At 44.3% G+C, this 115343-nt stretch carries 102 protein-coding genes and 1 tRNA gene (2 of these 103 only partly in view); 47 read left to right on the forward strand and 56 right to left on the reverse strand.

Translation table 11 applies throughout. The features are described from left to right. Positions 1 to 1900 carry the 3' portion of a PAS domain-containing sensor histidine kinase gene (locus tag ACFGVS_RS16895; protein WP_439694831.1) on the forward strand. Its footprint begins 773 nt before the window's first position, so only the last 1900 of its 2673 coding nucleotides appear in the window; its start codon lies beyond the left edge, outside the window; its stop codon occupies positions 1898 to 1900. 243 nt (positions 1901 to 2143) lie between these two features. Here ACFGVS_RS16895 and ACFGVS_RS16900 read toward each other — a convergent pair whose 3' ends face one another. Both ACFGVS_RS16900 and ACFGVS_RS16905 read right to left on the reverse strand, forming a co-directional pair. Next, the gene (locus ACFGVS_RS16900) at positions 2144 to 3631 is read right to left on the reverse strand and encodes an IS1182 family transposase (protein ID WP_439694832.1); all 1488 of its coding nucleotides are present in this window, start codon (positions 3629 to 3631) and stop codon (positions 2144 to 2146) included. A 58-nt stretch (positions 3632 to 3689) separates the two neighbouring features. Beyond that, complete coding sequence (locus tag ACFGVS_RS16905; protein WP_439694833.1) at positions 3690 to 4853, reverse strand: IS4 family transposase; 1164 nt, start codon at positions 4851 to 4853, stop codon at positions 3690 to 3692. Between the two features lie 348 nt (positions 4854 to 5201). Between ACFGVS_RS16905 and ACFGVS_RS16910 the strand changes: the two genes are divergently transcribed. Further along, positions 5202 to 6692, forward strand: coding sequence for a ligand-binding sensor domain-containing protein (locus tag ACFGVS_RS16910; protein ID WP_439694834.1), 1491 nt, complete (start codon positions 5202 to 5204; stop codon positions 6690 to 6692). Between the two features lie 378 nt (positions 6693 to 7070). On the opposite strand, the gene ACFGVS_RS16915 is transcribed toward ACFGVS_RS16910, so the two are convergent. Continuing rightward, positions 7071 to 7472 (reverse strand): hypothetical protein, encoded by a 402-nt coding sequence (locus tag ACFGVS_RS16915; protein WP_439694835.1) that lies wholly within the window; start codon positions 7470 to 7472, stop codon positions 7071 to 7073. A gap of 220 nt (positions 7473 to 7692) precedes the next feature. Next, positions 7693 to 8358, reverse strand: a complete 666-nt coding sequence (locus tag ACFGVS_RS16920; RefSeq protein WP_439694836.1) for a Type 1 glutamine amidotransferase-like domain-containing protein — start codon at positions 8356 to 8358, stop codon at positions 7693 to 7695. 404 nt (positions 8359 to 8762) lie between these two features. Here ACFGVS_RS16920 and ACFGVS_RS16925 point away from each other — a divergent pair, with 404 nt between their 5' ends. The 4 genes from ACFGVS_RS16925 (at position 8763) to darG (ending at position 12538) form a co-directional block, all read left to right on the forward strand. Then, positions 8763 to 9116 (forward strand): YciI family protein, encoded by a 354-nt coding sequence (locus ACFGVS_RS16925; RefSeq protein ID WP_439694837.1) that lies wholly within the window; start codon positions 8763 to 8765, stop codon positions 9114 to 9116. A 43-nt stretch (positions 9117 to 9159) separates the two neighbouring features. Further along, a complete protein-coding gene (locus ACFGVS_RS16930) occupies positions 9160 to 10392 on the forward strand; it encodes an RNA polymerase sigma factor (RefSeq protein WP_439694838.1) in 1233 nt (410 codons plus the stop codon). A gap of 410 nt (positions 10393 to 10802) precedes the next feature. Continuing rightward, positions 10803 to 11483 (forward strand): type II toxin-antitoxin system toxin DNA ADP-ribosyl transferase DarT, encoded by a 681-nt coding sequence (gene darT, locus ACFGVS_RS16935; RefSeq protein ID WP_439694839.1) that lies wholly within the window; start codon positions 10803 to 10805, stop codon positions 11481 to 11483. Continuing rightward, positions 11483 to 12538: a type II toxin-antitoxin system antitoxin DNA ADP-ribosyl glycohydrolase DarG gene (gene darG / locus ACFGVS_RS16940; protein ID WP_090641862.1), complete on the forward strand. Its 1056-nt coding sequence runs from the start codon at positions 11483 to 11485 to the stop codon at positions 12536 to 12538. The genes darT and darG overlap by 1 nt, the downstream gene beginning before the upstream one ends. 230 nt (positions 12539 to 12768) lie before the next feature. Here the strand turns inward: darG and ACFGVS_RS16945 are convergent, their stop codons facing one another. Beyond that, entirely contained in the window at positions 12769 to 13674 is a 906-nt protein-coding gene (locus tag ACFGVS_RS16945; protein ID WP_439694840.1) for a VOC family protein, read from the reverse strand. A gap of 550 nt (positions 13675 to 14224) precedes the next feature. After that, the gene (locus ACFGVS_RS16950) at positions 14225 to 14626 is read right to left on the reverse strand and encodes a DUF5655 domain-containing protein (RefSeq protein ID WP_090641856.1); all 402 of its coding nucleotides are present in this window, start codon (positions 14624 to 14626) and stop codon (positions 14225 to 14227) included. A gap of 42 nt (positions 14627 to 14668) precedes the next feature. Between ACFGVS_RS16950 and ACFGVS_RS16955 the strand changes: the two genes are divergently transcribed. Continuing rightward, positions 14669 to 15052: a hypothetical protein gene (locus ACFGVS_RS16955; RefSeq protein ID WP_090641853.1), complete on the forward strand. Its 384-nt coding sequence runs from the start codon at positions 14669 to 14671 to the stop codon at positions 15050 to 15052. 182 nt (positions 15053 to 15234) lie between these two features. Continuing rightward, positions 15235 to 15321: transfer RNA gene (locus tag ACFGVS_RS16960), tRNA-Ser, on the forward strand. A gap of 276 nt (positions 15322 to 15597) precedes the next feature. Here the strand turns inward: ACFGVS_RS16960 and ACFGVS_RS16965 are convergent. Further along, the gene (locus tag ACFGVS_RS16965; RefSeq protein ID WP_090641849.1) at positions 15598 to 16641 is read right to left on the reverse strand and encodes a Kelch repeat-containing protein; all 1044 of its coding nucleotides are present in this window, start codon (positions 16639 to 16641) and stop codon (positions 15598 to 15600) included. A 275-nt stretch (positions 16642 to 16916) separates the two neighbouring features. Here ACFGVS_RS16965 and ACFGVS_RS16970 point away from each other — a divergent pair, with 275 nt between their 5' ends. Next, a complete protein-coding gene (locus ACFGVS_RS16970; protein WP_439694841.1) occupies positions 16917 to 17417 on the forward strand; it encodes a VOC family protein in 501 nt (166 codons plus the stop codon). 53 nt (positions 17418 to 17470) lie between these two features. Here ACFGVS_RS16970 and ACFGVS_RS16975 read toward each other — a convergent pair whose 3' ends face one another. Then, a complete protein-coding gene (locus tag ACFGVS_RS16975) occupies positions 17471 to 17989 on the reverse strand; it encodes a hypothetical protein (RefSeq protein WP_439694842.1) in 519 nt (172 codons plus the stop codon). Between the two features lie 177 nt (positions 17990 to 18166). On the opposite strand from ACFGVS_RS16975, the gene ACFGVS_RS16980 reads away from it, so the two are divergent. Beyond that, positions 18167 to 19111 (forward strand): SDR family NAD(P)-dependent oxidoreductase, encoded by a 945-nt coding sequence (locus tag ACFGVS_RS16980; RefSeq protein WP_439694843.1) that lies wholly within the window; start codon positions 18167 to 18169, stop codon positions 19109 to 19111. Positions 19112 to 19184: 73 nt separating this feature from the next. Here the strand turns inward: ACFGVS_RS16980 and ACFGVS_RS16985 are convergent, their stop codons facing one another. Further along, on the reverse strand, positions 19185 to 20216 hold the full coding sequence (locus ACFGVS_RS16985) for a HAMP domain-containing protein (protein WP_439694844.1): 1032 nt from the start codon (positions 20214 to 20216) through the stop codon (positions 19185 to 19187). Between the two features lie 463 nt (positions 20217 to 20679). On the opposite strand from ACFGVS_RS16985, the gene ACFGVS_RS16990 reads away from it, so the two are divergent. Both ACFGVS_RS16990 and ACFGVS_RS16995 read left to right on the forward strand, forming a co-directional pair. Then, complete coding sequence (locus ACFGVS_RS16990; protein WP_439694845.1) at positions 20680 to 20856, forward strand: hypothetical protein; 177 nt, start codon at positions 20680 to 20682, stop codon at positions 20854 to 20856. A gap of 118 nt (positions 20857 to 20974) precedes the next feature. Continuing rightward, the gene (locus ACFGVS_RS16995; protein WP_439694846.1) at positions 20975 to 21874 is read left to right on the forward strand and encodes a metallophosphoesterase family protein; all 900 of its coding nucleotides are present in this window, start codon (positions 20975 to 20977) and stop codon (positions 21872 to 21874) included. A 375-nt stretch (positions 21875 to 22249) separates the two neighbouring features. Here the strand turns inward: ACFGVS_RS16995 and ACFGVS_RS17000 are convergent, their stop codons facing one another. Next, positions 22250 to 24400, reverse strand: a complete 2151-nt coding sequence (locus ACFGVS_RS17000; protein WP_177183717.1) for a glycoside hydrolase family 31 protein — start codon at positions 24398 to 24400, stop codon at positions 22250 to 22252. Between the two features lie 181 nt (positions 24401 to 24581). Between ACFGVS_RS17000 and ACFGVS_RS17005 the strand changes: the two genes are divergently transcribed. The 10 genes from ACFGVS_RS17005 to ACFGVS_RS17050 all read left to right on the forward strand — a co-directional run bounded on the left by ACFGVS_RS17005 (position 24582) and on the right by ACFGVS_RS17050 (position 34975). Beyond that, the gene (locus ACFGVS_RS17005) at positions 24582 to 25436 is read left to right on the forward strand and encodes an ABC transporter ATP-binding protein (RefSeq protein ID WP_439694847.1); all 855 of its coding nucleotides are present in this window, start codon (positions 24582 to 24584) and stop codon (positions 25434 to 25436) included. Beyond that, positions 25420 to 26208 carry a hypothetical protein gene (locus tag ACFGVS_RS17010; protein ID WP_439694848.1) on the forward strand — a complete coding sequence of 263 codons (789 nt, stop codon included), beginning with the start codon at positions 25420 to 25422 and terminating at the stop codon, positions 26206 to 26208. Before ACFGVS_RS17005 ends, ACFGVS_RS17010 begins: the two co-directional genes overlap by 17 nt. Positions 26209 to 26214: 6 nt before the next feature. Next, entirely contained in the window at positions 26215 to 26607 is a 393-nt protein-coding gene (locus ACFGVS_RS17015) for a GntR family transcriptional regulator (RefSeq protein ID WP_274210302.1), read from the forward strand. After that, a complete protein-coding gene (locus ACFGVS_RS17020; RefSeq protein WP_439694849.1) occupies positions 26604 to 27356 on the forward strand; it encodes a hypothetical protein in 753 nt (250 codons plus the stop codon). Before ACFGVS_RS17015 ends, ACFGVS_RS17020 begins: the two co-directional genes overlap by 4 nt. 6 nt (positions 27357 to 27362) lie before the next feature. Next, on the forward strand, positions 27363 to 28250 hold the full coding sequence (locus tag ACFGVS_RS17025; protein WP_439694850.1) for an ABC transporter ATP-binding protein: 888 nt from the start codon (positions 27363 to 27365) through the stop codon (positions 28248 to 28250). A gap of 21 nt (positions 28251 to 28271) precedes the next feature. Further along, complete coding sequence (locus tag ACFGVS_RS17030) at positions 28272 to 31904, forward strand: ABC-2 transporter permease (RefSeq protein WP_439694851.1); 3633 nt, start codon at positions 28272 to 28274, stop codon at positions 31902 to 31904. Between the two features lie 24 nt (positions 31905 to 31928). Further along, positions 31929 to 32618: a hypothetical protein gene (locus ACFGVS_RS17035; protein ID WP_439694852.1), complete on the forward strand. Its 690-nt coding sequence runs from the start codon at positions 31929 to 31931 to the stop codon at positions 32616 to 32618. Positions 32619 to 32651: 33 nt separating this feature from the next. Further along, positions 32652 to 32879 (forward strand): hypothetical protein, encoded by a 228-nt coding sequence (locus tag ACFGVS_RS17040; protein ID WP_439694853.1) that lies wholly within the window; start codon positions 32652 to 32654, stop codon positions 32877 to 32879. A gap of 334 nt (positions 32880 to 33213) precedes the next feature. Next, entirely contained in the window at positions 33214 to 33405 is a 192-nt protein-coding gene (locus tag ACFGVS_RS17045; protein ID WP_439694854.1) for a hypothetical protein, read from the forward strand. Positions 33406 to 33556: 151 nt separating this feature from the next. Next, the gene (locus ACFGVS_RS17050) at positions 33557 to 34975 is read left to right on the forward strand and encodes a tetratricopeptide repeat protein (protein ID WP_439694855.1); all 1419 of its coding nucleotides are present in this window, start codon (positions 33557 to 33559) and stop codon (positions 34973 to 34975) included. Positions 34976 to 34992: 17 nt separating this feature from the next. Here ACFGVS_RS17050 and ACFGVS_RS17055 read toward each other — a convergent pair whose 3' ends face one another. From ACFGVS_RS17055 to ACFGVS_RS17070, 4 genes are all read right to left on the reverse strand, one after another. Further along, complete coding sequence (locus tag ACFGVS_RS17055; RefSeq protein WP_439694856.1) at positions 34993 to 35244, reverse strand: hypothetical protein; 252 nt, start codon at positions 35242 to 35244, stop codon at positions 34993 to 34995. 201 nt (positions 35245 to 35445) lie between these two features. After that, a complete protein-coding gene (locus tag ACFGVS_RS17060; protein WP_090641804.1) occupies positions 35446 to 35748 on the reverse strand; it encodes a winged helix-turn-helix domain-containing protein in 303 nt (100 codons plus the stop codon). Further along, positions 35745 to 36362 carry a hypothetical protein gene (locus tag ACFGVS_RS17065; protein WP_439694857.1) on the reverse strand — a complete coding sequence of 206 codons (618 nt, stop codon included), beginning with the start codon at positions 36360 to 36362 and terminating at the stop codon, positions 35745 to 35747. The genes ACFGVS_RS17060 and ACFGVS_RS17065 overlap by 4 nt, the downstream gene beginning before the upstream one ends. Positions 36363 to 36502: 140 nt before the next feature. After that, positions 36503 to 38023, reverse strand: a complete 1521-nt coding sequence (locus tag ACFGVS_RS17070) for a M20/M25/M40 family metallo-hydrolase (protein WP_439694858.1) — start codon at positions 38021 to 38023, stop codon at positions 36503 to 36505. Positions 38024 to 38150: 127 nt separating this feature from the next. On the opposite strand from ACFGVS_RS17070, the gene ACFGVS_RS17075 reads away from it, so the two are divergent. Next, a complete protein-coding gene (locus ACFGVS_RS17075; RefSeq protein ID WP_439694859.1) occupies positions 38151 to 39203 on the forward strand; it encodes a hypothetical protein in 1053 nt (350 codons plus the stop codon). 5 nt (positions 39204 to 39208) lie between these two features. Here ACFGVS_RS17075 and ACFGVS_RS17080 read toward each other — a convergent pair whose 3' ends face one another. From ACFGVS_RS17080 to ACFGVS_RS17135, 12 genes are all read right to left on the reverse strand, one after another. Beyond that, positions 39209 to 39982: a hypothetical protein gene (locus tag ACFGVS_RS17080; protein ID WP_439694860.1), complete on the reverse strand. Its 774-nt coding sequence runs from the start codon at positions 39980 to 39982 to the stop codon at positions 39209 to 39211. A gap of 223 nt (positions 39983 to 40205) precedes the next feature. After that, positions 40206 to 41066 (reverse strand): glucosaminidase domain-containing protein, encoded by an 861-nt coding sequence (locus ACFGVS_RS17085; RefSeq protein WP_274210315.1) that lies wholly within the window; start codon positions 41064 to 41066, stop codon positions 40206 to 40208. A 49-nt stretch (positions 41067 to 41115) separates the two neighbouring features. Further along, a complete protein-coding gene (locus ACFGVS_RS17090; protein WP_439694861.1) occupies positions 41116 to 41652 on the reverse strand; it encodes a glycoside hydrolase family 73 protein in 537 nt (178 codons plus the stop codon). Positions 41653 to 41655: 3 nt separating this feature from the next. After that, entirely contained in the window at positions 41656 to 42294 is a 639-nt protein-coding gene (locus ACFGVS_RS17095; protein ID WP_439694862.1) for an O-methyltransferase, read from the reverse strand. Between the two features lie 353 nt (positions 42295 to 42647). Further along, positions 42648 to 43409, reverse strand: coding sequence for a tetratricopeptide repeat protein (locus ACFGVS_RS17100; RefSeq protein WP_255369774.1), 762 nt, complete (start codon positions 43407 to 43409; stop codon positions 42648 to 42650). Position 43410: 1 nt separating this feature from the next. After that, entirely contained in the window at positions 43411 to 45249 is a 1839-nt protein-coding gene (locus tag ACFGVS_RS17105) for a BatD family protein (protein WP_439694863.1), read from the reverse strand. Between the two features lie 18 nt (positions 45250 to 45267). Beyond that, entirely contained in the window at positions 45268 to 46041 is a 774-nt protein-coding gene (locus ACFGVS_RS17110; protein WP_274210320.1) for a tetratricopeptide repeat protein, read from the reverse strand. Next, positions 46038 to 47084 (reverse strand): vWA domain-containing protein, encoded by a 1047-nt coding sequence (locus ACFGVS_RS17115; RefSeq protein WP_090641773.1) that lies wholly within the window; start codon positions 47082 to 47084, stop codon positions 46038 to 46040. The genes ACFGVS_RS17110 and ACFGVS_RS17115 overlap by 4 nt, the downstream gene beginning before the upstream one ends. A gap of 3 nt (positions 47085 to 47087) precedes the next feature. After that, positions 47088 to 48089, reverse strand: a complete 1002-nt coding sequence (locus ACFGVS_RS17120) for a vWA domain-containing protein (protein ID WP_274210322.1) — start codon at positions 48087 to 48089, stop codon at positions 47088 to 47090. Beyond that, complete coding sequence (locus ACFGVS_RS17125) at positions 48086 to 49042, reverse strand: hypothetical protein (RefSeq protein ID WP_439694864.1); 957 nt, start codon at positions 49040 to 49042, stop codon at positions 48086 to 48088. The genes ACFGVS_RS17120 and ACFGVS_RS17125 overlap by 4 nt, the downstream gene beginning before the upstream one ends. Beyond that, positions 49039 to 49914 carry a DUF58 domain-containing protein gene (locus ACFGVS_RS17130; RefSeq protein WP_090641767.1) on the reverse strand — a complete coding sequence of 292 codons (876 nt, stop codon included), beginning with the start codon at positions 49912 to 49914 and terminating at the stop codon, positions 49039 to 49041. The genes ACFGVS_RS17125 and ACFGVS_RS17130 overlap by 4 nt, the downstream gene beginning before the upstream one ends. A 292-nt stretch (positions 49915 to 50206) precedes the next feature. Next, positions 50207 to 51262: an AAA family ATPase gene (locus tag ACFGVS_RS17135; RefSeq protein WP_147053654.1), complete on the reverse strand. Its 1056-nt coding sequence runs from the start codon at positions 51260 to 51262 to the stop codon at positions 50207 to 50209. A 602-nt stretch (positions 51263 to 51864) separates the two neighbouring features. Here ACFGVS_RS17135 and ACFGVS_RS17140 point away from each other — a divergent pair. Continuing rightward, a complete protein-coding gene (locus ACFGVS_RS17140) occupies positions 51865 to 52908 on the forward strand; it encodes a hypothetical protein (protein ID WP_439694865.1) in 1044 nt (347 codons plus the stop codon). 284 nt (positions 52909 to 53192) lie between these two features. On the opposite strand, the gene ACFGVS_RS17145 is transcribed toward ACFGVS_RS17140, so the two are convergent. Then, on the reverse strand, positions 53193 to 53738 hold the full coding sequence (locus ACFGVS_RS17145) for a YciE/YciF ferroxidase family protein (RefSeq protein ID WP_274210326.1): 546 nt from the start codon (positions 53736 to 53738) through the stop codon (positions 53193 to 53195). A gap of 332 nt (positions 53739 to 54070) precedes the next feature. Here ACFGVS_RS17145 and ACFGVS_RS17150 point away from each other — a divergent pair, with 332 nt between their 5' ends. The 3 genes from ACFGVS_RS17150 to ACFGVS_RS17160 are packed head-to-tail and all read left to right on the forward strand — an operon-like array spanning position 54071 to position 56435. Next, positions 54071 to 54691, forward strand: a complete 621-nt coding sequence (locus tag ACFGVS_RS17150; RefSeq protein WP_439694866.1) for a 1-acyl-sn-glycerol-3-phosphate acyltransferase — start codon at positions 54071 to 54073, stop codon at positions 54689 to 54691. A gap of 2 nt (positions 54692 to 54693) precedes the next feature. Further along, positions 54694 to 55782, forward strand: a complete 1089-nt coding sequence (locus ACFGVS_RS17155) for a glycosyltransferase (RefSeq protein ID WP_439694867.1) — start codon at positions 54694 to 54696, stop codon at positions 55780 to 55782. Beyond that, positions 55761 to 56435 (forward strand): carotenoid biosynthesis protein, encoded by a 675-nt coding sequence (locus ACFGVS_RS17160; RefSeq protein ID WP_439694868.1) that lies wholly within the window; start codon positions 55761 to 55763, stop codon positions 56433 to 56435. Before ACFGVS_RS17155 ends, ACFGVS_RS17160 begins: the two co-directional genes overlap by 22 nt. 24 nt (positions 56436 to 56459) lie before the next feature. On the opposite strand, the gene ACFGVS_RS17165 is transcribed toward ACFGVS_RS17160, so the two are convergent. After that, the gene (locus tag ACFGVS_RS17165; RefSeq protein WP_439694869.1) at positions 56460 to 56963 is read right to left on the reverse strand and encodes a GtrA family protein; all 504 of its coding nucleotides are present in this window, start codon (positions 56961 to 56963) and stop codon (positions 56460 to 56462) included. A 557-nt stretch (positions 56964 to 57520) separates the two neighbouring features. On the opposite strand from ACFGVS_RS17165, the gene ACFGVS_RS17170 reads away from it, so the two are divergent. The 3 genes from ACFGVS_RS17170 to ACFGVS_RS17180 all read left to right on the forward strand — a co-directional run bounded on the left by ACFGVS_RS17170 (position 57521) and on the right by ACFGVS_RS17180 (position 61743). Continuing rightward, positions 57521 to 59395 carry a glycoside hydrolase family 30 beta sandwich domain-containing protein gene (locus ACFGVS_RS17170; protein ID WP_439694870.1) on the forward strand — a complete coding sequence of 625 codons (1875 nt, stop codon included), beginning with the start codon at positions 57521 to 57523 and terminating at the stop codon, positions 59393 to 59395. A gap of 175 nt (positions 59396 to 59570) precedes the next feature. Next, complete coding sequence (locus ACFGVS_RS17175) at positions 59571 to 60800, forward strand: family 16 glycosylhydrolase (protein ID WP_439694871.1); 1230 nt, start codon at positions 59571 to 59573, stop codon at positions 60798 to 60800. A 52-nt stretch (positions 60801 to 60852) separates the two neighbouring features. Next, positions 60853 to 61743 carry a hypothetical protein gene (locus ACFGVS_RS17180; RefSeq protein WP_439694872.1) on the forward strand — a complete coding sequence of 297 codons (891 nt, stop codon included), beginning with the start codon at positions 60853 to 60855 and terminating at the stop codon, positions 61741 to 61743. A 302-nt stretch (positions 61744 to 62045) separates the two neighbouring features. Here ACFGVS_RS17180 and dinB read toward each other — a convergent pair whose 3' ends face one another. Continuing rightward, complete coding sequence (dinB, locus tag ACFGVS_RS17185) at positions 62046 to 63167, reverse strand: DNA polymerase IV (RefSeq protein WP_439694873.1); 1122 nt, start codon at positions 63165 to 63167, stop codon at positions 62046 to 62048. Positions 63168 to 63350: 183 nt separating this feature from the next. Between dinB and ACFGVS_RS17190 the strand changes: the two genes are divergently transcribed. From ACFGVS_RS17190 to ACFGVS_RS17210, 5 genes are all read left to right on the forward strand, one after another. Continuing rightward, positions 63351 to 64148: an NIPSNAP family protein gene (locus ACFGVS_RS17190; RefSeq protein WP_439694874.1), complete on the forward strand. Its 798-nt coding sequence runs from the start codon at positions 63351 to 63353 to the stop codon at positions 64146 to 64148. Between the two features lie 739 nt (positions 64149 to 64887). Next, positions 64888 to 65535 (forward strand): TetR/AcrR family transcriptional regulator, encoded by a 648-nt coding sequence (locus ACFGVS_RS17195; RefSeq protein ID WP_090640624.1) that lies wholly within the window; start codon positions 64888 to 64890, stop codon positions 65533 to 65535. Further along, positions 65519 to 66892 carry a TolC family protein gene (locus ACFGVS_RS17200; protein WP_090640621.1) on the forward strand — a complete coding sequence of 458 codons (1374 nt, stop codon included), beginning with the start codon at positions 65519 to 65521 and terminating at the stop codon, positions 66890 to 66892. The genes ACFGVS_RS17195 and ACFGVS_RS17200 overlap by 17 nt, the downstream gene beginning before the upstream one ends. 20 nt (positions 66893 to 66912) lie before the next feature. After that, complete coding sequence (locus tag ACFGVS_RS17205) at positions 66913 to 67971, forward strand: HlyD family secretion protein (RefSeq protein WP_090640617.1); 1059 nt, start codon at positions 66913 to 66915, stop codon at positions 67969 to 67971. A 7-nt stretch (positions 67972 to 67978) separates the two neighbouring features. Continuing rightward, positions 67979 to 69529, forward strand: coding sequence for a DHA2 family efflux MFS transporter permease subunit (locus tag ACFGVS_RS17210; RefSeq protein ID WP_439694875.1), 1551 nt, complete (start codon positions 67979 to 67981; stop codon positions 69527 to 69529). Positions 69530 to 69794: 265 nt separating this feature from the next. On the opposite strand, the gene ACFGVS_RS17215 is transcribed toward ACFGVS_RS17210, so the two are convergent. Then, on the reverse strand, positions 69795 to 70379 hold the full coding sequence (locus ACFGVS_RS17215) for a carboxymuconolactone decarboxylase family protein (RefSeq protein ID WP_090640614.1): 585 nt from the start codon (positions 70377 to 70379) through the stop codon (positions 69795 to 69797). Between the two features lie 212 nt (positions 70380 to 70591). Then, the gene (locus ACFGVS_RS17220; protein WP_090470236.1) at positions 70592 to 71137 is read right to left on the reverse strand and encodes a peroxiredoxin; all 546 of its coding nucleotides are present in this window, start codon (positions 71135 to 71137) and stop codon (positions 70592 to 70594) included. Between the two features lie 186 nt (positions 71138 to 71323). Between ACFGVS_RS17220 and ACFGVS_RS17225 the strand changes: the two genes are divergently transcribed. Next, on the forward strand, positions 71324 to 73249 hold the full coding sequence (locus tag ACFGVS_RS17225) for a WG repeat-containing protein (protein ID WP_439694876.1): 1926 nt from the start codon (positions 71324 to 71326) through the stop codon (positions 73247 to 73249). After that, on the forward strand, positions 73246 to 73869 hold the full coding sequence (locus ACFGVS_RS17230) for a DUF2306 domain-containing protein (protein ID WP_439694877.1): 624 nt from the start codon (positions 73246 to 73248) through the stop codon (positions 73867 to 73869). Before ACFGVS_RS17225 ends, ACFGVS_RS17230 begins: the two co-directional genes overlap by 4 nt. Positions 73870 to 73948: 79 nt before the next feature. Here ACFGVS_RS17230 and ACFGVS_RS17235 read toward each other — a convergent pair whose 3' ends face one another. The 7 genes from ACFGVS_RS17235 to ACFGVS_RS17265 all read right to left on the reverse strand — a co-directional run bounded on the left by ACFGVS_RS17235 (position 73949) and on the right by ACFGVS_RS17265 (position 80331). Continuing rightward, positions 73949 to 75574 (reverse strand): NADP-dependent glyceraldehyde-3-phosphate dehydrogenase, encoded by a 1626-nt coding sequence (locus ACFGVS_RS17235; RefSeq protein WP_439694878.1) that lies wholly within the window; start codon positions 75572 to 75574, stop codon positions 73949 to 73951. 96 nt (positions 75575 to 75670) lie between these two features. Continuing rightward, entirely contained in the window at positions 75671 to 75949 is a 279-nt protein-coding gene (locus ACFGVS_RS17240; protein ID WP_274210344.1) for an Atu4866 domain-containing protein, read from the reverse strand. Next, complete coding sequence (locus tag ACFGVS_RS17245) at positions 75916 to 76755, reverse strand: SDR family oxidoreductase (protein WP_439694879.1); 840 nt, start codon at positions 76753 to 76755, stop codon at positions 75916 to 75918. Before ACFGVS_RS17245 ends, ACFGVS_RS17240 begins: the two co-directional genes overlap by 34 nt. 69 nt (positions 76756 to 76824) lie before the next feature. Continuing rightward, complete coding sequence (locus tag ACFGVS_RS17250) at positions 76825 to 77556, reverse strand: SDR family oxidoreductase (RefSeq protein WP_274210346.1); 732 nt, start codon at positions 77554 to 77556, stop codon at positions 76825 to 76827. Between the two features lie 29 nt (positions 77557 to 77585). Then, positions 77586 to 78419: an SDR family NAD(P)-dependent oxidoreductase gene (locus ACFGVS_RS17255; RefSeq protein WP_439694880.1), complete on the reverse strand. Its 834-nt coding sequence runs from the start codon at positions 78417 to 78419 to the stop codon at positions 77586 to 77588. An 82-nt stretch (positions 78420 to 78501) separates the two neighbouring features. Beyond that, positions 78502 to 79401 carry a helix-turn-helix domain-containing protein gene (locus ACFGVS_RS17260; protein WP_439694881.1) on the reverse strand — a complete coding sequence of 300 codons (900 nt, stop codon included), beginning with the start codon at positions 79399 to 79401 and terminating at the stop codon, positions 78502 to 78504. A 180-nt stretch (positions 79402 to 79581) separates the two neighbouring features. Further along, positions 79582 to 80331 carry a carboxypeptidase-like regulatory domain-containing protein gene (locus ACFGVS_RS17265; RefSeq protein WP_439694882.1) on the reverse strand — a complete coding sequence of 250 codons (750 nt, stop codon included), beginning with the start codon at positions 80329 to 80331 and terminating at the stop codon, positions 79582 to 79584. 326 nt (positions 80332 to 80657) lie between these two features. Here ACFGVS_RS17265 and ACFGVS_RS17270 point away from each other — a divergent pair, with 326 nt between their 5' ends. Further along, on the forward strand, positions 80658 to 81185 hold the full coding sequence (locus tag ACFGVS_RS17270) for a DUF2911 domain-containing protein (protein WP_274210360.1): 528 nt from the start codon (positions 80658 to 80660) through the stop codon (positions 81183 to 81185). A gap of 164 nt (positions 81186 to 81349) precedes the next feature. Here the strand turns inward: ACFGVS_RS17270 and ACFGVS_RS17275 are convergent, their stop codons facing one another. The 3 genes from ACFGVS_RS17275 to rsmA all read right to left on the reverse strand — a co-directional run bounded on the left by ACFGVS_RS17275 (position 81350) and on the right by rsmA (position 84784). After that, entirely contained in the window at positions 81350 to 82954 is a 1605-nt protein-coding gene (locus tag ACFGVS_RS17275; protein WP_439694883.1) for a hypothetical protein, read from the reverse strand. 327 nt (positions 82955 to 83281) lie between these two features. Beyond that, entirely contained in the window at positions 83282 to 83959 is a 678-nt protein-coding gene (locus tag ACFGVS_RS17280; RefSeq protein ID WP_439694884.1) for a hypothetical protein, read from the reverse strand. A gap of 45 nt (positions 83960 to 84004) precedes the next feature. Further along, positions 84005 to 84784, reverse strand: a complete 780-nt coding sequence (gene rsmA / locus ACFGVS_RS17285) for a 16S rRNA (adenine(1518)-N(6)/adenine(1519)-N(6))-dimethyltransferase RsmA (RefSeq protein ID WP_439694885.1) — start codon at positions 84782 to 84784, stop codon at positions 84005 to 84007. Between the two features lie 602 nt (positions 84785 to 85386). On the opposite strand from rsmA, the gene pdxA reads away from it, so the two are divergent. The 5 genes from pdxA (at position 85387) to prfH (ending at position 90927) form a co-directional block, all read left to right on the forward strand. Beyond that, positions 85387 to 86442 (forward strand): 4-hydroxythreonine-4-phosphate dehydrogenase PdxA, encoded by a 1056-nt coding sequence (gene pdxA / locus ACFGVS_RS17290; RefSeq protein ID WP_439694886.1) that lies wholly within the window; start codon positions 85387 to 85389, stop codon positions 86440 to 86442. Positions 86443 to 86525: 83 nt separating this feature from the next. Continuing rightward, a complete protein-coding gene (locus ACFGVS_RS17295) occupies positions 86526 to 87710 on the forward strand; it encodes a DUF5009 domain-containing protein (RefSeq protein ID WP_439694887.1) in 1185 nt (394 codons plus the stop codon). Between the two features lie 460 nt (positions 87711 to 88170). Continuing rightward, positions 88171 to 88896, forward strand: a complete 726-nt coding sequence (locus tag ACFGVS_RS17300; protein ID WP_439694888.1) for a hypothetical protein — start codon at positions 88171 to 88173, stop codon at positions 88894 to 88896. A gap of 11 nt (positions 88897 to 88907) precedes the next feature. Beyond that, positions 88908 to 90308 carry an RtcB family protein gene (locus ACFGVS_RS17305; protein WP_439694889.1) on the forward strand — a complete coding sequence of 467 codons (1401 nt, stop codon included), beginning with the start codon at positions 88908 to 88910 and terminating at the stop codon, positions 90306 to 90308. A 4-nt stretch (positions 90309 to 90312) separates the two neighbouring features. Continuing rightward, complete coding sequence (prfH, locus tag ACFGVS_RS17310) at positions 90313 to 90927, forward strand: peptide chain release factor H (protein WP_439694890.1); 615 nt, start codon at positions 90313 to 90315, stop codon at positions 90925 to 90927. Between the two features lie 91 nt (positions 90928 to 91018). On the opposite strand, the gene ACFGVS_RS17315 is transcribed toward prfH, so the two are convergent. The 8 genes from ACFGVS_RS17315 to ACFGVS_RS17350 all read right to left on the reverse strand — a co-directional run bounded on the left by ACFGVS_RS17315 (position 91019) and on the right by ACFGVS_RS17350 (position 103134). Continuing rightward, a complete protein-coding gene (locus ACFGVS_RS17315; RefSeq protein WP_439694891.1) occupies positions 91019 to 92563 on the reverse strand; it encodes a carboxylesterase/lipase family protein in 1545 nt (514 codons plus the stop codon). Between the two features lie 141 nt (positions 92564 to 92704). Beyond that, positions 92705 to 95041, reverse strand: a complete 2337-nt coding sequence (locus tag ACFGVS_RS17320) for a glycoside hydrolase family 3 protein (RefSeq protein WP_439694892.1) — start codon at positions 95039 to 95041, stop codon at positions 92705 to 92707. 135 nt (positions 95042 to 95176) lie between these two features. Beyond that, on the reverse strand, positions 95177 to 97561 hold the full coding sequence (locus tag ACFGVS_RS17325) for a beta-glucosidase (protein WP_439694893.1): 2385 nt from the start codon (positions 97559 to 97561) through the stop codon (positions 95177 to 95179). Between the two features lie 306 nt (positions 97562 to 97867). After that, positions 97868 to 98608, reverse strand: a complete 741-nt coding sequence (locus ACFGVS_RS17330; RefSeq protein WP_274210371.1) for a tyrosine-protein phosphatase — start codon at positions 98606 to 98608, stop codon at positions 97868 to 97870. A gap of 2 nt (positions 98609 to 98610) precedes the next feature. Then, the gene (rfbB, locus tag ACFGVS_RS17335; protein WP_274210372.1) at positions 98611 to 99663 is read right to left on the reverse strand and encodes a dTDP-glucose 4,6-dehydratase; all 1053 of its coding nucleotides are present in this window, start codon (positions 99661 to 99663) and stop codon (positions 98611 to 98613) included. 15 nt (positions 99664 to 99678) lie between these two features. Then, positions 99679 to 100701, reverse strand: coding sequence for a UDP-glucose 4-epimerase GalE (galE, locus tag ACFGVS_RS17340; RefSeq protein WP_439694894.1), 1023 nt, complete (start codon positions 100699 to 100701; stop codon positions 99679 to 99681). A gap of 136 nt (positions 100702 to 100837) precedes the next feature. Next, positions 100838 to 101821, reverse strand: coding sequence for a UDP-glucuronic acid decarboxylase family protein (locus ACFGVS_RS17345; protein WP_090640500.1), 984 nt, complete (start codon positions 101819 to 101821; stop codon positions 100838 to 100840). Continuing rightward, positions 101821 to 103134, reverse strand: a complete 1314-nt coding sequence (locus tag ACFGVS_RS17350) for a UDP-glucose dehydrogenase family protein (protein ID WP_090640497.1) — start codon at positions 103132 to 103134, stop codon at positions 101821 to 101823. The genes ACFGVS_RS17345 and ACFGVS_RS17350 overlap by 1 nt, the downstream gene beginning before the upstream one ends. Before the next feature lie 146 nt (positions 103135 to 103280). Between ACFGVS_RS17350 and ACFGVS_RS17355 the strand changes: the two genes are divergently transcribed. Beyond that, positions 103281 to 104606 (forward strand): 3-deoxy-D-manno-octulosonic acid transferase, encoded by a 1326-nt coding sequence (locus ACFGVS_RS17355; RefSeq protein WP_439694895.1) that lies wholly within the window; start codon positions 103281 to 103283, stop codon positions 104604 to 104606. 94 nt (positions 104607 to 104700) lie between these two features. Here the strand turns inward: ACFGVS_RS17355 and ACFGVS_RS17360 are convergent, their stop codons facing one another. After that, complete coding sequence (locus ACFGVS_RS17360) at positions 104701 to 106602, reverse strand: beta-N-acetylhexosaminidase (protein ID WP_439694896.1); 1902 nt, start codon at positions 106600 to 106602, stop codon at positions 104701 to 104703. Between the two features lie 459 nt (positions 106603 to 107061). Between ACFGVS_RS17360 and ACFGVS_RS17365 the strand changes: the two genes are divergently transcribed. Next, positions 107062 to 107892, forward strand: coding sequence for a mechanosensitive ion channel family protein (locus ACFGVS_RS17365; protein WP_274210377.1), 831 nt, complete (start codon positions 107062 to 107064; stop codon positions 107890 to 107892). A gap of 98 nt (positions 107893 to 107990) precedes the next feature. On the opposite strand, the gene ACFGVS_RS17370 is transcribed toward ACFGVS_RS17365, so the two are convergent. Then, positions 107991 to 109952 carry a YfbK domain-containing protein gene (locus tag ACFGVS_RS17370; RefSeq protein ID WP_439694897.1) on the reverse strand — a complete coding sequence of 654 codons (1962 nt, stop codon included), beginning with the start codon at positions 109950 to 109952 and terminating at the stop codon, positions 107991 to 107993. Positions 109953 to 110032: 80 nt separating this feature from the next. Here ACFGVS_RS17370 and ACFGVS_RS17375 point away from each other — a divergent pair, with 80 nt between their 5' ends. Both ACFGVS_RS17375 and ACFGVS_RS17380 read left to right on the forward strand, forming a co-directional pair. Continuing rightward, complete coding sequence (locus ACFGVS_RS17375; protein ID WP_439694898.1) at positions 110033 to 110605, forward strand: RNA polymerase sigma factor; 573 nt, start codon at positions 110033 to 110035, stop codon at positions 110603 to 110605. Then, positions 110595 to 111935, forward strand: a complete 1341-nt coding sequence (locus ACFGVS_RS17380) for a carboxypeptidase-like regulatory domain-containing protein (protein WP_439694899.1) — start codon at positions 110595 to 110597, stop codon at positions 111933 to 111935. Before ACFGVS_RS17375 ends, ACFGVS_RS17380 begins: the two co-directional genes overlap by 11 nt. Before the next feature lie 44 nt (positions 111936 to 111979). On the opposite strand, the gene ACFGVS_RS17385 is transcribed toward ACFGVS_RS17380, so the two are convergent. The 5 genes from ACFGVS_RS17385 to ACFGVS_RS17405 all read right to left on the reverse strand — a co-directional run. Beyond that, on the reverse strand, positions 111980 to 112294 hold the full coding sequence (locus tag ACFGVS_RS17385) for a low molecular weight protein tyrosine phosphatase family protein (protein ID WP_090640472.1): 315 nt from the start codon (positions 112292 to 112294) through the stop codon (positions 111980 to 111982). Between the two features lie 6 nt (positions 112295 to 112300). Beyond that, positions 112301 to 112966 carry a hypothetical protein gene (locus ACFGVS_RS17390; RefSeq protein WP_439694900.1) on the reverse strand — a complete coding sequence of 222 codons (666 nt, stop codon included), beginning with the start codon at positions 112964 to 112966 and terminating at the stop codon, positions 112301 to 112303. 24 nt (positions 112967 to 112990) lie between these two features. After that, positions 112991 to 113497, reverse strand: a complete 507-nt coding sequence (locus tag ACFGVS_RS17395; RefSeq protein ID WP_090640464.1) for a nuclear transport factor 2 family protein — start codon at positions 113495 to 113497, stop codon at positions 112991 to 112993. 102 nt (positions 113498 to 113599) lie between these two features. Beyond that, positions 113600 to 114895 (reverse strand): amidohydrolase, encoded by a 1296-nt coding sequence (locus ACFGVS_RS17400; protein ID WP_439694901.1) that lies wholly within the window; start codon positions 114893 to 114895, stop codon positions 113600 to 113602. 124 nt (positions 114896 to 115019) lie between these two features. Beyond that, positions 115020 to 115343: the 3' portion of an FKBP-type peptidyl-prolyl cis-trans isomerase gene (locus tag ACFGVS_RS17405; RefSeq protein ID WP_274210383.1), read on the reverse strand. Its footprint extends 138 nt past the window's final position; the window shows 324 of its 462 coding nt (coding positions 139-462); the start codon falls outside the window, past its right edge — the gene reads right to left on this strand; its stop codon occupies positions 115020 to 115022.

Here is a 115343-nt window from a genome sequence, read left to right on the forward strand (position 1 = left end):
ACTAAAAAACTCGGAAGAGAAGCTACGTATTGCTACAAAAATTGCCGGGTTAGGCTATTGGCAGGTACAATTGGATGGCAAAAACAGGTACTGGTCTGACGAGGTATATACCATTTGGGGGGCCGACAGGGATTCGTTCGCGGCCGATTACAGCCTGTTTTATAAAACCATTCACCCCGATGACAGGGAGCGGTTTGCCCGGGAGCAGGCCTTTGCCGTAAATAACGCCAGGGAAATAGATTTTGAATACCGTATTATTTTGCCCGATGGATCGATGAAATGGGTACATGAAATTGGCAAACTGGTTGCCGGTAACAGCAATCAGCCGGCAGTTTTCCGGGGAACGGTGCAGGATATTACGCCCCGGAAGCTTTTATCGTTATCGCTGGAAGAAATTAACCTGCGCTATAATTATGTAACCAAGGCAACTTCAGACGCTATTTGGGATTGGGATTTGGAAAATGACAACTTATATTGGGGCGAGGGCTTCGAAATTATTTTTGGATATAACAGCGAAAGCATTCAACGCAACATCAGTTCATGGACAAACCATATACATCCCGAAGATATAGATCAATTAATAAAAGGCATTTACGCCGTAATTGACGGAACCGAAACCAAATGGAAAGACGAATACCGCTACCGGAAAGCCGATGGCACTTACGCTTATGTTGTTGACAGGGGATTTGTCATACGCAACGCAAAAGGTAAAGCCATAAGGATGGTAGGCGCTATGCATGATATTACCAAACGTAAAACAGAAGTGCACCATTTAAAACTAATCCAATCTGTAATAACGCACACTACCGATGCTGTTTTAATTACCGATGCCAACATGTTTGATGGATTGGGACCGCACATTGTTTATGTAAACGAAGCATTTACCAGGATGACGGGTTATAATGCCGATGAAGTAATGGGTAAAACGCCACTGATATTGCAAGGCCCAAAATCGGACGTGGCCGAATTGCGGCGCCTGGGTATAGCCTTACGTAAAAGTAGACCATGCGAAATTACCACCATCAGCTACAAAAAAAACGGAGAAGAGTTTTGGGCAAACTTTTCTATTAATCCGGTAATGGACGACAAGGGCATTTTAACCCACTATGTGGCCATTCAGCGCGATGTTACCGAACAAAAAAAGGCAGAACTGGAGCTTAAACTGTTTGCCGGCGATTTATATGAACGTAACAAGGAGCTTAACCAGTTTGGATACATTGTATCGCATAACCTGCGGTCGCCGGTGGCAAATATCATGGGGATAACCAATTTATTGGAACTGGATAGCGACGACCCCGACACGGTAGCCAAATGTACACACGATTTAAAAATTGTAGTGAACAGGCTGGATAGCGTTATAAAAGACTTAAGCCAAATTGTATCCATCACCGATGGCTCGACAGCCCTTACCAAAGAAAAAATTGATTTAAACGCATTGATAGCCCAGGTAGTTACCGACCTTGAAGATGTTATATACCATACGGAGGTCGAGGTTTCTATACACGGCGGCTCGCATATCATTTACTCGCATAAGGCTTATTTGTACAGTGTATTTTATAACCTGGTGAGCAACGCCATCAAATACCGATCAAACAATTCGCCACGCGTAACTATCACTATTGTTGATGATGTTACAGGTACCATAGTTACCGTAGAAGATAACGGCATAGGCATTGATTTAATAAAACACCGGGACAGCATTTTTAAGCCCTATAAAAGGTTCAATTTAAATATTGAAGGTAAGGGACTGGGCTTATTTTTGGTCAAAAGCCATATTGAGGCGCTCGGCGGCTATATTACCATTGATAGCGAGGAAGGCAGCGGATCTGTTTTTACTATAGGCCTGCCCGCATCAAGCCATTTAGCACCCGAAGCCGTCCAAGTCTCCGAATACCGTTAACAGCAATACCCAATCGCTTGTACCGTGTATCAAAATTTAGCAGGAAATGCCTAATTCCCGTGTCAATCCTGGTTAGCGAAATCCGCGGATTTTGAAGGGAGAAATGATATATGTCGCATGTCGGCGAGTCGACTCACCCCGACGAGGCTCCGCCCGTCTGCCTCTCTCCGACTGCGTCGTGATCGTTGCGCAACTAATAATAATTACAGTCGTGAGACTGTACAACGTTCTTTGAGATATTGATTAAAACGATAGTATTGGATTTGAAAGATAATGCTGAGTAAATAATAAAGTATACATTCGGTAAAATAAGCCGTTTATTGCTTTTATGACTGGCATTTTCAGCTCTTTTAACCGCTTGGGTTTGCAGGCGAGCAGTTTTTTGATATTGTAAGCGGCAGCAGCTATAAGCATTCCTTTGTTAGCTTGTTTAAGACCTTTAGTATTTATCCTTCTTAAACCGTTATAGTTAATTAAGGAACCAAAGACCGGCTCAACTGTACTGGAGCGCAGCGACTTCATTAGTTTACCTTTGGGACTTTCTACTCGCTCCCGCATATATTCATAGAGTGGCTTATCGGCCGAATCAACCAGCTTTTTAAACCCTTTTTTATTGGCACAGATTTCTTTGAAGGGGCAGTTCTTGCAATCGCTGATGTTTGATTCATAGATCTTTTTATGTACTGTTGGTTCGTTATAAGCACACTCGACACGTCTGAAGGGTAACTGTACTCCCATTAAACAAATGTATCTGTCATATCTGTCATCATACTTAAAGCCTTCATCTTCCCTTGAAGATTTATAACTTCCGGGGTTAGGTATATATCCTTTAAGTTTGTTTGCCGTTAAAGCTCTGATAGCCTTACCGCTGCTATAGCCTGTATCTGCCAGGATTTCTCTGGCCGGCGAAACATGGCCGCCGGAAAGGTTGTCCATGATCTGCGGCAACATCTCCGGCAGGCTGGTGTTATCGGTCTCATTCCCCTTAAAAGCCTGTATATAGGTAATAAAGTGACTGGCGGTATCCACACTCATCTGTGCCCGGTAATATAACCTCATCGGTTTTCCGGGTTTAGTGGTTAAGCGGGCATCAGGATCTGAAGGGCTGTAATGTGTTTGATTCGTCGGTCCTTTTTTATCCTTTTTATCCTGGTCATTCTTGTTGTTTGCTTTCGGCGTTTCCGGTTTGGCAGGCACATCTTCTATATTATCATTTAGTTCCCGGCTGAAAACGGATGCATCTTCCATTACAATCCTTTCAACCATACTCTGTTTGGAAGCATTTGCCGGTATCAAAGCACTGTCGACAGCCTGCCGCTTCCCCGAAATCAAGCCTTTGTCAATGCATAGCTTGAGCACTTGTTTGAAAATTTCAAGAAAAACTTTCTCGCCAAACAGCTTACGGGTACGGCTTAGCGTAGAGTGCCAAGGCAAATCCTCGCCAAGATTGTATCCAAGAAAATAAAGGATATCCATCCGCATTCCCGACGAGGTAATGATGCGACGGTCGCTATTGATATTTTCCAGGTAACCTACCAGCATCAATTTCATAAATACCACCGGATCAATGCTTTTTTGGCCTTCTTTACCATAGTGCTTTGAAGTAGCTTTATATAAAAAATCCAAATCGAGCAATCCTTTCAGCCGGCGGTAGAAATTATCGGCTGGAACATAGTCTGAAAGCTGAAACTGAATGAACAAGCTTTCCTGCTGTACTTTTTTCCCTTGCATGCCTTTAATTTACTAATAAGCACTGTTTTAATCAATATTTCAAAGCATGACTGTCCACTTAAAATAAGCTGAGTGACAGCTGGTTACAATTTAGTTCTTTGACATCTTTATAGTCTATCTTTTTAAGTAGGTCATTTACAGGAGTTTTATCCAGTAGCGATATGCTGATTACTTGTAACATTTCGTAGGTTGAACGACCGGTTTTCAGGTCTTTGGCGACTATTGCCACAAGACAGTAGGCGATAATTGCTGAATAGAGTTGAATACGGACCGCGTTTTCAGAGGTACCCCAAAAGGATTTAATCTTCAAATGCTGCTTTATCCATTTAAAGAAAAGTTCTATCTGCCAGCGATTTTTGTAAAGAAGCGCAACCTGAGCGGGTGTTATTTCCATATTATTGGTCAGGAAAACGAAAGTCCTTTCGCTCTCTTTATCATAATACTTTACTCTTCGCAGCTTTTCAGGATAATCTTTGCCAGTGTAAAAGCCTGTCAATCTTCCTGTCTGATCGCACAGCACTCCGGTGGATTTATCAACCTTGCCAGAATATATTCTTCGATATTTTAAACTCGATTTAGCACGAATCACAAAGTAGGCTTTTCTTTGTGTAATGTTATACAGCCTGGAAAAGTCCACATAGCCACGGTCAAAAATATAGTAGGCGTCTTCTTCATAAGTGATATGATCCATTGCATTCATGTCGTTTACTGAAGCTGAAGTAATGTGTATAAAGGCTGGAATCTGTGTTGTAATGTCAAAAAGGGTATGAATTTTTATTCCCCCTTTGGCTTTACGAAACTTTGCCCACCAAAATACACTTAGGCACAGGTCTATGGTGGATGAATCAAACGCATATATCTTGCCTTTTATCTCAAAATCTTCATTGGCGCGTTTATTCCGGGCGATGCCGATCACGTGATAAGCAAACTCCTCGAATATCTTGCTGTTCCGGTTTTCATTGACTTTGGCAAGATTACTTCGGGTCACGCTTTTTCCAAGACCTAAATGATATGATTTTTTACTATGGGCTTCCAACGTAATGATCAGATCACGTAAGCTATCTCGGTTTGTAAGTTGACCAAACAGCATACAGAGCAACTGGTTCCAACAGGAAAAGTGCCTTACATACTTATCGCCGTCATACTTCTTTACAATCCCATCAAATACACGCTGGGGAAGAAACTCTGATAATTGTGAGAAAACGTATTTACCTTGATTCATTTTTGCCGGTTGACCGACTAACCTAATCAATTCAAATCGTCACGCGCTAAATGAGCCTTTAACTAATAGACTATCAATGACTTCAAAGAACAATTTTTATTTTTTAATGGACACTAATGATTTCAAAGAACTTTTTATCGTCGCGTTGTGCAACAATCACCGCAGGTGAAGAGAGGGGCGAAAACCGTTTTTCTCGTTCCTCAACCCTCTTTGCGGCGAAGCCGGAGAGAGGGTGGCCCAGCGTAGCGTCGGCCGGGTGAGTCGTAGCCGGCGTTCCCCTTTGTAACAAAACTTTAACCTAATTTAACTATTATAAGTTTGGTGGTTTGCGTTTGCTTTCTTTATTTTATGAAATTAATGTTGACATTGTTATACCCACCCAAAACCTGTAAGCTATTGCTGCTTACCTGCTTTTTAGTTTTCGTGTTTCCCGCGGTAATTTGCGCGCAAAATCTTTTTTTGCAAAAGATTGAACTGTGCAGCGCCGAAAATTACTGTATCGACTGCGGCAGCCCCAAAGCTACCTGCAGCCAGTTTACACTCGACCAGCTGTGCGACCGTATTAACCGCAAATATTCGTTTAAAGATGCCAATGGCTCGCTCACTTTCCAGGTACTGGTTGAGCCTTCGGGCTTTAGCTGCGTGCTGAGCCATACCGATGTTACCAACAGCCCGCTAACGGCCGATATCATCCGCCTGCTGAACGGCAGCTTGTGGAAGGCAGCGGTTGACCATGGCAAACGTGTGGCATCATCTGTAAATGTGCAGTTTAAAATAGCCTTTGGCCGTATTTCGGCCCAGATGCTGCGGATGGACCTGGAGCAGATGAAACCGCCCGGCCCGCCAACTATTTATAATACAATTACCAAATATACCAACCCATCACTCAACAGCTACGAATTTACCAAGTGGACCAAATACGATTCGCCGCTGCCCGATAACGTGAGCCAATCAAGCGCGGTTGACGCCACCGATGTACTTTGGTACGCCACCGCCCACGGCCTTACCCGTTTTGATGGTACCACCTTTAACCCGGTTAATGAATACAACTCGCCCTTTACATCCGAAACGGCTGTGCAGGAAGTTACCGTTGATAAGGAGAACGCCAAATGGGCCTATGTTGATAACGGTATATACAAATACACCGATGCCGGCTGGCAGGTGTACGATTTTAAAAAGTTTATAAAAAGCCCCGTTACCCACATTATAAAAAGCCGCAACGGCGAGTTGCTGTTTACCACCAGGGATGGCATGGTAGTGGTACGTAAAGATAAAGTGGTGGTGCTTAACAAAAAAACCATCCCGCTGCTGCCCTCAAGCAACGTAACTTTTGCCTATGTGGATAACCACAAACGCCTGTGGATTGGTACATCAAAAGGCACCATCCTCATTGAGAAAGACCTGCTGCCAACCACATTTACCACATCTGATACGCCCTTGAAAAACGCCAGTATATCCGGCGCGGCCGAAGATGAGCAGGGCAACCTCTATTTCTCGCTGATAAGCACCGCCAAAGCCGCTACCGATGATGATAACGAGGGCATTGCGGTATTACGCCCCGATGGCACCTGGCTGCACTTAACCGACAAAAACTCGGGCATGCCATCAAACCACGTAACCAGCATTATGTACGATAAATTTGAAAAGGTACTATGGCTGGGCACCGATCAATCGGGCCTGGTGCGGTACGATTTAAAAAACAGCTGGGAAAACTACAACAACGCCAACTCGCCCGCCCCCGGCTTTAAAATTTACCAGGTAGTGCAGGATTCAAAAGGGGTTATTTATGTTACCACGGCCAATGGTTTGATGCGGATCAGGAAAAGAGGAACGTTTTGAGGATTAGATTTGAGATATGAGACGTGAGATTTGAGATGGAATTAGCCGGGAAGAACGCTGGCTAAGACTCACCCGCCCGACGCTGCGCTGGGGCACCCTCTCTTCAACTTCGTTGGAAAGAGGGGCTTGAACGACTGGTACTTGATCTAAAAAATTAAATAAAACGCTTCCAGGCCCCTCTTTCCGGCAAAGCCGAAGAGAGGGTGGCGGGCGCAGCCTCGCCGGGTGAGTCTTCGCCGCCACACTCACCACTCACCACTCACCACTCACTACTCACCACTCACCACTCACCACTCACTACTCACTACTCACTACTCACTACTCACCACTCACCACTCACCACTCACTACTCACCACTCACTACTTACTACTCACCACTCACATCCCCCGTAACCTCACATCATCCGCCACAATCCGCTCCACCATAATACTGCGTGTGCCGGTGGTATTTTCGTCAAAAGCATTTACATCTATAGCGCCGTAATTATTAAGTGCATCAACAGCCTCCTGCGCCAGCCTGGCCGATGGGGCGTGCACCGTTACAATGGTGCCGTTACGGCCTGCCGTGGCATGGGCTTCGGCCTCGTGTTGGTTATCAAACAGGTGGTTAAAAAACGCGGCTATACGGTCAATGGTACCGGGCTCGTGCACCTCATGGCCGGGCAGGGCTTTGTGGGTGTGCTGGTCTAAACTATCGGCGTCAAACTCGTTGCCCAACAGGTACTCGCACACATCATCGGCAAGGGTAATATCTTCAAAAATACCTACTACTGTAATCATACGTTAGTAATAGGTAGTTGGGGTAAATTGTTTGCGGGATTGAGTCGGGAAAGTCGGAAAGTCCGGAAGTCGGAAAGTCAAAAGCAGCCACTACACAAGCAATTCAAAAGTCTCAAATCTCATATCTAAACAGGGCGTTTCAAAATGCTTTACTACTATCTAAATTAACTCCAACAATCGACAAAAATGGCAACGGGCGAATTTACCGCGCCACCCGGTTTCAGGGATTAAACAGCTTCCAGTGTCCTTCGCTAATAACCTCAATGCTGTCGTCAGTCACTTTTATGGCTGTCTGATCATCAATCGCGTATGAAGGTACTGCTATCGTAGCGGCCAGTTTTTGAATATTGTCCATAGAATTCGTCGGAAACCATTCATGATCTAAATGGGGGTGTAGCGCAAAATCGACCAGGCTCAGCGACTTATCGCTTCCGGCCGGCAAATTATGGTTGCCGTAGGTGGTTCCAAAGCGGGTCATGATCATGCTTCCGGCGCTTAAGCCCACATACACTATCTTTTGCAACAACGAGGGCAAAAGTTTTGCCAGGCCCGATTGCTGCATCCAGTAACACAAGTACTGGCAATCGCCCCCGCCAACCAGCAAAGCGTCAGTCTCCTGCAACATGGGCAACCAAAGCTCTTGCTTGATGCTTGGTAGTGCAGTAAGTTCCAGTATTCCTAAGGATTTCCAACCCAGATCGCAGAAAGGGTCGCCTAACTGCCCGCAAATTACCTTGCGTGATATATCGGCCCCGCCGGCTATGGCGTATATGGCGGTAGGGATAAAAATGGCGCGGGCTTCGGCAACAGGTTTCCCCAGTAATTCAACGAGCGCGTTATGAATGCTCGCATTGCTTATGCCTGCAGAAGTGAGAAGCAGCTTCATGATGTTTCAAATTAACGGGTTAAAATAATTATATAAAATTAAAATGTAGGAAGCAAAAGCATGTGGGGCAATCGCGCCAATATGGAGGTATTTTGCGGCGATGTGCGGTGGTTTAGTGTTAAGTCAACAGTACTAAGTCGTAAGTCTAAAGTTGAATTTTTTCTTTTTTGGCTTAGAACTTAAGACTTTGGGCTAAAGACTATCCGTCAATCTATCATTGGCATGACAGCAGAGGCGTTTAAGGGGCTTTAAAAAGAATTTAGCAAAGATGGCTGGTGACACCTGAGTTCAAACCTTGCGATCAAATGAGAGAACACATTTTCTCAGCGCTTGTCCAATTTCAAAAACCTCAATTGTTATCGGGTTATAATTCATAAATTCAGTAACAATTAAAGCTTAAAAAAATGAACGAGTACGCGTTAATTATGAGACACGAGGATGGCACAAAGATAGCCTCGCCGGAGCAAATGCAAATATGGATGAAACAAACCATGGACTGGATTGGCAGTATTGCCGCCCAAAACAAATTTGTTAGCGGTACGGGCCTGCCTTTTGATGATGCCCGTGTGGTGCACGCCAATAAAATGGTTACCAATGGGCCGTTTGGCGAGATCAAGGAAACTATAGGCGGTTTTATTGTGGTGAGGGCCGAATCTGCCGACGAGGCGGCTGAATTTGCAAAAGGCTGCCCGGTTTTGCAGGGCGAAGGTAATACGATGGAAGTGCGCCGCATTGCCAAAAATGATGGAACACACTAAAAGCTAAAAAAGCCTCTGTACATTTACAGGGGCTTTCCGTTTTATGGAACAACAGGAGTTGATACCACATTTATTCAGGTCGGAATACCGGAAGATTGTCTCGGTATTGTGCAGGCGCTTTGGGTTTGATGAGATGGAGATAGCCGAGGATATTGCCAGCGAAACTTTCCTTACCGCCGCGCAAACCTGGGGGTTTAACGGCTTGCCCCAAAACCCTGTCGCCTGGTTGTATCGCGTTGCTCAAAACAAAGCAAAAAATTATCTGCAGCGCAATTTAACCTTTCAAACTAAAGTCGCGCCCCAAGTCAAAAGCGATTTTTCAGACCACGATGAAACCGACATAGATTTGTCGCCGCAAAACATCAGCGATAGCCAGTTGCAAATGATGTTCGCCATTTGCCACCCCTCCATCCCTCCCGAGGCGCAGGTAGGCTTATCGCTCCGCATCCTTTGCGGGTTTGGTATTGACGAGATTGCCCAGGCTTTTTTGAGTAACAAGGAAACTATCAACAAGCGTTTATACCGGGCCCGCGAAAAGTTACGCGAGGAGAAAATTAAAATAGAACTTCCTGGCCCGGCAGAAATAGATAAGCGGCTGGACGCTGTACTGACAACCATTTACCTGCTATTTAACGAGGGGTACTATTCCATCAGCCAAAATCAAGTGCTTCGCCAGGATTTGTGTTTTGAGGCCATCAGGCTATGCCAAATGCTTGCCGATAATGAGCATACCAATAAGCCCCCGGTTAATGCCCTGCTTGCGCTGATGTATTTTCATGCCTCGCGTTTTGATGCGCGGGTAAATGAAACCGGCGAAATCATTTTATATGATGACCAGGACACCAACCTGTGGAATATAGATATGATTCTCAAAGGTGGATATTATTTAAACAGATCGGCCATGGGCAGTACGCTTTCAAAATACCACCTGGAGGCCTCTATAGCCTATTGGAGCACGCAGAGGGCGGATAATAAAGAGAAATGGGAAAATATATTACAGCTTTATAATCGTTATTTACAGGTGGCTTATTCGCCTATAGCGGCACTTAACCGCACCTATGCCCTGGCCAAAGCAAACAGTAAGGAGGAAGCGATTGTTGAAGCCGAAAAATTGAACCTGACCGGCAATCAATTTTATTTTGCGCTGCTGGGGCAGCTTTATACCGGCATTGATGATCAGAAAGCAAAAATAAACTTTCAAAAAGCCCTGGCTATCGCCAGTAACCCGGCAGATAAAAAAATCATCCAGAAAAAAATAGACGAACTTGAGGACTGATTGGCATACTGTTTTTTATTGTCTTATGTAAACTTTTTAGGATGATACAGCTTTGTACCTTTTTGAAAATCACACATCAGCTGCCCACATTTGCGGCGCACAAAACCTTGCAGTTTGAGACATTGGAACAGCGGTAGACTATTGACAACAGGGGTACAGAAAACTTGCGCTAAAGTTTAATTTACATTAGTTCGCCGATCCATTAATGACATGGTGTTCGACTTAGGCAAATCAATAAAGTTATTGGTTAATTCAAAATTACATTTAATTTGTATCTTAGTAAAAAGTCGTTCTTTACCCTCGATCAGTGGTTGTTACGCGATTAAAAACATAACAAAAGATTAAAACATACTAAAACTTAAGGTTGTAATCGTTTCGCCAAAGGCTACCAAATTATATTAGTTGTAGCATTGCGGATTATACTTAATTTTGCAAGCAAAAAAGTGCCAGGCCGTCGACCAGATATTGTAAAAGTTTATCGTATTGTTCATATCGATAATATAGAATATTTACTAACGCATGGTATGTTTAACAGGGATCATCGCATGGCTGATCCTGCCTATATTAATATAGGCGACAGTGACTTAATTGCTAAGCGACACGACTATCCTGTTGGGATCAATCCGCCGGGAGGTTCACTGGGAGAGTACGTTCCTTTTTATTTTGGACGACTATCACCTATGCTGTTGAATATAAAGACAGGATATCGTGGGATCAAAGAAAGACCGCAAACAGACATTGTCTATATCGTTTGTCGGGTGAATGACATTGTTGCGCATTGTAATGATTGGTGCTTTACGGAAGGCCATGCTAAAACGCGAATCACCACATTCTATAACGACTTAAACAATCTGGATGAAGTTCACTGGGATAAAGTTGACCTGCGATTTTGGCACAACAGTGAAGATGATTTTGACAGGATGCGCCACAAGCAGGCCGAGTTCCTGGTCAAAACACATATACCAGTTCAATGTATAGCCGGAATAGTTACATATAACAATGACGCTGCAAATCGCGTTCAAGTAATATTAAACGAATTGAACTTAGAAATGCCGGTAAGGGTTAATCCTAACGGGAACTATTATTATTAATGCAATATTTAAAAGGTAATCTATTAGACGCTAAGGCACAGGCATTAGTCAATACCGTTAACACCGTAGGGGTAATGGGTAAAGGCATTGCACTGCAGTTTAAAGAAGCTTTTCCCGAAAACTTCCGGCAGTATGCCGCCGCCTGCAAGCATAAGCAATTGCGTACAGGTGATTTGCTGGTGGTAAAGGAACACACGATCGAAGGGGATAAATTCATTATTAACTTTCCTACAAAAACAGAGTGGTTCCTGAAATCAAAATATGAATATATCGAACAAGGGCTGCAAAAATTAGTTCAGGTCATTGAAGAAAACCAGATAGATAGCATCGCAATTCCCCCTTTAGGCTGCGGAAACGGAGGCTTGAAATGGGAAAAAGTCCGGCCAATGATTGAAAAGCACTTAGGTCAGTTAAAAAACGTCGACATTCAGGTATTTGAACCTAATGAAGCAGTGAAGGAGTTGCTAAAGAAACAAGATGTCAATAAAGATGTTAAATTGACCCCGGCAAGGGCAATGTTGCTTTACGCGATGTTCTATTATGACTCACTTGGCGAGAACACCAGTCTTTTTGTTGCAAACAAACTGGCTTATTTTTTACAGCGGTTAGGCGAGACCTCGTTGAATAAGCTAAAGTTTCAGGCAAGTCATTACGGCCCTTATAGTGTAGGAGTGGAACATGTTATGCATGCCTTGAATGGTAAATATGTAAAAGGTCTCGAACAGATGAGTGCAAAGGCTTTTGAACCGCTGGAACTTCAATATGATAAATTGCCAGAGCTAAAAAACTATGTCAAAAAAGAGTTTTCGACAGAACAGCGTGCCCGGCTGTCAAGCTTGGTGAAACTGATCGATGGATTTGAATCAGCCTTGTCTTTGGAAATATTGGCAACTGTAGATTTTATTAGAAAAGAAAATCCAGGAATTGATCGCGAAGGTATTATCACTAAAATCTACAATTGGTCTGATCGTAAGCGAAAGCTTTTTCAAATAAGGTATATTGATATTGCAGCCAATCACCTTAGCGATTATAGCCAAACACTAAACATTAACTGATACAACATAAACCGTTCGTACAGGGTTGCGTTTCTACCAGCATTTGTAGTTTCAAAACTTACGCGTGGTTGCCGAAGCCTTCTTGGCGCCTTGTGTTGGGACGTTGTTGTGCCAAACTTGTGTTTCTGCCCGCATTCCCGGCACACAAAACCAGCTAAGTGGATCATCAAAAATGAAAAAAGCCTGCAAATAATAAATCGCAAGTTTTCTTCTGCTTAAATTATGCTGGTCTAACCGTTGTAGGCCTGTTGCAGAACCGCAACATCAACTTTTTTCATGGTCATAAAAGTTTGCGTAACACGGGCAATCTGTTCGGGGCTGCCATGCTTAAGTGCCTCAAACATTACGGTTGAAGCCACCTGCCAGGATACGCCGTATTTATCCTTCAGCCAGCCGCATTGCCCTGGCTGGCCGTCGTCCGTAAGAGCACTCCAGTAGTAATCAATCTCTTCCTGCGTTTCGCAGGTGACCAGCAATGATACCGCATCGTTAAAACCGAACCCGTGCGGGTGTGCGCTATCCATAGCGGCCAGCCAGGTATGGTTTATGTAAAAATCAGCAAACATGAGCGTATCGGCCTTGTCGGGGCCCATATCTTCAGGGCGCGGGGCCGTGGTACCCCGTTTACCATCTTTAAATATCGAGCAGTAAAACTCGATAGCCTCATTGGCTTTACCGGCAACACCCCCCGTGTACAGCAGCGATGGAACAATCACCGGTCTTTCTTCGCCGGCTGGGTTGGTCAGGATCAACTGCCATGAAACGCCATATTTGTCGCTTATCCAGCCGTAGCGTTCGCTAAAAGGATAGCGGTCAAGCGGCATCATCACCTTTCCGTTTGGTAACAGCTTGTTCCAAACGTCATCTATATGTTTGGCGGCATCCGGGTTGCGTGATGGGTCAAAATTGATCATAAAAGATATAGCAGGGCTGATATTTAACCCGGGGCCTGCGCTGATGCCCAGGAAGGGCTGTCCGGCCATGGTAAATTCAACTGTCTCGCATTCGCCACCGCCGGGCATGGCAAAATGATTCACATAGGTTAAGGCCGAATCGGGCAATAACGATGCGTAAAATTCGGCCGCCTCTTTGGCTTTATCCTGGCCGAACCAGATGTGCGGTTTGATGGGTAACATAGGTAAAATGGTTTTAGTGTAAATATTAGTCAAAAATAACGCCAAAACACAGGGAGGTGCAAGGCATATCCCTGACAATTTAAGGGCGTAATTGCGACAATTAACTCTCGCTGAGTCAACAGTATTAAGTCGTAAGTCTAAAGTTGAATTTTTCTTTTTTTCTGACTTAAAATCTGTCTAAACCTGATTTTGCTAATGTTTCTATGCTTCTAATGAAGAACAACAATATTTCGCATGTCGGCTACTACTCACCCCGGCTACGCTGCGCTGGCCGACCCTCTCTCCGGCTACGCCGCAAAGAGGGTTTTGAAATTTAATTATTAAAATATCTAATTATCAATTAATTAAAACAAAAACCCTCTTTCCACCGAAGGTGAAGAGAGAGTGGTCGGGCGTAGCCTCGACCGGGTGAGTCGTAGCCAGCGTTCAAGCGAATGTTTATGTAAATTCCAATAGTTGATGCGCGAACACGAAGCAATAACGATCTGTTTTTTATTTTTAGACAGCCTCTAAAAACTTAAGACTTTCGGCTAAAAACCACATAACACTACTATAAAAGCTCATACGATTCCCGCAGATAAAGAAACAATTTTGGCCGCAGGTCATCCAGCAAAGCAATACGGATATGGTTTTCAAACTTATTGCCCGAAGCCACACTTTTAAGCACAGGCCTTTCAGGATGCGGTACTTTCGAATAAAATTTAATATCCAGCTCCTTTTTCATCGGTCGGATTACCAGGAAGGTAAGCCGCCGTGTGAAAACGATACAATTCGGGGTAGTGCCAACCAAAACTCCCTCCCAATCGGCCACCTCGGCCAGTATTTTATCAAACACCAGTACAAGTTCAGGCGGGCGTCCCCGAAACAAACTGTCGAGGCTAACCCGCGCGCAATAATGCCGCTGTTCGGGTTTCGGCAGCTCGCGTTCACATTTGGGGCAGGTCCAGCTCATTATTCATTTTTTGCCTAAATTTACCAAAATGCACTCCACGTCATGAAAAAAACTGTGCCTTTTGATTTCCTGCTGGATTACCTGCCGGCCAGTACCATCGTAAAGCCGGCGGTAGGCATGTTTTATATTTATTTCGACCGAAAGATAGTGCTGATCTTCCGGAAAACCGGCAAAAATGCGCAACACAACGGCATTTGGATATGTACCAGGCGCGAACATCATGCCGGTTTGAAGGCAGAGATCCCAGCGATTACCGATTTTCAGTTTGATGAAGACGAGGCTTTTGATACCGCCTGGTTGCTGCTGAGCGACAGCCACGATGATTTTGAAGGTGCCGGCATACAGCTTTGTGACCTGGTATCAAACAAGGATGAAAGGATTGGCAAGGTAACACCTAAAAGCAAAGCTTTATTTATCGGCTTTTAAAACAAAACCGGCCCGTTATTTCCGTCCCCCCGGCGGGCGTTTTTTCAAGCGATGTTGCTACCGGCAGGTTCGGCTAACCTAAGCCCGTTTTACGACGGTGCTGCATTTATTTTATAAAATGTTACCCCCACGTTAGTACATAATATTATATTTGCGCCCTCAAATAGCTAATGCAGCTATAAGGAGAGGTGTCAGAGTGATCGAATGTGCCTGATTCGAAATCAGGTGTACTGTTACAGGTACCGGGGGTTTGAATCCCTCCCTCTCCGCCTCGGTCGCTATGGCGACCATCTGTTGAAATTTCAATGACGGAAAATTAAACCTCAGTAAAATCATATTTTATTGAGGTTTTCTCATTTTGCGACCAACACAGCCTTCTCAAATGTGGTACTACGTTTACATTGCCGAACCCCGTAGTAGCAGGCATTATGCAGGCTGTACAATAAATCTCAAACAAAGAATACTCCCGTCACAAAAAGGGATGTGTACCTGCAACAATACCTGTTTAATCCGGCGCATTATTTATGCTATTCGGGCATCCTAACCTATGGGTTAAATTTCCAGAAATCGTTGAAGTACACCGGATAGGTGGCTCCGCCCGCTATTTTACTACCTGCTCCAAGGCCGAAATATGCGGTGTTGCCGATTACGAATCCAACAGCTGCCGACCTTTCCTGCCCTTTAAAATCTTCAGCTTTAGTCCATTGATCTGTAGCCGTATCATATATCAGTACAGCTTTACGGAATTTCAGATTTTGGCCAATTCCGCCAACAACATAAATCTTGGTGCCCATAGCAAAGGTAACCGGGTTATAAAGCGGCTCAATAACGTCGGCCTTTTTTGTCCACTTATCTAAAGCTGGGTCGTATGCCCAAAAATCACTCACAACTTCTTCCATGCTGGTACCTCCGCCAATATAGGCCTTGCCATTAACAGAAGCACTGATCATTTCGGCAATGCCCGTTCCGGGATAATCTGTCATTTGGATCCATTGATCGGTAGCCGGTGTATATTTCCACAGATCCTGTTTTGTTCGCAAGAGGCTGCCAAGTAAGTATCCATAACCACCTATTGAAAAAGATATTGCGCCTTGTCTTTTACCGCCTGGAAAATCCGCCTTTTGTATCCATGTGTCTTTGGAAGGATCGTATTCCCAAAAATCGCTGTATAAAAGATTTGTACTGTAGTTAAACCCGGTGCCCATGTACGTTTTGTTGTTTATTGAAAATCCGGTCATCAGCCCCATTCCCTTCCCGGGATAGTCATTTAGCTGATGCCATTTATCAACCGAAGGATCATACTGAAATACATTGGCGGTGCTATGGCCGGAAGGCTCCTCATATTGTCCACCAATTACATATCCTTTATTTCCCCCGGAAAATCCAAACGTCCAGCGAAGTGCGGTACCCGGATAGTTTCCCAATTGAACCCACCCCTTCGCCTCTACTTTTGTAGTATCGGTTTTTGTAGTATCGACTTTTGTAGTATCGGTATTATCACCCGGACCTGGTTCTACATGGAGTTTTCTACATGAGGTGATAACGAAAAGCAATAAAATTGCAATTATCGTCAAACTTAATTTAGGCATGATAATTTAATATAGGTTTACTATATAAATTTACAACAAAAAACGACAAAACCAAACGAAAAATTCACGCTGTTTGACGCCGCCCAACTTCGGACAATTATGTATTTGGCAATCACTGTACACTTACCTTTTTTATACTAAAAAGATATAATATCTCCCTATACGAGCTTCATATCAAAACGCACACGCCATAGCCTGTTACCAGTTTAATTTGGCAAAACATTCATTTAATCCCGCGCATTATTTAGCTATCTTTAACAATAAAATTATTGCTGATGAAAAAAATCACGCTCATTGCCTTATTGTTGGTTGCTTTTTTAATGGGCTACGGCTTTAGTCAATTAACCCGCAAACCTATCCCCGGCCCAAGAGTAACAGCGCTCGGCGGAATATTCTTTAAGGCCAAAAACCCGGCGGCATTAAAGACCTGGTACGAAAAAAACCTGGGTATGCGTATGGTAGGGAGTGGCACCAACTTTGAATGGCACCAGGGTATAGACAGTACCAAAAAAGGCTTTACCTTATGGGCGCCGTTTAAGGAAACCACCAAATATTTTCAACCCTCGGAAAAGCAATTCATGATCAATTACCGGGTAGAACAGCTGGATGCGTTGCTTATCAAGCTGAAAGCCTCCGGCATCTTACCTACAGATTCGGTGGAAAGAGTTAGTTATGGCAATTTTGTTCATCTAATGGACCCGGAAGGCAATAAGATTGAACTTTGGGAACCCAATGACGTGGAATATGCCAGGATGAGTACAATTACTACGAAATAGCTATTCGTGTAGTTAAAAAAAAGGAATTAGGAGCTGGTTGAAACTTCGATTATTTACGGGCCCTGAGTTTTTTGTTTATCCCAGCGCTTACCTTCATAAAGTACCACACTGCCATTAAACAACTCAACATCCCTGGGCGCAACCCATTCCTCAACCCGCCTTACCATACCATTAGGCGATGTTGTGCGCAGCGCCCGCCGTTTTTGCCCGCTGGTGGTTACAAAGGCTTCCTGCTCCTGAACTACCATGTAATCGTTACCATTCTGGTAAACCGCGGTATCTTTCCATTCAAAATCCGGCAGTACTAAACTTGCGGCAAAAATGGCACTTACCGGCAATATGGCAATACTTAACAATATGGCTGCCGGCAAGGCAAAAGGCGGCTTATACAGCATAAAACTAATAAGCAGCGTAAATAGCAGCCCGGCCAGTCCAAACAAACCTAAGGCTGTACTGGTAAGCAGCCTTAAAACGCCATTCATAATCTGGATGGGTAATAATGCTTCCCAGGGCACCAGGCCCAATAAAGCTATAAAAGCAAACGTTATGATACGTTTAACAGGCCATTTCATTGATGATTTAACTGGAATAGGTTTATGCATGCCCGAAGGAAAGATAGGTAATTTGCCGGGACTTTACACTGATAAAAAACATCTCCGGCCGCTACTTCAATCAGCAAAATTACTAATTTGAGCCACATAACTTTTTTAAAAATTACCGGTTTTGTTCTGTTAATTTTATCGTTCCATATGAAAACAGCACAAAAACCAATTCATTCAGGATTTAATGCCAACAGCACGGCCGCCGAAGTTGCCGCAGGTCATAATTTAACCGGCAAAATTGCTCTAGTAACCGGTGGAAATTCCGGAATAGGTTACGAAACGGTAAAAACATTGGCTGATATAGGGGCGCATGTTGTTGTTGGCGCCAGGGATGCCGAAAAATCAAAGGAGCGCCTTGCCGGGCTTAAAAATGTATCCCTCATCCCCCTTGACCTGGCCGATCCAGCTTCTGTAGACGCCTTTGCCGAACGCTTCCTGGCTGAATATAACAGCCTGCATTTACTCATTAACAATGCGGGGTTGTACCGGCCGCCACAATTCCTTACAGACAAGCGGGGCTACGAACTCCAGTTTGGTGTAAACTACCTGGGCCACTTTCAACTTACCGGGCGGCTATGGCCGGCCTTAAAAAATGCCGGCGGCGCGCGGGTTGTTGCACTATCTTCCATAGGCCACCGGTATATGGGCCTGCAACTGGATGACCCAAACTTTGAAAAACATCCTTTTGATAAATCGAAAGCTTACGGGCAGTCAAAAACTGCCACCTCACTTTTTGCCGTTGAACTTGACAGGCTTGGGCAGCAACATAATATAAGGGCATTTGCAGTACACCCCGGCGCCATACTTACCGATGCCTTCCGCTATATGACGGACGAAGAAATACAAGCCTGGACCCAGCGGGTAAAAGGTATTAAAACCACGCAGCAGGGTGCTGCTACTTCCATCTGGTGCGCCCTGAGCAATCAGCTTGATGGCATAGGAGGCGTTTATTGCGAGGATTGCGATATCGCAGAACTGGTGCCCGACGATTTACAGGCAGGCTACGGCGTGCGTTCCTTCGCCATCAATCCGGACCAGGCGGTTGCCTTATGGCGGTTCAGCGAGAAGATTACCGGTGTCATTTACGGTTGATGATCCTTCCTTGGTGTACCTCGGGTGTTTAAACATTGTGATGAGGACCCTCGTTAAATTTCCAATCCCAAACCTAAACGCCCACGGCTTTAAATACGTGGATTGTACCTGCCGGATAGCTTGCAACGGTAAGCGCGTCAAGGTCGGGCTTTAAATTGGGCACTGTAACTTTAAGCGTTTTTTGTTGAAAATGGGCGGCTTTTAAAGAGTTTTCCGTATCGTCTACAAGTATTTTCAGCAATTCATTGGTTTCGGATAATGCTACAACAGACTGGCCGACAACCAGCTTTTCGCCCAGGTTTAACATCTTTTTCGCTTCCTGGTTAACAAACAGAATTTCCTGATTTTCGCTGATACCAATCACGGCGCCGGGTATTTCTTCTGCCAGTGTTTTTAGTCGCAGTTCGGTCGCTATAAGTTTGCTAAGGCTTGCATTCTCCTGTTCGCCCAATTTGGCTGCCATGGCATTAAAAGCTTCGGCCAGGCGGGCAAATTCATCGCTGGTTTTAAAATGCAGCCGGGTATTATAATTTTTTATACTAATTTGCTCCAAACCATCTGCCAGTTCCTCTAACGGGTTGAGTATAAACCCCGGGAAATTCACAATTAAAATAAAAAGGATCAAAAAGGTAATAAACACCATACCACCGAGGTATAGCGTAGACTTATTGACGGTGGAATGCGTGTAATTATTTTTAAGCTCGATAGCATGCATGTTTAAACCCTCTATATCTTTCAGTTGCAGGCGCGCATCCCGCTCGGCAAGTTGTTGCTGATTCAAAGGCAGCGAGGGGGTGCTTAACAAAACAAAGGCTTTGCGCAACTGGGCTGTCGCCGCGCTTTCGCCGGGTTCGGTAATATTGTTTTCTTGTTTTTTTAGCGCCTGGTTAAATGTTTCGGCTACGCCAGGTTTCAGCGGCAAGTCGTTTTCATCCAAAACCGATCGCATTTGACGGGTATACGTTAAGGTAGCGTAGTTGTTTTTTAAAGTAATGCTGGCGGTTTCGGATATTACTTTAATGTAGTAGATAGACACAATGCCAAAAACAACCACCACAACAAACAAGAGGCCAAATCCTAACAAGAGCTTTTTTTTGATTTTCATAACTATACAATGCGTTAAAATGTAATAGTACCTTGAACAGGAGGAAGACTGTGCGTAAAGATAATTAAAAATCTATCTGGATTATAAGGTTTTTGGGCCAAGAAATATAATTTGATTTTACTGAGCGCTTCTATCGGAACAATGAAAAACCCCATCACTACCTTTTCCGTGTTATATTACCTTTTTCCATATTATATTACCTTTCTGTTAAATAATGCTCAACGGGTAAAATTCCCGTTTTGGTGGTTTAACTTTGCGGCGGTTACCAGGTGAAAAAGGTATACCGCTGCGTAGGGCGCCGGACGGCGGCATATGAAAGGTTCGAGCCCTTTCCCTACATCTCGCAAAGAATTAAGTGCCGGAAATTAAGCGTTATTTTTGCGGAGCGGGTGTTTGAGCTGTTTACAGCAGACATTGATGAGATGAATACCCGCCGGCCACATTAGCCTGTAAAACCTTTTTTATGAACAATATAAATTATCTTGAAGTAAGTTTAGCGGTGCTTGCAGTGGTTGTGTTGGTGGTTTGGCTGGTGCGCCGCAACATCAGGGACGAGAAGAAGTTTGAAAAAGACATGATCCAATCGGAAATGAAACCCGACACCGAAGAGCAGGATGAGCGGGGCGATCCGTTGGTTTAATATTAAGTTGAAAGTACTAAGTCTTGAGCTCTAAGTCGAATTTGCTTTTTTGACTTAGAGCTTAAGACTTTCGACTAAAGACTAAACAGTAGCATCAGATTAAATTTTACATTTAGGCATGCAGAGAAGAGCAGCATTAAAAAACATTGGCGGCCTGTTGCTGGTACCGTCTATTGGGTTAAGCCAGGGTATTGACCCTAAAAGACGCGCGTTAAGGATAGCACATGTTACCGATATACACCTGAAAGACAAGTTTGGCGCTCCGGCCAAATTTGTGAAATGCCTGCACCATGTACAACAGCAAAAGCCCGACCTTGTACTAAACGGTGGTGACATTGTGTTTGACATGAACAAGGAAAACCTGGGCACCATTAACACACAATGGCAGCTGATGAAGGGTATCCTGAAAGCCGAAACCAGCATACCCACCCATTTTTGCCTGGGCAACCATGATATTTGGTGGAACGAGGATAATAAAAGCCAGGTGGTTTACGGCAAACAATACAGCATGGACCAGCTACAGCTGGCCAGGCCATATAACAGTTTTATACAGGGCGGATGGAAGTTTATTTTGCTCGATAGCGTTCACCTGGACGTTGATGGTACCTGGTACATTGGCAAACTGGGCGACGAGCAGTTTGCCTGGCTTGAAAACGAACTAAAAACTGCAGATGCGGCTATGCCAGTACTCATCATGTCGCACATCCCTATCCTGAGCGCTACGGTGCTGATAGCCGACAACATTATTAACAAATGGGAAATACTGGGCGGCGACATGCATACCGATAGCACCCGCATCATTAACCTGTTTGCCCAATACCCCAACGTAAAGCTATGCCTGGCCGGCCACATCCACCTGCGCGACAAGGTGGTGTACAACAACGTTACCTACATTTGCAACGGCGCGGTAAGCGGCGCCTGGTGGGAAGGTAACCTGCGCCAAACCGCCCCCGGCTACGGCTTAATTGACCTGTATGCCGATGGCACCTTTGAAGAGCAATATGTGAATTACCTTTGATAGTTGTACTTGTACGAGGAGAAAGGCGGAAAACATATTGCAGCTTTACAATAGCTATTACAGGTTGCTTACTCGCCTGTCGCTAAACTTAGCCGTACCTATGCCCCGGCCAGGGCAAACAGCAAGGAAGAAGCCATTGTTGAAGCGAAAAAATTGAACCTGGTCGAAAATCAATTTTATTTTGCATTGCCGGGAGAACTTTATCCGGTTTAGATAACCAAAAAGCAAAAGCGAATTTTAAAAATGTCCTGACTATTACCCGTACTCCCGCGGGTGAAATATCATTTAGAAAATAACAGATGAACTTTGGACGTTTTTTTGAAAATCACCCGCCGCGGGCATCTTCAACCTGAAACGTTTAAACTATGCGGAACTTTACCTGATCACTTCCCAGTTTTTGACATAATACCTGCTGCCTTTGAAAGCACCGGTTTTTTTTACCCCACCCTTACCATGCTGATAGCTCAAACTAAGGTTATTATATTTTCCTTTTTCAAAGTCGAAGGTTACGCCATCATCTTCGAATAAGGAGAAAGGTTTCGGTTCATCGCCATACACATAGCAGGTAAGTTCGAAACGGGTTTCCGGGCTTATGTATTCTACCGGCTTAGCCAGAGGCAAAATAGTACCCTCTTTCACAAATATCGGCAGCTCGGTATAACTGGTTTTTATGATATATTCTTGTCCTCCCGGATATTTTTTACGGGTATTGAAATCGTACCAGTTGCCTGCAGGAAGGTAAACTTTGCGTTCATCGCTATTTTCGGTAAGCGGAGCAGCCAAAATTCCCTGGCCTATCATATATTCATCATCGATATTGAAAACTTTCGGGTCAGTTGGATAATCAACAACCAGGGCCCTGAAGGGCGGAATGCCCTTTGAATGGTAATCGGCAAATGCGCTATACAAATAAGGAACCAGGCTCATCCTGAAATTAAGAAGTTTACGCACATCGGCCTCTACAGCTTTCGCGTTCTCCATAAACTCGTTTTTATTGTTTTTATCTCTGTTGATTTGCAGCCAGGGCGGATTTTGCAGATACCAGGAATTGTATAGTGTTTGAGCCGATAGTACCGCTGTTTGACTGCGGCGCATCAGGTCGGCAACAGATTTGGATTCCCTGACCTCGGGCGACCAGATCAATCCTGAAAATCCGGAATTACTGATCATCTGGATATATTCATGGTGATCATACGTATCGCTGTAAAGCGACGCAGGATAAGAGGAAGCAAATGCATTAGAGGCCCGCACATCCAGGAAAGTTCGGATGTTAAGTTCTTTATAAATATTATAAACTGTTTTTTGGTAAACAACACCAAAAACCTGGTGCATTTGCTCGCCGTTAATTCCAGAAGGAAAACGACTATGTTCCGGAAAACTCCAGGTAGCATTCCCCGTGGTGAGGTTGGAGTTATCGCACTCATCCATTTTAAAACCGGAGATGCCTTTGAGCACAAAGGTATCTTTATGATAGTCGGCAAATAATTTACCGGCCGAAGGGTCAACAAAATCCGGTACAAGGCCGTTCCAAACCAGGTAATCTCCCGATTTAATTTTAAGGGGTACATAAAGCGGCGATTTAGGATTTACGAACGCATGTTCCCACAAGTTGATGTGAAACCCTTTAGTCTTCATAGTATCTATGAACTTGTCATGATCAGGAAAAAAATCTTTATTCCACACGTATGAGCAGGAATAGGCGGTTGTTTGCCATTTCGGTTCCAGGCCAAGTACATCACACGGAATTTGGTTATCCCTAAAATAAGAAGCCATCTTGCCTACCTGTTGCTGGTTAAAGTCGGCCTTTACGCGGTATTTAACGCCAAGGCCCCACATAGCCGGCAAGGCCCCGCCGCCCGAAAATAAATTATAACGCTGTAAAACATTAATTAAGTCTGGGCCTTCAAATATATAAACCTCAACGCCCTGCACACCCGGAACATCTACCGCCACATAGCCCGACGCTGGACGATCATTTTTATACAACTCTTCAACAGAGTTACCGCTTTTACCATCATTTACATGAACCGCACCCGTATTTTTGGCGGTGCTGCCGCAGTAAAATGTAGTGTAATGCGAAGTATTCACCAGGATGCCATAACCTTTGTTCGATACATAAAATGGCATAGGGGCGTGGCTATATCCCAGGTCATGTGAAGGGTTATCATTTACTATAGGTTTTTTCCGAAGGCCTTTTTGATTGAAAGACCCCATTTGCAGGCCGAATCCATAAAGCTGTTCTTCATTGTCTAAAGGTATCTCTATAACCGCCCCGCGATCAGAAACATTGATCTTAATGTCGTTAACATTGAAGGGCAGTTTGGCTTCAGGCAATCTGCTCATCTCTGCTACCACGGGTTTTTCACTACAAAAGCTGTAAGGCGAAAACTTTTCCGGCTGGCCCGATGTGAGTTTTTTTACACCAGGTGCCACCGTTGCAACCTGTGGAGGTTGTTGTGCGATAGCAAAAAAGGAAATGTTGTGAAGAAGTACAAACAAAAGCGCGAATCGGGTGGTAAGTTTCATAAACAAATATACAATCAAGCTTTCGTATCTCTCAATAATACAATGATGCATTAAAGTTCAGCAAATGCTGTACATTGAAAATATTCTACCGGAAATTTTATCGAAAATTGTTTTAAGGGCTTGTATATCTCAAATTTAGTTGTGTACATTTGTAGTGCACTATCTAACTATAGCACCTATTATGATAGAGATTAAAGAACTGCATTTCGGGTACCAAAAAAACAAGCCGCTTTTTAGCGGACTAAATCTTTCCTTGAGCAAAGGCCATATTTACGGCCTGCTTGGCAAAAACGGGGCAGGCAAATCAACCCTGCTCAAAAACATGGTAGGCCTTACCTACCCGGCAAAGGGCGCCTGTTACTATAACAACAAAAATGTTTTCGGCAGGCCGGTTTCTGTTTTGGAAGATGTTTACTTTTTGGCCGAAGAGCTTTTTGTGCCCGATATTACACCCGCACAGTATGTTAAAAGCACCGCTGTATTTTATCCCAAATTCAGCAAAGCCGATTTTTACCGGTACCTGGCCGCTTTGGATGTTGATATGGATGCCGCGATGGATAAGCAAAGCTATGGCCAGCAAAAAAAGGCGATGATCGCTTTCGGGCTTGCCACCAATACCGGCTTGATGATCATGGATGAGCCCACCAACGGATTAGATATTCCATCCAAAGTGCAGTTCAGAAAGCTGATAGCATCGGTATTAACCGAAGATAGGTGCATTGTAATATCTACCCACCAGGTACGCGATCTGGATAGCCTGATTGATACCCTGCTCATTTTACATAAAGGCGAAATAGTGGTTAATCAATCAATGGATGAAGTAGCCGAAAAAATAACCTTTGGCAGCTATGCCGATACCGAAGGCTTGCCGGTGCTATATGAAGAAAAAGGCCAGCGCGGCAAAAACGTTATTATTCAAAACAGCACCGGCGAGTATAGTAAAGTTGATCTTGAACTGCTGTTTAACGCCATTACAACCGGCAACCATCTTGTTTTACAAACACTAAAAGCTACAGCAAATGAACGAGATATTTAACCTGAAACGCTTTGGCCGGCTGTTTTACAAACACACAACCGAGCATTATAAAAGCTACCTGATGTCAATAACGGTGCTTACCTGCGTGCTGTTGCTGGGTGGCAGCTTCCTGGTATTTTTGATGGATGTGCGCATGGAGCTACCGCTGCAGCTTTTGCTATTGGGCTGGGTTATACTGTTCACCGGCACCATATTTACCAGCACCATATTTACCGACCTGGGCGACGATAAAAAAGCGCTGGGCGCATTAACCCTGCCAAGTACCCATTTTGAAAAATACCTGGTGGCCTGGCTATACTCGTTCGTAGTATTTTTGGCGGTATCAATAGGCTGTTTTTACCTGGTAATGCTATTTTTATTACATGCTAAGCATTTTCCAGGGCCGCCGCTTGAAATATTCAGCCTTTTTTACCGCATACTTGGTTTTGGTGGTAACGTGTTGTTCATCATCCTTATTTTGTATTCGCTGTTTCATTCTATCGCCTTTTTGGGGGCTATCTGCTTCAAAAAACTTCATTTTGTTAAAACCGCGCTGATTTTTTTTATCGTGATAGCCATACTCATCACCCTTAACAACGTAGCTATGCATTATATGATACATCGCGATATTATCCAGGTGGTGCCATTTACATCGGTAGGTTTTATGGAAAAAGGGAAGTACTATGCCGTAAACCCCGAAGATTTTGTTTGGACGGGCCAATTGGTATATATCATTGTGGCATTTATTTTATGGACGGCTGCCTACTTTCGTCTTAAGGAAAAACAGGTGTAATGCATTATGGAATTTAAAGATAAGGATGCCATATACCTGCAGATAGCAGCTTATGTGAGCGAAAATATATTATTAGGCAAATGGCTGCCTGAAGAAAAGATCCCTTCCACGCGCGATATGGCAGTTGAGCTCGAAGTAAACCCAAACACAGTTATCCGGGCGTACGAGTTTTTGCAATCGCAGGAGGTAGTGATCAATAAACGCGGGCTGGGCTTGTTTGTGGCACCGGATGGGCCGCAAAAGGTGAAGGCCTATCGCAAACAGCGTTTTATTCAGCAACAATTGCCCGATTTTTTCAGGAATATATACCTGCTGGATATCGACATCAAAGACCTGGAGAACATGTACAAGGAATACACGGCCGGCTTAACCCAGCCTAAAGCAGACGAAAACAAATGAAAACGAGTACAAAAATATTTATAGCCGCTTTAGTATTCCTGGTGCTATGCATCGGGGGATACGACCTGTTGCTGAAAAAAGAATTTTTAACCGGCCGGTACAAAAACTATTATTCGCACTTTACCCCGCTGCCATACAAGGATTTTGATGCCCTGGAAATAAATGCCGCGCATAAAGCCAGTGTTGAGGTAGTGCAGGGTCCATTTGGTGTAAAAGCCGACCCCAACATACTTGATTACGTACAGTTTACCCAAAAGGGCAGTCTGTTACAAATGAATATCCAGTACAACACCAACCGGTTTTATAATGATGAAAATTACCGCATCATCATATCGTGCCCCGGCCTTTCAAGCTTAACTGCTAATGCCTTCATCGTTATCAATAAACAACGTGTTATTGATACCACAACAAACGACAACTGGAATTATGGTAAAATAATGATTGATGGCTTTAAACAGGATAGTTTAACCATAAGCCAGGATTATGGCAGCCAGGTTGTACTGGCCAATAATAATATTGGCCTGCTAAACGCCACAGTTGGGATAAGCCCTTTAAGTGGATCGCATATTACCATCTTAAAAAGCAACCACTTTAATGTAGCAAAGCTACAACTGCTTAATAAAAGCACCCTAAGCCTTAACCAAGCTAAAATAAACCAGTTGGATTATCGCCCCGGCGATAGTACCCGCCTCATTATAAACGGGGCTGCCAAAAACAGCCTGCTACCCTATATCCACCTTAAACAATAGCATCTTATGAAATTACAAATCAATTCCCTTTCAAAAACTTACGCCAACGGGGTACATGCATTAAAAGATGTATCCCTCACTTTAAATAACGGTATGTTTGGTTTATTAGGCCCAAACGGGGCTGGCAAATCATCGCTGATGCGCACCATTGCAACCTTGCAGGAAGCCGATAAAGGCAGCGTTTTTTTAGATGACCTGGATGTGCTTAAAAACAAAACCCAGGTAAGGCAGCTGCTTGGTTACCTGCCACAGGAGTTTGGCGTATACCCAAAAATATCAGCCGAGCGAATGCTTGACCATATTGCCCAGCTTAAAGGCATAGGTAATGCCGCCGAGCGCAAAGAACTGGTGGGCAGACTGCTCGAAAATGTGAACCTATCTAAAGACCGCAAAAAACACCTGGGCACCTTCTCGGGCGGGATGAAACAGCGCTTTGGTATTGCCCAGGCCTTAATAGGTAACCCCAAGCTTATCATTGTTGATGAGCCAACCGCCGGCCTTGACCCTGCCGAGCGTAACCGTTTTTACAACCTGCTGAGCCAGCTGGGCGAGAATACTATTGTAATTTTAAGCACCCATATTGTAGAGGACGTGAGCACCCTTTGCGCCAACTTTGCTATTATTTGCCAGGGCGAAGTATTATACGCCGGCCAGCCCGATGCCGCCGTAACCGAACTGGAAGGCAAAATTTACAGCAAAGCCATCAACAAAGCCGATCTTGATTTTTACAAAGATGATTTTTCGGTTATCTCTACCCAGTTAAAAACGGGGCAGCTGCACATTCGCATTATACAGGATACTGAACCGGGCAACGGCTTTATCGCCGCAACCCCCAACCTGGAGGATGTTTACTTTAGCAATATTGCCACCCGAGTAGATGTAAATACTATTTAACCCGCTTAAAAACAAAATATTATGTTTTGGAAAATATTCATTTTCGAGGTGCAAAACCGCCTCAGAAGGCCCGCGGTTTATCTTTATTTTGCCGCCATTCTTGCATTTACCATCACGACATTTGCTACCGGATCGTTACCCATGGGCGATAAAGAGCACATCAACGCGCCTTTTGTTTTGGCATTATGGTGCGCGGGTATTACCATGTTTATGATGCTGGTAAGCTCATCAATCATGGGCGAGCCGCTTTACCGGGATATTGAAAACAATACTAAAGATTATTACCTCACCTACCCCATTACCAAAGCAGGTTATTTTTGGGGCAGATACCTGGGCAGCTTTGTGTTTATGCTTTTTATAGCCAGCGCCATAATTATCGGGGCTTACATTGGTACAAAACTTGGCCCGGCCATGGGCTGGAAAGACCCTAAAGAATACGGCCCCAATAAACTCATTTATTACCTGCATCCTTTTTTGGTGATGGCCCTGCCCAACCTGTTTTTTACCTCGTCGTTATTTTTTGGCCTGGTAGCGCTTACCCGGAATGTCAAGGTGATTTATACCGGTGGCATCCTGCTTTTTCTGGGTTATTTTATTTCTGTTTTCTTTCTGCAAAATACCAGTAATGCCACAGTAATTATCAATGCCGATCCCTTTGGTATCAGCGCCGTGCGCTTTATGTCGGACATTACCACATCGGCTGATAAAAACACGATGCTGTTCCCGGTTACCGGCGCTTTTTTGACCAACCGGTTGATATGGACAGGCGTTGGCCTGGTAATTTTGGTATTTACCTACATGCGGTTCAGCTTCGAAAGGTTTTTTAGCGGCAAGCGCGATAAAGCGGCCATTGATGATGTGGTTTCAAAAACAAAACGGGCATTGGTATTAAAGGCCAATACCAGTTTTACCGGCTCCTACAACCGTAAAACCTTATTTAACCTTGCGCGGGTAGAACTCACCAACATCATCCGCGATAATTATTTCTGGATAATTTTACTGGCCGGAATGGGCTTCCTGGGTTTTGTATTCTGGCTGGGCATGAATGATTATGGGGTTGCCTATTTCCCGCGCACCGTAATTTTAATGGCCATATTTAACGATGTCTTCCCCTTCTTCATCTTCTTCATCATCATATTTTACACCGGCGAAACCCTGCACCGCGACAAAATTACCCGTTACGCGTTCATTAACGACTCGTTACCGCCGCCAAACTGGGTGCTTAATGGTTCAAAGCTCCTCGCTTTGCTGGTATTGGGTTTCGGCCTATCGCTGGTTCCGCTGATAACGGGATTGTTTGTACAAACCATAAAGGGCTTTCATCAATACAACCTGTCGTTTTTTTTAATGTATGTGTTTACGGTAATTATGCCGCGCTTCCTGGAGATGGTCATTTTCGCCTACGTGGTACACGTTGTTATCAATAATAAGTTTGTGGCGCATGGTGTTGGGGTAGCTATTTGGGTGCTGGTTTTCTTTTTAAATACTACCGGGATATTCAATTACAACCTGCTCATTTACTCCTATACCCCTTGGTACGGCATATCAGATATGGATGGCATAGGTCACATGCAGGCACCTGTGTATTGGTTTAACCTGTACTGGCTGTTATGTGGCGGGCTGCTTATTATTATAGCCGCTTTGTTTTATTATCGTGGCGTTACCAGCTCATTTAAAGAGCGGCTGCAACTGGTGGGCCAACGGTTTGATACCAAAACAAAACTTTTTACAGTGGTTGTTGGCATAGCTTTTTTGGCTGTAGGCGCTTACAATTACTACAACATTAGCTACCTGAACAACTTTTTAACCCAGGGCGAAAACGAAGACAGAGCCATTATCTACGAAAAAACTTTAAAAAAATACGCCGACCTGCCACTACCAAAGGTTACCGGGATAAAGCTATTTGCAGATATTTATCCTGATAAGCAGCAGGAAATTGTAAAAGCCTTTGTAACTGTTTTTAACCCCACTGATAAACCAATTGAAAGGCTATTGTTAGATGGCGATGACGTTACCGGTTATAGTATAAAAATAGCAGGCAAGCCCGTGCCCTTTACCTATCCGCTGCTGTACAAACGGGGTATGTTCAATTGGCTCAGGCCAAAACAGGATACGGCCGACTTTAGGTTATACCAGTTTGAAAAGCCTTTGGCCCCGGGCGATTCGGCCGTGTTCGAGGTTAATTCATACATCGCACATAAAGGCTTCGAAAATGGTTTGTATGCCAAAAACCTGCTGCATAACGGTACATTTTTTAACGGCGGCCTGCCCGGCATGGGCTATGATGATGACGACGAGGAAAACAGCAACTATGTGCGCAAAAAAAATGGGTTGCCCGAGAAGCAAGAGGAAGAAATAGCGCAAAACGACCCGGTAGGCATCAGTACCCTTAAATCGGGCAAAGCTTCCGGTTTGCTAAACCTTGATATTACGGTAAGCACATCGGCCAATCAAACCGCCATAGCCCCCGGCAACCTGCAAAAACACTGGCAGCAAAATGGCCGCAACTATTACCACTACACCGGTAATAATTTTTATGCCCCGCTGGCTATCCTGTCGGCAAGGTATGCAAACCGGCATGATAGCGTACAGCTTAACCATAAGGTTAATGTTGATATTTACTACCACCCGGCGCATAATACCAATATCAACCGCATAATGGCGGCTTATAAAGATGGATTGCATTATTTTTCAAAGGCATTTGGCCCCTACCCTTTCAATGATATCCGCCTGGCCGAAACAAGTGATTTTGGCCCGCATGATGCCTCATTAAGTACGCTTGATACTTATGCCGAGCGATATGCCTGGAACGCCAATTTTGAAAACCCCAACCAGTTTGATTTTGTATATTTTAACACCAGCCGCCAGCTGGCACAACAATGGTGGCGCTACCAGGTTGCGCCAAACGCAACTGTAGGCTCATTGGTAATACCCGAAGGCCTTGCCAGTTATAGCGCCTTGCTTATGGCCGAGCAAAAGTATGGTAAAGACAATATGAAATGGATATTGTATGACCAGGTGAACTTTTACACCTTTATCAGGCACCGGATGGAAGATAAGGAACATCCCCTGATAAAGGCCGACAAGTGGTTTTTATGGGGCGGCAAGGCCGGCCTGGTATTGTACACCCTAAAAGATTTGATGGGCGAAGACAGCCTGAACAATGCACTGCGCGAATTTAAAAACGCCTATGCTTTTAAAAGCAAGCCACCTTACGCCGGCAGTACCGATTTGTACCGCTACCTGCAAAAGCATGTGCCCGATTCGTTACAATATTATTTAACTGATACCTGGCAAAAAATCACGCTTTACGATAATAAACTGATCGATTTAAAATCGGTACCTACCGGTATCGAAAACGAATACAAGGTTACCCTTACCGTAAATGTTGGTAAAGTTTGGATTGATAGCAAAGGCAATGATATCGAGGCCAAAAACATGAACGATTATATAGATATCGGCGTGTTTGGGGCCAATACTACCAATAAGGAAGGCAGGTTGGTAACCAACCCGCTTTACCTTAAACGGCACAAGCTTACCGCCGGCAAGCACACCATAACCATAATTGTAAAAGGCAAACCCGTAAACGCAGGCATCGACCCCTACAACAAACTGATAGACCGTTTAATGGGCGATAATTCGAAGGATTTTTAACCTGCCCATTTCAAAAATTTAAAAATGAAAAACTTAAAAATAACAATCAAAATCTTCGCGGCCACGGCAACAGTATTAATCTTTATCCCGGGCATTATTACAATTGCCCCCGTGATGGCCGCACCGATAAAGCAACAAGCCCACATTATGGCTGATACGCCGTTAAAGGCCTTTGAAGGAATTTATCAGCTTAAGGAAAACGAGTATATGAGTTATCAGATTTATATTGATAACGGTAAACTGGTGGCAAAAATGTTAAACAATAAAACCGGGCTTTTACTCTCCCGAAAATCCGACCTGAGTTTTGAAGTAACCGATGCCGATGGCGACGAAACATCGACAATTGTTTTTTCAAAAAACGAAGCCGGCGAAATAACCCAGGCTATATTGGCGGGCAGCCAATATTTTATCAGGGTTAAAAATATACCACCGATAATTGAGGTGAAACTGAGCGCCGCGCAACTAAAAGTAGTGGAAGGCAAATACCAGCTGGAAGGCAAAACAGATCTATTTTTACAGCTTACGGCAACAGAAAATGGCTTGCTGCTAAAACAACTTTGGGATAACCAGGAAATTAGTTTCATGCCGCTTAACGATTTGCTTTTTTTAAATAAAGAGCGGGGGTTTCCGCTTAAATTCAGTAAAGATATTGCCGGAAATATTGTTAAGGTGGTAGCATTTAACCGCGATACCTGGGATAAGGTAAAGCCATAGGCTGTTATCATTTAGCAAATTACCGCTCAGCTTATGCACCAAAAACAACTCCTAAACCTTACCATCAAAAAGCTCATCGGCGAGGCAACTACCGATGAGCTTTTGACACTTGAAAGCCTGGTAAAAAGCCACAAAGCCGATGCATTTTTTGTAAATACCATAACCGACTGGTTCAACACTGATAACGAGACAGACGATGGGCAGAATGAGCTGTTATTTAAACGCGTCAAGGATAAAATAACCGATGAACCGTTAAAATAAAATGAATGCCTGACTAAAAAATAAAGAACCACAGTCGTTATTCTCCACACAGAGAACCCAAATTGCACACATAGTGTAAAGTGCTTTACATTATGTGCACAAAAACAGTAAAAACTTGTACATCAAACACTTTAGGGGTATTTTTAAATAAAAACAGGTTAACCGATTTTTAAAAGTTGTCTAAAAAAATAAAAACAGACCGCCATTGCGAAGTATTAAACAATCCCCGATATGCTAAGTCCCAAATAGTTCGGGATTGCTTCGTACCTCGCAATGACGGATATGTGCTTCATTAAAAGCATAAGACAACGTCTAAATATTAAAAAAAACAGCCATGAATTTATTTAATCAAAATGATCCTGATGAGCTGAACGACGATGCTGACAGCGCCTTGCCCGAAAGCGAATTTACAGGCAATTCGTTTGATAACGATTTGCCCGACGGCCTAAAAAAGGATGAAGAAAGCGAGGGAGAGCAGCTTGGCTTTACTTCGTTGGTTGGTGGCAAAAACACCCCGATAGGTTAGGTCGAAATTTTCCCTGCGGGCTGCAAATTCAATACCTGTTATATAATTATGATGGGCCGTGTACTTTTGCGCCCTCTTAGTAAGTTTTCAGAAAGATTAAAGTTTCAACAAGGAACCGACAATAATATTGAGCTTTTGTTAGCCCCAGGTGATGCAAATACAGTCCGTTGTTAAAATTGCGCTGATAGGCTTACTGACAGCCGGTATGTCATTTTCCTGCGGGCAACAAAAAAGCAATAAAACGTTTACGCTGTCTGCAGAAAACGGCAAAAGCGACACCAGCCAAATTGCGCGTTTAGTTAAAAAAAGTTTATTGGTGCAGGCAACTAATGCTGATAGTGCTTTAATATATGCCGGCCAGGCCCTTGCTATTGCAAAAAACATCAATTATAAAACGGGCGAAGCAAATAGCTTAAACCGAATGGGCGTTGTGTTATGGAAAAATGGCAGGTATGACCGTGCACTTGAACTGTTATTGGGCGCTTTAAAAATAAGGGAAGAAAAAAAAGATCAGCCGGGCGAGCTGGCCTGCCTCAATAACATCGGCATTATCTATTCCGATCAAAATGATGATGAGAAAGCCCTTACCTATCACTTTAAGGCAAAGGCCATTGCCGAATTAACACATAACAACAAATTTTTAAGCACCATATTATCTAATATAGGCAACAGCTATATCAAATTGAATAAAGTGAACCTTGCCCTGGGGTACGAGATGCAGGCCTATGCCCTGCAGCAAAACCTGGGCGATCAGGGTTCTTTATCAAATACCTTATCAATATTGGGTGATATTCACTATAAAATGAACCACCGGTCGCTTGCCATTGAATACTACCGGCTAAGCTTAAACAATGCCGAGAAAAACAATGATCAGGGTAGTCTGGCCGATACTTACAACAGCCTGGCGGCCCTATATAATGATTTAAACCAGCCAGATTCAAGCGCGTTTTATGCAAAAAAAGGGTTAGAAGCGGCCCAAAAAGCCCATTATCCTATCGCAATATTTACAGCAAGCAGTTTACTCACAAAAATATACCAGGCATCAAACGAGCACCTGGAATTGCTTTATTTAAAAACGGCAATGGCCGCGAAGGATAGCATGTTTAGCATCGAGAAAATTAAGCAGGTACAAACACTAAGCTTTAACGAAGCATTGCGGCAGCAGGAGATTTCTGAACAAAAAAGGCACGAAGCCGAAGAAAGGATCATCAATCTTCAATTAATAGGCATTGCCATATTTATCCCGGTTTTCTTTTTGGTGCTCCTTTTCCTTAGTAAGGGCCGCACCCACCGTAAGGTTATCGAATTTATGAGCGTACTATCCCTGCTGCTTGTTTTTGAGTTTATCACCCTTTTTATCCATCCCTTTGTTCAACGCATCAGTAGCCATTTGCCTGTGCTTGAGTTAGCGATACTTGTAGCGCTTGCTGCGGTGCTGGTGCCCTTACATCACCGGCTCACCAATTGGCTTCGTTTAAAATTAGTACACGCCGAAGCGCACGCGCACCTGGCACAAGGAAAGCCCCACGAGCCGGCAAAAAGACCGGTATCCAGAAACCACCGCTCGTAGTAACATGTACCCTGGCATTAACTTCCTGCAAAGAAACCGATAGACCTGGCTTCCTGCTCCTTGCCGGCAAGGCCCTGTATAAAAAGCTGCCCATCCTCAATTTTAAACTGAAGGCTGCGTTCATCAAGCTTAAAACCATCTGCTTTTAAAATATCTTTTATCTTCTCAACAAGTTCCTTGCGATCAAACACTGGGCTTAACTTCAGTTGATCATTTACAGGCTCAAGCACAACTCCATCTGCCTTATAGGAGAATATTTTTGATTCCATGGAATAAATATCGCAATTCCCGGGCCTCAAATGCTTTAATTAATGTCACGTTTTTATATAAATAATTACCTTACATTCCAAACAAGGCAGCCAGCACCAGCCCAATTTTAATCACCTTGTCTTCAGATAAAATTGCTTTAAGGATTTTCATTTTTGTTGCTTTAAAAGAACTTTGAAATACAAAGTAAATAGGTAAAAAAATTACAGCTTTTGCTGCTTTATTAAATTTTCGAGGGCAAGCAGGTGCAGCCTGAATGCTGCACGGCCTTTCTCGGATGCCAGGTATTTGGTATTGGGCTTGCGACCTATGAAACTTTTTTGCACCTGGATGTACTCTTCCTTTTCCAGCGCTTTCAGGTGCGATGCCAGGTTGCCGTCGGTAAGGTTGAGCAGCTCCTTAAGTGCATTAAAATCATAACTTTCATTGGCAACCAGTACGCTCATAATTTGCAGACGTATCCGGTTTTCAAAAGCTTTATCAAATTGTTCTAACGAGATCTTCACTTATCGTATTTAAAATGCATTACTGTACCGTAAATAATGTGGAGTAAACCAAAACCTACCGTCCAGAAAATTAAACCGTAGCCAGGCATCAATGCACACAGCAAACCTAATAAAATCTCCAATATCCCCAAGCCTTTTACACCAGAATAGGTGTAATGACTGCCCGCCACCAGCGCCAACCCATAAAAAACAAGTGTAGCCGGCGCAACAATGCCATAATAACCACGATAAATTAAAATAAACGTGAACAAGCCACCGCTTACCAAAGGTATAGCCATATGAATGAGCAGGCGCTTACTTCCGGTATTCCAAAATGGCTGCCCGTTCTTTTTCGCTTTACGGATAGAGAGCCAAACGCCCGTACCAATTGAAAGGATCAATACTGCGAAGGCTATAAAAAAGAGTTTGGCAATAACAAGATATTCATCCACGTAGTGGTCACGGTCAAGCGCCACCCACTCTTCTTTAAGCACCATGCGCCCAAGCGCCGCCCCGATGATAGCATAAATACCCGCCATTACGCCCGACAGGCCGCTCAGCGAAATAAATTTGGCCGACCGCTCCATCAGGTCCCGGATAGAGCTTAATTCTGCATGAATGTCTTGATCTTTCATTAAAAGCACTTTGTTTTTCAAAGCTATGTATTAAAATTTAAATTGGCAAGGAATTAAAATATTTTTTGAGACGAAAAATAGGTATGTCGTTTAATTGGAGCATGGTTGCAATCAGCAATGAATTATCTTCGTCATACCTGCTACTTCATCTGCATTACCGCGGCCATGGTTGCTATGCCTTGCCAAAGGTAGCTCACCCTTACGTTTTCATTTTCGGCGTGCTGGTTGTTATCGTAATTAACTAATGGCACGGTGATAACCTTCGCGCCTAATTCCTGTTCAAAAACAAACAGGGGCAGGCTGCCGCCTGAGCTTGGCGAAAGCACCACCGGGTAATCAACTGTACCCTGAACGGCTTTTACAACAGCTTGCGCTATGGGCAAATCAAGCGGTGTACGTTGGGCATTGTAACCGGCATCGTGGGTTATTTTAATGATCTTTGGGTAGGTGGTTCTTTCCGGGTTGGTTGGTTCCTTATCTACAACATAATAGCCCTGGGCGCGTATGTGGTCGGTTACTTTTTGAATTTGCCTGTCCATATCATTGCCGGGTACCAGGCGCAGATCGAGCACGGCTTCGGCTTTCACGGGGATTACGTTTGCTGCCTGTTTGCCAACATTGCCACTTGCCATGCCGTTGATATTAAGCGTGGGCAGCATAAATGCGTTCACCAGCGGGCGTGTTCCGCCTTCGGGGCGGGCAATACCCAGTTCTTTTTTTAAACCCGGCTCAACCGGCGGTACTTTGGCCAGTGCGTCTTTTTCGCTCTGGCTCAGCGGGGTTACATCGTCATAAAAACCTTTAATGGTTACCCGGTCGTCATCATCTTTCATGCCTGCCAGTAATTTGGCCATGGCCAGGCCTGGGTTTGGTGCCCAGTTACCAAAATTGCCGCTATGCAATGGCCGTTTGGGGCCATAAATAGTAAGCCACATATTAACATCGCCCCTTACACCAAACACTACTATATTTTTGCCCGATGGATGCCTTGCCCCGTTGCAAATAATCCAAAGATCGGATGTGAGCTTTGTTTTATACTTTCTGAATATTTCAGCAAGCTTTGGCGATCCTTTTTCTTCCTCGCCCTCAAAAAAGAATTTGATGTTGCATCCCGGCTTTATTTTGCTTTTTATCAGCGCATCATAGGCGTTGATAATACAGATTACGCCTGCCTTATCATCGGCGCTGCCACGGCCGCTCAGGCGCCAGCTGGTATCAATGGCATCGCCGCGTTTATAGTTAACAATATGGCCACCCTGCTCAATTGGAGCGGTAATAAAAACGGGGTCAAATGGTTTTAAACCGGGCGCCCATTGTTTGGGATTTACCGGCTGACCGTCGTAATGGGCATAAAAAGCGATGGTTTTGGTTGCACCCGGCACTTTTATCTCGCCAAAAACGGCTGGGTTGCCGTTGGCAATGGTAAGCAGTTCGGCTTTAACGCCACGCTTCTCCAGCATATTTTTAACAAATGCCGCATTGAGGCGGATATTAGCCGAATCAACTGTTTCGTTGGGGATAGCTACAAAGTCCAGGTATTCGCCAAAAATTTCCTGCTGATTGCCTTTAATAGCAGCATTTATTTTTTGCTGGTTTGTTTGGGCTGATAGCAGCCGGGCACCCAAAAACATTAGGGCGATAAAACAGGTATTTGTTTTCATGGTGATGGTAAATGACCAATATAAGCAAATTATATGTTCAATCATTTGGATATATTTGACATGTTATCACGTTGTAAAAAACAGTTGTAAACCGCGAATTTAAACCGTACGCATTTAAACGCTAACTATGAAAAAAGCATTGCTATCTATCCTCCTCGGGATTATATTATTAGTACCTGCCATTAAAGCCCTTGCGGCAGAAGGAACTATATCAACGGGAAGCCAGCCACAGGTTAGCGCCGACAATAAAGGTACCATCCGGGTGGTATATGGGGATAAGGATAATATTTTTTGTGCAACATCCGCCAACCAGGCCGTATCGTTTTCAAAACCGGTGCTGGTAGGCCATGTGGCAAACATGCATTTGGGCATGTCGAGAGGCCCGCAGCTGGCCAGTTCGGATAATTACTCGGTAATAACTGCAATGGATAAATCGGGTAATATTCATTGGTTCCGGTTAAAACACTCCTCTTCAAAATGGGAAAAGATGGGTGTACTAAATGATATTAACCAATCGGCACCCGAAGGGCTGATGGGCTTAACCACGGATAAGAACGACAATTTTTATGCGGTTTGGCTGGATATCCGCATAGGGCAGCACAACCAGGTTTATTTTTCAAAACTAATGGCCAAAACTACTGCGTGGTCAAAAAATATATTGGCCTACCAATCGCCTGATGGCCATGTGTGCGAATGCTGTAAACCCAACATAGCCGTGCAGGGCCGGGAAGTAGCCATCATGTTCAGAAACTGGCTCGGCGGATCAAGAGACCTTTATGTTACCCGGTCGGCCGATGGTGGCAACGTGTTTCAACCCGCGCAGAAAATGGGTACCGGTACCTGGCCGCTAAACGGCTGCCCCATGGATGGCGGCGGCATTGTTATCAACAGCAGCAATAACGTCCAAACCGCCTGGCAACGCAAGGGCGATATTTTTTATGCTCAGCCGGGTGCCTCAGAAACGCTCATTGGCAAAGGGCGAAACTGCAGCATTGCTGCCGCCGGGGCTAAAACCATGATATCATTTCAAAACAACGATACGCTGAAAGTTGCATCGCCCAATCGTAAAGAAGTAACTATGGTAGGAAAAGGCAGCTTTCTGAAAACTATCCTGTTGAATAACAATACCATGCTTTGCGTATGGGAGCAGGACAATGTGATTAAATTTAAAAAAGTTTAACTATTTCACTCGCCTTTACCGGTTTCTTTATTAGTTACTTCGGGCGTAACCAATGGCGCCAAACCGTACGATTTACGCGACGAGCGCAAAAAACGTCGTAAGTTGGTTTTAATGGTGGTTATAAACTCATAATCGGTAGCGGTTTTTACCAGGAAGTAGCCGGGGCGGTAACGCTGCATAAAATCGGTAAGCTGTTGGTCTTTAAGGCGGGTTACGCTGGCCACAAACGCGCGATTAAAGCGGAAGTCAATCTCGCGCTGGTGATAATCTTCTTCGATGGTTGCCCGCAGCTTGGCGGCGTTGCGGCCGCTGCGGCTAAAGGCATTGTACAAAGCGTCAATACCTATGCCTGCCCCCAGGCCCGGCGCAACCGACAAAAGGCTTTGACTATATTCCGACCCGTAAATTTTAGTAAAATCGCGCTTAGTGGCCGCAAATTGCTTCTCGGGCGTAAGCGCGGTATCACGAATATATACTTCCCTAAGCATAATTGCCGACCGCTTCATATAAACGGCCATCGCGTTATTATTTTGAACCTTAAGTGTGTCGCTATAGTGATCGGACTTCATAAATATCAACAAATCGCCGGGTTGGGCATCTATTGTAAATTCGCCCTTAAGGTTGTTGTAAAAAGATTTGCCGGTGGTGGCATTAACAATGTTTACCTTGGCAATGCGGTCTTTACTGTCTTTATCAAACACAATACCCTCTACCTGCTTTTGCTGCGCAAAAAGCCGTACAGATAACGTGCAGAAAAACAGGAACAACCATAATTTCATTGTGGCGCCAAAAATAAAACTTAGGCTTTAATTAGCCATGTTTTTAACAACAATTAACTTTTGAGAAGAGAATCAAGAGTCAAGAATCAAGAGTTAAGACTTTTGCCGGCAGCCTACTCATTTGGTGTGCTTGAGTTATACTGATTGTATTGTACGTTGAAAACAATGCCACTTAGAAAATTTTTCTCCTGTCTTGATTCTTGACTCTTGAATCTCTTCCCCCCTACTTAACAACTACCAGTTTTTGCCCAATGTGTATATTATTATCTGGTATACTGTTTAACGCTTTTAGTTCATCAACAGTTATACCAAAACGTTTAGATATGTTGTATAGTGTATCGCCCTGTTTTACGGTGTATATCTTATCGTCGGGCTTGGTTTTGGTAAGGGTATCGGTGTTGGGTTTGCCAATGCTGTCATTAATTTGCGATAGTACACGGTCTTCGCGCTTTATTTTGGCTGCCTCGCCTTCGGCACGGTCGTACTGGTCAAGGTTATATTTTACAATAAGGTTAATTAGTAATTCGGGATATTTGGGGTTGGTAGCGTAACCGGCTGCCTTCAGGCCCCGGGCCCATCCTTCATAGTCGTTTTTATCCAGCTCAAATAGTTTGGCGTAATTTTTTCGCTTTAAAAATGTGGAGTGGTCGCGAAACGAGTCTTCGGGATTATCATAAACCCTGAAACAATCGTTAACCTGGTCATCATCTTTATAATAGCTTTTGCCCATCCAGTCGGCAGTGCATTTTATACCAAAGTGGTTGTTGGCAAAACGGGCCAGCTCGCTATTGCCGGCGCCCGATTCAAACAGACCCTGTGCCAGGGTAATGCTGGCGGGGATGCCATACTGGTTCATTTCCTGTATGGCAATGGCCTTAAAACGATCAATATAATCTAAACTCGACAGGGATTTATAACCCGCCGCAGATGCGCCGTTGGCCTTTTGGATGCTGCTGTTATTGCGGCGAACATCGCGATTGGAAATAGAATTCCTGGATTTGTTTCTTGATGATGTTGTTTTGCGCGCCGAGCATGAACTAAAAAAAACAACCGATATTAAAAATACAGCACTTATTTTTCGCATACAGATAAACCTTAATACAAGGTATTTATTAAAATGCCAAAATAAGATTTTATTGCTTAGCTTCTGCTAATTCTTTAGGCTGTGTTGCAGGGTTTTCGTCCAAATCATTCAGGTCGTATTTTTTAATGATACCTAAAACCTGTGCTGCCCATTTGCGGCTGCTGGCATAACCACTCCGCTGGATGCCTTTTGCCCAGCCGGTGTAATCATAGTGGGTAAGGGCATCGGCCAGGTGGCTGAATTGCTTGCGCTCGGTCATGATGCGGGCAAAATCCTGGAACGAATCTAAAACCGAATCGTATTTTTTGTAGGATGAACGTACTTTTTTATTGTGTTTGATAAAAACTACACTGCCTCCGCCTTTTACTCCGAACTGATTATTAAGGTTTTGCGCTATAGTGCTGTTGCCGCAGCCGGATTCATGCATGGCTACACCTAAAACGATGCTTGCCGGGATACCTGTTTCGTGCATAATACGAATGGCATCATCTTTGAACTTCTCGATATAAGATTGTGAAGTGTTTTTTTGTGCTGAAGCAGCAATTGTTGAAATCAACAGGGCGGTAATCAGTAAGATTTTCTTCATAATTTATTTTTTTCTGATAACCAGTAAGCCGTCGCGTACAGGCAGGATCAGTTTTTCTATCCTGCTATCAACAGCTATGTGGTCATTTAGTTTGCGGATATTCTCGGTATCGGCATCTTTTTCGGGGCCGTACACCTTTCCTTTCCACAAAACGTTATCAATTATTATTAATCCTCCGGATCTGACTTTGTCAAAAACCAATTGAAAGTAAGTAAAATTATTTTTTTTATCAGCATCAATAAATACCAAATCGAAAATATCAGCCTGTAAATCAGCAATAATGGCCTCTGCCTGCCCAAAATGCAGCTTTATTTTATTTTCAACATTTGTTAGTTTAAAGTGTGAATTGATGATATCCTCCATTTCGCGGTTCACTTCGATGGTGTGGAGGATGCCTCCCTCAGCCAATCCTTCGGCCAGGCAAATAGCCGAATAGCCGGTGAACGTACCAATTTCCAGGATGCATTTGGGTGCCACCATTTTGCTCAGAAAGCTCAGCAACCGGCCCTGGTAATGGCCCGACAGCATGTGCGGGCGCAGCACCTTTAAATGCGTTTCGCGGTTCAGTTGCTGCAAAGCTTCCGGCTCCGGATCGCAATGGTCATCTAAGTACGCCTGGAGGGCAATAGGGAGAATATCCATGCCACAAAGATACGGAATTTAATACTTATGTGGCGTTCGGTTTTGCGTGGACCTGTTCGGGTGTTCGGGAGCGAACAGGTATACTATTGAATTACAGACAGTTAAATATTCGAAAGCATTAAAAGACCTGCAGTTTCTTTTACCCTGTAATAGTAAAATCCATCACTTTCGGGTTTGGCAGGGATAAAACAAAAGAGGTGATTAGTACCCCGTTATGCCCTTGCCAGACGCGGTTAAGTACCCATTAATATCCGTTGGAGCCTGGTTATACCCCCTTCAAACATCATAATTTTGGCAACGGGTATTCTGCTTTTCGGGGCAGTGGAAAAGTCCATCGCCGATATCGTTGATGCCTATATTTCCCGCACATCCGCAGTGCTCACCCAGCCTTCGTTGCCGTTGGCGAGTTTGATTTTTACCCAGTCGGATTTTTTATCAAGGATATTAACCTTGGTTCCTTCGTGCAGCACAAAGCCGTTTTTGGCGGTAGTGGCCGGTGCGTTTTTTACGTTTACCGATGAGTTAAAGATAATGCCATCATGATGCGCATCAAAATAGGCCGCCTGCCTGCCGGATATGAATATGGTACCGATACCTAACAGCAGTAAAATTAAGGCCGAATAAAAAGATGCCTTTTTTATACCTACAGAGCCCGAAAACCTGTAAAGGATAAGCAGGCCCGATGCCGCCAGGAAAAGCAGCACACTGACCACGGCAAGCGCATTGGCCGAAAAAGCGAGGATAAAGCCGGTCCACCATTTGGTGATGAAAAATTCGGGGGCGGCCTCAATTTTATCGGTAGTTTTTGAATTGGCAAACTGGATGTTTACCCGGATATCTTCATCGCCCGGCGATAGCCTGTGGGCTTTTTCATAGTATAACAAAGCCGGTGCTATATCCCCATTTTTGTAATAAGCATTCCCCAGGTTAAAGTAAAGGCTGGCCGATTGGTAGCCGTCATCCACCATTTTTTGATAGGCAGCCGCGGCTTCTTTATAATTTGCCTTTTGGTACAGGTTATTGCCTTTTTTAAACAGGGCCGGGCCTGCGTCATCGCTAAAGGCCAGCAATGGCGCAACAATCAACAGCAACAGGTATATCAGGCGCTTTAGCATGTTATATTTTATCTTCAATGTTATTGATCATGTTTTTTGCCTTCTCAAACACCTCCTGCTCCGATATACCCGAAACCGGGGCAAAGCGGGCCATGTCGCAAAGGTCTAAGGTTTCCAGCAGTTCGTTTATAGTCGGCTCATCCAGCTGGCGGGCCTTTAGTTCAGTGGCAATTTTTTCGCGGTTCAGGTCGGCAGCAGCAATGTTCAGTTTATCGCTTAAGTAGCCATACAGCCCTTTAAACACATTCTCGTAAAACACAGGCTTGTTATTTGCCGTTAGCTGCGCTTTTGCGCTGGCCAGGTGTTTGGCTGCAATTTTACCGGCCTTGCGGCTTTTTACTTTCACCACATCGCTGTTGTTCATCTCGTACACCTTACCAAATACCAAGGCTCCGGCAAATGCCAGCGGCCCCAGCAACAGCAGGAAATAATACAGACCGGAACCATAAAAACCTTCGTCGTCTTTCCGGATATCGCTTCCGTCGGTTTTTATATAGCGGATATCTTTATTCAACAGTTTAACATCCTGTTTATCGGCGCCAATGGAGGTAACGTTATTTTCGGTAGCACCTTTGGCTACGTTAATTGTAAACCCTTTGGTTTGCTGGCTTACATATTTGCCGGCTGCTAAATCGTAGTAAGAAAATTTAATGGGGTCGATGTTGAATTTGCCGCCATGGCGTGGTATCAGCAGGTAAGTATACACACGGGTACCCGACTCGCCGTTTGCATCATCAGTTATCGTATCGGTTACCTTAGGGTCGTACTTGTCAAAATCAAGCGGAAACTCGGGGGCCATTGGTTTCAGCAGCTTCAGGTTGCCTTTGCCCTTCAGGGTAATTTTGTAATTGAGGGGTTCGTTGGCTTTCAGGCTGGTTTTATCAACCGATGCTGAGATTGAAAAGCGGCCAACCGCGCCGCTAAAGCTTGCAGGCTTGCCGCTTTCGGGCAGTGGTTTTACGTGGATAACCACGGGGCTACTTTTAATTTTGTATTTAACATCATTATAGCTGCCGCCACCAAAAAAGTTATCAAAAGGATCGGCCGATGGTACGGTTTCGCGCACAATAAAATCCATAATCATCGGGTCGATAGTAATGTTGCCCGCTCGTTCGGGGAAAAGGATATTTTGCTTTATTTCGGTAACATTATATTTTATCCCTTTTATGGTTTCAATACGCCATTGAACAGCATTGGGATTATTAAGGCTTTTAATTTCCTGGCTGTAAAAACCATTCTGGTCCGACATTTTTTCCAGTTCGCTGCCCACCAGCGCCACCCGTGTGTAAAGGCGGTAGCTTAAGGTAAGCTGCTCGCCTATGTAGGCACTGGTTTTATTTACATCGGCCCTTATAAACAGATCCCTATTGATATCCTTTGAATGGCCGGCCACAATGCCTTTTCCCTGCACCTGTTGTTGCTGCTGCTGTTGTTGCTGCCTGGCCGCATTAGCCTGCGCCGCCGACGCGCCCTTTACCACTTTAATTTTAATGGGACTGGTGCTCAGCTGCTTGCCGTTTACCACAATGGTTGCCGGGCCTATGGTGTAAGTACCTTCTTTTACAGCTACCAGGTCATAACTGTAAGCCATACTTGACGATGAAGCACCGTTAATCACCGTCATGCTTTGGGATACATTTGGCCCCGAAACCACCAAAAAACCGTTAAAGTTTGGGGGCACAAATTTTTCGCCATTACTGTTTATGGTAAAACTAACCTCAAATTGCTCGGTAGTGCCTACCTCTGTTTTACTAACAGACGAGGTAAACTTTATACCCTGGGCAAAAATAGCGCTGGTACAAAACAGCAGGAGCAACAATATGTAGTACTTTAACTTCATGTGCTATAAATATAAGGCTTACCAGTCTTTTGAGATATTGGCTTTGGCGCCTTTTAACTTTTTATTTTTCAGTTTGTCCTGCGTTGCTTTTTCATCGTTTTTCAGGGCTTCCAGCATCCGCTCGGCATCATCTTTTGATACGTTGTTGGGCTGCGGCTGTTGTTGCTGCTGATCTTTATTATCAGGTTTATTCTTGTCCTTGTCGTCTTTATCTTTTTTATCCTGATCTTTCTTGTCCTGGTCTTTTTTGTCTTTATCCTTCTTATCCTTGTCTTTATTCTTATCGTCCTTATTTTTATCCTTGTTCTTGTCTTTATCTTTATTCTTGTCGTTTTTGTTCTGGTTCTTTTTATCGTCCTGCTGCTTCTTTAGCATTTTTTGGGCGTACGACAGGTTGTAGCGGGTTTGCTCATCATCCGGGTTATTAAGCAACGATTTTTTGTAGGCAGCAATACTCTCTTCCAGTTTTTTATTTTCCAAAAGGGAGTTACCTATGTTATGGTAAGCATTGGCCAATACCTGTTTATCTTTTGATGTTGCTGCTATTTTATCAAACTGCTGCTGCGCCTCTTCAAACTTTTTTTGCTTGTACAAGGCATCGCCCAGGTTAAAATTGCCCTCTACTGTTTTGTTGTTTGATTTTGCCAGCGCTTTACGATAGTTATCCTCGGCTTGTTTATAGTTTTTAGCCTGGTAAAGCTGGTTGCCTTTCCTGATGTCCCTTTTTTCCTGCTGGGCAAAAAGGAATGAAGCCTGCAGTACTAATAATACAACTATAATTAATTGCTTCATGGCTTTTTTACTTCAAATAATTTAATGCCGCTTAAACGCATGTTTTTACGGTTTGATATAAAGAACTCAACCAGCAGCAATACAAACGCAATGGCCAAAAAGAACTGGAACCGATCTTCAAAATCCTTGAACGACCGGCTATCAACCGTTTTGCGCTGTAGTTTACCAATCTGGTCCATTACAATGCCCAGGCCGCTATTGGAGTTATTGGCGCGTACATAAACGCCGCCACCCGCAGCCGAAATTTCTTTACACATGTCCTCACTCAGTTTACTTACCACCTGTTGGCCTGTTTCACGGTCTATATGGAAACCTGTTTGGTGCCCCTGCTCGTCATACACGGGTATAGGCGCACCGCTTTCTGAGCCTACACCAACCACATTCACCGATACATCTTTTGATTTGGCAGCAGCAGCGGCCTCAACGGCGTTATCCTCGTGGTTCTCTCCGTCGGTAATAACAATCATGGCTTTGCCGGTACCGTTTTTAAAATCAAACGATTGCATGCCCAGTTCAATGGCCGCGCCAATGGCGGTTCCCTGTGTTGGTACCATCTCGGTATTAATGGTACTCAGGAATAGCTTGGCCGCCGAGTAATCGGTAGTAATAGGCAGCTGTACATAGGCCTGGCCTGCAAATACAATGATACCGATACGGTCGTCATGCATCCGGTCAATCAACTGGGCAATGGCGCGTTTGGCATTCTCCAGGCGGCTTGGGGCCAAATCCTGGGCCAGCATACTGTTTGATACATCAAGCAGTATCATTAAATCGGCGCCTTTGCGTTTTACTTCTTCGGTTCTTGAACCAATCTGCGGGTCGGCTATGCCGATGACCAGCATGGCGTAAGCCAACAAAAAGAAAATAAACTTAATCCACGGCCTTGATAACGATACCTGCGGCATCATCATCATCACCACTTTTTTATCTCCCAATGAGGATATGGCTTTCTTTTTCCAGACGCTCACCGCCAAAAACGCGATAATGAACACCGGTATAATTACCAATCCCCACAAATATTCTATATGTGCAAAACGTAGCATCTGTTAGGTTAAAGCCCCTTTAAACAGGGTGTTTTTTAATATAAATTCCAACGACAGGAAAGCCAGCGCTATAATTGCCCAGGGTAAAAACAGTTCTGTTTTTTTATGATACTGGGTAACATCAATTTTGGCTTTTTCCAACTTATCAATCTGCTCGTAAATATCTTTAAGTGTTTGGTTATTGGTGGCCCTGAAATACTTACCACCTGTAAGGTTTGCAATTTTTGACAGTGTGCCCTCGTCAATTACCACCGGCATTTTTTGGTATTGGATGCCCAATGGTGTCTGTACCGGGTAAGGTGCAAAACCATTGGTGCCCAAACCTACCGTATATACCCTTACGCCAAACTGGCGGGCAATTTCGGCCGCGGTTATGGGCGGTATCGAACCGGCATTGTTTGAGCCATCTGTAAGTAATATCACCACCTTACTTTTAACCTGGCTGGTACGCAGGCGGTTAACCGCCGTTGCCAGGCCCATGCCAATGGCGGTACCATCGGTTATCATCCCGTTCTTCACATCGGCAAACAGGTTAACGAGTACGCTATGGTCAATAGTTAGCGGGCATTGCGTAAAGCTTTCGCCGCTAAAAATTACCAGGCCTATGCGGTCGTCCGGGCGTCCTTTTATAAAGTCGATGGCTATTTGTTTACCAGCTTCCAGGCGGTTGGGCTTAAAATCTTCGGCCAGCATACTGCCCGAAATATCTGAAGCAATAATGATATCGATACCTTCGGTAGTACTGTTTTGCCAGCTTAATGACGATTGCGGCCTGGCCAGCGCAACAATCATAGCCGATAAGGCTAACGACCGTAACACAATACCGCTATGCCTGAATTTTGGCAGCATGCTTTTTTTAAGCGTAAAGCCCCGCAGGGTAGGCACATTCAGGTTGCCCTGCAGCTGCCGTTGTTTCCATATATACCAGCCAACCATGAGCGGTATGCTGATAAACAGCCAAAAAAATCCCGGGTGGGCAAATTCTATTCCTTTAAACCAGCTCATTTACCCTCCTCTTGTTTATCGGCCAGTGGCTGGTATGCCTGCTGGGTTTTGTTTACAAAGCCAATGGCATTATCCATACTTTGTTCGTTTTCAAAATGCAGCGGTTTTTCTTTGGCAAATTTCACCAAATCGGCAAGTATCAATACCTGGCGCAGCAGGTTTTTGTTATCTTCTGTAATATCCAGCGTGCGCAGGCTTGCAAAAATCTCGTCGGATGTTTGCTCATGGGTTTTAATGCCATAGCGCTTCTCTAAATATTCGCGCAGTATTTCGCTCAGTTCAATATGGTATACTTTAACATCCTGCTCGTAAGCTTTCTTGCCGCGCAGCTCCTGCAGTTTTTGCAGGGCGATGATATGCGGTGGCACTTTGGGTTTCGGCGGTTCAATTACTACCACTTTTTTAGGCCTGGAGACAAAATAATAAATAATACCGGCAATAATCAGCAGCACCAAAAAGCCAATGGCTACCCATTGCCAGTTATCGTGAAGCCAGTCGAAAAACGAATAACTGACCACAAGCGGTTGTTTAATGTCATAAAAACCCTTGGTGGTATCAACCGCAACGGTTTGCACGGTTAATGTTAATGGTTGCGTGTAAACCGGGCCTGTTGTTGTTTTAAACGCGTAGGATGGTATTACATAAGCCCCGCTATCAAACGCGGTAATGTTGTAAGCGCGGTGAACGGTCTCGATACTTTGATCCTGCTTATCAAAAACAGTATCGGCTTTACTGCTCACAATTTGAATTTTGCCCGCAATTGAATCAACCAGCGCCGGGAACTCTATTTTATCTTTTATGCTATGCCTGATGCTTAGGTTAAGCTTGGTTTGCTGGCCAATTAAAATGGTGGCCCTATCCAATTTTGCTTCGGCCTGCGGGGCCTGTGCAAAAGCGGAATAAAAAGTACCTGTAAGCAGCAATACCAGGAAATATTTAAAACACTTGATCATCTCCTGCCTTCCCGTTTTTTAAATAGTGTCATTAATGGTTTTACGTATGATTCGTGTGTGCCGATGCTGGTAAAATCAACACCGCATTTTTTAAAGGTGTCGCCCATGGCAATAGTGCGGTTGCGGGCCTCGAGACTGAATGCGTAGCGCACCTCCTCATCAGCAGTATTTATCCAAACCACCTCGCCGGTTTCTTCGTCCTTCATCGGGATGAGGCCCAGGTTAGGGAACACCTCTTCGTGCTTATCAAACAGCCTTACAGCAATAATATCGTGCTTTTTGTTGGCTATTTTCAGCTCGTTTTCAAATGCCGGGCTTATAAAATCCGACAGGATAAAGGCGGTACATTTCTTTTTAATAACGCTGGTAAAGTACTTTAACGCCACGCCAACGTTGGTGCCTTTATTCTCGGGCTTAAAATCAATCAGTTCCCTGATGATCATCAGGATATGTGAACGCCCTTTTTTTGGCGGGATAAATTTTTCTATCTTATCGCTAAAAAATATCACCCCAACTTTATCGTTGTTCTGGATGGCCGAAAAGGCAAGCACAGCGCAAAGCTCGGTTGCCAGGTCCTGCTTTTGTTGTCCCTGGGTACCAAAGTTTTCCGATCCGCTTACATCCATCAGCAGCATTACGGTAAGCTCGCGCTCTTCGTCGAACACTTTTACGTAAGGGTGGTTAAAACGCGCGGTAACGTTCCAGTCGATGGTACGTATCTCGTCGCCAAGCTGGTATTCGCGCACCTCGCTAAAGGCCATACCCCGCCCCTTGAAAGCCGAATGATATTCGCCCGAGAATAAGTGGTTACTTAAACCCCTGGTTTTTATCTCAATCTTCCTTACTTTTTTTAAAAGATCCTTGGTTTCCATAAGAAGCGAAGCCCCCTCTAAATCTCCCCCTGAAGGGGGAGACTTTTGAAAAGTATGTTTTTTAATTTAAACTAATGTCATTTCGAACGATAGTGAGAAATCTTATACGCCCTGCTTGCGGACTTTGCTATACGCACTGTTCGCGAACTTTGCAAATCCACAAAGTCCGTCGTATAAGATTTCTCTTTCGCTCCCCCGCTCATTCCTCCGCCGCTCTATCGAAATGACAATGGCGAAGATGTGCGGTGGTAACTTTTTCCTCCCTCTCCTTTGGAGAGGGCCGGGGTGAGGCCTACGGTACCTCTATCGCGTTCAGTATCCCGGTAATAATATTTTCGCTGGTGATATTTTCTGCTTCGGCCTCGTAGCTTAAGCCAATACGGTGGCGCATCACATCGTGGCAAATAGCACGCACATCCTCGGGTATTACGTAGCCGCGGCGTTTAATAAAAGCATAAGCTTTTGCTGCCAGCGCTAAACTGATACTTGCCCTTGGCGATGCGCCAAAAGTGATGAGGTTTTTGTAGTGCGCCAGTTTGTACTGCTCGGGGAAACGGGTAGCGAAAACAATATCGATGATGTACTGCTCAATTTTTTCGTCCATGTAAACCTCACGAACTATTTTACGGGCACGTACAATTTCTTCGGGTTTAATAACAGGGGATGGTTTTGGCATACCGCCTGGTAATATGCTTGAACGGATAATTCTTTTTTCTTCTTCACGCTCAGGGTAAGTAATTACTACTTTCAGCATAAAACGGTCAACCTGTGCTTCGGGCAGCGGGTAAGTACCTTCCTGCTCAATAGGGTTTTGGGTAGCCAGTACCAAAAACGGGTTAGGCAGCGGGAAGGTGTTATCGCCAATAGTTACCTGGCGTTCCTGCATGGCTTCTAAAAGCGCACTTTGTACTTTGGCTGGTGCGCGGTTAATCTCATCGGCCAAAATAAAGTTGGAAAACAACGGCCCTTTACGAACAATGAATTCTTCTTTCTTTTGGTTGTAAATCATGGTACCAACCAAATCGGCAGGTAATAAATCGGGCGTAAACTGGATGCGGCTGTAATCGGCCTGGATACATTTGGCCAGCGTATTGATAGCCAAAGTTTTTGCCAGGCCCGGAACACCTTCCAGCAAAATATGCCCATCGGCCAATAAACCGATCAGCAAACGTTCAACCATATATTTTTGCCCCACGATCACTTTATCCATCTCCATTTTAAGCAGATCGATAAAAGCGCTTTCGCGTTGTATCATTTCGTTAAGCGCCCTGATATCTGTTGAATACGATGTGCTGCCGGTAACAGCGCCCGATGAAACATTTTCTGTACTACTTTTAAATTCTTCCATGAACCTTTTTTATTTCGAGAGCAAACTTAAACACACAAACTTTTTTCTGCTAAAAAAATTCCATGTTTAATTGTTAAAATTTGTTAAATCTTTAAGTGTTAGCTGTAAATATAGTTTTTTTATTGGGTTGGGGGCTGGGGTCGGAGGTCGGATGCCTGGGGTCGGGGGTTGGGTTACGGGGAAGAGGGTGCAGGGTTAGGGATTCGCGCGAAACTTTCTGAGCGGGTAATGACGTATATCGCATAGCGGCGAAGACTCACCCGGTCGAGGCTACGCCCGACCACCCTCTCTTCGGCTTCGCCGGAAAGAGGGTTTTGGAAACTACAATTTAATAAATAACTAATTATCAATTAATTAATAACAAAAACCCTCTTTCCACCGCAGGTGAATAGAGGGTGGCCCAGCGCAGCGTCGGCCGGGTGAGTCGTAGCCGGCGTTCAAGCGAATGTTTATGTAAATACCTATACGCCATGGTTAGGTACCAGGCAGTGACGATCTGTTTTTTTATTTTTAGACAGACACCCCGGTTTCGCATAACAAGGTTCCCCGAACCCCGCAACCCGAACCCCGAACCTCACAACTATTTGTAGCTTTGTACCGATATGTATAGAAAGATCTTTTTACTGTTCGCCGCGGCTTTGTTTTTATGCACGGCATCTTACAGTCAAACCCAATATAAAAACATCCCCCTGCCTGTAACCATCAGTGGTGTTGGCGAAGAATATTCGGGCATGTGTACTTATGCCGGCAGGGTTTACCTGCTGCCGCAATATGGCGATCATAAAACGCTCATTAAAAAAGCTAACCTGAAAGGCGAGTTTTTAATTTACAGCCTGCTTGCCGATAGTATTGGCCGGGTGGTGGATGGCAAGGATACTGCGCTATCGGCCTATAAAAGCCTTAAGGTGGTTAACCTGGATAAGCTGCCCGATAACATAGGCGATGAGTACGAGGGTTTTGAAGCTATCAGCATTGTAAACAACACCGTGTTTTTATCGATAGAAACTGATGATAAAACACAAAACTGCTATCTGCTTAAGGCTATGCTCGACCTTGCAAATAACCAGGTGGTGGTTGACCCGGAACACATCATCAGCCTTAAAAGGCCCGAACCGATTTATAATGCCGGCTTTGAAGCGGTTACCTGGCTCCCCAAAGAAAAAAAGCTGCTGGCTTATTACGAATACAATGGCATGCCCGACGGCGGGCAGGGATATTTGATAGATACCTCATTTACCAAACCTGCCGGGGTTGTGAAAACGCCGCAACTTTATTTCAGGATAACCGATGTAACGGCCACCGGCGCAGATCAGCTATTCGGCGTAAATTACTTTTATAATGGCGATTATAAATACTACCTGGACAACGATAAGCTAAACCACCAGGAAAGCAATATCAAAAAAGCCATCCCCAGCCTGAAGGATAGCCTTGATAAAGATGCAGCCTATTTAACCAGGCACACATTTGCCCGTATTGTAACACTAAAAAGCCCGCAAAGCACCCAATGGGAAGAAGTGGCCACGTTTGACGGTTACAGGAACAACTGGGAAGGGCTAACGCTTTACCGCAAAGGTGCTTTAATTGTTACCGATGCTAATAACAGCAAAAAGCAGGTTGCCATTTTGGCTTACCTGCCTTTTAATTAAGCGCACACTTCATTAAAAAACCAAAACGCCATTGCTATGTAAGAACCTGTTTAAATTTGATTTAGATTATTTATGTATCACATAAAAATCATTGCCGTTGACTTTAGTCAACGGAATAATGACTAAAAGGCGAATGGCTTTAGCCGAATTCCACTGAATATTTTGGCTAAAGCCAGCAACGATACCTTCTTTTACCGTTGACTAAAGTCAACGGCAATAAATAAATCTCGTTTTTAGACAGCTTCTAAGGCAATGGCGTTTGGGTTTATCGGGCAAAAAGCTTTTTAGGCTTTCTCGGTTTTTGATTGTTGGTTAATGCCCGCTTCGGCTATTTGGGTAAGCAGGCTGTCGCAGTTTTTTTCTTCCTGTAAGGTAGAATCTAAAAGCTCGGCAGCTTCGCTGTAGCCCAGCACGGTAGCCAAAGTTTTGAGCGTACCGTAAGAGGCAATTTCGTAATGCTCAATTTTTTGAGCAGCCGAAATAATTCCGGCATCGCGGGTCATGCTGCCTTTTTCGGTTTCGGCAATAATTTCTTCGCCCTCTTTAATTAAACCGGCCATCGCTTCGCATTTTACAGCTACGGCTTTTTCGTCTATCGATGCAAAAGCATCTTCCAGGCGAATAATTTGCCTTTCGGTTTCGCTTAAATGATTTTCAATAGCGGCGCGCAATTTATCAGATGTTGCCGCTTTTGCCATTTTGGGTAAAGCTTTGGTCAAATGTTTTTCGGCCCAATAAATGTCTTTCAATTCATCAATAAACAGTTCGTTCAATGCCGAGTCCTGTACATCCAATGTTTGTTCAGGAGCCTTTGTTTTGGTAGTTGCCATGGTAAATGTTTTTTAAGTTATGTGAAAACTTAAATACAAAGGCAGTGCCAAGTTTATTTATTTATCAATAATATTAATTATTATGAAATATTTGATGAATAATCGCTTGTTTGGTATCATGTGTTGTATTGTTTTGAAACTTATTGGTGTATCCAAAACAGTACCATATGCCCAATGCAAAGCCCCGGGAATTACGTAATGCTTTTTTAAGGCTTTTAATGTTGCGCCTATGCCTGATTATTGCAAGCCCCGGCACAAGATTAGCTCACCCCCATGACTTTTGACCCAAGACACGCTTAATTTGTTGTATATGTTGATTATCTTACCGCTTCATGATTTACAATAAAAAGAATATTTTGATAAACCGCATTATCCATTATTATGTAAAGTGGATTGTGGCGCGGCAGTTTCATGAAGTACTGTTTAACAATATCGAAGTTGATAAAAACAAATCGGTGCTGCTGATAGCCAATCATTTTAGTTTTTGGGATGGGCTGATACTGTATTGCGTAACCCAAAAGCTATTAAAAAAGCAATACCATGTAATGGTAGAAGAAAAAACGGTGCATATGCTGCATTATCTTAAATTTGCGGGTGCTTTTTCGATCAACAAAAAATCAAGGGATATCATCGAATCGCTTGATTATGCTGCCCGCCTTTTGGACGATCCGCAAAACCTGGTGCTCATCTTTCCACAGGGAAAGCTGTTTTCAAATTATGTAGAAGATGTTCGTTTTGACAAAGGCGTTTTCCGGATCATGAAAAAAGCATATGGCAAATACCAGCTGGTTTTTGCTTCAACATTTATTCAGTACTTTAAACACAAAAAGAGCACCGCTACCGTTTACTTAAAAAGCGATAACAACAACTATACGAGTATAACAGCGTTAAAAGAAGCTTATCAGCAACATTACAGCAGCTCAAAGCTGCTTCAAACCGAATTTGATATATAACAGTGACAGTAATTATATTAATCACCCTTTTTTTCATCGTCCTGCGCTTTACGGTTACACTGTTCAACTTTATATCCGACCCTAAATTGCGGCGGGTAGGTAAACATTACACCAATAAGGTATCCATCCTGGTACCCGCCCGTAACGAGGGCGGCAATATACTTACGCTGCTGCAATCCATCAGCCGGCAGGATTATCAGCATTACGAGGTACTGGTGCTTGACGATGGCTCAACCGATGATACTTACGCGGTGTGTGAAAATTTTGCAAAAGCGCACCCACAATTTAAGGTTATTAAAGGTGAGGAACTCCCCGCCGGCTGGATAGGTAAAAATTTTGCATGCCACCAGCTTGCCTTGCAGGCCGATGGCGATTACCTGCTTTTTCTGGATGCCGATGAGCAGGTGCAGCCCGGTTTAATTAATAGCGCCGTACACCGCATGCATACGGGCAAACTGGGCCTGCTAAGCCTGTTTGCCAACCAGGAAATGCAAACCACCGGCGAGAAACTGGTAGTGCCGCTGATGCATTTTATTTTACTGAACCTGTTACCGGTACGGTTGATATCGCTGGTAAAAAACCCTTCTGTTGCTGCAGCCAGCGGGCAGTTTATGCTGTTCGACGCCGCTATTTATCATCAGCAGCAATGGCATAAAGCAGTAAAGGGCAAAGTGGTAGAGGATGTAGAAATTATGCGGCTTATAAAAACCAAAGCTTATAACGGCGAGGCCCTGCTGGCCAACGGCATGATTAGCTGCCGCATGTACAAAAGTTATAACGAGGCTATAGCCGGTTTCAGCAAAAATTTTTTGGCGGCTTTCAATTATAGCATCCCGGGGTTTTTAATGTACCTGCTGCTGGTTATTATTTTCCCGTTGTTGTTGTTCATGACGCTGAACCTGCCGCTTATCATGTTCATGTGCGGCCTTATTATCCTTACCCGCATTATGATCTCGCTAGAGTCGGGGCAAAATGCTTTATATAATGTATTATTGCACCCGCTGCAAATGACAAACATGATGTTCATCGCTTTCATATCCATCCAAAAACACCTCACCAAAACTACCGTATGGAAGGGTCGGAGGATTTGAACACGCAATTATCAACCGGCAGCGTAAAAACAGAGCGCATTGCCATTATAATTATAATACTTTTTCACACAGTTGGCATCATAGGGTTTAACCTGCCGGGTATCGACACCGTATTTCTGGATATCGTGCCCTGGCATTTATTGCTCATGGCAGCTGTTATCATCCGGAGCCATAACCGCCCCGATGCCAAATTCGGGTTGTTTGCATTACTGCTGTTTATGCTGGGCTTTAGCGCCGAGTTGATAGGGGTACACACCGGCTGGCTGTTTGGCAGCTACACGTATGGCAAAACGCTTGGCATAAAGTTATTCAACGTTCCGCTAATGATTGGTGTAAACTGGTTTTTGCTTATTTATGCCACCGGCGTGCTCATGCAGCGCAGCCGGGTAAAAAATGTTTATGCCCGCATTTTGGTTGGCGCATTGTTGCTTGTTTTGCTTGATATATTAATTGAACCCGTGGCCATCCATTTTGATTACTGGCATTGGACGGGTGACGCTATCCCCATAAAAAATTACTTCTGCTGGTTTGCTGTAAGCGGGCTGATGCTTTTTATATTCGAGAAGTTCAAATTCCCTCCTCAAAGTAAAGCGGCGCCTGTTTTACTGTTAATGGAATTTGTGTTTTTTATGATCTTGGGCCTGGTGAATTGATAGGGTAGTTAAAATTTACCGCCATCAGGCAGCGGTTTTTTTAGCCTTGAAGAAAAAATGTGTCTGGCTAAAATAGCTGAAACAGGCTATAAATACAGTAGCTATAATTTTTGACGGTGTTGGATAAATGCCCAGCCAATCAACAAGTACTTTAAGGAAAATTACATTCAGCAGGATACAAATGGCATTCACTATAATAAACCGCGAAAGCTGCCCTCTTTTGCTCAGGCCCGATTCTTTAAAAACGATATACCTGTTCAGGTAAAACCCCGTACAAAAAGATATGCTGAAAGATAAAGCCAGCGACGCAATGTGCGGACTTAAAGTATACGCCCCGATATGCAGGTTTTCCTTTTTAAAAATGAAATTATAACAAAATGAAAACAGCGTAATATCAAACACCACATTGCCCCCGCCACATGCCGCGTAACGGAAGGTATGTAAGGGCATCCATTTTTTAAAGGGTTTATAAAACAGATCGATGATGTTAAAAATAGTCCGCCTTATAAAATCGTGTACCTTTCTCATAGATAATGGCAAAGGTAAAATAATTAAAATAAAGTAGGGTTAACTATGCAGCCGGCTTGTGTTAACAACTGGCAGGCAGGTTAAATATGTTCGCGTTTCAGTGCATTTGCTTTAAATCCTCTCCCCGTTCGTAACCCATCCATTAAACCGGGGCCAGGCGTTGCTGTTTTTTTCGTTAGAATTAACTGCGATGCAAGCGTATCATAATTATTTTTAACGTTTTCAAAATCCCTCAAAGCAAGGCTTAAACCTGCATTTTTAATTTATCACCCATGTGATACAAGCGTATCAAAATTAATATAATATACTATATATCAGCTATTTATGTAAATTTTATTTGCTTATTACATTTTAAATCGCCTAAATTTGATTTGTAATTATAAACCATACATAAGCCTGTAATTCCTGGAAAACTATTTTGAACAATGCTGTTTTGCCAACATTTAACTAATGCCGTTTTAAACAATAGTTAAACAAGTAAAGCGATTTAGCAATGCGTTACCGGCTTTTTGCCATGGATTTTTTGTGCAATCAATTAAACCAAATAATAAATTTTTATGAACATCAACTACAATTTAAAGCGGCTTGCAGCCCTCACCCTGCTACCCGCGGCCTTGCTGTTTTCCTGTAAAAAGGATGCCAATACCGGCGAAGCCAAAGCACAGCCAACCGCCCAAACGGTAGCCCGCGCCGCCAATGAGGTGGTAAATGCCTGGGTAACCACGTCCGATCAATCAAAACTGTTGCAGGCACAGGCCAGCTTCAATTTTGCTGCCGATGCAGGCACCAACGCCACCACCGTAACTGTTGACGAAAACACCACCTACCAGGGGATAGATGGCTTTGGGTTTACCTTAACAGGCGGCAGCGCCAGTTTATTGAACGGACTGGGCGGCAACCAGGCTGCCGTTTTAAGCGAGCTTTTTGGTACGGCAAACGGACAAATAGGCATTAGTTATCTACGCATCAGCATTGGGGCATCCGACCTAAGTTCAAGTGATTTTACTTACGACCAGGTGGCCGGCGATGTAAACATGAACAGTTTCAGTATCAGCCAGGAAAACACCGATATGCTGCCGATACTAAAAAAGATCATCGCCATAAACCCATCCATTAAAATTATAGCCACGCCATGGACCGCCCCCACCTGGATGAAGGTTAACACTACCGGCAATAACGGCTATACCGGCGGCAGCTTAAATACGGCTTATTACGATGCCTATGCCCGTTATTTTGTAAAATACCTGCAGGCTATGCAGACACAAGGCATTACTATTGATGCCATTACCCCGCAAAACGAGCCGCTAAACCCCTACAACAACCCAAGTATGGTAATGCAGGCAACAGAGCAGGCTAATTTTATTAAAAACAATCTTGGTCCGCAGATCAGAGCAGCCGGCTTTGCTACCAAGATTATCGCGTATGACCATAATGCCGATGTACCCAGCTATGCTACCACGGTTTTAGGCGATGCCGGCGCAAATCCCTATGTTGATGGTTCGGCTTTTCACCTGTATGCGGGCGATATCAGTGCCTTAACAACCGTTCATAATGCCTATCCTAACAAAAACGTGTACTTCACCGAGCAATGGGTTGGCGCGCCAAGCAATTTTGGCGGCGATTTGTCATGGCATGTAAATACCCTCATTATTGGCGCTACGCGCAATTGGAGCCGCAACGTTTTGGAATGGAACCTGGCTGCCGACCCCAACAACAACCCACATACTGCCGGCGGTTGCAGCACCTGCCTTGGCGGTATCACCGTTAGCGGAACGTCCATAACCCGCAACGTAGGCTATTACATTATTGGCCACGCGGCACGTTTTGTACGGCCGGGGGCTGTTCGTATTTCATCAAATGTATCCGGCAGTATACAGGATGTGGCCTTCAAAAATTCGGATGGCAGCAAAGTGCTTATCGCGCTAAATACCGGCTCATCTGCGGTTAGCTTCAAAGTAAAATGGGGTGCCGAATCATTTACTTACTCATTAGCTGCAGGCGCAGTGGCCACTTTTAAATGGAGCGGCACACAATCAAACGGTTCATCGGGTGCGCCAATTGGCTCTGTTATTACCCTGAAGGGCATTAACAACCTGTATGTAAGCAGCGAGAATGGCACCGCTGCCATGAACTGCAACCGCCCAACGGCATCGGCATGGGAACAATTTACCGTGGTTGATGCCGGCGCCGGTAAAATAGCCCTGCAAGGCATGGGCAAGTACGTATCCAGCGAAAACGGCACGCAAGCCATCACCTGTAACCGAACCTCTATTGGCGACTGGGAAAAATTTGACTGGGTGGTTAACGCCGATGGCAAAATATCGCTCAAGGGCAATAACAGCAAATACGTATCCAGCGAAAACGGCACCCAGCCCATGACCTGTAACCGTGCAGCCATATCGGGCTGGGAAGCTTTTGGGGTGAACCAGTAGTTAAATCGTTAAAAAAGTGATTGTCATCCTGAGGTACGAAGGATCTGCCAGCTGTGCCTAACCGGTAGAAAAGTTCGCGAATAGATGCTTCGTTCCTCAGCATGACAGGGTTAATATCTCAAGTTATTTCTCACCAACACGCAATCAATTATATCAATAAACAAATACCAATCTTATGAAATCAATTCAAAACTTAAAAAAGGGCGCTTTAGCAATAGTTGCCCTGGCTGCTTTAGCCATTTCCTGTAAAAAAGATGCCAACAGGCAAACACCTGCTGCCGTAGCGGCTGCCGAAACCACCCAAACCACCACCCCCAGGGCCGCAACCCTTGTATGGAGCGATGAATTTAACGGTACCAGCGTTAACACCGCCAACTGGAATATCGACAATGGTAACCCCAATGTTAATAACGAGAAGGAATATTATCAGTCGGCAAACGCTACTGTATCCGGCGGTTTTTTAACTATTACCGCCCGTAAAGAAACCGTGGGCGGCCAGCCCTATACCTCGGCTAAGCTGACTACTGCCGGTAAGTTTCAGCCAACATACGGTCGTATTGAAGCCAGTATTAAACTGCCTGCAGTGCAAGGTACCTGGCCCGCTTTCTGGATGCTGGGCGCCAATATAAATACCCCCGGAGTTGGATGGCCTCAATGCGGCGAAATTGACATTATGGAACAGGTAAACACCTCCAATACCATATTGGGCACCATGCACTGGTATAATAACGGGCACGTTCAGTATGGCGGCAGTACAACAACTACCCCCACCGGATTCCATACCTACGCGGTAGAGTGGGATACCAATTCTATCAAATGGTATGTAGATAATACGCTGTATGTTACCGGGAATATTGCCGGCAACATCAACAATACCGGTGCTTTTCACAATCCCTTCTTCATCATCCTTAACCTGGCCATAGGTGGCGACCTGCCCGGCAATACTATTAATGATGGCGCTTTGCCTTGCAATATGGTGGTTGATTATGTGCGGGTATACAACCTTTCGGGCAGCAGTACATCGCCCCCAATTGGTTCAAACATCACCCTGAAAGGGTTTAACAACCAATACGTAAGCGGCGAGAATGGTACGCAGGCCATGTGGTGTAACCGTGCAACCGCCCAGGCCTGGGAAACTTTTACCGTTGTGGATGCAGGCGGCGGCAAAGTGGCCCTGCAAAGCATGGGTAAATATGTATCGAGCGAAAACGGCACGCAGGCTATTACCTGTAACCGCACCACCATCGGCGATTGGGAAAAATTCGACTGGATAACTACCTCTGATGGGAAAGTTACTTTGAGAGGGAACAACGGCAAATATATCTCGAGCGAAAACGGCACACAAGCCATGACCTGTACCCGTACAACAGCAGCGGGCTGGGAAGCTTTTGGCGTAAATCAATAGTTAAATTTATATTGGCCTGTTCCTTTGCGTGGGGCAGGCCATTTTTTACCTGATGAAAAAGTTTACAAGCTTTTATTTTATGCTGATGATAAGCGCCTGCCTGGTTCATGCGCAACAGGTAGCAAACAAACTGCAGGTTGATGTTGGTACGGGTTACTTGCAGGAAAATTTTCGGTGGTCAATATCCGGCAATATCAGCGGCCAAAACCCCAACGTCCTTTCGGAACTTAAATGGATGAAAGTTGGCGGCCAAAATGCAGCGGCATCCATCAGCTACAACTTTTGGAAACGCTTTGTTGTCTACGGCGATTACTCCCGACAGTTCATATCCTCCGGCACGGTAAACGATAGCGATTACGGTTCCGATAACCGCAGCAACAATACCTACAACCAAACCTTCAACGCCAATAAAGGCAGCGCCAGTTTGTGGAACCTTGGTGCGGGGTATATTATTTTTAATAAATATCGGTTTAGCATAACGCCTTATATTGGTTATGGCGAAAGTAAAGAGTTTCTCCGGCTGCTTGACCGGGGCGGCATGTTCCCGGATTTGAACAGTTCTTATTCCCCCAAATGGAAAGGCGGGTTTTTAAAAGTTGTCTCGTCGGTAATGATGGCCCCCAAGTTAAAATTCAAGGCTGATGTTACGTACCACCAGGTAAGTTACAACAGCGACGGCAACTGGAATTTGATCACCAGTTTTCAGCACCCGGTGAGTTATCGCCACCATGCAAATGGTTACGGGGTAGAAGCGGGTGGAAAGTTGAGTTATGACGTCACCAATCACCTTGCCATCCAAATTGGCGGTAGCTATTTTACCTGGCAAACCGGCAACGGCACCGACCAGCTTTACCTCAATAACGGCCAAATTGATAAAACGCAATTGAATGGTGTGTCGCGGGTTGGTTTCGGGGTATCCGGAGGTGTAAGTTTAGGGTGGTAAAGGTGCAACAACGGTATGCGAGCTGGAAAAAACAGTAATGACGTGGCTGTAAATGCGGCTGTTGTGAATACAATAATATTTTGAGTATCTCTTTAAAAAAGCGGTGGGAATGTGCGATTCCCCTCTCGAGAGGGGCGGAGGGGTGTGTTAATGAATTGATGATAAACGCCGGTTAACACACCCCTGCCATCGCTCAATCCGGCGCGCCCCCTCTCGAGAGGGGAACAAAAAAGCAGCGACGCAATCATGCGTCTTAACGATGCTTCAGGGCTCCCCAATGGCGCCGTCTCAGCAAGTAAAACTTACAGCTGCAGTGCAAGCTGATCGCCTGGCCCGGCTTCCTTTTCTTCCCGTTGTTTCGGCACAATATCACCAAAATTGGATAGCGAAATCCCCAGCAACCGGATGCGGGTATTGTCGTCTGGATTGGTGGCCGCCATCAATTGTTTTGCGGTATTGCTTATCGTCTCCAAATCATTAAAAGCCGTGGTGAATGATTGGTTTCGGGTGATTTGTTTAAAATCGCTGTATTTTACTTTGAGGGTGAGCGTGCGGCCTTTTAGTTCATATTTAAGCAAACGATTGTGAACCACCTGCGCAATTTTTTCCAGTTCGGCTTCCATTTCGGGCAGGGTGGTAAGGTCATAGGCAAAAGTGTCCTCGGCACCTAACGATTTGGTTTCGCGGTGGGGTTGTACTTCCCGGTTATCAATACCGCGCACTATCTGGTAGTAAAAGCGGCCGGGCTTGCCAAAATGCCGTACCATTTCGTCCTCGGTTAGTTTTTTAAGGTCGGCTCCTGTGTGCAGGCCCATCTGCTTCATTTTTTGGGCGGTAACTTTGCCTACACCAAAAAACTTTTCTACCGGCAATTGCTCCATAAAGTTTTCAATACTTGATGGGCCAATAAACTTCAATCCGTCGGGTTTGTTAATATCCGAAGCAATTTTGGCTACAAATTTATTGATGGATACACCGGCGGATGCCGTAAGGTTAAGTTCGTCTTTTATTGCTTGTTTTATTTGTTTGGCAATATCAATTGCCGAGCCGATGTTGAGTTTATCGTTGGTAACATCAAGGTAGGCTTCATCTAAAGATAATGGTTCAATCAAGTCGGTATACCGGCTGAAGATCTCCCTAATATGTTGCGAAACCTCTTTATATGCAGCAAACCTTGGCCGCACAAACAGGGCATCGGGGCAAAGCTGTAATGCCCTTTTGGACGACATTGCCGAGCGCACCCCAAACTTACGTGCCTCATAACTTGCCGTAGCCACCACCCCACCCCGCCCCTCGGGTAAACCACCTACAACCAACGGCTTGCCACGATATTCAGGAAAATCCCGCTGCTCAACCGATGCGTAAAATGCATCCATATCAATATGGATAATTTTGCGGATGATTTGTGTGGGTTGGTTTTGCATGGGTAATTTAGTGGCCGGTATACAGAAGTAAACCAAATGTAAATATAGCAAATAGTAGTTTTTACTGGTCTTGTTGCTGCCTGTAGTTGATGGCGGATCGATGTGCTCAAATTTATAACACAGATGGTTTAAAACGTTGAAGACGGAGGAATAATACTATCTTTAACATTCAATTATACCTTCATGAAAAGACGCTCTTTTGTAAAATCAACCCTAATGGGTGCTGTAACTGCAACCGTTTTACCCGCTGTAAGCAACGCCAATGCCATGCATACCGAAGTACCGATAGAAGAATATTATGAACTACGGGTTTATAGTTTAAAAGACGCAAGCCAGCAAAACCTGGTGGAAGATTATTTGCAAAATGCATTAATACCAGCATTAAATCGTCACACCATCAAACGGGCCGGTGTATTTACCGAACTAAAACCGCAGGGGCAAACTAAAGTATTTGTACTTATCCCTTATGTTTCTCCCTCCCAGATTGATAGGGTTCAAAAGCTGATTAGCGGCGATAAAGACTATATTGCCAAAGCTGCAGCTTACCTTAATGCCCCGGCTACCGCGCCTGCTTATGAACGGATAGAAAGTTCCCTTTTAAAAGCATTTCCTCATACGATACTCGCTACGGCCTCCGAAAAGAAGCCGCGTATTTTTGAATTACGCCAGTACCAGAGCGCCAGCGAAGCCGCAGGTAAAAAAAAGATAGAAATGTTTACCGGCCAGGGCGAAATAGATATTTTTAAACGCCTTGGTTTCAACCCTGTTTTCTGGGGCGAAACTGTGATTGGTCCCCAGCGGCCCAACCTTACCTACATGATCACCTTTGATGACCTGCCCGCTAAAGATGCCCATTGGAAAGCCTTCGGCAGCGACCCGCAATGGAAAAAAATAAGCAGCGTGCCCGAATATGCGGATGCCCTGCTTGTCAGCAAAATAACATCAACTATGCTGGTGCCTACGGCTTATTCGCAGATATAGACAGCCTTAAGCTACCTAAATTTGAAATTTGCCCCCAAGTTACTGTGTGTGTGTGCATCTTTATACGAGATAGTAATTTTGAAAAGCCACTCCGTTAGGAGTGAAATGTCGGTAGAATAATTAAGCCCCCCTTTTTTTCGTGCCGTAGGTACGGAACTAACCGCCCAGTTTGGCTATTCATTTATCAATGCTCATTTGACTTGAAAAGTTCAATAGTGACGTACCTACGGCACGGGAAGATATTTTTGATCTATTTCTACCGACATTCAACCCCGCTGGGGTTTTTCCAAAACATAAATACATAGTATCCACCCCGAGAGGCGATCTCCCTTAAGCTTTTTTCCATAGCTTTTAATACTGAGATAGGTGGCCCTTAATGGCATACAAGAATTCTTGATAAATATTGCTGCAACTTGGTAGCGTCTACGAGGCATTGCACCTTTGTTTAGCAGATATTAAGCCCCCCGCAGAGGCTACCAGGTTGTAGAACAAAATGATCAAATGTATCTTTTGCCCCATAGGGCTATCCTTCTATCACTATATCTCCGGGGCGTTTGTTCATAGCTGTATTTAGGATTGCTAAAAACAGCCTTAATACATAAACTACCAGTTTAAAAAAAATTAACTGGTTGAAAACAATTTTGTCATTCAATAGTAATCATTAATCAATCGATTAACAATTTAGCCCTAACCTTCTTTGACTAATCAATCGTTTGATTAATTTTGTGCCGTTAAAACAATGGACAAAGATAAAATAGACAAAAAAGACCACATTCTTGACGTCGCCGAACGCGTGTTTGCCGACTATGGATTTGATGGAGCTTCTACCCGGACAATTTCGGGCGAGGCCGGTGTGAATATGGCTATGCTCAATTACTATTTCGGTTCAAAGGAAGGTCTTTTCCTGGCAATCTTTGAGCGTAAGATCTCGTCGTTCCGCACACTGCTTCAAAATATAGGTAATGACGACAGCATGACCGCGTGGTGCAAGCTTGATAAATGTATTGACAATTACGTAGAGCGCATTATTGTGAACAACTGCTTTCAAAAGCTCATCAGCCGCGAAATATCGATGAACAAACGCTGGGGGCTTACCGATAAGATCATCGAAATATTGATGGTAAATGTTGTCGAGATCAGGAAGATAATTGAAGAGGGCGTTAATAATGGCAGTTTTTATAAAGACATTGATGTTCCCATGGTGATAGCAACCATATTCGGCACCAAAAATTACGTCATCAATATGCCGCAGTTATCATCCCTGATATTAGGCCATGATGTTCGCGATGAAAAATTTATGGAAGAAGAGCTGAAGCCCAGGATTAAAGCATATATGAAAAGACTTTTAAAAGCTTATTTAGTAAATGAACATGACAACTCAAAATAATAAAACCAACCACCTTAAACTGTTGAAACATACAGTTAGCGCGTTTTGGAGGTATGGTACCGCCTTCGCGGTATCAGGTTTGCTGCTTGCAGGAACAGCTGCTGCCCAGGACCGCACCATCACTTTAGACGAGGCCATTAAGCTGGGCCTTGATAACAGCAAGGTATTAAAATTATCGCAGGCCAAAATTGACCAGGCGGTATCGCAATACAACCAGGCTAAAGACCAGGCTTTGCCAACCGGTAAAGTGAGCTACGGTTACAACCATGCCGAAATACCTGCCAATAAGCTTTCGCTTGGCGAAAGCAGCTTTAATTTACCCAACAGGGCCGATGCTTACTTAGGCATACTATCGTTAAGCGAAGTGCTTTATGCCGGTGGCAAATACAAATATGCCCGCGAATCGACAGATTTACTTACACAGGTTGCCCGTTTGGATGTGGTTAATGATAAAGACCAGATCACCTACGATATCATCAACTCATACTATAACCTATATAAAGTATTGCAAAGCAAAAAAGTAGTAGCGCAAAATTTAACTACTATTGATGCGCAGATCAAACAATCGCAAAGGTTTTTTGAGCAGGGCTTGGTTACCAAAAATGATGTGTTACGGTTTCAGCTGCAACGCTCAAATGTCGAGCTGAATGGCATCGACCTGGAAACCAATCGCCGTATCATCAACTATAGCCTGAATGTTTTGTTAGGCTTGCCCGAAGGTACCCAGCTTAATATAGATCAGATAACCGAGGCTGACAGGCCTGTTGCTCCTTTAAGCAACTACCTTGATTCGGCTTATGCAAGCCGTGTTGAATTGCAGCAGGCAGATTTACATGGCAAAGTTGCCGAAACCAGCATCAAAAACATAAAGGCCAACACATTGCCAACTTTAGCGGCATCAGGAAGCGCCTATTATGTTGATGTAAACTCAAACCCGATTCCTAAAAGCGGGCAGTTTATTACTCCAATATCAGTTGGCTTAACCCTTTCCTGGAACTTTGGCAACCTGTGGACAAACAAAAACAAGGTTACCGAGGCTAAAATTCAGCGCGAGCAGGTAACCATAAACAAAAGCATTACGGTTGACCGCATTAAAAACGAAGTGAACCAGAATTACCAAAACTGGACAATGGCTTTGGATAAAATTAAGCTTTTACAAACTTCGATTGAGCAAGCGGGCGAAAATAATAAGATCCTCGAATCAAAATACAAAAGTAATATAGCATCAGCTACCGATAGGGCCGACGCCGAAACATTGCTTTACCAGGCACAGATAAACCTTGAACTGGCTAAAGCCGATGCAGGCCTGGCTTACTATACTTTACTAAAATCAACAGGAAAAATTAACAACAAATAATACTTAAACCAGATAATAAGATGGCACAGGCACAAGAAACTCAGGAACAGGAACCAAAAAAGAAACCAAATAAAGTTATTCCTATCATATTAGGGGTATTGCTTGTTGGTGGTATCATTTTCGGTATCAAAGAATACATATACTACGGCAAACACATCGATACAGATGACGCCCAGATTGATGGCGATATAAGCCCGGTAGTAGCCCGCGTAGGCGGATACGTTGATTCTATTTATTTTGAAGAAAACAGCCATGTTACAGCTGGCCAAACTTTGGTAAAAATAGACGACCACGATTACAAAATAAAATTAGAGCAGGCACAGGCAGCACAGGTTGGCGCAAGTGCGGGCATCAATGTTAACCAATCGCAGATTTATGCTACGCAGGCAAATTCATCAAGTGCAAGGGCGCAGGTTGAATCAAATGCGGCCCGTTTAGATAAAGTGCAGAAAGATTACGCACGTTATGCCAACCTGATAAAGGATGGATCGGTAACACAGCAACAATTTGACCAGGCCAAGGCCGATCTGGATGTGGCAAAAGCTAACCTTAGGGCATCTCAAGACCAATACAAAGCAGCGGTTGAGCAAATTGGTACTACCCGCAGCCAGTTAAAAGTTACCAATACCGGTGTAACCCAGAAACAGGTTGATATTGATTATGCAAAGCTGCAACTAAGCTATACCACTATCAAGGCGCCATCAAGCGGGTTAGCCGCTAAAAAGAGCGTACAGTTGGGTCAGTTGGTACAGGCGGGGCAAACATTGTTTAGCATTGTAAATGATAACAGTTTATTTATAACTGCCAACTTTAAAGAAACACAGCTTACCGACATGAAAAACGGACAAAAAGTTGAAGTTGAGGTTGATGCTTACCCTGATTTAAAAATTGAGGGCGAGGTTTACAATTTTTCGCCGGCAACAGGCGCCAAGTTTTCATTATTGCCCCCTGATAATGCCACCGGTAACTTTGTAAAGGTTGTACAACGCGTACCCGTTAAAATTAAAATAACCGCCGACAAGGCAACTATGGATAAATTACGCCCTGGGATGAGTGTAAGTGTTTCTGTAATTAAATAATAACACAATGGCTGAAACAGGCTTTAGAAAATGGATCATCACGATAACTGTGATCACAGCCTCATTATTGGAGCTGATTGATACCACTATTGTGAACGTTTCGCTGCCCAAAATACAAGGTAACCTTGGCGCAACCCTCGAGGATGTGGCCTGGGTGGTTACCGGGTATGCCGTGGCAAACGTAATTATACTGCCCATGTCGGGCTGGCTGGGCAGCAAATTCGGACGAAAAAACTACTTTATTACGTCGATAATTGTATTTACCATAGCGTCATTTTTATGCGGTAATGCAACCAGCCTTAACGAGCTTGTGCTGTTTCGTATTTTGCAGGGTTTGGCAGGTGGTGGTTTAATATCAACATCACAGGCTATTTTGATAGAAACCTGGCCCCGCGAACAAATTGGCACCGCTACAGCCCTGTTTGGTTTAGGTGCGGTAGTAGGCCCAACTGTAGGCCCAACTATTGGCGGTTATATTACCGAGCACATGAACTGGCGCTGGATATTTTATGTAAATATACCTGTAGGTGCAATGGCCGCTTTTTTAGCCTATACCTATGTTAGGGAAACGCCAAAGGAAGCAAAAGGAAAACCGATAGACTGGTGGGGCATTGCCTTGCTGGCGGTGGCCGTAGGCAGCCTGCAAACTATATTGGAAAAAGGCGAATCGGAAGATTGGTTTGCCACACCTTATATAACGGTGTTAACCATAAGCGCCATTTTAGGTTTAATACTTTTTATATGGCGCGAAATGAGCATCGATTACCCTATTGTTAACTTTGCCATATTGCGGCACCGCAGTTTTGCAGTAGGTATGTTCACCTCGTTCGTACTGGGTTTTGGATTGTACGGCTCGGTGTTTGTGTTCCCGGTATTTTGCCAGAATTTATTGGGGTTTGACGCACAGCAAACCGGCGAAATTTTGTTTCCCGGCGGGTTATGTACCATTGTAATGATGCCTTTTATAGGTAAAATGCTTAATAAAGGTATCCCGGCCCAGTTTATGGCTACCGCCGGCATGTTCTTGTTTTTTGTGTTTACCACTATGCTCAGCAACTCTACCCTGGCTATGGGTACCCACAATTTCTTTTTACCGTTAATGATACGTGGCGTAGGCATGGCCTTGTTATTTGTGCCCTTAACTACCCTGGCCATTGCCGACCTGAAAGGGCCCGAAGTGGGGCAGGGAACGGGCTTAAACAATATGATGCGCCAGCTTGGCGGTTCATTTGGTATTGCTACGCTAACTACTGTTATTCACATACGCCAGGGCGTACACCGTAACAACCTGTTAACAAATATTACAGCAACCAACCCCGCGCTCATTGACAGGGTTAATAACTCGATACATGCCTTCATGGCCAAAGGGCACTCGTTAATTGATGCTACCCGGATGGCGTACGGCGCTATTGAAGGTGCTTTAACCAAACAGGTGCTGTTATTAACTTATGACGATGCTTACTGGATATCGGGCCTGGTAATGTTATTTTCAATCCCGTTGCTGTATCTGCAGCCATTCAAGAAATCAAACGCCAAAATGCCGGTAGACGCGCATTAATCTGATAAGATAAAAGCCGTTCCACTATTACCTGGAACGGCTTTCCCCAAAAAAAATTAACAATTAAAATTTAATAACTCTCCCCGAGATACAATTGATTTTCAATAAAAAATAAGTGTAATCGAGGTTTGTTTAATCTTAGGCATAAATTTAGAAGTTTTTAATTAACAAACGCAAATTTTATTAAGTAATAAACTGTTATTTATGAAAAAAGCATGAAATTTTTAAATCTCATGCTTTTTTTATGCTCATATATTGTTGATGGCTAAAAAATAACCTTGCCGGTAGCGGTAACCAACGATGCTATACGTACAGCATCAAAAATGCGCTCCTCGGTAGTTGCTAATTTTATCAGCGAATCTTCATGGGCGTTTACGCACATTTCGCAGCCATTTACAGCCGAAACCGCCAGGCTCATCAACTCAAAAAACTCTTTCCCGGTAACAGGCTTCATCATCAGCTGCATGCGGATGCGTGCCGGAATCTGGGTATATTTTTCTTTTTGCGTAAAATGCCTAAACCTGTAAAATACATTATTTGAGGCCAGCAACGATGCGCAGCCCACAGCCTCGCCAATTTCGGCAGCGGTAGCTTCCTGTATTTCGGCGTATTTGGTAAAGTAATTGGTAAGCGGCGTGTTGTTGTTATTAACCGCGATGCTTAAACCCAACAGGGCACATTCCTTGGCGGTTAAATGAGCCGATGTAAGCGTGCTTGTAAAATTCAGCTTCAAATCGCGTAAATAGCGCGATTCACCTTTTTCTAACAGTGTAAGGCTGGTGGTACGGTAATCTTTATCTAATCCTATACTTTCCAGTATTTCCTGGATCACTTCGGTACTTTCGTTCATTTTTTTTAGCTTAAAGCTTAAAGCAGAAGGCCTAAAGCCAGTGTTTTAAGCGACGTTTTTTGAGCACAAAGCAGAAAGCGCAAGGCTTAACGCTTCTGGCGATTTAAATAGATTGATGGGCTAAGCTTTAGGCTTTACGCCTTAAGCTTTCAACTTATAAAAAATCCCCGCACAATAATTAACTGTACGGGGAACATATGTAGTAGGGGGAATTAAACAGTAAGTGTTTCCTGGCCTTTTTCCCAGTTACATGGGCAAAGTTCGTCGGTTTGTAAACCATCCAGTACACGTAAAACTTCTTTAACGTTACGGCCTACGCTTAAATCGTTAACAGATACCCAACGGATAATGCCGGTAGGATCGATGATGAAGGTAGCACGGTAAGCGATTTTTTCGGTTGGCTCTAATATGCCCAAGTCTTCGGCCAATGATTTTGAAGTATCGGCAAGCATCGGGAATTTCAAATCGCGCAGGTCGTCATGATCGCGTCTCCAGGCAGCGTGTACAAATTCCGAATCGGTAGAAGCACCAATTAAACGGGTTTCGCGGTCGCGGAACTCGCCATAGTTTTTGTTGAACTCAGCAATTTCAGTTGGGCATACAAAAGTGAAATCTTTTGGCCACCAGAACATTACTGTCCAAACGTTATCATCATTCACCAAATACTCAGAAGTAAGCGTTTCAAACTCTTTACCTTTTTCAAGGCTAACTACGGCCGTTTTAGAAAACTGGGGGAATTTTTGTCCTATCGTTAACATAAGTGTCTTTTTATTATTATTTATGCAAATATACTGATTTAAAAGTCAGCCTTCCATTCTAAAAATCTATACTCTATAGATTTTATTGATAGTTTGATTTAACATTATCTAAAAGGGCCTTCCGTAGTTAAATCTGCCCGGTTAACAAATATTTTAGCATCAGATTAAAATATCTATATTGGTATCATGAAAACCAAACCTATTCTGATCATAATTGCGATTGTTGTGCTGCTGATTTGCGGCTTTTTATTTATCCGGGGCAAATACCTGAGCAAACCCGAGAAGGGCGAAATAACGCAGTTTTTGAATGCCTTTAACGCGCAAATAAAAGCCGGCAACATTGATTCGGCCAGCGCTTATTTTGAAGACAATCAAAAAAGTAAACTGGTAAAGGTATTGCTAAGCGTACTTACCAATAAAACCAATACCGGCGGCAAGGAAAAGCCCATTTTTACGGTGAGTTTAAATACCGAAGATGCCCTGATAAAATTGACAAATCCCGAGTTTGCTACTGCAATGATAGCTGCCACTTTTAAGAATGCTAATCTGCCGGAAGAAAAATCGACCTTAACGTTTACCATCCATAAAATGGATGACAAAAACTACAAAATAACCCAGGTAAATGCGCTTGGCTTTGTGAAGGATTATGTGACCTACCAGGCAAAAGTATATAACAAAATTACGCCCGAAAAAGATATTTATAGTGCTATTACACTTGCCGCCTTCAAAACTGCCGAAAAGTTAAAAACGAAGTACGATAGTGTAATATGGTTTGATCATGTTAATAGCAAAACCTTTTACTATGTGATAAAGGGCAAATTGCCTAATGGCCTTTTATATGATAGTGACAGAAAATCCGAAGATGCCGACTACAAAATGGGTCTTGTTGACCCGGGACTAAAAGAGATAATTCCTGCCGAATATGATCTGATACATAACATTAGTGGTACCATCGACGGCCTGATCGAGGTTGAAAAGGACGATAAAAAGGGTTTTTATAACTTATATGGTAAACTAACCGTGCCTGCAATTTATGATGAAGTATATCCCCTGAAAACAACAGAGAATTTAGCTGTTTTAAAAAATGGGGAGGACTATTTTTACCTGAAGGCCGACTCCACAATATCAGATAAAATAGCCGATTTTAAGATAGCCGATATCGTACCACAGATTAAAACCTTCGGCGATTCGTACACACTATCTGACAAAAGCTCAAAAAATGTAATGGAATATAATTCACGCGATTATAACACATCGCTGGTAATTTCACCATCGTACCTTGCCGACCTTCAGATACTGCCAAAGGTTATCGATTTTCCGAACCCTTTAAGGAAGGGGCCTGCAAATAGCGATGAAGAGGAAGGAGGTAGCCGGTCAATAGATATTGCATTTGATGCTGATAAAAAAGACGATGATAGCAATTGGTTTCAAAGTGCTTACTATACTATTGTCAATGATTATTTGGGTGGACGGGGCGGCCTTTACACCAGTAAAAATGTTTTGGTAGTTGATAAAAAACACAACCGGATATTAGGCTTTAGCGCAGGTATCGACTTAGGCGAGGGAGAGGGATATGCTTCGCTTTCTAAAACTTGCGATGAAAGTTCAACTAAAGCAATCAACGATTCACTCTTCGAGTTTAAGACGACGTCTAACCTCGAACAATCTATGTTGGGCGGAAATGAGGCGATAGTGGAAGGGCCGTATTATTACTACTTGCAACTTAAAAGCGGCAAACTGGTCGCCTTAAAATCGAGCAGGCTGTTCCCTACGCAATTTATTAAGCTGGATGATTCGTACCTTCAGGGCTGTTACACGATAAGAGTAGGGCCGTACGGAGAATCATCAAAGGAGACGACCATTGATCATGTAAATAAATCCATGCTGCAATACATGAAAAATGAGATTTTCGCTTCTTATAAATACAGGTTCAAAAATCCAAAATGGAACGATGTTTTCGAGTACCGTTTCCAGTCGGCCGATACAACAAAGAATGCAAATGTTGATGATTCGCTTACTGTTATCGATAAATACAACATCGCATTTATTAACAACAAGCTAAACGAAAAACCATTAAATATTAAAAAGATCAACGCTTTAACTTCCAGATGAGTATTACCGCAAGGCTATTAAGATACTTTGCTTTTATATGGATAGCCATTTTAAGCCTGGGTACCTTTTATGAGAGTTTTGCGCATAATCATGCTTTCTTTTTGGGTTTTAAACAGGCAGCTATTAAAACAGGCTGGTACATGCCGGCATTTTACTGCCATATTTTTGCCAGCAGCATTATATTACTGATTGGCTTTTTCCAGTTTTCAAAAACAGTATATACCAACCGCCGGCTGCACAAGGCGCTTGGGAAAATATATATTTTTGGAGTATTGTTTATAGCCGCTCCCGGCGCGTATGTGATGACGCTGTTTGTTGGCCGGGGTACTGGCGTTTTTATATCGTTCATGGTACAAAATACGCTTTGGGTATTATCAACTGTACTGGCATTCACCCTCGTTAAAAAAGGGAATATTGATGAACATGTTAAAATGATGCGCCGCAGCTACGGCCTTGCTTTTGGGGCAGTAACCTTGCGCTTTTATATCCTGCTTTTCCACGTTTTTGGCAACGGGGTAAACTTTGATAACAATTATATCATCATCGCTTTTTTAAGCTGGGTGCCAAATTTGGTACTGGTGGAAATGATTAATATAAAGGCGAGCCCTGTTAGATTGTAAATGTGCAGATTTCAGATGTGCAGATGCTTTTAAGTCCATCTGCATATTTGCACATCTGTAATCTGCACATTTGAAGCTTTTACAATATAAACTTCGTGCTCAGGAAATTAGATTCGTTGTCGTTTACAATGTCATTAATGATCTGTTTGTTCGCATCGTTCATTTTGGTAGCCACTAACGAACGGATGGAGAAAGCCCTTAACGCGTCATGTACCGAAAGGGTGCCCTCGGCACTATCTTTACGACCGGTGAAAGGGAATACATCCGGGCCGCGCTGGCACTGGCTATTGATGTTTACCCGGCTTACCAGGTTCACAAACGGATCTATCAGCGAGGAGATCTCTTTGACATCGTTACTAAATATACTCACCTGCATACCATGCGGCGAATCTATCTGGTATTCAATCGGTTCTTCTATCGATTCAAACGGAACAACCGGAATTACCGGGCCAAACTGCTCTTCGCGGTACAGTTTCATTTTTTCATTAACCGGGTATACGATGGCAGGGTAAAAGAACGATGCCACCGTTTCGCCTCCGTTTTCGTTAACCACTTTTGCGCCATTGGCAATAGCGTCTTCAACAATATCGGTAAGGTAAGCTGGCTTATGCGGCTCGGGCAAAGGGGTAAGTTTTACGTCTTTATCCCAGGGCAAGCCAAACGGCAATTTAGCAACGGCTTCGCTCAATAGTTTCAAAAACTCGTCGGCTACATCTTTTTGAACAAAAATCATTTTTATGGCCGTACACCGCTGTCCGTTGAACGATAGCGCACCCAAAATACACTCGTTAACAGCTAATTGCAAGTCGGCATTTTTGGTTACGATAGCGGCGTTTTTAGCATCCAAACTTAATACCGCACGCAAACGGTTTATTTTGGGGTGCCGTTTTTTAAGGTCATTGGCTACCTTGCTTGAGCCGATAAAGGCCAGTACATTTACTTTGCCCGAAGCCATCAGTCCCGGCGTTACCACCGATCCACGGCCGTAAATGGTGTTTACAACACCCTTAGGGAACGACTCCTGGAAAGCCCGTAACAGTGGGTAATGTAAAAGTGTACCATGCTTTGGTGGTTTAAAAAGTATGGTATTGCCCATAATAAGGGCGGGGATTAATGTGGTGAAAGTTTCATTCAAAGGATAATTAAACGGCCCCATGCACAGCACCACACCCAACGGCGAGCGGCGAATCTGGGCAATCAACCCCTCGGCCATTTCAAACCGCGACGACTGGCGGTCGATATCTTTAAGCGCATCGATGGTTGCATTAATGTACTCGATGGTGCGGTCAAACTCTTTAGCCGAATCGCCGTAGGATTTGCCTATCTCCCACATCAGCAATTTTACCACCAGGCTGCGCTGTTCGCTCATCTTGTAAATAAAGCGCTCCATGCATTTAATACGGTCGGCAATGCTCATGGTGGGCCACTCGCCCCGGCCATTGTCATAGGCTGCAATCGCGGCATCTAATGATTCAAAGGCTTCCTTTTCGGTGCAAACAGGATAGGTTCCAATTAGCTTGCGGGCAAAATTTCCGTCGGCATCAAAAAAACCAATTGGCGAGTATACTTCGTTTACTTCGCCATCCCATGGTTTCATTTCGCCATCGCTCAGGTATTCGCGCTGGTGTACTTCTTCTGTCTGAAACCCAAAGCCAATCTGGCTTTCGGGCACAAATATCGAAGTTATCTGGTCTTTAAAACTCATATTCTATAGGTATTAGATTTTTATAAAGGTAAAAAAAGCCTGCTTTTATAAGCAAGCTTTTTTATGGCCGATAAGCAGAATTACGAAATTTGTAATTCAGGCACTCTCTTTATATAATACCATACCTGCGTGATAAAAGACGCCGTCTTTAAAATCACCTTCGGCTACAAAGCCGGTATCATCCAGGTATTCAACGTGGTTGCCTAACCTGTTATAGTAACCGGTATAAGCACTTTTTATATCGCCGCGCGCTTCATCGTAACGGCCGTTTGGTAAAAATTCATGGCGTATATAACCGTCTTTGGTTACCCAAACGCCTATATGCTCATTATTTTTCATTGTTAAAAACCAGTTGAGGTTGTTAATTCTTTCCATGTTTCCAAATCTTTTTGTACCGATGCTATTTTTTGGTGAGCCAGCTGGTAGGCATCCTCACCTAAAAATAAATTCAATGGGGCATCGGGTTGGTTTGCAATTTTTATCATCGCAGCCGCTGCTTTTTCAGGATCACCGGCTTGTTGCTGGTCCATCTGATTTTGGTGCAGGTGTTGCGAGTCGCGTACATTTTGGTACGCATCAATCGGGTTTTTAGGGACAATCAGCGATCCTTCTGAAAGGAAGTTGGTACGGAAGTATCCCGGCTCCACAATGGTTACTTTGATGCCAAATGGTTTTACCTCGGCATCTAAAGCTTCAGAGAAGCCATTTACAGCGAATTTGGTAGCACAGTAAACCCCAAACCCCGGATAGCCACCAACAAAACCACCTATTGATGATATATTGATAATATGACCTGATTGTTGTGCACGCAGGTAAGGCAATACTTTGCGGATGATGTTTAATGACCCGAACACGTTTACATCAAAGTTGTCGCGGGCCTCCTGGTCGGTTGTTTCTTCCAGGCCGCCCAGCATGCCGTAGCCGGCGTTGTTAACTACCACGTCTATTTTACCAAAAGTGCTGATGGTTTTTTCGATAGCCTGCTGAACGCTTTCTTCACTTTTGATGTTAACCGCAAGGGGTAAAAACGCATCGCTGGTTATGCCTACCGCGTTTTCAAGGTCGCTGATGTTTCTTGATGTAGCGGCTACTTTATAGCCTTCACTTAATAGCTTTTTTACAAGGGTAAGTCCAAGCCCTTTTGAGGCGCCGGTTACAAACCATATATTTTGATTGCTCATGATTGTTTTGATTTATTGGGTAATTTCACTGAGTGTTAAATGATTTCACCGGTTAATTATTTGTGTTAATTATCTTGTTTGCCCAAGGGGCCTAATCACCAGTTCGTTGACAGATACATTGCCGGGTTGGCTGATGGCGTAAATTACTGCATCTGCTATAGCGTCTTCGTCCATTTTAGGCATGTTTTTAAGGTTGCCGTACAGGGCTTTTATCTTTGGGCTGGTAATATCATGCCCCAGTTCGGATTGCGTTGCGCCCGGGAAAATAGTGGTTACCTTAATGGTTTGTGCCACTTCTTCGCGTAGGGTTTCCATAATGGCCTTTACCGCGAATTTAGTTGCGGAGTACACACCAATACCAGGAGATGTTTTGATACCGCCAACGGACGAGGTTGCCAGGATATGGCCCTGCCCGCGTTGCAGCATGTGTGGCAACACAGCATTAATGCCATATAGCACCCCTTTAATATTGATGTCGATCATCCGGTCCCACTCATCAACCAGGCCTTCCTCAAAAAAGGATATGGGCATAATGCCGGCATTGTTCCATAAAACATCTACGTGGCCAAACTTGTCGATAGCCTGTTGGATAAGGTTATCCAGATCGGTGCGTTTGCTTACATCAGTTGGTATATAGATGGCATTGTCGCCTATTTCGGCAACTATGGTCTTTAGCTGGTCTTCCCGGCGGGCGGCCAATACAACTTTGGCGCCAAGCGCGGCCAACTTTTGGGCAGCAACGGCACCAATCCCGCTGCTGGCGCCGGTTATCACTATAACTTTGTTTTTAATATTTTCCATCGTTATTGTTTTTAGGCACGTGTAAATACTTAAAAATCAGTGGCGCAGGTGGTGTTTTCCCATTGGTGAATCTCTTTATACAGGCCATCCAGTTTAGTGAGGGCGCGGTTATATGCGTCGCCACCCAGCAGCAAACGGAGCGGCGGATTTTCTTCATAAACCACGTTGATGATGCTTGCAGCCGCTTTTTCAGGATCGCCTGCCTGCTGGCCATTCATGCTCAGGTATTTGCAGTGCGAGTGCCTTACATCTTCATATTCGGCAATAGGATTTTGGGTAACTGTTAACGAATCGGCGGTAAGAAAGCTGGTGCGGAACGCGCCCGGAGCTACTACCGTAACTTTGATACCCAACGACTTAACATCCAGGGCCAATACTTCCGACAGGCCAATTACTGCCGATTTGGCCGCTGCGTATACCGCCCACCCTGTGCCTCCTGTAATACCTGCTATCGATGCGATATTTATAATATGCCCCGAGCGCTGTTTACGCAGGTAAGGCATCACAAACCTGATTACGTTGAGGGTAGCAAATACATTTACATCAAAAGCCGAGCGGGTTTCGGCGTCGGTAAGTTCCTCAATAGCACCGCCAATGCCATAACCGGCATTGTTGATAACCACATCTATCCGGCCAAATGTTTCATAAACATGTTGCAGCGCCAGTGATACGCTGCTCTCGTTAACCAGATCAACCTGTAAGGGTAAAAAATCAGCACTGTTTGAACCAACGGCAGCTACAAGCTCCTGCTGGTTCCTGGAAGTGGCAGCAACAAGCTGGCCAGCATCCAGTAATTGTTTTACTAAACTGAGCCCGAACCCTTTGGAGGCGCCAGTGATAAACCATACTTTTTTGTTGTCCATAGTGTGTTTGTTTTTGATAAAACAAAGGTAATATGACAGCAAAAGGGAGTAATTACGCTATTCAAACCAATTATTACGAAATTCAAACATTTCTGAACCGTGATGGCGTAACCTGGGTTTGTTTTTTGAAAAAGTTATTGAAATGCGTTGGTTCCTCAAAACCCAGGCAGTAACCTATTTCAGAGATATTCCAATCCGTATGGCGCAGGAGGGATTTGGCTTCGCTCAGCAGGCGGTCGGCGATGTGGTCGGTGGTGGTTTTGCCGGTGGTTTCGCGGATGGCGCGGTTGAGGTGGTTTACGTGTACCGATAACCGTTGCGCGAAATCATTGGCCGACCGCAGTGCAAAGCGCTGCGACGGCGTTTCTATCGGGAACTGCCTCTCCAGCAGCTCGGTAAATACCGAGGTGATGCGCGATTTGGCATCGGCGTGTTTATAAACATTTTCGGATGGTTGGGTTTTTAATGCGTAGTAGCACAATTCGGTAACGTAATTGCGGATCAGTTCGTACTTGAAAGCGTAATCAGAAGCAATCTCATCCGTCATTTTACGGAACAGGCCTGTAACGTATTCATCCTGTGTACGATCAAGCTGATATACCAGCTTGGCGTTAAGCCCGAACATGGGCAGTTCGCTCAAACCATTGCGAAACCGCTCCACAAAAAACTCCTCGGTAAAAATGCAGAAGAAGCCCGTGCGGTCGTCGCTCATGTGCTCAAACGTATAGGGCACAAGTGGGCTAAAAAACATGAGCGAAGTACCCGACAGCGTAATGCTTTTATCAGCATAATGGATAATGTTTTCGCCCCGCATCAGGCTTATTTTGTAAAAGCTTCGGCGGCTGTAGGTAACCGGTTTGGCATTGGGGCCAATACAATCCTCAATTTTAAAAACATTAAAATGACCGATGTTTTGCTGCAGGTTATTGGGCAGCCAGTCGAATTTGTTTTTGTAAAAATCTTCAAGTGTTTCGGTAGTCATAATCAAAATTACAAAATTCAAACCACATGTCAAGTGGCGTTTTGAGTTTTACATTCAGATTACCCCGTTTCTGCCCCCCCGCCATACCCCTCGCAGCACCTTCGACTATCCTTTCACACACCTTCCGGGTACCTGCTACGCACCCTTAGCACACCAATGAACCCTTTATTGTATTTCGTGCTAAAACTCCGCCTCCTTTACATCATCCCGGTGTGGCTTCCTGAATTTTGCAGCGCTTTTTTTGATGTAGGTAAAAATATCATAGTCGCTCATTTTGCGTACCTGGGCGGCGGCGGGCCGGTACTGGTTAATGAAATGGTATAACGAATCGGATTGAAGGCCGGTGAGCTGGGCCACGCGCTCGTCGCTAAAGCGGCTATCTACATATTTGCCCTCCTCGTCGCGGATGAGCGCCTGTTTAAACCTGTAGGCATTGCTGTGTTTGTAGGTTAACAGGGCAATCAGCTGGCTCGGCACAATGGAAACGCCAGCCATCGGTATGGGCCCGACAGATGCGCCCGGCCTGATGATATCCGAAAACTTTGGCGGGTGGCTGTTAAAATCCCTGGCAAACTGAACACGGTTACTGATGGAATCTTTCACCCTATCGCGCCGGGCACTGATGTTTACCTGCTGCAGCTGGATAGTGGCTTGCTCCAACTGTACAATCACATCCCCGGTTGCTGCAGGGGCCACCGCCTGCTTAAACGATTTATAACCCTGTATTTTTACTTTTAACGTATCCCCCTGCCTGGCGACGCCGATGCTGAATATGCCCTCCATGTCGCTTATGGCGGTGGCGTTTGTTGTGCTTACCAGCGCGCCGCTAATACGCAGGCCGGTTGCCTTATCGGTTATTATACCGTTTATTTTTTGCCCGTAGCCCGCAAGGCCGGTGCAAATAAAAAATATGATAAGCAGGTGTCGCATAGGTGGTAGTGGTAAGTTCTAAGTCATAAGTCTTGAGTCGAAAGTTCTGAGTTGAAAGGCATCCTTTTAACCTTTGTACTTAGGGCTTCCGACTCAAGACTTAGAACTTTATTAATGAGCTCCTTACAAATATAACCGGGCGGCAGCTTTCGTGGATTTTGTTTAACATATTTTAACCAAACGCGCCCTGCATCACACAGGTTGTAAAAAACAATCAAACAAATCCCCCCGCTGTTTACATATTTAATACAAGCTTTGTTTAATGATTTTTATTCCCTAAATACTTTGTAACTTGCTTCATATTAACCAATAAAACATTACCCACTATGAAAAGTATCACATTCAAAAAATCATTCATGCTCGTTTTGTTCGGCATCATGATGTCGTTTACTGTTATGGCACAAGAAAAAGCAAGTCCTGCGGCCACCGCCACCGGCACTATAAACGGCGCGGCGGTAACTATTGCTTACAGCAGCCCTGCGGTTAAAGGCCGTACCATATGGGGTGGCCTTGTGCCTTATGATAAAGTATGGCGGGCCGGTGCCAACCAGGCAACCATTTTTACTACCGATAAGGCTTTAACCATACAAGGTAAAACCATCCCGGCCGGCAAATACAGCCTATACGCAGTACCGGGTGAAAAAGAATGGAAAATTATCTTTAATTCGCAAACCGGGCAGTGGGGCATTAACCGCGATGGCACCACCACCCAGGACCCAGCAAAAGATGTTGCCGTAGTAACCGCTACCCCCGGAAAATCAGCAGGTATGAGTGAAAGACTAACCTACACCATTTCGGGAAAAGGATTTGAGTTAAATTGGGAAAATTTAACAGTGCCTGTAGTGTTTAATTAAAGACAAAAACCCAAAAGCTTCATAGAGCAGGTTATAAAAAAGCCGCCTCATCAATACAGATGGGGCGGCTTTTTTATTAGATGTGTTATTGTACAATAGTCGCGGGTAATTTAGTTAAACACCCGTCGAAATGTATCCAATTTCCGCTTGCAGGCCGTTTGTTATTACGGTTGCAGCCAAACTACTTTTACGCCTTTTTTGCCATCTTCTTTAGATAGCTCGAGCGTTACGTAAACGTTATTTTTACGGTCATAGTCTGATATGGAAAATAAACCCAGGTTATGATCATGCTTGCCCGCAGGATTGCCAAAAACATAATCTCTTTTAGGCACAGCATTTGCACCGGTAAGGCTATAATAAAACCCATCGCAGTCACTTACTCCTTGTATAGATACTATGCTCCCTTTTTCTTGCTTCTCGTTATTGCGCTCGGTATCGTTGAACAGGATAAAGCTTTTAGATATTCCGTCAAGATACGCGAATGATTTAAATTGGTTACCGCTGTTGAGTTCCTGTGCAGATCCTTCCCTTAGCGAATGATAAAATGGATCCAGTAGCGTTTTGCTTAAAATATGGCTTTTCCGAATGATAAAATCGTTTATCGGCTCGCCGGTTTTACTGTAGTTAACCACTGCCATGTCGCCCAGGGTAGTGGATGAATTACCCGAAGATGCAATTGTTACACCGTAATTGGCGCGGGTGGATGTTTCCATTTCCTCGTATACCACAGTAAACGTACCATCCTGGTTTACAAAAATATTTTGCGGCAGCCCTCTGAACCCTTTTTTTGAGCTCGCGAAAGCGTTGATCCTCTCTGAAGGCGATATTTCATTAAATTTATTGATCTTTTTTTCAAACGGGTTTATAAAGGCAATAACAGAGCTGTATTCGTCTTTACTGCCCTTTTGCTTAACCACTGCCGATAATATAACCGATTTGATAACGGGGTTATAGCGGGCAAGGCCTACATAAACGGTAAGGTCTTGCGATAGGCCCAGTTCGGTATAGCTCACTGTTTTTGCGCCTTTATCAAGGTTGGCCAAAATAAGTTCACTTTCTTCGCCGCCGCTGTGTTTTGTATTGTAGCCATAAGCCAGCACGCAAACTTTATCGCTGCCAATTACTGCCATATCTATATATTTTAGATATTTATACTTCTCATCCGGCGATGCAAAATAGGCTCTGCTCAACTCTTTATTGTTGGCGCCATAGCTAACTATCTCAATCCGTTTGCTCCTGTCGCTTTCAAAACTGTTAAATAAAACTATCGCGTAATTGTCGCTGTTGGGGTCCTTGCGTACAAAAAAATCAGGTATCGGCACTCCGCCAAAAGCGGCCGAATAACCCTGCATCATGCTTATTTTGTTTAACTCGCCAATTTTAGTATCGTCTTTTAACATCCCGGTTTTTCCGTCGATGATAATCCTGTACAGGGTGGGTGTTCTTGAATCAAGCGAACTAACAATCAATACAACATCTCCGTTAATTTCAAACGCGCCTTTAATGTTACCGCCCCGGCTTATTTTACCATATGACGGATCAACCTGGGTTACTGCAGTTTCATGATGCGCGGGGTTATACATGTGCACTGCGATACCCTCTTTAAGGGAGATATCGAGGAACATGGTGTTGCCATTTTTTAATTGTAAAACTTTGGCAAAACCCTCTTCTGGTTCCTTAAAAACCGGGCCTTCTGCAAGTTGTTTAAATTGGGCTTTTACTGTCGAGAACAATAAAATTAATAGAAATAGTGATAAAGGTTTTTTCATGTGTTTAAATTAATTAGGCTACTAAAATACATAATTGAGCCGGATTAGCCACGGATTGAACAGACGTTTAAAAAGATTTGCTCAGCTGTTAAACTAAGCCTCCGCTGCCGCAAGGCTCCAGCCTTGTGGCCCGCTGATAGGTAAACGCCATGCTAAGTAATGAATATGGAACTTCCTGGGGTTAATTTATCCGGGCGTTTGTATTTTTAACGTATATAGACGGAATATGTATTAAAGATGAATCTTCGGGGACTGTCCTAACGGCATCGTGTATGCTTAGTGTGCGGGCGGAGTCCCGGCCGAGCTCATAATTATCGCGCAAATTCTTTATTTAATAACTTTAGCCTTGGCCGCTTTAAACTTTTTTAGTTTGCTATAGGGTACAAACCAATCACGATTTGGCTCCTGCGAACGTATAGCATGCGGCAATACCGGGGGAGTTGAGACAATGATACCCTTGGCTGTAAAAACATACATACTAAATAAGGTTCGCCTCCGAAGGGTATCAACCGATGTTTTTAAATCATTAAAAGTGCTTTTTTCCTCATCGGGCGTAGCTAATTTATCGGCTGTGATACGCTGTTTAACAATATGCTTGTAATTTTTAAACAGCCAGGAGAGACCGGCGGGGCTCAGTTCCTTTTCAATTGAATATATTTTTCCGGTGTGTATATCAAGAGTATACCACCGCCGGTAACTATCAGGATATGCGCCCATGGTTTCGAAAAAAAGCTTGATGGATATTACATTGGCTCCCTGGTAGGTCACCTCAAATTCCGACCCGGTTATTCCGCAGCCGCAATTTTTATAGTTGGCTACCACGGTATCCAGGTTGTCGCCATCAAACAGGTTTTGATAGTTCAATACTTTTTTTAAAGCAGGATAACTATTGTTTACAACAGGGAGCCGTAAAGTATCGGTTTGGGATTGATATTTAAGCCGTACTATTTTTGTTGATATGATGGCCGGATGCCTTTGCTGCGCGTAAACTCGCGGAACCAGCATGTTTATCCCAAGCAAAATTAACCATATGGCATTGCTCATTTTCATCTACCTCGCCGCCATTACCTCGTTCGTTAGCTTCACAAAATCCTCCACGCTCAGGCGTTCGGCGCGTAGGTCGAGCGTTGGGTTGTCGGTCATTTTTTCTTTGTTAATGAGGGAGGATATGGCATTGCGCAGGGTTTTGCGGCGCTGGTTGAAGCCGGCTTTTACAATTTGCCAGAATAGTTTTTCGTCGCACTCAAGGTTTTCGGCCTGGTTGCGGGTAAGGCGGATAACGGCCGAGAGTACCTTGGGCGGCGGGTTAAATACGCCGGCTTTAACGGTAAATAAATACTCTACTTTATAATAGGCCTGCAAAAATACACTCAGGATGCCGTACTCTTTGCTACCCGGTTTGGCGGCGCAGCGTTCGGCAACTTCTTTCTGGAACATGCCCACTACCTCGATAACCTGGCTGCGGTTATCCAACACTTTAAACAAAATTTGCGACGAAATATTGTAAGGGAAATTACCGATGATGGCGAAGGGCTTATCGGTAACGGTTTTAAAATCCATTTCCAAAAAGTCGGCATTCATGAGGCGGGTGCCCAGCTGAGGATATTTCTTTTTAAGGTATTGTACCGATTCATCGTCGATATCAATTACCGAGGTTTCATACTCGGTCTTGAGCAATAAAAAATCGGTGAGTACGCCCATTCCGGGGCCAACTTCCAGCACATTGGTAAACCGGCCTTCGGGTTTCAGGCTGTCTACAATTTTGGCTGCAATATTTTTATCGGTTAAAAAGTGTTGCCCTAAATGTTTTTTTGCCCTTACCAATGTCATTATCTGTCAAATATTTGAGCAAATTACGTGATATTTGCGCATTGATTGGGAACAAATGTTTTATTTGCGGGGGGAAAGAGGTAAAAGGCGAAAGGTAAAAGGCGAAAGGCCCGGGTTGGGAACAGGTTAAAGGCGAAAGGCAAAGGGTGAAAGGCCCGGGTTGGGAACAGGTTAAAGGCGAAAGGTAAAGGGTGAAGGCGGAAATTGGAACCGGATAACAAGCTGTAATTCTGAAAATTCTAAAATCCTGTAAATTCTGATTCAGACAGGCTGCGTTAGGGATTGAAGTGGATACCGGCCTGTGGCTAAGGCCCGTGCAGTATGAACGTAAAGCCCGGCCCGAAGGGAACGCCCGTTTTTGTAGTAAGTAGTAAGTAGTAAGTAGTAAGTATCAAGTAGTAAGATATACCGCGGGCCAAAGAATTAAGAGTCAGGAATCAAGACGGGGGCGTTTTAGATTAGAAGATTAAGAAATAAGAACAAAAATAATCCTGGAGATAGTTTCAGGGTAACCAATATAAATTCAATCACGGATTAATTAGTGAAATCACCTCCAATAATCGGTGAAGTCACCCAAAAATCAGTGTAATCATAAAATAAAAATGAGCGATAAAATAAAAGTAGGCATCAGCATAGGCGACGTTAACGGAATAGGTTTAGAGATAATTATTAAAACCCTGGCCGATAGTAAAATTTATGATTATTGTACGCCTATTGTTTATGGCCATACCAAGGTGGCGTCGTTCCATCGCAGGGCCACTAATATTGCCGAACTGAATTTCCAGGTGATTAACGACCCATCGCAAACCCAGCATAAAAAACCCAACATGATTAATTGCTGGGAAGAGGACGTAAAAATAGAACCGGGCATGGTTACCGAAGCCGGTGGTAAATACGCATTTATTTCGTTGGAGCGTGCTACTTACGATTTAAAGGAGGGTTACATTGATGCCCTGGTTACCGCGCCTATTAATAAAGATAACATCCAGAGCGATAAATTTAACTTTCCCGGCCATACCGAGTATTTGCAGGAGCGTGACGGCGCAGCCGAATCGCTGATGTTTTTGGTGAGCGACACCTTGCGGGTTGGCGTGGTTACCGGCCATATCCCGGTATCAAAAATATCTGAAAGTATTACTGTTGATAAAATTGTGGCCAAACTTAAGCTGATGAACCACAGTTTGCAAAATGATTTCTGGATACGTAAACCCAAAATTGCCGTACTGGGGCTAAACCCGCATGCCAGCGATAACGGTTTAATTGGCCACGAAGAAAAGGATACCATTATACCTGCACTTGAGCTTGCCCGCGATAACGATGTACTGGCTTTTGGCCCCTACCCTGCCGATGGCTTTTTTGCCAACGGTACTTACCTGCAGTTTGATGCCGTACTGGCTATGTACCACGACCAGGGCCTAATCCCTTTTAAACAAATTGCTTTTGAATCGGGGGTGAATTTTACCGCCGGGTTAAAATTTGTACGCACGTCGCCAGATCATGGTACCGCTTATGACATTGCCGGTAAAAACCTGGCATCGGAGGTATCGTTCCGCGAGGCCTTATTTACTGCTATTCACATAGTTAAACATCGCCGCGAAACGCTGGAACTGAACGAAAACCCCTTGGCATTTAGCAAACTGAGCCGCGACAGGGACTAAAAAAACCATTTAGTAACCATAATGTTTCAATTTAATTACCGTTTAGTTAAAACATTTGCTTTACTAATGCATTTACTCCCTTGATGAATACTTTTTCGGACCGGATACGATCCATCGATGCTTTTCGTGCCTTTACGATGCTGCTCATGATTTTTGTGAATGATCTTGACGGTATTCCGGGTACGCCCCAATGGCTCAAGCACGTTGCCGAAAACGCTGATGGACTGGGTTTGGCAGATACTATTTTCCCGGCTTTTTTATTTATCGTTGGCTTATCTATCCCCTTCGCATTTCAAAACAGGTTAAAAAGCGGTAATTATAAATTATTGTCGCGCATAGCCAGCAGGTCGCTGGCACTGGTGTTCATTGGTTTTTTTCACGCCAATATGGAAACCTATAATGAGGCTGCCACCGCCCTTCCCAAGCCCGTATGGGAAAGCCTGGTTACCTTCAGCTTTTTTTTTATATTTTTAGATTACAGCAAAGAAACCAGCAACCTGAAACGTTACCTGCTGCAGGGTTTTGGAGTAGCGTTGCTGATAGCCATGTCGGCCCTGTACCGCACCAGCGATCCGGGACATACCTGGCTGCATTTTAGCTGGTGGGGCATTTTGGGGCTGATAGGCTGGAGCTACCTGGTATGCGCGCTTATTTACTATTACTCGGGCGGGCATTTATGGATACAGGCCACGGCCTGGATATTTTTCATGATGTTTAACCTGGATGTTCATTTTGGTTTCTTTAATTTTTTAGAACCGGTACAGCAATACGTTTGGATAGCGGGCAATGGCGCCATGCAGGCTTTTACCATGGCAGGGGTGTTTGTATCGGTGCTGTACATGCGCCTTAAGGCCAATAACGAGCTTAAAATGTTATGGGCGGCACTTATACTCATTGCCATCATACTGTTTAACCTGGGCTTTATTGTGCGCTACTTTAGCGGCGGTATTAATAAAACAAGAGATACCCCTTCATGGGTTTTAATATGTACCGGCATCAGCCTGATAGCTTATGCCATATTTATTTTTGTGGTTGATTTTAAGCACAAATACAAATGGTTTAAAATTATTGAGCCGGCAGGCACCAATACATTCACCTGCTATATTGTTCCTTTTATATTTTATCCCTTGTATGAAATGAGCAACATTGGCTACCCCGAATACCTTAGCCAGGGCACCGGCGGACTGATCAAATGCATTGTTTTTGCTTTTGTAATGGTGTGGCTTACCGGGCTGCTGGATAAAATAAATGTGAGGCTGAAGATTTAGTGTTAAGTCAATAGTACTAAGTCGTAAGTCTAAAGTCGATTTTTTTTGACTTAGAGCTTAAGACTTTGGGCTAAATACAATCCGTCAATTTATCGTTAAATGAAGACTATCTTGCTTTGCCCGCTCATCAGCATTAATTTTAATTCCTTCGCCTTTTCAAAAAATAATTGCACATTTGCAGCAATTCCTTAATTGTTAACCCATAATAATCAGGAATCATGACGCAGAGTATCTTATCCATATCCCATTAGTGCACTACCTGAAACAGGTGGACAGCAACCCTTTTTTACCGAAATAGCATTTTGTAATTGTCGTTTTTTTTAACGCCTTAAGGTTTTGCATGTCGCCGGATTTTTAAGTTTCGTGGTTTGCTGCAATTTCAAAATGGGTATATCCGCCACGGCGGATGAACTTTTGAAAATCATAAACAGATTGGCAAAAAAATAAACGAACAAGTCCGATGGACATGCATGATTGGCCGTACATTAAAAAGTCGGCCCGGAGAAAGAAACGGCTCGTAAAAAAAGATTTCGATAAACAATTGATCAGGTTGGATAAACAGCTTGACATATTGTGGGCAACAAAGTATAAGTTGCCTATGGTGCCATTGGAAATCCCTTACCAAAGTGGCTGGAAACGGCTGTTTGTTTTGCGTGGCGATATCTTACGCAGTACTAAGGGAGAATTTTATCAAAACCTGCTCAAAAAGATCAATACTGTTCAATATCATCATGACCGCGCTTTTAAAAAGAGGAAAAGAAAGCGGGGGAAATATGTGTATTCTGAAAAGCGGCAGCTTTTGCGGGTAATTGACGAATACGACTGGCTGCGCAACACCCTTAAGCTAACGGATAGGGAAAAAATTCTTTTTAGTCCTAAAGAAGTATGGTCGGTCAGGAAAAAAGCGATGATAACCGAGTATCACTGTATGGAAACCTGGCGATTTGTATTGGTTGTAAAACCCCATATAATATATGAGAAAAAACAGCACGATGAATTGCTGGAAAGGCAGATCAAGCAAATCAAAAACAGGATTGACCGCGAAAACCTGCAACCACGGATGTCGAAGCTGGTTGGCGGTAGCCGGCACAAATATTGGAAGTGGCGCGAGGAACAAAAAAAATACAAGAACGAATTAAAAAACAAACCCGTGTATTCGTTACAAGAGGACTATACGGGCTATTAAACAGCACCCTTATGGGCAATTTAAAAACAAAAGAATTAGATAAAATAGGCTTCACAGGCGATGCATTAAAAAGCCTCGCCATCAATACAGTAGCCCGGTACTACAAGCACAGCAACAAAGCCGATGTATTGGCATTATTAACCGCTGTGCGGGATAACCCGGCTGCCTATACCGGCGATGACCGGTTGCAAAAAATAGCTGAAGCATTTATTCAGGGTGAGGCAGAACCGGCATCAAAAACATTTAAGCTGATGGACGAGCCCGCCCCTATTAAAATTTATGGGACCGATGAAATTGAAGAGATAGCCAAAAAACAAATGGCCCTGGCGCTGTCATTACCCATCAGTATCCGTGGCGCCTTAATGCCCGATGCGCACAGTGGTTATGGCTTGCCTATCGGGGGCGTACTGGCCACCCGCAACGCGGTGATCCCCTATGGAATAGGGATGGATATTGGCTGCCGCATGGCCTTAACTATTATTGATGCCGATGAAAAATTCATCAAACGGTATGATCATCAAATTAAAAAGGCGATAGGCAAATGGACACATTTTGGCATGGAAGGCAGCCTGCCTGTACCCCAGGAGCATGAAGTATTGGATAGCCCGATATTTAATGAAACGCCGCTGCTTAAAAAACTGCGCGGCAAGGCCGTGCAACAATTAGGTACATCGGGCAGCGGTAACCATTTTGTAGAGTTTGGTGCGATAGAACTGGCCGAGAATAACGCGATGGGCTTACCGGCTAAAACCTATATGGCTTTGCTTACTCATTCGGGCAGCCGTGGGCTGGGGGCAAATATTGCCCGCCATTATACACAGGCGGCCATGAATACCTGCAAGCTCCCGCGCGAAGCGCAGCCCCTGGCCTGGCTTGATCTGGATACCGAAGCCGGGCAGGAGTACTGGTTAAGCATGACCCTGGCCGGCAATTATGCCAAAGCCTGTCACGACCGGATACATAGCAACCTGTTAAAAGCCCTTGGATTAAAAGCCCTTTGTAAGATAGAAAACCATCACAATTTTGCCTGGAAAGACAAACTTACAGATGGCACCGAAGCCATCATTCACCGTAAAGGGGCAACGCCTGCTCATGTGGGCGAGTTGGGTATCATCCCCGGCAGTATGGCTACTCCTGCCTATTTGGTAATGGGTAAGGGCAATGCCGATGCCTTATACTCGGCATCGCATGGTGCCGGCCGGGCTATGAGCAGGCATGATGCCAGGAGGAGCACCACCAAATCGGCCATGAAAAAAATGCTGGCCGGGGCTGATGTAACGTTGATTGACGGCAGTATCGAGGAGAACCCAGCAGCCTATAAGGATATTGAATTGGTAATGCAGGCGCAAACCGACCTGGTGGCCATACAGGGCAAATTTTGGCCGCGCATTGTACGCATGAATAAAGAATAATAAAATGAAAAAATTAATCATACAAATAACAGCAGGCAAAGGCCCGTTGGAATGCTGCCTGGTGGTAGCCAAAGTACAGGATTTGATGTTGAAACAAGCCTCCGGCGCCGGGCTGGACTTATCGGTGATAGAAAACAAAAAGGCGGAATTAAATAACACGTTATTATCCTCAACACTGCTGTTACGGGGAGATAATACTGATGAATTTATAAACGAGTGGAATGGCATTGTACAGTGGATAGCGCAAAGCCCGTACCGCAAATTCCACAAACGCAAAAACTGGTTTGTTGGGGTGGGCATTTTTAGTGTTGATGAGCGGGTAAAGTTTAATCCTAACGATATAAAGTTTGAAACCCTGCGTGCATCGGGCCCCGGAGGGCAAAATGTAAACAAGGTAGAAACAGCGGTACGAGGGACGCATGTACCCACAGGGCTGCAAGTATTGGCTATGGATAGCCGTTCGCAATTACAAAATAAAAAACTTTGTGCCGAGCGACTGGAAGCTAAGCTTATGGCCATACAGGCCGAAAAGCAAATAGCCCAACTGGAAAGCCAATGGATGGCACACCACTCTTTGGAGCGCGGCAACCCGGTGAAAGTAATCAGGGCGGCATTGTAATTTTTGCAACCGGCAGTAAGGGGTTAAACGCCAAATAGCCTCGCACAGATTTACGAAGTTTCAAAAACTTCGTAAATCTACTTTTCGCGAATTACTTTCCTCCCATCAACCCAGCCATAAAATCCAGGGCTACTTTATCAGGTAGGGGCTTGGCCGCCGGCGTTTCGCCCAATATCATTATTTGATGATCGGTGGCATTATAGCTGGGCCATAGCGGCAAACCATCGCCATTTGGATTACCGGTTTTGGCAAAATTTGTCCAGTAGGTAGATATAGTTGTGGCCAATTGCTGGTCGATAGGCTCCCAGGGGCGGTTCAGGAATTTAAGGTTGTCATAGGCATAAGCCACCTCGCCGGTATGGAACGCGCCGTATTTTACAAAATCGGGCGTGGCAGGCAGGCGGCGGGTAAAGCGGTAAACATATACTTTAGCCTGCTTTTTATTGCTCTGCACATTTGCCCAGGTGTAGTTTTGAATACCGAAGATTTGATCGCGGCTGATATTTATTTGCGACCTCGCAGCTTCAGCGTCTGTCGCACCGGGGTAATGTTGTAAAAAAGCCGCCGCTTTATCGCCGTATTGTTCGGCTATCTGCTTTTTATATTCTTCGGCGGTTTTCAATTTGCCTACAAAGGCATCGTCTTCATTCCAGCCGGTAAGTAAGGCTACTGGGTTCTCTTTGTTCGCGGCAAAAGTCCCCGCAATGGTTTCAGGCAATACATAGCCATCAATAATGGGGCGTGCCTGCCATTTATTGAGCAAATCGGCGGCGGGAATATTCCGCATATCGGCAATTGTGTTTGCTTTTAATTGCTGTGCTAATTTTAATCCGCTTTGTTCGGCCTCCTGTAATGTTGGCGATCCAAAGGGGCCGCTAATAAACATGGCCCCACTTTCGGCGATAGCCTTTTGAAACAATCCCTTTGCTAAAGGAGAGGCTACCAAACAGTTCACACTCATAGCACCCGCCGACTGACCAGCTATGGTAACATTACCAGGATCGCCGCCAAAATTTTTGATGTTTTGCTTTACCCACTTCAGCGCCGCCAGCTGATCCATCAAACCATAATTACCAGAGGCATTGTGGCCCGATTCTTTACTCAGCTCCGGATGGGCGAAAAAACCAAAAATCCCGACCCTATAATTAATCACAACAAAAACAACCCCTTTTTTGGCTGTTGCTTCGCCATCGTAAATAGGGCAAGCCGCTCCACCCGATCCAAAACCACCTCCATAAATATATACCAGTACCGGCTTTTTATCGGCGGATGATTTGGCGTTGGTCCATACGTTCAGGTACAGGCAATCCTCGCCGATGGGCTGGTAAGGGATCAAAAACTCCCGGGTATAAACACCAAACTCATCAGGCCTGGGCTGCATAGGGCTGGCCGAAAATGTGGTGCATTGTTTAACCCCGCCCCATGGCGTTACGGGCTGAGGTTCTTTCCAACGAAAATTACCAACCGGCGGGGCGGCAAAAGGAATACCCTTGAATATGTGAACGGTGCCATCGCCGTTAGCATTGCCGGATACCATCCCGCTGTTGGTTTTTACCGTGTTAAGGCTACTGCTTTGTGCATAGCATATGGCACCACTTGTCAATATCAATAAAAACAATGCAAAGTAATTTTTCATATAGATTTTATTTATATTACGACTCTAACAATTAAATATCCGTCATTGCGAGGTACGAAGCAATCCCCTATATGCTAAGTCCCACATAGTTCGGGATTGCTTCGTACCTCGCAATGACGGATGGAAGATAGAACGCCCTATTTACGGCTTTACACTCACCTTATATTTTGCAGTCCGGGCATCGCTGATAACCCCTTTCCAGTTTAAACCGTAACCAAAATCATATACGTGGCCCTGGTCATCGGTATAGCACTTCATATCATGCGGTACATCTTCAAACTGCTGCTCTACGGTTTTCATATCTACAGGCATTTGCAGCGGCAATAATGCCGATGGTTCTGCTTTACCGGTCAGGATATCTAAAGTAGCCTGGCCCTGCACGCCAAAATCTACCACGATAGCATTGGCATTCTTTTCAAATTCAGAAAACACCATTGGGTTGGCCATATTTACCGATACAATAACGGGCTTGCCTTTCATTTTTGCATAGGTATCATTCACCATAGCCAGGTCGGTAACGTTAATGGCTGTTGCTGATTTATCCTTGTAGGTCCGGTTGGTAAATTTTTCTAACGGGTCGCCGCCGGCTATGCTTGTGGCGCGGGCATCAACCGCTTTGTATTCGCCGTACTGCAGGCTGATAGGCACATAACCCGTGCCGCCGTTTTTGGCATCCTGGCTATTGTAACCACCACCGCTATTAGGGCTGTTGATGAATACCAGGGCATAATCGGCCTCCTCGGGATTTTCGGTTACCTTGAAATATTTTTTCACAGTTTCCATATTAACCGGGTATTCTAATTTCTCAGGAGTCTCCATTCCCAGGAAATTGCGCCCGGCGGGGGTGAACTTTTTAGGCACGTAAACGGTTTTGCCGGTTTGTAATGGTAAAACGTTGCCTTTATTTTTAAGCATAACTATTGATTTAAGCTGAGCGGCGTAACCCGCATTCATAAATTCGGGATTGCCTACCACAGCTTTAGTAGCTTCGGGATCTAAATACGGGTTTTCAAACAAGCCTGTCCTGAATATATTGCGCAGCAAGCGTACAGCCGATTGTTCAAACCTTGCCCGCATAAATGCTTCTCCGTGGTCCTTCACGCCCATCTGGTAAGCTGCAATTACAGGTGCAACCTCGTTGTTACCGCCAAACTGGTCAACACCGGCCATCAATATTTTGTAATGGCGTTGCGCCACCGACAAGCCCTCTACTCCCCATGACTTTCCCGACAGGAAAACATCTACAGCGGTTTCGTCGCCGGTAACCAGCCAATCGGTACAAACCACCCCGTCAAATTTGTATTTTTTGCGCAGCAGGTCGTTAATGATATAAGAGTTATAATTGTTGGCAACGTTCTCTTTATTTTTGGTATCCTGGTTAAAAGATATGGTATAGTAGGGCATAACTGAGGCAGCCATACCTGTTTTTCCATTCAGCTTAAAAGCCCCTTCGGTAAAAGGGATTAAATGCTGCTTAAAATTATTACCGGGATAAACCGCGTATTTGCCATAGCCATAATGCGCATCGCGGCCACCTTCACCGGCGCCGCCACCCGGCCAGTGTTTTACCATGGCATTAACGCTGCCATAGCCCCAGCCGCCGTTAATTTCTTTATCGCCTGCGGATGTCTGAAAGCCATCGATGTAGCCCCGGGCCATATCGGCGGATAACTGCGGATCTTCACCAAACGTACCGCTTACCCTTGCCCAGCGTGGCTCGGTAGCAATATCAACCTGTGGCGATAGCGCGGTGGCAATGCCCAGTGCCCTGTATTCCAAAGCGGCTATATGCCCAAAGCTTTCAACCACTTTGGGGTCAAATGTAGCCGCAAAGCCCAACGAGCCCGGCCACATAGAAATGGCGCCGCCAGCCCCTGCATTATACTCGGCCGTGGCAACAGTGCCGTGGCGCGGATCGGAGCTGTTATTGTTGGGTATACCCAATCCTAAACCTTCTACAAACGCCTGTGCGTTATTATTCCATTTTGCTGCAATCTCGGGTGTTTGCACCGATGTAATGAGCACGTGGCGTACATTATCTTTTTCTAAAAACTGTTTCTGCTGATCGGACAGGTCATAGGGGTTGGCACCGCTCTCGGCAAATACTTTACCGCCATAAGTACCTTTAAATGGGCCAGCAGGTGCTGCCGGGATGGGCTGGTGCCTGCTATATAACATCAGCCCGGCAATTTGTTCTACACTCATTTGCGATGCCAGATCTTTGGCCCTCACATCAACAGGCAAGCGCCAATCTTCATATTTATCCAGCTTGCCGTTTTTGTTCAGGTCTTTAAAAGCCAGGTCATCAACCGTTAATATCTTTACGCCCGATGTGGTGGCATAACCCAGTTGCTGCCCGCCGCTATTGTTTACAAAAACAATATCACCCGATTTTTTCTCGGTCCATTTAGTTTGAGCCATAGCGGCGGTTGCAGGCAGCAGCCAGAGCAACGCGATAAATTTGAATTGATTTGCCATGAAGATTGTAATTGTTTGGTTTGTATTTATAATTGCCTTGTACCTGTAAAAGCCTTTGCAACCGTAGTCGCAAAGGCTTGATAGTTTAGTTTAGTTAATATATGTGTTTGTGTTTTCCTGATTCTTAATTCTTCCTTATTTCAGCTTCAACTCATTGATAGCGACCTCCGGGGTCAACGCTTTAACCACTTTTTCAACGGTAATATCCTTGGCCAGCTTAAACGAGGCTTTTTCTTCTATCTGTCTTGATGATGAACCAACCCTAACTTCATATTTACCGGCATCAGCTATCCAGGCTTCGCGGCTGGTGTAAAAAGATGCCAGGTCGGCTGCTTTAATGGTAAAGCTTAAGGTTTGCGATTCGCCGGCTGCCAGTAGTCGGGTTTTAGCAAATGCCTTTAATTCCTGCTCTGGTTTATCAATATCTTTTTTAGGTGCGCTCAGGTATAACTGCACTACTTCTTTACCTGCAATATCGCCTGTGTTTTTAACCGTTACAGTAGCCGTAATGCTGCGCATAAAGTTTGAGGAGCTCAGCTTCAGGTCACTAAATTTAAATTTGGTGTAAGATAAACCGTAACCAAACTCATAGGCCGGTTTTACTTTGGCGGCATCATAATAACGGTAGCCAACATAAATTCCTTCCTCATAAGTAACAGATTCAGGTTTAGCTGCGGGCGTACCCGGGAAATTATTTGCCGATGGCACATCTTTATAATCCATTGGGAAAGTGGTGGCCAACTTACCCGATGGATTAACCATGCCGCCTAAAACATCGGCAATGGCGTTACCTGCCTCAAGGCCTGGCTGCCATGCCAGCAAAATACCATCTACCTCATCGCGCCAGCTGGCAACATCAATAACACCGCCAATATTTAACACTACAACAACCTTTTTTCCCTTGGCATGGAAAGCATCGGCTACACCTCTAATCAGGCCTTTTTCGGCATCATTTAAATAGTAGTCGCCTTCCAGTTTCCTATCGGCCCCTTCGCCGGCATTTCTGCCGATGGTGATGAGTGCTTCGTCGGCACCGGCAGCTTCATCGGCCACCATGCCATTTACATCCATTTCGGGAATTGGAGCAGGATGATCAAAGAAATTTTTAGGTTTAGGCTGTTTTAGCTTCATATCGGCCAGGTAAGCAGCGTAGCTGCCTGATAGCTTTTCCTGCACTTTAAAACCGGCGTTTGTTAAACCCTGCGTCAACGATATGGTGTACGCCTTGTTAACATCGCCGCTACCTGTGCCGCCTGCAATAATATCATAGCTGGTATTGCCAAATACAGCTATCCTTTTTGCAGGATAAAATGGTAAAGCATGATCGCCGTTCTTAAGCAGTACCATGCCCTGGGCAGCTGCCTCGCGTGCTACTTTAGCATGAGCCGGCAGATCAGGCGCATCTGAATATTTGTATTTGGTGAAGGATGGCGACTTAACAATTACGCTCAGCATCCGTTCTACATTGGCATTCAGCTGTTTGATACTCAATGACCCATCCTTAACCGCAGCCACAATAGCGTCCGACTGGCTTGGGCTACCCGGCATAATGAGGTCGTTACCGGCTTTCATTTGCGCCACGGGATCTTTGCCGCCAAACCAATCTGTCATCACAAAGCCTTTCAGCCCCCACTCGTCTTTTAAAACAGTGGTTAACAGGTCGCGCCTTTCAGAAGTATAAGTTCCGTTCAATTTATTGTAGGATGACATTACCGTCCACGGTTGTGATTTTTTCACAGCGATGCCAAAGCCTTTTAAATAAATCTCGCGCATAGCCCTTTCGCTCACGATGGTATTGATAGAATTACGGTTGGTTTCCTGGTTATTGGCCGCATAATGTTTTATAGAGGTACCTACGCCGTTTGACTGAACGCCGTTTACAATGGCCGCAGTCATGTTACCGGCAACAAGCGGATCTTCGGAGTAATATTCAAAATTACGGCCACCAAGAGGATTGCGGTGGATGTTCATGCCTGGCGCCAATAAAATATCCACACCATATTCGCGCACTTCGTTACCAAAGGCTACGCCTACTTTATTTACCAATTGGGTATCCCAGCTGCTGGCCAATAAGGTTGCCACCGGGAAAGCAGTGGCGTAATACGTTTTTGATTTATCGCCATCGCGGATAGGTTCGATACGTAAACCTGCCGGGCCGTCAGAAACCGTCATGGATGGAATTCCCAAACGCGGAATAGCATGCGTGCGGCCGGCAGCTCCCGGAACTTTTTCGGGGATATTATAAGCGTCAGGATCTGATGGAGGCAGTTTAAACCCGCCAATATCTATTGCTTCGGGCTTTTTGCCCTTTACAGGAGGGGGCATACCTGGCATTTTAAAACCCATGCCTACAACCAGTTTTGATTTTTCTTCCAACGTCATCGCAGCTACTATCTGCTTTACATTGTTTGCCCGCAACTGCAGCGGTTGTTTTTTGGTCTGGGCCTGTACAGTTGAATTAAAACTGCCGGCTGCCCACATAATTACAATAGCAATACCAGATCTGGAGCTTATTTTCATGATTAAGGATTAAAAAAGAGTGCTTAATAATTGGTTACAACTGGTTTATTAACAGCAAACAATAGCATTGTGTCAATAATACACAATAGTATATATTATGTTTTGAAATAGCAAGGGATACGTAAAGATTTTTGCGTGGCAGGCCGTCAGCATAATTTAGTTGAGCTCACGGCTTCTAATAAAAAAACGGGCCCATAAGCAAAAAAGACGCCCGTTAGAGCGTCTTTTCATTAGTTGCTATTTGTTTTTTGAAATTTGGATCATCGAAAACCCAGGCTTTATTCTTTATTTTTTAGATTTTTACCGTCAAAAAAGAAGCTTATTTTTCAACGGGGTATCAAACATAAGTTTCTCCAGGTAAGTAGTGCGCAGGGCGTCTTTGAGGGCCTGTGCATGTCTTTCATGGTGCATGTCGCTTGATATAAAATCTATCATCTCATTGTCAACCAACAATTCTGCCTGTTTTTTTACTTCGCGACCGTAATAACCTGTTAACGATATTGTGTTTAGTTGCATACTGCAGCCCCAGCCCTTAATATTTTTGAATTGCTCCAGGTCCATATATGGATATCTTTCGGGATGGGCCAAAATGGGTTTATATCCTAAATCGTTCATTTTTTGTAAAACCGGTATAACATTGGGCGGTTTGTTGATAAATGAAAATTCAAACAGCACATAATTATCGCCCATGGTCATAAGCTTGCCTTCATTTACACGAGCCTCAAAGGTTTCATCAAAATAATGTTCGGCAGCAGTTTCAATCGGGATATCTATATTTTCTTTTACCAGTTCGGCTTTCAGTAATTCAAGCGATGCGGCGATGGTTTCGGGCGTGTTGCGATAAAAATCGATCATTACGTGTGGGGTAGCAATGATCTTTTTTATTCCCAGGTCCATCATTTTCCTAATCAGGATTATGGAATCCTCCGGTGTTTGTGCCCCATCATCAATCCCCGGCAAAACATGCGAGTGCATATCAACCATGATCGACTCATAGTTGAAAGTTATCTCCTTTTTTTCCTTTTTGCTTTTAAAAAAACCAAACATAGTTAACGGTTATTGTACTGCCCCTTGTAATATTGCTGGTAGCTACCCGAAGTTACATGGCTAAGCCACTCTTCATTTGCAAGGTACCAATCTACGGTTTTTTCCAACCCTTCTTCAAAAGTAATACTTGGTACCCAGCCAAGCTCGGTTTTTAGTTTGGTGGCATCTATAGCATAACGCAGGTCATGGCCTGCCCTATCAGTAACATAAGTGATCAGCTTTGCCGATTCACCTTCGGCACGGCCCAGTTTTTTATCCAAAATGGTACACAACAAATTAATCAGGTCGATGTTTTTCCATTCGTTATGGCCGCCAATGTTGTAGGTTTGGCCGGCTTTGGCATTGTGGAATATTACATCAATGGCCCGCGCATGGTCCTCTACCCATAGCCAGTCGCGAATATTTTCGCCTTTTCCGTATACAGGCACAGGCTTGCTTTGTTTAATATTGTTGATAGCAAGTGGTATCAGCTTCTCGGGAAAATGATATGACCCATAGTTGTTTGAGCAATTGGATATTACGGCATTTAGACCATAAGTATCCTGGTAAGCCCGCACAAAATGATCTGAGCTGGCTTTGGATGCCGAGTATGGCGAATGCGGATCATAAGCGGTTTCTTCGGTAAACATCCCGTCTTCGCCCAAAGTACCATACACCTCGTCGGTTGATACGTGGTAAAAACGGGTTTGATCATAACGGTTTTTCCAGCTTTCGCGCGCGGCATTCAATAAATTAACCGTACCTACCACGTTGGTCATCACAAATTCCAGCGGGTTGGTAATGGAGCGGTCAACGTGCGATTCGGCTGCAAGGTGAATTACAGCATCCGGTTTTTCGGTATCAAAAAGATTATTTATAAACGCAAGATCAACAATATCCCCTTTAACAAATCTGTAATTAGGTTCGTTTTCGATATCTCTTAAGTTTTCGAGGTTACCGGCGTAGGTTAGCTTATCTAAATTGATAATATTATAATTGGGGTACGTTTTCACAAAACGGCGCACCACGTGCGACCCTATAAAACCTGCACCACCCGTAATAATGATTTTTCGCATTTGCTGAATTTTAGTTTATAACGGATTTTGAGCTATATACTTCTCCCATTCCCACGCCGATGACATCATGGTTTCCAAGCCTAACTCCGTTTTCCAGCCCAGTTTATTGGTTGATTTGGTTACATCGCCCCAAACCTTTTCCACGTCACCGGCACGGCGCGGGCCAATCTGGTAATTTACTTTTACACCGGTAGCCTTTTCAAAAGCGTGAATTACTTCTAATACCGTACTGCCCTGTCCCGTTCCAAGGTTAAACACATCGTAGCCCTGGTAGTTTTCACTTTCGGCCAATTTTAACGCAGCAACGTGCGCTTTAGCCAAATCAACCACATGAATATAATCGCGCACGCAGCTGCCATCCGGGGTGTCATAATCATTGCCGAATACCGTTATTTTTTCGCGTTTGCCAATGGCGGTTTGGGTAATAAAAGGCACCAGGTTTTGCGGTATGCCAATTGGTAACTCGCCAATAAGCGCTGTTTCATGCGCGCCAACCGGGTTAAAATATCTTAATGATACTACTTTGTAACTACTGGTACCAGAAGCTATCATATCCTTCAAAATCTCCTCGGCAATTTGTTTGGTATTGCCATAAGGCGACTGAGCCGGCTGCACAGGGGCTTCTTCTGTTACCGGCAATTGCGCCGGCTGGCCATAAACGGTACAGCTTGACGAGAACACGAAATTTAGCGGCTTACCATAATAGGCGTCAAGTAAATTGATAAGCGAGTAAAAGTTATTGCGATAGTATTTCAATGGTTTCTCAACCGACTCCCCAACTGCCTTGAATGCAGCAAAGTGAATGATACCGGCAACGTTAGGCTCGGCAACAGCCAGCGCTTTTACGCCCGCTTCGTCGCACAGGTCGAGCTTATGAAAAACCGGTTTGTAGCCGATAATTTTGGCCAGCTGATCTAAAATTTTAGGATCTGAGTTTGATAGGTCGTCAACAATAATGGGTTCATAACCTGCATTTACCAGTTCGACAACGGTATGGGAGCCAATAAAACCGAGGCCACCGGTCACTAATATCTTCATTTTTAAGTAGGGTATATAGTAAGCCATAAAGGTAAGCAAATGGATGAATTTACATGCCTTCTTTTACTAAACAACCACCTTTTACTTTACTAAAAGGTGGTTGTTTGTGTATTGTTTATCGAAAGACCATTTTTTACTATTTATTATAGTAAGTAAAATCTTTATGATTTATTTCGGTTTCGGGCAGCGATTTAAAGTAATCCAACGTGATCTTTAAACCTTCGCTCCGGGATACTTTTGGCTCCCAGCCTAAAATGGCCCTGGCCTTGGTAATATCAGGGCGGCGCTGTTTAGGATCATCCGTAGGCAATGGCAGACTGATCAACTGCTGATCGGTACCAGTTAACTTGATAATCTCCTCGCCAAATTGTTTTATAGTGATCTCGTCGGGGTTACCAATGTTCATCGGCTGCGCGTAATCGCTGTGCAACAGGCGGTAGATACCCTCAACCAGGTCATCAACATAGCAAAATGAGCGGGTTTGTGAGCCGTCGCCAAACATGGTTAACGATTCGCCCCGTAATGCCTGGCCTATGAAGGCTGGCAATACCCGGCCATCGTTCAGCCTCATCCTTGGCCCATAGGTATTAAAAATACGCACGATACGGGTTTCCAAACCGTGGAAGGTATGGTAAGCCATGGTAATAGCTTCCTGGAAACGTTTGGCTTCGTCATAAACACCCCTTGGGCCAACCGGGTTTACATTGCCCCAGTATTCTTCGGGCTGCGGGTTCACGTTCGGGTCGCCATAAACCTCAGAGGTAGATGCAATGAGCATCCTGGCGCCTTTTGACCTTGCCAAACCCAGCAGGTTATGAGTCCCTAATGAGCCAACCTTTAAGGTTTGGATAGGGATCTTGAGGTAGTCTATCGGGCTTGCCGGCGAGGCAAAGTGCAGGATATAATGCAGCTGGCCCGGAACAAATACAAACTTGGAAACATCATGATTGTAAAACTCAAAATTTTCAAGTTTGAACAGGTGCTGGATATTGCGCAAGTCGCCCGTGATCAGGTTATCCATGCCTATTACATGATAACCTTCTTTAATAAACCTGTCGCAAAGGTGCGAGCCTAAAAAGCCCGCTGCCCCGGTAATTAATATTCTTTTACGTTCTGTCATTAACTAACTACTTTACGTCCGATGCTGCTGTAATAAAAACCATAATCTTTCATCCTGTCCAGATCGTAAAGATTACGTCCGTCAAATATAACAGGTGCTTTTAACTTTTCTTTCATAAAATCAAAATCCGGGGTACGAAAAACCGGCCATTCGGTAACAATCAGCAGCGCATCTGCATTTTCAAGGGCCGAATACCTATCTTTTGAATATTCAATTTTATCGCCAAGCAATTTTTTAACGTTTGGCATGCCTTCCGGGTCATAGGCGGTTACAGTTGCTCCTGCAGCAATAAGGTCCTCAATGATATATAAAGCCGGCGCTTCGCGGATATCATCGGTCTCGGGTTTAAAAGCCAACCCCCAAAGGGCAAAGTGTTTGCCTTTAAGGCCATCGGCGCCATAATACTCGCGCAGCTTAACTACCAGGCGTCTTTTTTGTGTTTCGTTAACTTCCATTACCGAGTTAAGGATCTTGAACTCATATTTATTTTCCTCGGCTGCTTTTGAAAGGGCCTGCACATCCTTAGGGAAACAGCTGCCACCATACCCAACACCAGGGAACAGGAAGCGCTTGCCTATACGGGCATCGGCGCCTACGCCTTTACGTACCATATCCACATCGGCGCCTACCAGCTCGCACATGTTGGCAATCTCGTTCATGAACGTTATTTTGGTGGCCAGGAATGAATTGGCAGCGTACTTTGTAAGTTCAGACGAGCGTTCATCCATATAAAGGATAGGGTTACCCTGGCGTACATACGGGGCATATAAATCGCCCATAATCTGGCGGGCCTTTTCGTCCATGGTACCAATAACTACCCTATCCGGTTTCATAAAATCTTCAACGGCTACACCCTCGCGTAAAAACTCGGGGTTTGATACCACCGCGAAAGGCACATTGGTATTGGCTTTTAGCACCGCGGTTACTTTATCAGCGGTACCTACGGGTACGGTTGATTTAGTTACAATAACCTTGTACTCGGTAATAAGCTTTGCAATATCCTTTGCAGCACCAAGCACGTAGCTCAGGTCGGCAGAGCCATCGGCACCCGGAGGCGTAGGCAAGGCCAAAAATATAACCTTTGCCGGCTCAATAGCTTCGGCAAGATTGGTAGTAAACGTTAACCTTTCCTGTTTAATGTTCCTGGTAAACAGCAAATCGAGACCTGGCTCATAAATCGGCATTTCGCCGGCACGCATCTTGTTTACTTTTTCTTCTACAATGTCAACACATATAACTTCGTTTCCGGTTTCGGCCAGGCAGGTTCCGGTTACCAATCCAACATAGCCAGTACCGATTACAGCAATTTTCATAGTTTATTTGTTTTTTTAAGTGTTTAGTATTTTGTTCCCGCGATAATGCAAAACACAGGTTTCATCCGCGCCGGGCGATTAATTATTACAGTATTGGTTTTTGTTACTAATTTTAAGCCTTGCTAATATACGATTCATACGCTAAAATGATATTATTATATACTATTGGGTTACGGTTCTATTTTATAGCCATTTACATAGCTTCACTATTTAATCAAAAAGCAAGCCAATGGATAAATGGCCGGAAAAAACAAAAACTTATACGGATTGACAGCAGTATTTGGTTTCATTTTGCATCGTTAGGCGAATTTGAGCAGGGCAGGCCTATATTAGAAGCGATAAAGGCCACCTATCCGGGCAAAAAGATAGTGATTTCTTTTTTTTCGCCATCGGGCTACGAGATCAGGAAAAACACCCCCCTTGCCGATTTTGTGTACTATTTACCATTGGATACTGCAAAAAATGCCAAACAATTTATTGATGCCATACAGCCCGAAATGGCCGTTTTTACCAAGTACGAGTATTGGTACCATTTTTTTAAGGAAACGCATAAAAGACAAGTCCCCTTGTACATTGTATCGGGAATATTCAGGCCTAAACAGGTGTTCTTCAAATGGTACGGCGGCCTGCACCGCAAAATATTAAGCTTTGTAAGCCACTTTTTTTTGCAGGATGAGGCATCGAAACAGCTATTGCAATCCATTGGTATAACTAACGCCACCGTTAGCGGCGATACCCGCTTTGACAGGGTATGGGCCAATGCCCAACATCCTAAAGAAATTCCCGATGTTGCCGAATTTATAAACGGCCAAAAAGTTTTTATTGCCGGCAGCACCTGGCCGCAGGACGAAGCCTTGCTTGCCGCCCTTCCCGAGCTATACCCCGACTGGAAATTTATTTTTGCCCCCCATGAAATTGATGAGGAAAAGGTAAAGGACCTGGTTAATTTGTTACCAGCACAATCGGCAATCAGGTACTCGGAGTTAATTCAAAATTCAAAACTGCGAAGCACTCTTGAACACCACGAAGAAACAACAACTGGTGAAAAATTCAAAATTCAAAATAAGGAGCTTACCACTCAGCATTCGCCGCTCACAACTCACAACTCAACCACCACCCTGGTTATTGATAATATCGGCATGCTTTCGTCCCTGTACGCATATGGCAGCATCGCTTATATAGGCGGTGGTTTTGGCGTAGGGATACATAACACGCTGGAAGCAGCAGCGTTTGGCTTGCCTGTCATCTTCGGCCCCAATTATCAAAAATTTAATGAAGCAAAGGAACTTATCGCTTTAAAGGCCGGGTTTAGCATCAGTGATGTTAACCAGCTTAAAGGCATTGTTGATACACTGGTTAATGATGACGCTTTTTACAATATTACAAGCAAAAAAGCAGGCAATTATGTAAGAGAGCATACCGGCGCAACCCAGATAATATTGGACCATATTGTAACGCTGCCATCCACCTGATAACATAGGCCATTTAATCGACGGCATCGAATAAAAAAAGAGACCTGACTTTAAAAAAGTTAGGTCTCTTTTTTTATTCCGGGCGCTCAGGAAACTACTTTGCCTTTTTAGCCAGGTCTGCCAACGGCATGGTTGTCATGCGGCCAATTACTTTTTTACCACGATACGTTATCACCCTCAATTGCGTGGCATCTTTAGGCGCATCAATAGGGGCCGTGTACTTAGGATAAAAATTATCGGGGAACGAGTTATCAAAACTATAATAGATATCCAACCCGGGTGCCTCGCTGGTAAGGGTTATTTTAAGTGTATTATCCGGATTTTTAGTAGCGCTGAATGAAGGATCATACACACTTGGCGCATATTTGGTTTCGGCCTCGTCAAAGCGTTCAAAATGTTTTTCAACTTTGCCAAAAAAGTAAGGCCAGCTTTTTTTCTCCTTAGGCGACCATACCAATTCGGCAATGGCCATACCACGCGGCCAGGTCATATATTCGGCCTGGCGTATGTTGTATACCTGCTCTGTCCACAGATTGGCCTGTGCACCTTTTATCAGTTTGGCATCTACGCTATCCGGCACCGGCTCATATTCATAAGTTTTGTTCAGGCGTAGTTTGGCATAAACTTTGGTTTCGTTTACATCGCTTTGCATATAATCCAGGTAGGCAAATGTTGTTGGGCTCATCACTACATCGTGACCCATTTTGGCTGCTTCAATACCGCCCTTAACGCCACGCCAGCTCATTACAGCTGCATTAGGCCCAAGGCCGCCCTCCAATATCTCGTCCCATCCCATAAATTTTTTCCCTTTTGATTCTACTATTTTTTCAAGCCGTTTTTCAAAATAGCTTTGTACCTCCTGCTGGGTTTTCAGGTTTTCTTTCACCATCAGCGCCTTAATAGCCTCGCTTTGCTCCCAAAAGTTTTTAGCGCATTCGTCGCCACCTACATGGATATAACCAAAGGGAAAAAGCTGGGCAATTTCGGTCATCACCTTATCCAAAAAAACGTATACGTTTTCATTGGCCGGGCAAAGGGTATTGTCTACAATGGCGGTATTATGCGGCCCGTTCCAGTTCATAAACGGCTCGCCGGAGTTTACCACATATTTATCGGCGCCAGGTGTACATGACAGTTCAGGATAAGCTACAACCGCGGCAAGGCTATGGCCGGGCACATCAACCTCGGGCAAAATATTAACAAAGCGGTCTTTGGCGTACTGTACAAGTTCCTTTATATCTTCCTGGGTATAAAAGCCGCCATAGGTGCGAGGCTCATCAGCAGCCGGCGGGGTAAACGTGCCAAACTGCCCAACTTTTTTTACATTATAAGCGCCCACAGTAGTTAGTTTTGGCAGGCTTTTAATTTCTACACGCCAGCCTTCATCGTCGGTTAAGTGCAGGTGCAGCAGGTTAAGCTTGTATTTTACCATGTTATCAATATACTGCTCCACCTCGGCTTTGGTAAAAAAGTGGCGGGCAACATCAAACATCAGGCCCCGCCATTCAAACCTTGGGTAATCGGTTATTTCAACCGCGGGGGCTGTCCATTTAATACCTTTCACAAATTCTTTACTTTCTATTTCCTTTGGCAGTAACTGCATAAAAGTTTGCACGCCATAAAATAAACCGGCGGGCGCATTTGCTTTTATCACTACTTTTTTTGCCGTCACCGATAGGTTATAACCTTCGGCACCAATCAGCGGATCATTTTTTTTATTGATAACAAACTTTATGGATGCCGTTGGTGCAATATTTTTTACCGCAATAGCAGTGCCAGCAGCAGTGCCAAGCTTCTTTTTCAGGTACGCTATAACAGGAGCAAGTTGGGCCTGGTTTCCGGTTTCCAACACAACAATCTTAGGCAACACAAATTTGCCCGTTTTTTGAGTAACCTTAACAGGTTCGGGGATGATAGACAAGGCATTATTAGGTGCCTGGCCAAACGATAAAAAATGCAGCCCACAGCAACCGAGTAACAGGAATAATTTTTTCATAAAGAAAGTTTGGTTTTGAAAGCGTTTATAATTGAAAACGTTACGCAAATTATACTTTTTAAATAATATTAAAAAGTATTCCAGGTAAAAATTGTGTTTCACACCATTATACCGCTAACATCAAAAAAATGGTGGACTGTATAGCCCTGAACGTTTAACTTATCGGCAATAAAAATTAAAAATGTACGCCATAGCGCGGTAGTTTTATGCCAATGCTACAAGTGCGTTAATGCGGCAATTATATGCCCAATTTAAATCATAAAAAAACTATTTTATAACTAATTAAAAAAACCGCCGGGACAAATTCAATTGCGTTTTATATTAATATTAAGGGGCTGTTAATCTTTAGTTTGCCCGGTGTTTTTTATTTTTATTATGTACCTTAACGAGGTAAATTAACCTTACGCGCAGCATTATAAAATCACTAAAACAAATTAATCAACCCAAACAATCCTTATTATGCAAAATGTTTCTTTTTACTCTACAGCCATTATTGCATGGCTAACCACCTTTGGCGTTAATTTATTAAGCGCCGCGCTTGTATTGGCTATTGGCCTTTATATTATCAAATGGATAGGCCGGTTACTTACCGCATCGATGGCCAAAGGAAAAATTGATGTATCGCTTCAAACATTTTTGGGTAGTGTAATGACGGCCGGTCTAAGGGTTTTGCTCCTGATAACCGTTGCCGGTATGCTGGGCATTCAAACTACATCATTTGTAGCCATTATTGGCGCCCTGGGCCTGGCAGTAGGCCTGGCGTTACAAGGCTCACTGGCCAACTTTGCCGGCGGTGTGCTTATCCTGATTTTTAAACCATTTAAGGTAGGCGACATTATTGATTCGCAGGGCCAAAACGGCGCAGTTATCGAAATCCAGATTTTTAATACCATATTGCTTACGCCCGATAACAAAACCGTTATACTGGCAAACGGGGCCGTATCAAACAATACCATTGTTAATTATAGCAGGCATGGCAGCATCCGGGTAGATATATCATTGGAAATTGATCCACAAAATGATATGGACGCCGTACGTAAAATTGCCATAGACGCGTGCCTTAGCCATCCGCTTGTTTTAGCCGCCCCTTCTCCGGTTGTAAACCTGTCTAAAATAAACGAAGGCAAAATTGGACTTGGCGTTTGCCCCTTTACCAAGGCACAGGATTACTGGACAGTGCTTTTTGGCGCCCAGGAGCTTATTAAAAAGGCTTTTGATGAACATAAAATAGGCATACACTCTCCACATTTGTTTATTACCCAGGTGGCTGGCGCTACAACAAAAGCCTGATTTTAATTAAACTTTAAAACGACTATATACATAACAAAGCCCGGCAAAAAACTGCCGGGCTTTTGATTTGATATGGTATAGGTGTTGATTTTTAATTATTATTCTACATTGTTGTCTTCTTGTGCTGCAAGTTCCGTTTTGCTTAGCAGCCTGGCGCTTTCTGCCAGTTTAATAAATTCGGCGCGATACCCCTCGGTGTCCTCGCCTTTGGCGGAACGAGCCATTTTAATAGCCTGTTCATACCCGGAATTTTGTTTAAACTTCGAATCGCGCAGCAGCATGCCAATTTCGGCAACAGCGGCGGCAAATCTAAAATCGGTTGATGTTGATTTCAGGTTGATTGGCTCATCTTTAACCGTAACCTGGCTCAATTTGCTTTTTAATGATGCTGGTTCTTTGTACCTGAATTTGATGGTCATCATTTCATCGGAAGCATTTGAATAGGCAACCGGTTTAGGTTTCTGATATTTTAACGGATCGACGCTGGCCGAATAATCATCTTTTATGCCCGCGGGCACTATTTCATAAAAAGCGGTAACCGTGTGGCCCGAGCCCATATCACCGGCATCTTTTTTATCGTCATTAAAATCCTCTTTGGCCAGTACCCGGTTTTCGTAACCAACCAGGCGGTAGGCCTGTACCTTGGCGGGGTTAAACTCCACCTGTAATTTTACATCTTTGGCAATAGTAAATAAGGTACCGCCAAATTCGCTTACCAGGGTTTTACGGGCTTCGGTAATGTTATCAATATAGGCGTAGTTGCCATTGCCTTTGTCGGCCAGGGTTTCCATCTTGCTATCCTTGTAATTACCCATGCCGAAGCCCAAAACCGATAACGAGATACCGCTTTCCCGTTCGCGCTCAATCAGTTTTTGCATATCATCATCGCTTGATGCGCCTACGTTAAAATCGCCATCGGTAGCTAAAATCACCCGGTTATTGCCGTTTTTCATGAAGTTTTGTTTGGCAATCTGGTAAGCCAGCTTAATGCCTTGTCCGCCGGCCGTTGATCCGCCCGCGCTTAAATTATCAATGGCATTGTTAATGGTTTCCTTTTTATCGCCGGCAGTTGCAGGCAGTACTACACCCGCCGCACCCGCGTAAACAACCAGGGAAACTTTATCCTGTGGCCGCAATTGGTTAACCAGCATTTTTAATGACGATTGTACCAAGGGTAATTTATTAGCCTCGTTCATTGATCCCGATACATCTATTAAAAACACCAGGTTTGATGCCGGCAGTTTTTCGGTGGCTATTGTTCTTGCTTTAAGGCCTATGCGCAGCAGGCGGTGTTTGCTGTTCCATGGGGCTGCAGATAATTCGGAATGGATGGCCACCGGGCCACCATCTGTTGGCCCGGGCAGGTTATAGCTAAAATAGTTTATCATTTCTTCAATCCTCACCGCATCTGCCGGTGGTAACTGGCCGTTATTGATAAAGCGCCTTACGTTGCTGTACGATGCCGCATCCACATCAACAGAGAATGTAGAGAGGGGCTCGGCCGATACCGCTTTAAAACCATTTTCTTCGATGCCTTTGTAGCTTTCATCGGTAATCACAGAAGGCTGGTAGCTTTTCAAAACACCAGCATTTGTCGAGTAATCATACATAGCTAATGCATTTCCTAGTGTTACATGGCCTGAGGCTTTGCCCCTTAAGCCCTTTGAATTGTATGATTTTGCAGATATAGTGCTCACACTTCCTGTAAGTACCTTCCGTTTTTGTACTCCATAACCCGTTACCACAACCTCGCTTAACCGGTTTGAAGTTGCATGAAGGTAAACTTTCAACGTGTTGCCTTTACCTGCTTTTATATCCTGCGTGGTATACCCAATAAAGCTGAAGATAAGTACGGCATTGTCATCCGGCACAATAATGGAATAGTTGCCTTTGGCGTCGGTTTGTGTTCCATAACCGGTGCCCTTAAGCACAACCGATACCCCGGGTATAGCCGAACTATCTGCACTATCATATACGGTTCCGCTAATGCGGTGACTGCTGTTCGGCTTAAACCCAGTTAAACCGGTAAACAATAAAATAATTAAAACTAACTTTCTCATGCTTCGTTGCTTTTTTATGAAGATGCAGGCGGAGGATAATTTCCATAAACCGTTAAAAAAATTTATTTTGCACCTTTTTAATGACCAATTTTATTAAACCAGGCAAAACAGGCACATCAACGGATGACGAACTGCTTAACATTTACCGTAAAAACGGCGATGTTGCGGTTTTAGGACAACTATATGAACGATATATGGGCCTGGTTTACGGCGTATGTTTAAAATACCTGAAAGATGAAGATGGCGCTAAAGATGCTGTAATGGGTATTTTTGAGGAACTGGTAGAAAAGGTTAAAAAACACGACATCAGCATATTCAGGAACTGGCTTTATGTATTGGGGCGCAATTATTGCTTAATGCAGTTAAGAGCAGGCAAAAAGCTGGATGTAATTAATTTAGATGATGTTATGGAATTTACCCCATTACTGCATCATGATGATAATAACCGCGAAGAAGCCTACAAAGCTTTAGAAGTATGTATTGATAAGCTGGCCGGTGCCCAAAAACAAAGCATCGATTTATTTTATTTACAAGAAAAGTGCTATAAAGAAATTGCCGAAGTAACAGGTTTTAGCCTGAACGAGGTAAAAAGTTATATACAAAACGGCAAACGTAATCTTAAAATTTGCCTGGAGAAGAGCAGTGAACACTAAAAAGGCCGACATATTGCAAGTTAGAAAGTACCTGAACGGGAAACTTGATGCCAAAGCTATGCACCGGCTGGAGCACGATGCCCTTGACGACCCTTTTTTAAGGGACGCGCTGGAAGGTTTTGAATCGGCCCCCAAAGACCAGGCAGCCAATTTAGCCGATCTTACCGCAAGACTACAACAACGTACCGAACAAAAGAAGGGCCGGGTAATATCATGGCAGGTATGGTCAATAGCGGCATCGGTTCTTATTGTGCTTACCATTGGCGGCTTGTGGATAAAGAGGAACTCGCCGGAACAAGCAAAGCAACTGGCCGAGTTACAAAAAGATAAAACACAAGTTGTCAATAAAGATACCGTGGCAACGCCGCCGCCTCATTCCACGCAGGAAACCCTAATGGCAAATAATGCAGCAAAACAACCTGTTTTAACCAGTGCCGACAGGCCGACTGCTACCCGGAAATACGCTGCTGGTAAATCGGTTTATCAACAGGAGATATCCGCCGACGATAATAAAAGTGCCGCCCCCGCCGGGGATGTATTAAAAAAAGCCCCCCAGGTTGCCGAACCGGCCGCCGAGCCTAAGCAGGAAAACAGCTCCATAAGCGAAATGGTGGTGATGAACTACACCGACAGCAAAGCGAAAGCGGATAGCCTTGCGCTGCTTGCCAAAAAGGCCCGTGAAAAAGCATCCAACCCGATTGAATCTAAATTAACCGGGAAAGTTGCCGGCTTAGAGGTAGTTACATCTAAAGATGCCAAAACCCAGTTTGGGTATAGTACTATTAATGGCATTATTGTAGGCAAAGGCGATAATATGCCGGTTGTTGGAGCTGCCATACGTATTTCGGGCACCAACAAAAGCACAGTGACCGATGTAAACGGCTATTTTACAATGCCGGTTACCAAAAACAAAGAGACGCTTGATATCGCTTCCATAGGCTACCAGCCAAGGCAGGTGAGCGTAAAACGCGGCGACAGCCTTAAAGTAGTACTCAACCCGGATAATGACGCCATTGCCGAAGTAACTGTTGCCGGCAACGATAAAATATCAAAAACAGTTGCCGCACATCCGCAAGGCGAAATGGCAGGCTTAAAAAAATACCTGCAGGCAAATGCTACCGTGCCCGAAGGTGATGCTACCGGAACCGTATCGGTACTATTTACGGTGAACACCGATGGTACTTTAAGCGATTTCAAGATCAAAAAAAGCCTTTCGGCCGTTGCCGACCAAAAGGCTATCGACCTGATAAAAGCCGGCCCAACCTGGGTAGGCAACAGCAACGGCAAACCAGAGCAGGTTACCGTTAAGGTTAAATTCGCTACGAAATAGAATCAGGAGTCAAGAATCAAGACGAAAAAAATACCTATTTGATTTTATAGGTATCCGCTTAAAACATTCCTTAATATTTCTATCAGTTCGGGGTCGTTAAATTGATAGTTATCTTCAATATCAAGGACGGTTACCTGTTTATTGTTTAAATTGAAACGCTGGTTAAGCAACTGTTTATGCCTACGCTCCATCACAAATACAACATCGGCCCGGTCAATCATTTTTTGGGTTATGCGAATACGGGCCTTGTCGCTGGTACCGGCCGAGCAAGCAGTATGTTCGGGGTGATTTTTAAACAATAGCTCGGCTGTTGGACTGCGCCATTGGTTTTTACTGCAGATGAAAAGGAGGTTGGCCAATGGTAATTATTCTCCTTTAAATGCGGGCGAAATGCGATAAATGATGGCCAGCACGAAAACGGCTATCGATAGGTAAAAAATCCGGCTCCCCTGCTTGCGGTCGTTTTCATTGTATCCATAAACCTGTTCGCCATCCGGGAGTATCTTTTTGTATGTAGACAGGTGCCAGCCTATAAAAATCCCTAACACACCACCTGCCAATGCAAATATATAGCCCACAATTATCCACACGTTTTGTGGCGGGTCAGTTTCCCTTAGTTCTTCCATGCGTTCGGTTCTAAGGTCGGTGAGTATTTTTTCATTAATGGTAACACCGCGGTCAAGCAATATTTTACGGGCCAGCTGGTAATCAAAAGGGCTCCACTCATCGGCTTTTGCCAGCACGTCTGTCAGTTCAGCATCGGTAAAGCCAAATAAATAATGATCCTTATCTGCCTGGTTTACATTTTCCTGCTCTTTATCATTCAACAGCTGGTTTGCACGCTCAAAATCTTCGGGTTTTATTTTTACAGAGTATTCAACAGTTAAATCGCTGCTCCTGAAAGCCGGGTCAAATACCGCGCTGCTTTCCTTCACGTCGTATTCAATACCGCCTTCTTCAAGCACATCTACAAGAGCGCTGGCCAGGGCGGCATCGTTAAAATGCTTATACTGTATTAGTTCAGATTCCATAAAGTATGAGTGTTCAGGTTTAAATTACAATCCGTTTTTGGGCACCCAGGCCTGGCTTTTAATGAGCCATTTTCCGCTCACGTAACGAAACACAAAGGAAAATGCCCCTTCTTCGTTAAACGGATCGCCGTTAACGGTGCCGGTGTATTCAACAGGTACTATCAGGTAGGCAACTTCTTCGGTTTGCTGAAAAATCTTGATCTTTTTTATGTTTACGGTAAAGTCGTGAATTTTAAAATCCTTAACCGCCTTTTGCACCGAGTTTACCCACTGTACACCGGCCAGTTGCCCGTTCCACGAATAAGGGTTTTGCTCGTCGGTAACAACGGCATTGGGGGCGTACATGTCCGTAACCTTATCAATATCAAATGTGTAAGATGCTTTTAGTACAGTATTGATGGTTTGCAACACCTCGGGGTTAACTTTCTTTACGGTATCTTCGGCTGCCATATCCGCAGCAATGGTTTTTTGGCCTGTTATTAATATTAATAACAAGCTTATGTACACCATTGTTAATATGCTTTTCCTCATCTTATGCTGTTAAAATTCCTGGCCATACGCTTTTGGGCTTATAAAGTTAAGCATCAATCCTCTATTTAAAAGATAAATATCTGATTAAAAAGCATATCATATCTATTTTCCTTTAGCATTCATATAATCCAGCGTTAAATTACATAGAGTTTTCACTCCCAGGGTAAAGCCACTTTCGTCGATATAAAAATCGGGCGTATGGTGCGATGGTGCTTTAAGCGGGTCGGCACCTTTAGGCATTCCTCCTAAAAAAATGAACATACCGGGCACTTTTTCCTGGTAAAAGCTAAAATCTTCGGCCCCGGTAACGGGTGGGCGAAGTAGTACATTTTCGGCACCTGCCGTCTTTTTCAGGCTGGGCAGCATTTGCTGGGTAAGCGCCGGATCGTTAAAAGTAACCGGGTAATGGCTGCTGTACGGAATCTTCACCTCGGCAGTAGCGCCCTGCGCTTCGGCCGTTTTTGTTGCTATTTGTTTAACGCGCTCAACCAGCATCTTTTCGTCTGCCGGAGTTAATGAACGCAATGTACCCAGCATTTCAACACTCTCGGGGATAATGTTCGACCGGTTACCGCCTTTTATGGCGCCAATGGTTACCACCGCCGGGTTTTCGGTTATGTTTATATTGCGGCTCACAATAGTTTGCAGGTTATTGATGATCTCGGCCGAGACCACAATCGGGTCAACGCTCGACCATGGGTAGGCCCCATGTGCCGACCGCCCTTTTACGATGATCTGCAAATCATTAACACCAGCCATTGTACCGCCCGGGCGATACGCTATTTTGCCAACCTCGGTTTGCGAATTGATGTGCAGGCCAAATACTACATCAACTTTGGGGTTTTCCAGCACGCCTTGCTTCACCATTTCTTCGGCGCCGCCTTTCTGGCCGGGCTCTACCCCTTCTTCGGCAGGCTGAAAAATAAATTTAACAGTTCCGTGCAACTCGCTTTTCATGCCCGAGAGCACCTGGGCCACACCCATTAAAATAGCCATGTGCGAATCGTGCCCGCAGGCATGCATTACGCCAACCTCCTGGCCGTTATACGTAGTTTTTACCTTTGATGCAAAAGGCACATCTGTGCGTTCAATAACCGGCAAGCCATCCATATCTGCCCGCAAAGCAACTACAGGGCCCGGCTTACCGCCTTTTAAAATACCAACAACCCCTGTTGTAGCTACGCCAGTTTGCACCTGGATACCCAACGACTGCAGGTGTTTGGCAATAATTGCCGAAGTGCGCACCTCGTGGTTGCCCAATTCGGGATGTTCATGAAAATCGCGGCGCCAGACAATTACCTGGTCTTTAAGGGCATCGGCTTTAATATTTACTTGCGTTTGCTGGGCAAATATTGGTGTTGTAAATAGTAAAAAAACAGGAACGATGCATAATTTCATAGGCGGCAAGTTTTTGAACCGTTAATATAGTAACAAAACACCGGATATTTTAATGTGCCGAGTTTAATTTGAAGCTGATGCCTATTCAACTCAAAATGATGGTAACCCCGGGGCTGCCAACAGGTTACTTTATTGCGGTTAAATCAATATCAAAAACCAACACCGAATTTGCCGGAATGGGGCCTAACGATGCGCCGCCATAGCCCAAAGCCGATGGCACGAACAATATGATATTGCCGCCTTCTTTGATGTGCGGAATGCCTGTTTGCCATCCCTTTACCAACTTGTTTAAGGGCGACGAATAGCCATTTGCCGAATCAAACGGCGGGCCGTTAAGCAGTTTGCCCTGGTAGTTTACTGTAATGGTTGAATTAATAGTAGCTGTAGCCCCTGTACCTGGCTTAACAACCTGGTAATACAGGCCCGACGAATCTTTCACAGCCTTCAC

Origin of the sequence: Mucilaginibacter sediminis (assembly GCF_051903035.1) — a bacterium.
In the GTDB taxonomy this organism is placed as follows: Bacteria; Bacteroidota; Bacteroidia; order Sphingobacteriales; family Sphingobacteriaceae; genus Mucilaginibacter.

What these genes read in the sequence shown, in the direction of transcription:
- ACFGVS_RS16900 (WP_439694832.1), bottom strand. Translation starts at nt 3,631, where the DNA reads ATGCAAGGGAAAAAAGTACAGCAGGAAAGCTTGTTCATTCAGTTTCAG.
- ACFGVS_RS16905 (WP_439694833.1), bottom strand. Translation starts at nt 4,853, where the DNA reads ATGAATCAAGGTAAATACGTTTTCTCACAATTATCAGAGTTTCTTCCC.
- ACFGVS_RS16910 (WP_439694834.1), top strand. Translation starts at nt 5,202, where the DNA reads ATGAAATTAATGTTGACATTGTTATACCCACCCAAAACCTGTAAGCTA.
- ACFGVS_RS16915 (WP_439694835.1), bottom strand. Translation starts at nt 7,472, where the DNA reads ATGATTACAGTAGTAGGTATTTTTGAAGATATTACCCTTGCCGATGAT.
- ACFGVS_RS16920 (WP_439694836.1), bottom strand. Translation starts at nt 8,358, where the DNA reads ATGAAGCTGCTTCTCACTTCTGCAGGCATAAGCAATGCGAGCATTCAT.
- ACFGVS_RS16925 (WP_439694837.1), top strand. Translation starts at nt 8,763, where the DNA reads ATGAACGAGTACGCGTTAATTATGAGACACGAGGATGGCACAAAGATA.
- ACFGVS_RS16930 (WP_439694838.1), top strand. Translation starts at nt 9,160, where the DNA reads ATGGAACAACAGGAGTTGATACCACATTTATTCAGGTCGGAATACCGG.
- darG (WP_090641862.1), top strand. Translation starts at nt 11,483, where the DNA reads ATGCAATATTTAAAAGGTAATCTATTAGACGCTAAGGCACAGGCATTA.
- ACFGVS_RS16945 (WP_439694840.1), bottom strand. Translation starts at nt 13,674, where the DNA reads ATGTTACCCATCAAACCGCACATCTGGTTCGGCCAGGATAAAGCCAAA.
- ACFGVS_RS16950 (WP_090641856.1), bottom strand. Translation starts at nt 14,626, where the DNA reads ATGAGCTGGACCTGCCCCAAATGTGAACGCGAGCTGCCGAAACCCGAA.
- ACFGVS_RS16955 (WP_090641853.1), top strand. Translation starts at nt 14,669, where the DNA reads ATGAAAAAAACTGTGCCTTTTGATTTCCTGCTGGATTACCTGCCGGCC.
- ACFGVS_RS16965 (WP_090641849.1), bottom strand. Translation starts at nt 16,641, where the DNA reads ATGCCTAAATTAAGTTTGACGATAATTGCAATTTTATTGCTTTTCGTT.
- ACFGVS_RS16970 (WP_439694841.1), top strand. Translation starts at nt 16,917, where the DNA reads ATGAAAAAAATCACGCTCATTGCCTTATTGTTGGTTGCTTTTTTAATG.
- ACFGVS_RS16975 (WP_439694842.1), bottom strand. Translation starts at nt 17,989, where the DNA reads ATGAAATGGCCTGTTAAACGTATCATAACGTTTGCTTTTATAGCTTTA.
- ACFGVS_RS16980 (WP_439694843.1), top strand. Translation starts at nt 18,167, where the DNA reads ATGAAAACAGCACAAAAACCAATTCATTCAGGATTTAATGCCAACAGC.
- ACFGVS_RS16985 (WP_439694844.1), bottom strand. Translation starts at nt 20,216, where the DNA reads ATGAAAATCAAAAAAAAGCTCTTGTTAGGATTTGGCCTCTTGTTTGTT.
- ACFGVS_RS16990 (WP_439694845.1), top strand. Translation starts at nt 20,680, where the DNA reads ATGAACAATATAAATTATCTTGAAGTAAGTTTAGCGGTGCTTGCAGTG.
- ACFGVS_RS16995 (WP_439694846.1), top strand. Translation starts at nt 20,975, where the DNA reads ATGCAGAGAAGAGCAGCATTAAAAAACATTGGCGGCCTGTTGCTGGTA.
- ACFGVS_RS17000 (WP_177183717.1), bottom strand. Translation starts at nt 24,400, where the DNA reads ATGAAACTTACCACCCGATTCGCGCTTTTGTTTGTACTTCTTCACAAC.
- ACFGVS_RS17005 (WP_439694847.1), top strand. Translation starts at nt 24,582, where the DNA reads ATGATAGAGATTAAAGAACTGCATTTCGGGTACCAAAAAAACAAGCCG.
- ACFGVS_RS17010 (WP_439694848.1), top strand. Translation starts at nt 25,420, where the DNA reads ATGAACGAGATATTTAACCTGAAACGCTTTGGCCGGCTGTTTTACAAA.
- ACFGVS_RS17015 (WP_274210302.1), top strand. Translation starts at nt 26,215, where the DNA reads ATGGAATTTAAAGATAAGGATGCCATATACCTGCAGATAGCAGCTTAT.
- ACFGVS_RS17020 (WP_439694849.1), top strand. Translation starts at nt 26,604, where the DNA reads ATGAAAACGAGTACAAAAATATTTATAGCCGCTTTAGTATTCCTGGTG.
- ACFGVS_RS17025 (WP_439694850.1), top strand. Translation starts at nt 27,363, where the DNA reads ATGAAATTACAAATCAATTCCCTTTCAAAAACTTACGCCAACGGGGTA.
- ACFGVS_RS17030 (WP_439694851.1), top strand. Translation starts at nt 28,272, where the DNA reads ATGTTTTGGAAAATATTCATTTTCGAGGTGCAAAACCGCCTCAGAAGG.
- ACFGVS_RS17035 (WP_439694852.1), top strand. Translation starts at nt 31,929, where the DNA reads ATGAAAAACTTAAAAATAACAATCAAAATCTTCGCGGCCACGGCAACA.
- ACFGVS_RS17040 (WP_439694853.1), top strand. Translation starts at nt 32,652, where the DNA reads ATGCACCAAAAACAACTCCTAAACCTTACCATCAAAAAGCTCATCGGC.
- ACFGVS_RS17045 (WP_439694854.1), top strand. Translation starts at nt 33,214, where the DNA reads ATGAATTTATTTAATCAAAATGATCCTGATGAGCTGAACGACGATGCT.
- ACFGVS_RS17050 (WP_439694855.1), top strand. Translation starts at nt 33,557, where the DNA reads ATGCAAATACAGTCCGTTGTTAAAATTGCGCTGATAGGCTTACTGACA.
- ACFGVS_RS17055 (WP_439694856.1), bottom strand. Translation starts at nt 35,244, where the DNA reads ATGGAATCAAAAATATTCTCCTATAAGGCAGATGGAGTTGTGCTTGAG.
- ACFGVS_RS17065 (WP_439694857.1), bottom strand. Translation starts at nt 36,362, where the DNA reads ATGAAAGATCAAGACATTCATGCAGAATTAAGCTCTATCCGGGACCTG.
- ACFGVS_RS17070 (WP_439694858.1), bottom strand. Translation starts at nt 38,023, where the DNA reads ATGAAAACAAATACCTGTTTTATCGCCCTAATGTTTTTGGGTGCCCGG.
- ACFGVS_RS17075 (WP_439694859.1), top strand. Translation starts at nt 38,151, where the DNA reads ATGAAAAAAGCATTGCTATCTATCCTCCTCGGGATTATATTATTAGTA.
- ACFGVS_RS17080 (WP_439694860.1), bottom strand. Translation starts at nt 39,982, where the DNA reads ATGAAATTATGGTTGTTCCTGTTTTTCTGCACGTTATCTGTACGGCTT.
- ACFGVS_RS17085 (WP_274210315.1), bottom strand. Translation starts at nt 41,066, where the DNA reads ATGCGAAAAATAAGTGCTGTATTTTTAATATCGGTTGTTTTTTTTAGT.
- ACFGVS_RS17090 (WP_439694861.1), bottom strand. Translation starts at nt 41,652, where the DNA reads ATGAAGAAAATCTTACTGATTACCGCCCTGTTGATTTCAACAATTGCT.
- ACFGVS_RS17095 (WP_439694862.1), bottom strand. Translation starts at nt 42,294, where the DNA reads ATGGATATTCTCCCTATTGCCCTCCAGGCGTACTTAGATGACCATTGC.
- ACFGVS_RS17100 (WP_255369774.1), bottom strand. Translation starts at nt 43,409, where the DNA reads ATGCTAAAGCGCCTGATATACCTGTTGCTGTTGATTGTTGCGCCATTG.
- ACFGVS_RS17105 (WP_439694863.1), bottom strand. Translation starts at nt 45,249, where the DNA reads ATGAAGTTAAAGTACTACATATTGTTGCTCCTGCTGTTTTGTACCAGC.
- ACFGVS_RS17110 (WP_274210320.1), bottom strand. Translation starts at nt 46,041, where the DNA reads ATGAAGCAATTAATTATAGTTGTATTATTAGTACTGCAGGCTTCATTC.
- ACFGVS_RS17115 (WP_090641773.1), bottom strand. Translation starts at nt 47,084, where the DNA reads ATGCTACGTTTTGCACATATAGAATATTTGTGGGGATTGGTAATTATA.
- ACFGVS_RS17120 (WP_274210322.1), bottom strand. Translation starts at nt 48,089, where the DNA reads ATGAGCTGGTTTAAAGGAATAGAATTTGCCCACCCGGGATTTTTTTGG.
- ACFGVS_RS17125 (WP_439694864.1), bottom strand. Translation starts at nt 49,042, where the DNA reads ATGATCAAGTGTTTTAAATATTTCCTGGTATTGCTGCTTACAGGTACT.
- ACFGVS_RS17130 (WP_090641767.1), bottom strand. Translation starts at nt 49,914, where the DNA reads ATGGAAACCAAGGATCTTTTAAAAAAAGTAAGGAAGATTGAGATAAAA.
- ACFGVS_RS17135 (WP_147053654.1), bottom strand. Translation starts at nt 51,262, where the DNA reads ATGGAAGAATTTAAAAGTAGTACAGAAAATGTTTCATCGGGCGCTGTT.
- ACFGVS_RS17140 (WP_439694865.1), top strand. Translation starts at nt 51,865, where the DNA reads ATGTATAGAAAGATCTTTTTACTGTTCGCCGCGGCTTTGTTTTTATGC.
- ACFGVS_RS17145 (WP_274210326.1), bottom strand. Translation starts at nt 53,738, where the DNA reads ATGGCAACTACCAAAACAAAGGCTCCTGAACAAACATTGGATGTACAG.
- ACFGVS_RS17150 (WP_439694866.1), top strand. Translation starts at nt 54,071, where the DNA reads ATGATTTACAATAAAAAGAATATTTTGATAAACCGCATTATCCATTAT.
- ACFGVS_RS17160 (WP_439694868.1), top strand. Translation starts at nt 55,761, where the DNA reads ATGGAAGGGTCGGAGGATTTGAACACGCAATTATCAACCGGCAGCGTA.
- ACFGVS_RS17165 (WP_439694869.1), bottom strand. Translation starts at nt 56,963, where the DNA reads ATGAGAAAGGTACACGATTTTATAAGGCGGACTATTTTTAACATCATC.
- ACFGVS_RS17170 (WP_439694870.1), top strand. Translation starts at nt 57,521, where the DNA reads ATGAACATCAACTACAATTTAAAGCGGCTTGCAGCCCTCACCCTGCTA.
- ACFGVS_RS17175 (WP_439694871.1), top strand. Translation starts at nt 59,571, where the DNA reads ATGAAATCAATTCAAAACTTAAAAAAGGGCGCTTTAGCAATAGTTGCC.
- ACFGVS_RS17180 (WP_439694872.1), top strand. Translation starts at nt 60,853, where the DNA reads ATGAAAAAGTTTACAAGCTTTTATTTTATGCTGATGATAAGCGCCTGC.
- dinB (WP_439694873.1), bottom strand. Translation starts at nt 63,167, where the DNA reads ATGCAAAACCAACCCACACAAATCATCCGCAAAATTATCCATATTGAT.
- ACFGVS_RS17190 (WP_439694874.1), top strand. Translation starts at nt 63,351, where the DNA reads ATGAAAAGACGCTCTTTTGTAAAATCAACCCTAATGGGTGCTGTAACT.
- ACFGVS_RS17195 (WP_090640624.1), top strand. Translation starts at nt 64,888, where the DNA reads ATGGACAAAGATAAAATAGACAAAAAAGACCACATTCTTGACGTCGCC.
- ACFGVS_RS17200 (WP_090640621.1), top strand. Translation starts at nt 65,519, where the DNA reads ATGACAACTCAAAATAATAAAACCAACCACCTTAAACTGTTGAAACAT.
- ACFGVS_RS17205 (WP_090640617.1), top strand. Translation starts at nt 66,913, where the DNA reads ATGGCACAGGCACAAGAAACTCAGGAACAGGAACCAAAAAAGAAACCA.
- ACFGVS_RS17210 (WP_439694875.1), top strand. Translation starts at nt 67,979, where the DNA reads ATGGCTGAAACAGGCTTTAGAAAATGGATCATCACGATAACTGTGATC.
- ACFGVS_RS17215 (WP_090640614.1), bottom strand. Translation starts at nt 70,379, where the DNA reads ATGAACGAAAGTACCGAAGTGATCCAGGAAATACTGGAAAGTATAGGA.
- ACFGVS_RS17220 (WP_090470236.1), bottom strand. Translation starts at nt 71,137, where the DNA reads ATGTTAACGATAGGACAAAAATTCCCCCAGTTTTCTAAAACGGCCGTA.
- ACFGVS_RS17225 (WP_439694876.1), top strand. Translation starts at nt 71,324, where the DNA reads ATGAAAACCAAACCTATTCTGATCATAATTGCGATTGTTGTGCTGCTG.
- ACFGVS_RS17230 (WP_439694877.1), top strand. Translation starts at nt 73,246, where the DNA reads ATGAGTATTACCGCAAGGCTATTAAGATACTTTGCTTTTATATGGATA.
- ACFGVS_RS17235 (WP_439694878.1), bottom strand. Translation starts at nt 75,574, where the DNA reads ATGAGTTTTAAAGACCAGATAACTTCGATATTTGTGCCCGAAAGCCAG.
- ACFGVS_RS17240 (WP_274210344.1), bottom strand. Translation starts at nt 75,949, where the DNA reads ATGGAAAGAATTAACAACCTCAACTGGTTTTTAACAATGAAAAATAAT.
- ACFGVS_RS17245 (WP_439694879.1), bottom strand. Translation starts at nt 76,755, where the DNA reads ATGAGCAATCAAAATATATGGTTTGTAACCGGCGCCTCAAAAGGGCTT.
- ACFGVS_RS17250 (WP_274210346.1), bottom strand. Translation starts at nt 77,556, where the DNA reads ATGGAAAATATTAAAAACAAAGTTATAGTGATAACCGGCGCCAGCAGC.
- ACFGVS_RS17255 (WP_439694880.1), bottom strand. Translation starts at nt 78,419, where the DNA reads ATGGACAACAAAAAAGTATGGTTTATCACTGGCGCCTCCAAAGGGTTC.
- ACFGVS_RS17260 (WP_439694881.1), bottom strand. Translation starts at nt 79,401, where the DNA reads ATGACTACCGAAACACTTGAAGATTTTTACAAAAACAAATTCGACTGG.
- ACFGVS_RS17265 (WP_439694882.1), bottom strand. Translation starts at nt 80,331, where the DNA reads ATGCGACACCTGCTTATCATATTTTTTATTTGCACCGGCCTTGCGGGC.
- ACFGVS_RS17270 (WP_274210360.1), top strand. Translation starts at nt 80,658, where the DNA reads ATGAAAAGTATCACATTCAAAAAATCATTCATGCTCGTTTTGTTCGGC.
- ACFGVS_RS17275 (WP_439694883.1), bottom strand. Translation starts at nt 82,954, where the DNA reads ATGAAAAAACCTTTATCACTATTTCTATTAATTTTATTGTTCTCGACA.
- ACFGVS_RS17280 (WP_439694884.1), bottom strand. Translation starts at nt 83,959, where the DNA reads ATGCTGGTTCCGCGAGTTTACGCGCAGCAAAGGCATCCGGCCATCATA.
- rsmA (WP_439694885.1), bottom strand. Translation starts at nt 84,784, where the DNA reads ATGACATTGGTAAGGGCAAAAAAACATTTAGGGCAACACTTTTTAACC.
- pdxA (WP_439694886.1), top strand. Translation starts at nt 85,387, where the DNA reads ATGAGCGATAAAATAAAAGTAGGCATCAGCATAGGCGACGTTAACGGA.
- ACFGVS_RS17295 (WP_439694887.1), top strand. Translation starts at nt 86,526, where the DNA reads ATGAATACTTTTTCGGACCGGATACGATCCATCGATGCTTTTCGTGCC.
- ACFGVS_RS17300 (WP_439694888.1), top strand. Translation starts at nt 88,171, where the DNA reads ATGGACATGCATGATTGGCCGTACATTAAAAAGTCGGCCCGGAGAAAG.
- ACFGVS_RS17305 (WP_439694889.1), top strand. Translation starts at nt 88,908, where the DNA reads ATGGGCAATTTAAAAACAAAAGAATTAGATAAAATAGGCTTCACAGGC.
- prfH (WP_439694890.1), top strand. Translation starts at nt 90,313, where the DNA reads ATGAAAAAATTAATCATACAAATAACAGCAGGCAAAGGCCCGTTGGAA.
- ACFGVS_RS17315 (WP_439694891.1), bottom strand. Translation starts at nt 92,563, where the DNA reads ATGAAAAATTACTTTGCATTGTTTTTATTGATATTGACAAGTGGTGCC.
- ACFGVS_RS17320 (WP_439694892.1), bottom strand. Translation starts at nt 95,041, where the DNA reads ATGGCAAATCAATTCAAATTTATCGCGTTGCTCTGGCTGCTGCCTGCA.
- ACFGVS_RS17325 (WP_439694893.1), bottom strand. Translation starts at nt 97,561, where the DNA reads ATGAAAATAAGCTCCAGATCTGGTATTGCTATTGTAATTATGTGGGCA.
- ACFGVS_RS17330 (WP_274210371.1), bottom strand. Translation starts at nt 98,608, where the DNA reads ATGTTTGGTTTTTTTAAAAGCAAAAAGGAAAAAAAGGAGATAACTTTC.
- rfbB (WP_274210372.1), bottom strand. Translation starts at nt 99,663, where the DNA reads ATGCGAAAAATCATTATTACGGGTGGTGCAGGTTTTATAGGGTCGCAC.
- galE (WP_439694894.1), bottom strand. Translation starts at nt 100,701, where the DNA reads ATGAAGATATTAGTGACCGGTGGCCTCGGTTTTATTGGCTCCCATACC.
- ACFGVS_RS17345 (WP_090640500.1), bottom strand. Translation starts at nt 101,821, where the DNA reads ATGACAGAACGTAAAAGAATATTAATTACCGGGGCAGCGGGCTTTTTA.
- ACFGVS_RS17350 (WP_090640497.1), bottom strand. Translation starts at nt 103,134, where the DNA reads ATGAAAATTGCTGTAATCGGTACTGGCTATGTTGGATTGGTAACCGGA.
- ACFGVS_RS17355 (WP_439694895.1), top strand. Translation starts at nt 103,281, where the DNA reads ATGATATTATTATATACTATTGGGTTACGGTTCTATTTTATAGCCATT.
- ACFGVS_RS17360 (WP_439694896.1), bottom strand. Translation starts at nt 106,602, where the DNA reads ATGAAAAAATTATTCCTGTTACTCGGTTGCTGTGGGCTGCATTTTTTA.
- ACFGVS_RS17365 (WP_274210377.1), top strand. Translation starts at nt 107,062, where the DNA reads ATGCAAAATGTTTCTTTTTACTCTACAGCCATTATTGCATGGCTAACC.
- ACFGVS_RS17370 (WP_439694897.1), bottom strand. Translation starts at nt 109,952, where the DNA reads ATGAGAAAGTTAGTTTTAATTATTTTATTGTTTACCGGTTTAACTGGG.
- ACFGVS_RS17375 (WP_439694898.1), top strand. Translation starts at nt 110,033, where the DNA reads ATGACCAATTTTATTAAACCAGGCAAAACAGGCACATCAACGGATGAC.
- ACFGVS_RS17390 (WP_439694900.1), bottom strand. Translation starts at nt 112,966, where the DNA reads ATGGAATCTGAACTAATACAGTATAAGCATTTTAACGATGCCGCCCTG.
- ACFGVS_RS17395 (WP_090640464.1), bottom strand. Translation starts at nt 113,497, where the DNA reads ATGAGGAAAAGCATATTAACAATGGTGTACATAAGCTTGTTATTAATA.
- ACFGVS_RS17400 (WP_439694901.1), bottom strand. Translation starts at nt 114,895, where the DNA reads ATGAAATTATGCATCGTTCCTGTTTTTTTACTATTTACAACACCAATA.